Here is a 115,343-nt window from a genome sequence, read left to right on the forward strand (position 1 = left end):
AGTCAACGTGCGCATAGTGGCGGCTTGGGGTATCGTATTCTACGTGAGAAGTAGAGATGGTGATACCACGCGCTTTTTCTTCTGGCGCGTTATCGATTTGGTCGAATGCACGAGCATTACCACCGTAGGTTTTAGCCAGTACAGTAGTGATAGCAGCAGTCAGGGTTGTTTTACCGTGGTCAACGTGGCCGATAGTACCAACGTTAACGTGCGGTTTTGTACGTTCAAATTTTTCTTTAGACACGACTCTATTCCTTAATATCGCTCCCTCATCATCGGGGAGGGAGCTGAATCTAGATATTAAACCCGAAAAACTTATTTAGCTTTACGAGATTCGATAATAGCCTGAGCGACGTTGCTCGGCGCTTCATTGTACTTCAGGAACTCCATAGAGTAAGAAGCACGACCTTGGGTCTGAGAACGCAGGTCAGTAGCATAACCAAACATTTCAGATAATGGTACCTGAGCACGTACGATTTTGCCGGTAGTCATATCTTCCATACCGTCAATCATACCACGGCGGCGGTTTAGGTCCCCGATAACGTCACCCATGTAGTCTTCTGGTGTTTCAACTTCAACTTTCATGATAGGCTCCAGCAGAACTGGTTTCGCCTTCATAAAGCCTTCTTTGAAGCCCATAGAACCTGCGATTTTGAACGCCATTTCAGAAGAGTCAACTTCGTGGTAAGAACCATCGAACAGCGCCACTTTAACGTCAACAATCGGATAACCGGCCAGAACACCATTTTTCATTTGTTCCTGAATACCCTTATCTACTGCCGGGATATATTCTTTAGGAACAACACCACCAACGATTTCGTTAGCGAATTCATAGCCTACGCCACCTGGTTCCATTGGCTCAATACGCAGCCATACGTGACCAAACTGACCACGACCACCAGACTGACGAACAAATTTACCTTCTTGTTCAACAGTAGAACGGATGGTTTCACGGTAAGCAACCTGAGGTTTACCGACGTTCGCTTCAACTTTGAACTCACGACGCATACGGTCAACCAAGACATCCAAGTGAAGCTCACCCATACCAGCGATAATAGTCTGACCAGATTCTTCATCGGTAGACACGCGGAATGATGGGTCTTCCTGAGCCAGACGACCTAAAGCGATACCCATTTTTTCCTGGTCAGCTTTAGTTTTTGGCTCGATAGCAACAGAGATGACTGGCTCTGGGAATTCCATACGCTCCAGGATAATTGGCGCGTTGATATCACACAGAGTATCACCGGTAGTCACATCTTTCAGGCCAATCGCCGCGGCGATGTCACCTGCACGAACTTCTTTAATTTCTTCACGTTTATTAGCATGCATCTGAACGATACGGCCAAAACGCTCTTTTTTGTCTTTCACTGGGTTAAGAACGGTATCACCGGAATTAACCACGCCAGAGTAGACACGGAAGAAGGTCAAGTTACCAACGAATGGGTCGGTCGCGATTTTAAACGCCAGTGCCGAAAATGGTTCGTTGTCGTCAGAATGACGCTCTGCCGGCGTATCTTTACCGTCTGGCAGAATACCTTTAATAGACTCAACATCCGTTGGTGCTGGCAGGTACTCAACAACCGCATCCAGCATTGCCTGAACACCTTTGTTCTTAAATGCAGAACCACAAGTAACCAGGATAATTTCGTTAGTCAGAACACGATGACGCAGACCAGCTTTGATCTCTTCTTCAGTCAGTTCTTCACCGCCAAGGTATTTTTCCATCAGCTCTTCTGATGCTTCCGCAGCGGCTTCAATCAAATTGTTACGCCATTCTTCCGCCAGATCCTGCATATCAGCCGGGATATCTTCATAAGTGAAGGTAGTGCCCTGATCTTCATCGTTCCAGTTGATGGCTTTCATTTTCACCAAGTCAACAACACCGGTGAAAGCATCTTCTGCGCCAATGGCTAATTGCAGAGGTACTGGGTTTGCCGCCAAGCGAGTTTTGATCTGCTCGACAACACGTAAGAAATTCGCTCCCATACGGTCCATTTTGTTAACGAACGCGATACGTGGAACTCTATATTTATTTGCCTGACGCCATACGGTTTCAGACTGTGGCTGAACACCACCAACCGCACAATAAACCATTACGGCACCGTCAAGAACACGCATGGAACGTTCTACTTCGATAGTGAAGTCAACGTGCCCTGGGGTGTCAATGATGTTGATACGGTGCGCATCAAACTGCTTAGCCATACCTGACCAGAAAGCAGTTGTTGCTGCGGAGGTGATGGTAATACCACGCTCCTGCTCCTGTTCCATCCAGTCCATAGTAGCAGCGCCATCATGAACTTCACCGATCTTATGGTTTACACCAGTGTAGAACAGAATACGTTCGGTAGTGGTGGTTTTACCGGCGTCGATGTGTGCACTGATACCGATGTTACGGTAACGTGCAATGGGTGTTGTACGAGCCATTTGATTCCTCTATATCCTAGGACGTTCAATGTAAATCTGGGTGGCAGAGCAGCCACCCAGGGCATCATCACTACGATGGGATTACCAACGGTAGTGTGCGAACGCCTTGTTAGCTTCTGCCATACGGTGAACGTCTTCACGTTTCTTAACAGCAGTGCCTTTATTTTCGGCTGCATCAGATAATTCGTTCGCCAGGCGCAGGGCCATAGATTTATCACCGCGTTTACGAGCAGCTTCAACGATCCAACGCATTGCCAACGCATTGCGACGAACCGGACGAACTTCAACTGGAACCTGATAAGTAGAACCACCAACACGGCGGGACTTAACTTCCACGGTTGGACGCACATTATCCAATGCAAGTTCAAACGCTTCCAGATGTTCTTTACCAGAACGCTGAGCCAGGGTCTCAAGCGCACTATATACAATTGCTTCCGCAGTAGATTTTTTACCATCTACCATCAGGATATTGACAAATTTGGCCAGTAATTCAGATCCGAACTTTGGATCTGGCAAAATTTTACGCTGACCAATTACACGACGACGTGGCATGGAAATACTCCGTTTCGAATTCAGGGTTGTCCAAAACTCTACGAGTTTATTTTGACATTAAAGTAAATAATGTTTGGCCTTACTTAACGGAGAACCATTAAGCTTTTGGCTTCTTCACACCGTACTTAGAACGACCTTGTTTACGGTCTTTAACACCGGAACAGTCCAGTGCGCCGCGAACAGTGTGGTAACGCACACCTGGCAAGTCTTTAACACGACCGCCACGGATCAAAATTACGGAGTGTTCCTGCAAGTTGTGGCCTTCACCACCAATGTAAGAAGAAACTTCGTAACCATTAGTCAAACGCACACGACATACTTTACGCAGTGCAGAGTTTGGTTTTTTAGGGGTGGTGGTATATACGCGAGTACATACGCCACGCTTCTGCGGGCAAGCTTCCAGAGCAGGAACGTTGCTTTTTGCAACCTTCATGCTACGGGGTTTGCGCACCAGCTGGTTAATAGTTGCCATTATTAAAAAAACTCCTGGTTTTTTTGCTTCGTAAACACGGATTAAATCTCTTGTCTGCCCAACGGCAAAACACGAGGACGCGGAATTTTATGGCTGACTCGTCAGGGTGTCAAGAAATATACAGTCTTTTCTCAACTACCAGGCGAATTGTTGATGATGTTTTACCGTCAGGTTAACAAAGTCAGTATAGTCGATCACTTGCACTTTGTCTGAAACCTGTTCGTTCAACCCTCGCGCCTCAATATCTTCTTTCAGCGCATACAAGGCAGCACCACAACTGATCAGAGTCGGCAAATAACAATTACCTTCAATTCCTGCCAGTACGCCATCCTGAATAAACAGGATGTCATCACCACGGGCAAACAGCCTGAATATCGCATTGAAATCACATTGATAAGGCGATCGGCCAACAGTATATAGCATATTATTGTCCTTCCAACAGCTCAGAATGTCAGCACAACATCATAGTCAACCAACTTCTCACGAATTGTTGCTGCGGGTATCACTTTCGTATCCAGAACAAAACGATTGATTGAGCTTAGCCCGCGCATTGTCAAGTCTTCCTGGCACAAATAACATTCATCAATATCGTACAAAGGCAACACTTTAAAAGTAGCGATATAGTTTCTGGCGAGAATTCTGTCAGGCTGCTGATCCGGTAGTAGTTGGAGTACGCCGTCAGAAATAAAAAACACACCTATCTTTTCTGTTAATGCCGAAGTTGCCAGCAATGCGTCTAAACCTTCCCTACCTCCTGCATTACCATGAGGCGCTTTAGTGAAGACAAAAGCAATTTTTTTCATTTTTGCCTCTCAAAATTGCACCACACGGTCGCAAGTCAACATCGCTTCAGCCAGTGTTCCCAATCCACTTAGTTCAAACCCTTCCGCTAGGTTTGCTACCGGGAAATTCAACTCATTCGCCTGCTGAGCATCAAGAACGCCACGGCGCAGGGCAGCGGCAATACAAATATGCATGCTAAACCGGTGCTCCTTCGCCATCGCTTGCCATGCGCTAACCAAGTTAAACTCATCACCGGCTGGCGCAGTCAACTGATTGCCGTTATAAACCCCTTCCCGATAAAAAAATACGGTATTAAGTTTATGCCCCATCGTAATCAGGGCTTGCGCGAATTGGTAAGCACTGCTGGCTTGTTGGGTGCCATATGCAGGCCCCGTGACCAGCAGACAATAAGACAACGAAGACATTACCGCTCAGGCCCTAAACATTCACCATTTTTAAACTGGCGAATATAGAGATAAACCGTATGCTTAGAAATATTTAAACGCTCGGCAACCTGATTGATTGCATCTTTAATATCAAAAATGCCTTTCTCATAGAGATTCAGAACCACCTGCCTGTTCTTGGCATTATTGGATACACTGCGATCAATATTGACTTCTTCGATAGTATATTCCAGCGTTTGCGCAACCAAATCATCCACGGATGAAGCAAAATTTACATTTGTTGGTGCGACATCATGTGTTTCCTCTGGAATAAATGTCTGAATAATTTCAGAGAAAGGAACATCAAGATTCATATTAATGCACAGAAGGCCGATCACTCGGCGATTCCGGTTGCGGATCGCAATCGTAACTGACTTCATCAATGAACCGCTTTTCGCCCGGGTAAAATAGGCTTTAGATGCACTACAATCTTCGTCTGTAATGTCATGCAACATGCGCAACGCAAGATCAGTAATCGGTGAACCTATTTTACGACCTGTATGTTCTCCGTTGGCTATTCTGACGGCTGAACATTTAAGATCTTCCAATGAATGAAGGACAATCTCGCAATGCCCACCAATCAGCATAGCCAAGCCATCGACTGCGGCTTCATAAGATTTTAAAATTTCGTGGTCCGTTTCAGTAAACGGTTGGTTTTCCAGTAAATCGACATCACTGATATCACCAGATAATAACGGGTTAGACATTCAATACACCATCCTTCAAACGCAGACAACGTCTTGTTAAAAATACAACGTGGTCTTGCTAAAAACACAACGTGATAAACCTATAAAAATTTCTTGTGAAAACTCAATTGTTGCAGCTTAACAGAGATCTTAATCAAAGATCTTTGCATTCACATGAATTATTGACGTTAAAACCACATGACATCATCGTCAAGCCATTGCTACTCAGACATTTGGTCTCTATCACAGCTTTCAGTAACAAAAAACCGTTGACAGAATCTCTACCAACGGTTTTATCCGTATTCATCAAAGATATTTAGCAAACAGCTTACTTAGTTTTGGTATCCGCTTTAATATCCAACAACTCAATATCAAATACTAATGTAGAATTTGCAGGAATACCTGGCAGATCCGCTTTACCATAGGCCAGCTCTGGTGGAATAACCAGTTTAATTTTTCCACCTTTTTTCACATTCTGTAAACCTTCTGTCCAGCCAGGGATAACGCCATCCAAGCGAATAGAAAGCGGCTCATTACGCTTATAGGAACTATCGAACTCTTTACCATCAATCAATGTCCCCCGATAGTTCACAACTATTGTGTCGCTTGCCGCAGGTTTCTTACCACTGCCGTCCTTCTCTATTTTATACAAAAGGCCGGTTTTGCTCTTAACGACGCCTTTTTCCTTAGCAAACTCTTCACGATATTTAGCGCCTTTAGCTTCATTCTCGCGAGCTTCTTTCTCCATCTTAGCTTCAGCGGCAGACTTCACTTTACCTTCAAATGCACGCAGCGTATTTTCAATTTCGCTGTCAGTCAGTTTACTCTTATCATTAAAAGCATCCTGCACACCCGATAACAACTGATCTTTATCCAATGGGATACCTAGAGATTTCTGTTCTTTCAGGGTGTTTTGCATATAACGCCCTAAAGATGCGCCCAGAGCATAAGCGTTTTGCTGATCTTCTGTTTTAAATGCGCTGTTCAATTCTGTGCTACTCTGACTATCTGCTTTAGCCGCCAACACCTGAGGGGCGCTGAAAGCCATCGCTAATGTAGTAGCAAGCAGGGTAACTTTAAACAATGATTTCATCTGTTTCTCCAATAGCTTTGGGGGATTTTATCGTCAGCAAAAGTTATGCAATCAAGTCACTATAACTGCCTACAGGAGCACAACACAATGTTTGTTAAAAACAATATTTGCTGTTTTAGTGCCCCAAACTTAATTAAGACAACATAAATGACAAGAGGTTTCATAATAACCGCATTTCACAGAATATTCTGGGCATAGTAGGCTAATATTAATTAATATGAGGCATTTAACACTGGCAATAAGGGCCTGACATGGGAGGTAGATCATGGAACTGTCAAAATTTGAGCAACGGCTTGAGCATTTGGAAAGTCGAATTGCCTTTCAAGACATAACTATCGAAGAATTAAATCAGGTAGTGACTAAGCAACAAATGGAGATAGCTAGATTAAAAGAGCATTTGCGGTTGATGACAGAACGATTAAAAGCCACTCAACCCTCAATGGTCGCTTCACCATCAGAGGAAACGCCTCCGCCTCATTACTAGAAAGACGTTAAATTACAATAAACTAGGGCAAGTATCGAAACTGAATATTCCAAACTTGCCCCGTTTTTTTAAATATTAAAAATGCACTATCCGCTTTAGCTTATCAGTGGCAACTGCCGCCACCGCAGCATCCGTGTCCTTCATCATGATGGTGATGATGACCGTCATCATGGCCATGACCACCACAGCAGCCTCCCTCGCCATGTTCATGACCATGAGCGCCATGAACATGACCATGAGCCAATTCTTCTTCAGTCGCTTCACGGATGGCGATGACTTCAACATTGAATTTCAGATTCTGACCAGCCAGCATATGATTACCATCAACCACAACATGCTCGTCTTCAACCGCTGTAATTTCTACGGGTACTGGTCCCATATCGGTATCAGCCAAGAAACGCATGCCAACTTCCAGTTCATCAACACCAACAAAGACATTTTTTGGCACACGCTGAACCAGATTGTCATCATACTGACCATAAGCATCATCAGCCTGTACGCTGACATCAAAACTCTCACCCGCCTCACGGCCTTCCAGCGCCTTTTCCAAACCGCTAATCAATGAACCACGGCCATGCAGATAGTCCAACGGCGCACTCGCCGGCGACTCATCAACTAAAACACCATCTTCTGTTCTTACTTGATAAGCCAGGCTGACTACCAAGTCTTTTGCTACTTTCATGACATCTCCTACCCGTGGGTCTAAAAATTTTTACCGATTGTAGCGGAATTTTCAGTCTCTGTACTCACTCACGCTAATATTCACATAATTACTGTGGGGTAAAAATACCAATAACCTGCTCCTGCTTTCTGACATGAGAAGCCACTTTCTCATCAGTCTGACGTTGTTGATGACCACAATGGACACATTCCACCACATCAACCTGATCTTCTCGCCACATTGCGAGTGTGTCCTGAGAGTGACATTCTGGGCAGACAGCACCAGCAATAAATCTTTTACGACTTACTGACATGATTTGCTCCGCTATTATTCATGTATTCATGCTCATCCCAACCATCCGGTTGGCGACGTTCATTCAGCATTTCCCGTTCAAACAGCTCTTCCAGTTCCCGCCGCGCCTCTTTTATACGAGATATGTGAGCCACATCTCCCTGTAGCTGCGGCATGAGTTCTCTCAGCATCCGCATATCTAACCGCTGGAAATGTTGTTTTGCACGATTAGCTTTATGCGGATGCATTCCCAATTCAACTAAGGTTTTACGTCCCAGTTCCAAAGCGCTGGAGAAAGTTTCACGGGTGAAATTTTTTACTCCATTTTGCAGCAGTTCATGCGCTTCCAGGCGTCCTCTGGCTCGCGCCATAATATGCAGATTCGGAAAATGTTTCTGGCATAAATGAACGATCATCATGGTATCTTCCGGCTCATTACAGGTGATGACTATCGCTTTGGCTTTATCCGCACCTGCCGAACGTAACAGCTCCAATTCAGCCGCATCGCCATAATAAACTTTATAGCCATAACGCCGCATCGTACTCACAGCACTGACATCGCGTTCTAACACCGTTATACGGATTTTGTTCACCATTAGAAGACGACCGATTACCTGACCGAATCGGCCAAAACCCACTAAAATCACCTGCGGATCATCATTTTCCACAAAGGGCTGTTCATCCGTCTCATCTTGGGCATTATAACGACGTGCCAGAATAGCATCTATCAATTGCATGACAAGCGGCGTTGTCATCATCGATATCGTCACTACGACCAGCAACAAAGCCATCTGTCCACTATTGAGCACATTCTGGCTCAGTGCGGCAGAAAACAGAACAAAGGCGAATTCTCCCCCTTGGCTGAGTACGCCGGAAAATTGCAGGCAGGATGCCCCCCGCAAGCCAGCAATCATTGCGATCAGATACAGCACAATGCCTTTCACAATCACCAAAGCCAGCACACCAAGTAATACTTCGGACAAATGTATTAGTAGTACTCCCAGATTCAGAGACATACCGACCGAAATAAAAAACAGCCCCAACAGTAATCCTTTAAACGGTTCTATGGATATTTCCAGTTCATGGCGATATTCGCTATCTGCCAGTAATACCCCGGCGATAAAGGTTCCCAGTGCCATAGAAAAACCGAGCGCTTCCATAAATAGCGCTGAGCTGAGTACCACCAGTAACGCCGCCGCGGTAAATAGTTCACGCACTCCAGCTCTGACGACTAAACGAAACAACGGGCGTAACAGATAACGGCCACCGAGCAACATACCAGCAAAAGCAGCAATTTTTAGCGCTATTCGATACCAGTCACTGGATGCTGTTCCACCTGCCAACAGCGGAATCAATGCCAAAGCCGGGATTACCGCCATATCTTGAAATAGCAAAACCGAGAAACCAAGCTGCCCACCTTCATTGCGGTTCATGCCCTTCTCTTTCATGAGTTGCAGAGCCATTGCCGTTGAGGACATCGCCATACCGATACCACCAATAACCGCCGCCTGCCATGAAAAATCGGTCAGATATAGCAACACCGCCAGCACGCTCGCCGTGAAAATAACTTGAGCCGCACCGACACCAAAAATAGATCGTCTGAGTTGCCAGAGTTTAGCGGGGTTAAGCTCAAGGCCGATGATAAACATCAGGAAAACAATCCCCAACTCAGAGAAATGAAGAATATCATCAACATCCCTGATAAAGCTCAACCCCCACGGGCCCAAGACAATCCCTGCCAACAAATAACCTAATACTGCTCCAATCTTGCATTTCTGTGCGATTGGCACTGCCACAACGGCAGCAAATAAAAACAATACACCGGCGCTCAATTGCGCTGAATGCTCCATAACTATAGCCCTCCTAATGACAATGGCGATTTGAGCCATTCACGATAATCATTAGCATGGATGGCAAGAAGTTCAGGTTTTTGGCGACGCGCCCAATAAACAATAATTGGTGATAACCAATGCATACGGCACATCGCTGCGGTGAGTTCAAAAGGACGAAGGATCTCTTCCATTGGATAGAGATTATACCCATCGGCCCGGAAAGTGCTTTCCGGTTCCCCTGTAGTAATCACTGAACGCCAATATTTTCCCTGTAATGCCAATCCAGTAATACCACTGGCAAACCCCCGAGTCAGTACACGATCCATCCACTCCTTTAATAAAGCGGGACAACTGTAGGTATACAGTGGGTGTTGAAAAACAATCACCTGATGCTCTCGAAGCAGTTGCTGCTCATAATGAACATCAATAAAAAAATCTGGATAAGCTCCATATAAGTCGTGAATCGTAACATGCTCTAAACCCTGCACAGGTTGTAACAAAACACGATTTGCTACTGAATCCTGTGGCTCAGGATGGGCATACAGCAGCAGGACTTTAGGCGGCTGTAACATCGTTCCCTCCTCAAGAACGTGTCAGGACACGTATTTTCCGTTAACATGCATACAAAGTGATAAAATTAAGACGCTTATTATCTGTTACTGCTAATTTAACATATTTTATACAAACGATACTTATGATTGTTTTCTCTTCATTACAAATTCGTCGCGGAACCCGTGTCTTGCTGGATAATGCCAGCGCCACTATTAATCCCGGGCAGAAAGTTGGTCTGGTAGGGAAAAATGGCTGTGGCAAATCTACCCTACTTGCATTATTAAAAAATGAACTTCAAGCGGAAGCAGGAACATTCACTTTTCCCAGTAACTGGGCGCTGTCTTGGGTGAATCAAGAAACGCCTGCCTTGGAAATACCTGCTCTGGAGTATGTTATTGATGGTGATCGTGAATTCCGCCAACTGGAACAACAACTGCGGATAGCCAATGAAAAAAATGACGGTAATCTGATCGCTCACCTACACAGTCAACTGGACACGGTTCAAGCCTGGACGATCCGTTCAAGAGCATCAAGTTTGTTGCACGGCTTAGGTTTCTCTCAAGAGCAACTCGATCAACCTGTACGCGCCTTTTCCGGCGGATGGCGCATGCGCCTCAATCTAGCTCAGGCACTACTCTGCCGTTCTGACTTATTGTTGCTTGATGAACCGACTAACCACCTTGATCTGGATGCGGTTATCTGGTTGGAAAAATGGCTGAGAAGCTACCCCGGGACATTAATCCTTATCTCCCATGATCGGGATTTTCTCGACCCTATTGCCGATAAGATCCTCCATATAGAGCAACAATCGCTGTTTGAGTACAGCGGCAACTACTCATCTTTCGAACGCCAACGCGCGACCAAGCTGGCGCAACAACAGGCTCTTTATAAAAGTCAGCAAGAGAAAGTCGCCCACCTGCAAAGTTATATTGACCGTTTCCGAGCCAAAGCCAGCAAAGCTAAACAGGCTCAGAGCCGTATCAAGATGTTAGAGCGGATGGAGTTGATCTCTCCTGCCCACGTTGATAACCCATTTCATTTCAGTTTCCGTAAACCTGAGAGTCTGCCCAACCCACTCCTGAAAATGGAAAAAGTCAGCGCAGGCTATGGTGAACGGACTGTTTTAAATTCCATCAAGCTGAATCTGGTTCCCGGCTCCCGCATTGGTCTGCTGGGCCGTAATGGCGCGGGTAAATCCACGTTGATTAAACTGTTAGCTGGAGAACTGCAATCTCAGAGTGGAACGGTAGAATTAGCTAAAGGGATTAAACTGGGATATTTCGCCCAGCATCAACTGGAATATTTGCGTGCTGATGAATCACCATTACAGCATTTAGTCCGCATTGCGCCACAGGAAACAGAGCAGCAACTGAGGGATTATCTGGGGGGTTTTGGTTTCAAAGGCGATCAAGTGACCGACCCAAGTGGGCGTTTTTCCGGGGGAGAAAAAGCGCGTTTGGTTTTGGCATTAATGGTCTGGCAACGCCCTAACCTTCTGTTGCTTGATGAACCAACAAACCATCTTGACCTGGATATGCGTCAAGCACTGACAGAAGCTTTGATCGACTTTGACGGTGCGTTAGTGGTGGTTTCCCACGACCGACATCTATTACGTTCAACAACAGATGAGTTATATCTGGTTCATGATGGCCGGGTAGAATCATTCAATGGCGACTTAGAAGATTATCAACAATGGCTGACAGATCAACAACGTCAACAAAATCAGCAATTACGTGAAAACAACGATAAGGAAAAAGAGACATCCAGCCAAAGCGCTCAGGAAAGAAAAGATCAAAAACGGCGTCAAGCTGACTTCCGTAACCAAACGCAACCACTGCGCAAACAGCTTGCTGATCTGGAAAAACAGATGGAGAAACTGGGTAACGAGCTAGTTGCACTAGAAAACCAACTTTCAGACAGCGCTATCTATGATAACAGCCGTAAAACCGAATTGACTGAATACCTGCAAAAACAGAATCAGACCAAATCAAAACTGGAAGCAATTGAATTAGCATGGATGGAAATTCAGGAACAACTTGAAAAAATGACGCAAGAGTTTGAAGGATAAATGATTTAATACATTATCATTTAATAAAAATAGAGCGGAGAAAGTAATCCGCTTTATTTTTCAATAATATTCATATTATTTCATTGAAAACAGCAATAGATAAATCCGACCATAATACCCCATATATATTTCATCTTTATCCACAATAATATCACTGCACAATTTCAATATAACCACTCCCTATATAAATAACAGCTATCTTTCTTATTCACATATTATCGATTAATGAAGAAAATAATTCCGCTTCACTTACCAACTCATAATCGATAACAGGACTCCATAAGATACCAAAATCAATCTCCATATCGGTTTTCAACACCTCTAATGAATCCAGATATTGTGATGGAATTGAGCGAATAACTTTTTCCGGCACTAAAGAAAAACCATTGCGTTTAATGATCAACTCAATCATGACCATAATATCATTAGTTCTTAACATTAAATTCATATTATTATTATAAATAGAAAATGTATTAATACCATCGGTAAAATCAATCGATATATTACTCTCACCAGTATCAACAAGGCTATATAATGATGCTATTTCCTTATTTAACTCAGCAAAATTCTGATTCCAATCACTGCCTTTTTTAAAAAGATAAACGAGTTTTTCAGTAAAAATCTTCCTTGGCATAAGTGATGAAGTTAACGGTAAAGGAACAATAGCGATATGTAATAGACCTGAGTTTAATAGATTCATTTGCTGCTCAAATGTCAGCCCCGTCATTAGCACAAGTACCACTTTTTCCTTACTACCTAGAAAAAGCCGCTCTTCCATTTTCCCGGAATCATAAATAGGAAAACAAGAGCTAACATAGAGGTAATGTGGCGAATCATATTGCAAATCATGATTCACCTGAGTCTGAAACTGCTCAAAATGACCCAATAACTTCTGAGCATTCTCAAAGGTCTTTTGCCCAAAATCAGTCAATCTAGTACCATTCGGCCCTCTGGAAAACAAAGAAGCCCCGAACTCTTCTTCCAGCGCATTAATTTTCTTAGTCAGCCCAGGTTGTGAAATATGTAGTATTTGAGAAGCCTGATGATAATTAAGTGTTTCAGCCAACACGATAAAAGCTTTGAGATTACGTATATCCATATCTCCACCATTCGGGTTTATCTTTCAAACTTTGCTTGCGTTATTATTTCAACAATAGCCTAAATATTTTAGACTTAACTGAAATTAATTAAACAGAGATTAAACAACAATTATAAGATGATCAATTAATTTATTATAAAAATGTTGACAAAATTTTATTTTTACCATAATTCCTTTCTATTCCCTGAGGTAAATGACTAAATAATCCATCTAAATTAAACGCTTTAAAATATAATGAATTTTACGCTTTTTAGGTGTTTTACCTATAGCTATCCCTATACATCCTGTGACATACATTCGCTACCACACAAGGTAGATAAATATATCTGGTGAATATCATTATGAAAACATCGCTATTAGCCTTAATTTTTAAATAACACAGGAAAAATCAGCGATAATATAGAGGTATTTATTATCTATAAATGATGATATATCATAAAATACGCAATTATAGATAAATCACTATTTGATTCTTATTTTTTCGATAAATAATAATAAAATCACATCGTATAAAAATACTCCTATATAACCAAACTAATATCAATCACACAGTTTAATATCTTTTACATAGGTATTAGGAGATTTCCATGATATTCTTGGACATACCAAATAACCATCACTTTTTAACTTATAATGCACATACAAAGATGTAGGGAAACTTAAAACAATTGAAACAAGAGCTATCGAACAAAAATACTTGTTAAAGCTATCATGATGTTTTGGATAACGGCCAGTTATATTAACAAAAATAATAAAAACCATATAATATAAAACCAAAGGAAAAGAGAAAAATGTCATAAAAACACTGCTTGAAAATGTTATTTTATCATCCATTAAAACCAACGAAATCAAATATTCACTTACTATAAACATAGAAAATGACATTAAAGCCAATATAAGAATTGTGCAAATAATACGTATTATTTTATTATTTAACATATCTCCCCCAGTTATTAAGGAATTGATTGAAGTCAAATACAACAATATCAATCACATAGCCTCATATCTTTCACATAGGTATTAGGCGACGTCAAAGATATCCTTGGACACACCAAATAGCCATCACTCTTTAACTTATAATGCACATAGAAAGATATGGGGAAACTTAAAACAATTGAAACAAGAGCTATCGAACAAAAATATTTGTTAAAGCTATCATGATGTTTTGGATAACGACCAGTTATATTAATAAAAATAACTAAAATCATAAGATATGAAAGAAAAGGGAAAGAAAAAAATATCATAAAAACACTACCTGAGAACGTTATTTTCTCATCCATTTTAACTAAAGAAATTAAATTTTCTCCTGTCAAAAATAAACATGATGACGCTAAAATAAGAATAGCAATGGAGATAATTATATGTATAACTTTTTTCTTATTTTCCATAATTCCCCCAGTTATTAAGGAATTGATTAAAATCAAATACAACAATATCAATCACATAGCTTCATATCTTTCACATAAGTATTCGGAGACATCCAAGATATTCTTGGACATACCAAATAGCCATCACTTTTTAATTTATAATGCACATAGAAAGATATGGGGAAACTTAAAAAAAGTGCAACAATAGCTATCGAAAAAAAACATTTAACAAATTTATCATTATGCTTTGGATAATGATCAGTCACAGTAAAAAAAATAATAAGAAATGTAGTATAAGAAATCAAAGGAAAAGAAAAAAATATTATAATAACATTACTTGAGAATGTTATTTCCTCATCCATCTCAACTAAAGAAATTATATTCCCCCCTGTTAAAAAGAGTCCTAATGATGCTAAAATAAAAATAGCAAGAGCACCGAGGATCTGTATAGCCTTTTTTTTATTTCCCATAACTCCCTCAGTTATTAAGGAATGGATTGAAATCAAATACAACAATATCAATCACATAGCTTCATATCTTTCACATAGGTATTAGGCGACATCCAAGAGATTCTTGGACATACCAAATAGTCATCACTTTTTAAGTGAAAATGCACATACAAAGATGTAGGGAAGCCTAAAAAAAATGAAATAATAGCTATCGTCCCAAAACAGTTAACAAAACCATCATGATGCTTTGGATAACGGCCAGTTATATTAACAAAAATAATAAAAAAAACATAATAAAAAACCAAGGGAGAAGAAAAAAATATCATAAAAACACTGCCTGAAAATATTATTTTTTCATCCATTTTAATTAAAGAATTTAAATTTTCACCTGTCAAAAAAGAAGTGAATGACGTTAGAATGAGAAAAAAAAGAGCGCAGATGATATGTATAGCCTTTTTTTTATTTCCCATAATTCCCCCAGTTATTAAGGAATTGATTGAAGTCAAATATAACAATATCAATCACATAGCTTCATATCTTTCACATAAGTATTCGGAGACATCCAAGATATTCTTGGACATACCAAATAGTTATCACTTTTTAACTTATAATGCACATACAAAGATGTAGGAAAACTTAAAAAAAACGAAATAATAGCTATCGATCCAAAATATTTATTAAAACTATCATGATGCTTAGGATAGCGACCAGTTATACTGACAAAAATAATAAAGAAGAAAGAATAAAAAAGCAGAGGAGAAAAAAATAATATAATAATAACACTACTTGAGAATGTTATTTTCTCATCCATTTTGACTAAAGAAACTAAATTCCCCCCCGCCAAAAAGACAGCAAATAACGTCAAAATAAAAATAGCAAGAGTACCAATAATACGTATAACCTTTTTTTTATTTTCCATAACTCCCCCAGTTATTAAGGAATTGATTGAAGTCAAAAACAACAATATCAATCACATAGTTTAATATCTTTCACATAGGTATTCGGAGACATCCAAGATATTCTTGGACATACCAAATAGCCATCACTTCTTAACTTATAATTCACATACAAAGATGTAGGAAAACTTAAAACAATTGAAACAAGAGCTATCGAACAAAAATATTTGTTAAAGCTATCATGATGTTTTGGATAACGACCAGTTATATTAACAAAAATAATAAAAAAAACATAATAAAAAACCAAGGGAGAAGAAAAAAATATCATAAAAACACCACCTGAAAATATTATTTTTTCATCCATTTTAATTAGAGAATTTAAATTCTCCCCTGTTAAAAAAGAAGTGAATAACGTCAGAATGAAAACAAAAAGAGCGCAGGTGATATGTATAGCCTTTTTTTTATTTCCCATAATTCCCCCAGTTATTAAGGAATTGATTGAAGTCAAATATAACAATATCAATCACATAGATTCATATCTTTTACATAAGTATTCGGAGACATCCAAGATATTCTTGGACATACCAAATAATTATCACTTTTTAATTTATAATGCACATACAAAGATGTAGGGAAACCTAAAAAAAATGAAATAATAGCTATCGTCCCAAAACAGTTAACAAAACCATCATGATGCTTTGGATAATGACCACTTATAGTAACAAAAACTATAAAAAATATAGCATAAGAAACCAAAGGAAAAGAAAAAAATATTATAACAACACCACCCGAGAATGTTATTTTCTCACTCATTCTAATTAAAGAAACCAAATTTTCTCCGGTTGAAAAAAAAGCAAATAAAGCTAAAAGAAAAATAGCAAGAGCAGCGATGACATGTATAATCTTTCTTTTATTTCCCATAACTCCCCCAGTTATTAAGGAATTGATTGAAGTCAAATATAACAATATCAATCACATAGATTCATATCTTTCACATAGGTATTCGGAGACATCCAAGATATTCTTGGACATACCAAATAGCCATCACTTCTTAACTTATAATTCACATACAAAGATGTAGGAAAACTTAAAACAAGTGCGACAATAGCTATTGAAAAAAAATATTTAACAAATTTATCATTATGCTTTGGATAATGACCAGTCACAGTAAAAAAAATAATAAGAAATGTAGTATAAGAAATCAAAGGAAAAGAAAAAAATATTATAAAAACACTACTTGAGAATGTTATTTCCTCATCCATCTCAACTAAAGAAATTAGATTCCCCCCTGTTAAAAAGAGTCCCAATGACGCCAAAAGAAAAATAGCAAGAGCGCCGAAGATCTGTATAATCTTTTTTTTATTTACCATAATTCCCCCAGTTATTAAGGAATTGGTTGAAATCAAATACAACAATATCAATCACATAGATTCATATCTTTCACATAAGTATTCGGAGACATCCAAGATATTCTTGGACATACCAAATAGCCATCACTTCTTAACTTATAATTCACATACAAAGATGTAGGAAAACTTAAAACAATTGCAACAATAGCTATCGAACAAAAATATTTAACAAAATTATCATGATACTTTGGATAATGTCCAGTCACAGTAACAAAAACAATAAAAAATGTAGCATAAGAGATCAAAGGAAAAGAAAAAAATATTATAACAACACCACCTGAGAATATTATTTTTTCATCCATTTTAATTAAAGAATTTAAATTTCCCCCTGTCAAAAAAAAAGTGAATGACGTTAGAATGAAAATAAAAAGAGCACAGATGATATGTATAACCTTTCTTTTATTTTCCATAACGCCCCCAGTTATTAAGAAATTGATTGAAATCAAACATAATAATATCAATCACATAGCTTCATATCTTTTACATAGGTATTCGGCGACGTCCAAGAGATTCTTGGGCATACTAAATAGTTATCACTTTTCAGTTTATAGTCCACATAGAAGGAGACGGGAAAACTCAAAAAAACCGAAGAAATAGCTATCACAAATAAATATTTTGCACAGGTGTCATAGTGTTTTGGATAACGCTTTGCTAAAGAAAGATAAACAGCCGAAACCACAAAATAAAAAACAAAAGGAAATGAAAAAAAAATATCATAACATTACCTGAAAATGTTATTTTTTCATCCATTAAAATCAACGAAAGCAAATATTCACTTACTATATACATAGAAAACGACATCAAAGACAATATGAAAATCGCGCAAATAATGTGTATTACCTTACTATTATTTCCCATATCTCCCCCAATTATAAAAAATTCCGTTGAGATCAGCTTCTGGAGTTCTTGGTTTTCTTTCCATTTCTTTTCTAATTAAATTAATAACAGTTTCACTAATTTTATATCTTTTATCTATATAATCAAGTGCAGCAGTAACACCTACACCTATAATAAATACAACACCGGCTACAAAAATCACGCTAGCACCAGCGGCAAATGTGATCGCTATCAAAGACCCAACAGCCCAAGAAACAAAAGCTGCTACTACTGCCTTAGCCAGATCTACCGCAATATTACCTAGAAAATCAGCCAGAGTGTATTCATCCTTAAACATAAGCTCAACCGTTCGATAAGCTGCGGAAAAGAATATACTGAACTTTATTCCCTTAACTATGCCACTATTTAGTCCTTGCTGCCCAATCCCCATAGATATCACCTTCATGTTAGAAGCTTTATATCTTGAAGCAGTAATGATCTTTCTAACGCCCGCATAACCTGATATTTTAATATATCTATTTCCATCCTTACCCACATACTCTGTTGCTTTAATCCCTAATCTTTTAAATTCCCCTATAACATTAAAGAGATCAAAAGAATCATGAATGTTACCTGCATAGGGTGATATGGGATCGGTAATCTCAAATATTTTCTTTATAAATGGACTTTTGGGTTTTGGCGAATCAATATCTTCCAGCACATCTTTCGCTTCATCTAACGATAGCAGCGCAATATAGGTTGTATTCTCTCTTAACTGCTTTTCGAGACCAATGGCATCAAAGAATTCATGCTGAGGTTTTAATTGGTTAATCCCAACCTGACCTCTCAGAAAATCTCCCATATAGCCCTCCGGCGAGGGGTTGTATTTTTTATATGTCATCGTAAAACCCTTTCCATACTTCTTAAAACCAAAAATCATCACATTAGTGTTTAACAGCCGGAGTTTCCAATTTGAGAGAAAGAACCCGGCCATCTGAAACCTTCATATCGATGGCACAGGCTTGAGTTGACAACAATAACTGAAAACACTGCATCATCATCATTGCCAATTTTTCCTCTGGAATTAACGGGCTATTCACTAATACATCACTGAGCTGTTGTAGTAACTCTTCCCTATCTCTATCGTTCATACGACTAACCCCATTAGCAATTAAAAGTTCGGATGTAGCACTATATTACATAAAAAATAGTCATGTCGACCATATAATAACAAAATGTTAAACAAATGCAGAACGCTTACAGTTAAGTTCCTGTATAGCAATACAAAATAACGCCTGATGTTTAAGGATGAAAGTAATAAATACGTTATTGAGCAAAAAATTTCAAATCCCATTTTCTAAATACGCCCTTATATTACTATTACTATCCTTTAAGGGAGAAATTCAACATTGAACTATTAATTTCTTCATATTTTAGTGTTAAGGTCGTACTTTCACCGCCTGGATATACAGTCTCAGGTAATTTAAGTAAAGAATTTGTATGGTAATTACTTATGTCACATATAATTTATTTATCTTTAGATGGTAAGAAACAAGGTTTAATTTCTGCCGGTTGTTCAATGCTAGACTCCATAGGAAACCGATACCAACAGGGGCACGAAGATCAAATACAAGTACTGAATTTGAATCACACGATAACTCGCCAAAAAAATGTCGAGCATCATCCGATACAATTTATCAAGCCAATCGATAAATCATCCCCGCTGTTAGCATCCGCAATATCTTCAAACGAACTACTGAATGCGATTTTCTTCTTTTACAGAACAAATCTCGCTGGACAGTTAGAACTTTTCTATGAGGTCAAGCTCATAGAAGCGAGCATTACTGACATTTCTTGCGTCTACCCGCACTCAATAAACAATAATGAAATGATGCCGTACGAAAAAATCTCTCTCAAATATAAATCCATATCCTGGAATCACATAACCGCCGGCACATCTGCCTATAGTATATGGGATGATAGAGTTTATTAAAAATAAACCGAGTTAAGCATATATAAATATATATGTCAGATCGCTGATAAACCTCGTTTAAAATAGCGAGGTTTGTTTTTTTCATTATGAAAAATGATTCTGCTTGTCCCGCACCTGACTATCCTCCAAAATATGGCACATTAGCGCCCTTTTTATGGCTTACAGAAACGAAACTAAGGGCCGAAGCTTGTAAGATCACCTATATAGCAATCAGAGTTATAAAACATACTCTTGAACACAGAAGTCATATTGGTATGACTTAAATATATCCACTAAGAGTGGCAGAAAAAAATTCCACATATAAAGTTGGGTGTTAATGAAATTGCCTAAATTGGGCAACTTGGCAGAGTTACTTTTCTAAAAAGTTTTGTACTCTACACTGATAGCTTAGGAAATAAATGTAGCCTAACCAAGCTTATCAACTAATTGGCCAATTTGAACTCTGTACCCCTTAATGTGACAGGATAAATCAACCTAGTAAACCGACTGAAAATATCATCCACCGCTTGACCAAATATGCGAAGCTTGAAGCCGATTCCTTTGTGAAAAAGCTCAACTCCACAAAAATTTACTGACAGGAGCTAATCTGACATGGTAGAACGAAATAACAACCTGATCCGATATGGTATTATCGCCAGTATCGTGTTAGGGATCTTGGGCACCGGCTTTGGCATTTTTCAAATGATCAAAGGGCACAAACTGGAGAAAGATCTGTCCATTGTGAAAACGTCCGTCAGTTCAATCCAAAACAGTGAAAAAATCACGTTCAAGACCCAAACTGATTTTGAATCCGCTGTCGTTACCAGCATCAACAAATTTGTAGCTCAAAAGCAGAAAAACGAAATTGATCAGAAGTTCACCCAGTTCAAGACTGCATCTGAAACCGTGGAAGACGGCAAGCACATCTATGGCGATCTCAATGCACGGTTCACACTGGTTGAATTCAGCGACATGGAATGTCCCTACTGCAAACAGTTCCATGACACTCCTAAACAGATTGTGGATGCTAGCAAGAACAACGTGAACTGGCAGTGGAAACATCTTCCACTCAATTTCCATAATCCCGCCGCTCACAAAGAGGCGCTGGCGGCTGAATGCATTGCTGAACAGAAAGGCAACCGTGCATTCTGGGTGTTCATTAACGACGTTTTCTATCACACCCAAGGTAACGGCAGAGGCGTTTCGGATCTGGCCGCACTTGTGACTGGCGTTGGTGCGGATCTTAACAAGTTCCGTGAATGTCTAGCATCTGGAAAGTATGAAGACAAAATCCAACAAGACATTCAGAAAGCCACTGGCTATGGTATCAGCGGTACCCCAGCCACTTTCATCGTTGACAACCACACAGGCAAGAGTCAGCTCTTGGGAGGCGCCCAACCAGCCCAAGCAATCATGGCCGCTATGCGGAAGATGATGGCCGAACCTCAAGAAGAGTCTTTTAATTCTAATTCGGCTGGTAAGGAGCAATAACTTTCACATGTGAAAGTCGAGCCTCGAAAGATTTGACCAAGAAAAAACCATGATTCAACGTGGAATTGTCAGCTCGATCGCTAACTGTTGGTGCTGGAATCTAGTGCGCCAATAGAGCAGTTCTTTTGATTTTATGACCTACGGACCACATTTTTGTTTAAATTTTGTTCTAATGGAATCATAATTAGGTATTGCTGCATCATTTTATGAACGTTAAAATCCTTCACTATGAAAAACTAGTACTTGTAAGACCTGCAACCCAAATTTGAGAACCTTCGACATCGTGATAAACGACACAAACTCTTACTATGAGCAAATAAGGTAGGCTGAGCAATGACTATGAATAATTTTAAAAGCCTATCCACTCTGGCTAAATCCGCCAATGGCAAGAAAGGTAGAGAAATTCTGACAGTAAGCGTCGACGATGTTGAATCGAAAATTCAGGTGCGTAAGCGTTTCCGAAATATCGGGGAATTGGCGATTACGCTGCTAACCGAAGGTCAACAATTTCCAATTATCGTGTTTCCGAAGAATGCTGATGGCAAGTACATCATTCAGAAAGGGGAACGCCGCTGGCGGGCTTGTAAACACGCAGGTATTCAAACCATCGATATCGTGATTAACGATAAAATACAAAGTAATTTGGATGAAACTGCTGGTGAGTTGATCGAGAACATCCAGCGTGACAATCTAACACCGGTAGAGATTGCAGAAGCTTTAAATCAGTTCATCCAAGAAAGGTGGAAACAGAAAGACATTGCTGATCGTATCGGCAAAAACACGACCTATGTTTCAACCCATCTGTCTTTGCTTAAGATGCCTGACTGTGTTCGTGAGTTGTACGATAATGAAATATGTTCTGATACAGAAACACTGAACAATCTACGCCTTTTGTTCGAGCTAAACCAAGAGTGTAGTCGTACCGTATGCGCTGTGGCGATGAATGATGGAATAACTCGTAAACAAAGCCGAGAACTCCTGAATGACGCTAAACGCATCAGAGAAGAGCTGGAGAAAAGGGCTCCACTTGGCTTAAGACAGACCGATAATGACAACAATTTGGCGCCAAACTATGAGCAAAGAAATCCCTTAACCGGCTCACAAGACAACAGCAAGAAGGAAGGCGAAAGTTCAACAGAAGATGATAAAGAGCTGATAACCAAATCAACCATTCAGGATGATACTGGTAGTGAAGCATTACTACCATTACCAAAAGATAAAGGCTGGAAAAATGTCCGCCCCGAAAGCTTGGTTTTTATTGTCAACGTGAACGTTGATTGCAAATCAAAGCGTGGTGTCATTATGACTGACCGTGTGGCGCTAAATCCGGGAACAGTTTGGGTTAAAACTCTGGATGCTCAGGGTAAGGAAAATCCTGTTTACGTTTCTGTGTCGGACATTGAGCTAGTGAGTGTTGAAGGCTAAATGAAGGAAGTTCTGCTACTTGTGGGACTTGTCAAGAACGGGTAGATATGAAGATCTCACGGGACATGAAAAGAAAATTTGCTTTGGTAAATGCTTTATCCAAGATGGAGAAACCCAGTCTTCTGGGCCTTCACAAAGCGACAAAAATCCCCGAATCAACGATTAAACGACAGTTGTCCACACTTCGCTATGAGTTTGGTATGAGCATACTCTTTGTTCGGGAGTCTACCGGCGAACGTGGCGCTACTGGTTATTACATGCTGACTGATTGGGGAATCATTGACAGGTCTTCGTTTTTGAATAGGTACAGTCAGTTATGACCCATCCAATAAAAAACCTGATTAGAATGAAGTAACGCAGTAAGAGGCATTTTTTTAATCTGATAGCAAGCTGGATTATGAGGCTAAAAACTGGTTTTAGAGCGGTGTGTCGGAAGTGTTGCACTGCCGGTATAGTATATGTACTGGCATGGCATTTACAGCGAGGAAGACGATAAGCATGTCAAAGCAAGGCTGTGAAATGTCGTTTATTAGTGCGTCAGCAAATAAAGAAGAGACTTAAGGAAAATGCGCCGGCTATTTTGGCCGGCTTATCAGCTCAGCCCCTTAAAATTTCAGAGTGATTTCAATATTTGAACCGGCTTGTTTTTTGATGAAATTAATTTTATTTAAATAGTATCTCAATAAAACTTTAAGGTGAAATCCCCAAGAAACGCTCAATTAAAGGTAGTAGTCCTTACACAACAAGGAAAGGTGTCGTTACATAAATCTCGTGTTGGTTTGTTATTTCAGAACGTTGCATAGGCTCGCCACTGAAAAAGGACGTATAGAGTCACGAACAATACGACGGTTGACGTCTGTGACAACCTGACTTGTACAGAAGTAGGTCCAAGCATTTATATAGTCCTGATAGTTGTAAGTTGGCGGCACGCAGTTGATTACGGCTTCTTTCGGAATGTTATTAGGGCCCTCCGTCTCAATAAAGCGCCAATCATGCTCATCCATACCTTTTCCTCTATTGCAGTAACGTGTCCAGCGGGAGAGCTCATACAGCGAATAGCCTTTGCCCATAGATTTGAAGGTATTCAGCGCCTTATTAACATCACCTTTCTTCACGCCATTAGGAATGGTTGATGTAGAGAGGGTTGAACCGTCAGTGGCTTTGTTCTGCATGACTCCGACATTTCCATTACCCAACACATGGATATAACCGGGCTGATTAAGAGCGGCCCCCCCTCTCCCCATATTATCCCAAGCCACGGAGAGCTCACGGCTAACCAAAGCCAGTTTGTCATTTTTAGGTGGAATGGGAGCAGTGAGTTGCTGCTGCTCCGTAGTGCTGGACGTGCAACCGACCAAAATAACCATACCAATGATCGTCAAGAGTTGTCTCATTATTTTTTCCCTTTCTAGCTAAAGCGTCGATAAGCCCATTCTAAAAGGTGGAGAGTGGAAAATGGGTTTCTCAAACTGCCCAAATTGGACAGATAGACGTATGTGCCATGTTGCGGGGTTTTGAGAGCATATAGCGACGAGAGATACGATAGGAAAATGGTCAACTACATGCTGAATGTCTTAAGCAAGTTATTTGGTAGACGAGGTGACCATATCGAGACCACGATAAGCATCCAAACGTTGCCACTGAAAGACGCGGAGGAGAAAGAAATCCCTCGATATCCACCGTTTATCAAGGGCCTGCCGGTAGTCCCATTAGAGACAATATTGGCAGCCCAAGCTGAATTGATCGAAAGGGTTAGGAACTCTCTCGGATTCACTGTAGCAGACTTTAACCAACTAGTACTGCCGGTGATTCAGCGTCATGCAGCTTTTGTACACCTACTGCCAGCTTCCGAAGCTCATCACCACCGGGCAGCAGGCGGCTTGTTTCAGCACAGTTTGGAGGTCGCTTTCTGGACCACCCAAACGTCCGAATCGGTTATATTTTCCATTGAAGGGACCCCACGTGAACGCAGGGAGAATGAACCCCGCTGGCGTCTCGCAAGTTGTTTCTCCGGTCTCCTGCATGACATAGGTAAACTTCTCTCTGATGTGTCCATTACGGACAAAGAGGGTGCTATAACCTGGAACCCGTATTCAGAATCGTTGCATGACTGGACAACCCGTCACAGTATAAACCGTTACTTTATCCGGTGGAGAAATGATAAGAGACACAAGCGGCATAAACAGTTCTCTACTTTGATCGTCGACCGGATCATCCCTCACGAAACTCGTGAGTTTCTCTCCGCATCTGACCCATCCATTATTAAAGCTATGCTGGAGGCAATCTCAGGTATGAATGTGAATCAACCGATAACAAAGTTGATGCTTCGCGCCAATCAAGAAAGCGTATTACGAGACCTTCGCCAGAATCTCCTTGATGTTAATGAGTTTGTCTATGGTGTACCTATTGAGCGCTATGTGTTCGATGCCCTCCGGCGGTTGGTTAAAGCTGGAAGATGGAAGGTCAATGAGCCTGGCGCAAAGGTTTGGCATCTACACCAAGGTGTTTTTATCGCATGGAAACAACTCGATGATCTCTATGATTTTATCAGTCAGGACACCATTCCTGACATTCCCCGCGTTCCTGACACATTGGCCGATATTCTCATTGAGCGAGGCTTTGCTATCCCTAACACCAATCACGAAAAGAGCGAAGGAGCGTACTACCGCTATTGGGAAGTGCTGCCAGAGATGCTTCAAAAGGTTACAGGGGCAGTGAAAATCTTGATGCTGCGTCTGGAATCCAATGAGCTCATTTTCACCACTGAACCGCCCGCTCCTGTTGCAGCAAAGGTGGTGAGCTATGATGAGGCGCCTGAACCTCCAATATGGGCTGTAGAACCGTTATCCATGATGGTTGATTTGTCGGAACAAACTATGTCATTCCAAAAAGGGGGCATAGAACTTGCGAAGGCTAAAGGGCAGCAGGAGAAAGTGACAACGGATGATGCAAGGGATGCGTTGATTGCGTTGCTATCACAATTTGGTGATGCCACTCCATTGCTGGAAGAAGCGATCATACCTGTCCTGGATGGCAAGAAAACGCAGGGAGAAGTGTTGTGTTTGATGAAAAACCAAGCGGTAATCCTCTACCCAGAAGGAGCCCGATGCTTGGGAAATCCACCCGAAATCCTGTCTAAACTGTCTCAGGCAAATGCTATCGTCCCTGATCCGATTATGCCGGGACGTAAGGTTCATCATTTCGGCAATATCAAGGCAATTGTGCTGACGGAACATCTTTCCAAAGCGGTGATTGCGGCCATCAAGGAAGCAGAAAGCACAGGCCAAAAGGAATTCAGGCGAGTAGCTCCACAGGCCATTCAAGATGAGTATCAAGAACTAAATGCCCACGACAACAAGAAGAGGGAGAGCAAAACATGGCAATAAATTATGACCCGCTTGCCTACGAAATGCCGTGGCGGACAAACTATGAAAAGAGAGCAGTAAGCGGATGGTTGGTGGCATCCGGCACTGCTTTGGTGGTCGAACAGATCAGCGCCATGCCGCCAGAACCATTCTACTGGATGACCGGAATTTGCGGTGTGATGGCTATGATTCGACTACCTAAGGCTATCAAGCTCCACTTGCTCCAGAAACATCTTCGCGGCAGGGATCTTGAGTTCATCTCACTAAGAGAACTACAAAAGTACATTAAGGGTTCACCTGATGAGATGTGGCTTGGCAGTGGTTTCATATGGGAAAACCGTCACGCTCAACGCGTGTTTGAGATCTTGAAGCGTGACTGGACCTCCATCGTCGGGCAGAAGTCCACGCTAGAAAAGATAGTCAAGAAGGTCCGTGGTAAGAAAAAAGAGGAACCTATCGGCCATACCTGGATTCATGGTACAGAGCCCAAGGAAGAAACGCTGATGCAACCCCTTAAACATACTGAAGGGCACTCTCTGATCGTAGGTACTACGGGAGCCGGTAAAACCCGTATGTTCGACATTCTCATTTCCCAGGCTATCCTGAGGGGAGAAGCAGTCATCATTATTGACCCGAAAGGCGATAAGGAAATGCGCGACAACGCTAGACGCGCATGTGAATCGATGGGACAGCCAGAACGCTTTGTGTCGTTCCACCCGGCCTTCCCAGAGGAATCTGTTCGGATTGATCCGTTACGCAACTTCACTCGTGTCACTGAGATCGCTAGTCGTTTAGCTGCTCTAATTCCTTCGGAAACGGGTGTTGATCCGTTCAAATCGTTTGGTTGGCAAGCTTTGAACAACATCGCCCAAGGCTTGGTAATGATACATGAACGTCCTAACCTGACAAAGTTACGTCGGTTCCTTGAAGGTGGTGCAGCAGGCTTAGTGGTTAAGTCCGTACAGAGTTATGCAGAGCGAGTGACTCCGGATTGGGAGGTCAAAGTCGCTCCGTATCTTGAGAAAGTGAATAATGGCCCCCGTGAGAAACAGGCTTCCGCCTTAATACGGTTCTATTACGATGAAATACAACCGGAACATCCCAACTCTGACCTTGAAGGTCTACTCAATATGTTCCAACATGACCAAACCCACTTCTCGAAAATGGTAGCGAGCTTGCTGCCTATCATGAGCATGCTGACATCCGGCGAATTGGGACCTTTGCTCTCACCTGATGCAAATGATCTCAGTGATATTCGCCAGATCACCGATTCGTCCAAGATTATCAACAATGCTCAAGTAGCTTATATCGGTCTGGACTCACTCACCGACAACATGGTGAGCAGTGCAATGGGTTCCATCTTCTTGTCTGACCTTACTGCGGTTGCCGGTGACAGATACAACTACGGTATCAACAACTGCCCAGTAAATATCTTTGTCGATGAGGCTGCTGAGGTAATCAATGATCCGTTTATCCAGCTCTTGAACAAAGGTCGTGGTGCGAAACTCCGTCTTTTCATTGCAACCCAGACACTTGCTGACTTTACAGCGCGTATGGGCAGCAAGGACAAAGCGCTACAAGTGCTCGGCAACATCAATAACACCTTTTCATTGCGTGTCGTTGACAACGAGACTCAGGAATATATTACAGACAACCTGCCGAAAACCCGTCTCAAGTACGTAATGCGGACCCAAGGGCAAAATTCTGATGGTAAGGAACCCATCATGCACGGAGGCAACCAAGGTGAACGTCTGGTGGAAGAAGAAGCTGATCTGTTTCCAGCTCAACTGTTAGGGATGCTGCCAAATCTGGAATACATAGCCAAAATTTCAGGCGGCAGAATCGTGAAAGGTCGCCTCCCCATATTGATTCAGTAAGGGCTGAACTATGTGTAACAAGAAGTATAAAGATTACGAGGTTGACATCATGGTCAACATGAACCCCTTCGACATAATGATAAATGAATTGAAAAATCGTGGTCGCAAGAACGCCCATATTTTGAGTATTCTTCAATTTGATTGGCCTGCATCGGAAACCATTATTGAAAAGCTGAGTTGCTATATCACCAATAGCATCAAGGCAAACCAAGAACCCATCATCTACTCGATCATTGAAGAAGCGCTTCTACGCTATAGCCAACTCGTCTTTCACAAACAACAGGAAAAATATGAAGACCCAGCCAGAATAGGAGCCTTCCTCGATACGTTGATCACTGAAACCTGTCGCGCTCTTGAAGTACAAATTGTCGATAATCATGGCGATACTTGGTCCGTCGATTCTGGGGAGCCATTTTCGCTTTGGCTATCATCTCACCCTGGCAAACTGTCCATTAACCCACAGCCACATGAAGATGAAGCCTTACTGAGAGGTTTACTGTACGAGCTGATCACCTGTGAAAGCGTGAAAACTGTATTGAGGAGAACAAATTATGAAGAAGCCGTGGTTACTGGTCGTATGGTTGTTGACCATTGAGTTGCTGGTAATTCTCCTATTGATACCAGGGAATTGGATAGATCGCTCCATTAAGCAGGAATCCGTGTTGGTGGAACAAAACCTTGGTATTGAAGCCCGAGATTGGATTCAAGAGAAAGCCTCTACTTGGCTTAGAGACAGTATCATTGATTCCGGGTTTTACGAGGGCATGTACTATATGTTGATTCCCTCCGAGAAGGAACGCCAGAAGTCCAGCGGCATGGAAAACATGGGACAAGATTGGTTTGTTTGGGTGAAAGGCAGAATGGAAGCTCTGGTAAATGTGATTTACCAATTCTATACCAGATTAGCCCTGCTGATGGCTTGGGCACCTTACATGCTGATTCTCTTCCTACCAGCCATTTATGACGGAATGATGACTTGGAAGATCAAACGAACCAATTTCGACTATGCAAGTCCAGTGATCCACCGATACAGCGTTCGTGGAACACTCTATTTAATGGCAGGACTGTTTATCACGTTCTTTGTCCCGGTGGCACTCAATCCGGTGATCATTCCGATAACCATGATGGCTTGCTGCGTCCTGGTTGGGCTGACTTTTGGCAATCTCCAAAAACGTGTGTGATGAAGCCAAAAAATAGACACAAGATACCTATGAAGCGGCCAGTGGCTGCTTTTCAATTTTCACATGTGAAAGTTTTTCACCACTATTTTTCCTTCCCATTTGTCGCTAGATATGCCCGAAAAGGGCGTGAAGCCGTGACAAAAATTCGGTGGTCCTAGCTGAGAATACAAGCCCCTAGGAAAATAAAGAGGGTCGCAATGAAACCAGTAAAGATACCGCGCCGGGTCGATGAACCACCCCATCTGCTATTGTGGGGCGCAGATGAGCTGGTCCCAATGCTGTTGGGTCTGACGATAGGGGTCATCATCGGTAAAGCTCTGATCTGCTTTCTGGGTGGGTTGCTCATAACCAACCTGTACCGGAGATTCAGAGACAACCATCCAGATGGATACTTGCTCCACATGATCTATTGGGCCGGATTCCTCATGACCAAAGCTAAGTCTCTCAAAAACCCATTTGTTCGGAGGTATTTGCCTTGAATCTGAAAAAGTATCTAAAGACTTGGGAAGGCTCTCAAACCGAAAATAAATGGGGTCGCATTTTTCAAGGTGGTTTGATCGCTATTATTTTCCTGCTGGTTATCCAGGTGTTCAGCAAGGAAACCATCGTGACAATCCAGCCTTTCACTCTTACAGAAGAGGCTTGGGTGACGAAGAATAATGCTTCCCAATCCTACAAGGAAGCATGGGGGTTTGCTTTTGCCCAGCTCTTGGGGAACGTCACGCCCAGAACCGTGGATTTTGTCAAAGAGCGAATCAGCCCTCTTCTCGCCCCGAATATCTATCAGGATGTGATTGATGTCATCGAAATCCAGGCTCAACAGATCAAGAACGACCGCGTATCTATGCGATTTGAACCTCGCTTTGTAGAGTACGAAATCAAGAGCGATAAGGTGTTTGTCTATGGGTACTCCTACATCAAAGGGGCCTCATCTAATGAAGAACGCAGCGAACGCACATACGAGTTTGTTGTCAAAATTGCCAACTATGCGCCTGTGCTGGACTACATCGACACCTATGCAGGCAAACCTCGTACCACAACTGTGTTAGAGCAGCTTAAACGCAGAGAAGAGACCCAGAGAAAGCATGAAGAATAAAGCTAACTTTTTACTTCTGGCCCTATCCTTAGCGCTTGGATCATCAGCGGCCTATTCCTCGGACGATATCCCTGTCGTCCCGGCTAGTGTTATGAAAAAGGGCGTACCGGCACCAATGCCTAACAGTGCTGAAGTAGTCGGTAGCGTAAATGAAAACCCGCTCTTAATTATGAAACCAGGCGTTAACCAGATCATTCCTATCGCGATTGGTCACCCGAACCGCATTGTAACACCATTCAGTAACCCTGAGGTGGTCTCTACATCGCTGACTAGCTCCAATGTAGAAGGGCAATGTGGTGAAGTCTGTATCAAAGAAAACGTCGTATATATTGCGACGGATAAGCAACATCCTGTGACTATGTTCATTACGGAAAAAGGCACCGAAGTGCAAGCTCTCAGCCTGACAATGATGCCCCGCCGTATTCCGCCGAGAGAAGTTTTTCTCAAGCTCGATGGCGGCATGAGGAGCAACGGCACGTACGTAAACACCAAAGCTGAGGCATGGGAACAGAGTCAGCCTTATGTGGAAACTGTCCGCTCTGTCTTCCGTAAGATCGCCCTTGGTGAAGTTCCTCAAGGATATACCATGAATCGAATCCCGGTCGGCGCAATAGTACCGAGCTGCGTTCATCCTGGAGTGAAAATTGACTTCTCCAAGGGCCAATACTTCATGGGGCATCACTTGAACGTGTTCGTTGGTGTTGTTCAGAATGTCTCGAACCACCCCACTGAGTTTAAAGAAGCGCTGTGTGGCAATTGGGATGTTGCTGCGGTAACGACATGGCCTCTAAATGTACTAGAACCGGGCCAAAAGACTGAGATATATGTTGCGAAAAAACAGAAACGAGGCATTGCGTCAGCCTCTCAGCGGCCTTCATTGTTGGGAGTTTCGCAATGATTAAACGTTACTGGACTGAGCTTGACCCTAATAAAAAGCGTTATATAGCAGTTGTTAGTGGTGTACTCGCGCTTTTTGCTATCGTGACAATATTCTCTGGCAAATCTCCGAAAGAAGAGACACGCGGTCGTCAGGAAACCATCCGACACGTACTGACCGACAAGAACACCCGAGAGATCGGTATCGATTCTTTATCTGCTGATGTGAAGATGGTTTCGCGTGAGAACTCTGATTTAAAAAAGGAGTTAGAGCGAGTTAAAAAGGAGTTAGAAGGGAATAAAAGCACTTCTGACCAGTCCACAAATGTTAGCCGTGAACTCACTCATCTGCGCCAGGACATTGATGATCTGATCAATCAGAATAAGGAACTAACAAAGAAAATAGAGAACGGCAAATCTGGCTCTGGAGACGGAGCCTCACCCGATCCTCGTTCGCAAGTCCACTCCATTACTGATAGCAGCCAGTTAATGGACCAAAAATTGGATTACAAAGACCCTGCATCATTTTTCCGTGATGCTCCGCTACCGGACTCAAAAGGTGGAATTCCTGTCGGCAGTAAAAGCGATAGCCATGATGCAACTAAGCCTGGTATTCAGATTGTCAGTTATTCACAAAAAGCACCAGAAGCGAATAAAAGTGTTAAGAATGAACGAGATGATTCTCTCTATTTACCATCAGGCTCCATCCTCACTGGAGTCTTAATTAACGGTATGGATGCGCCCACATCCCAAGGCGCTCGTCGCGACCCGTTCCCATCCACTATGCGGATTCAAACGGAAGCCATCCTTCCCAACAGATTCAGAGCTGATGTGCGAGAGTGTTTTTTGATTGTGTCTGGCTATGGCGACCTGAGTTCTGAGAGAGCTTATCTACGTGGCGAAACTTTTTCCTGTGTTCGTGAAGACGGTGGCGTTATTGAGGCTCGTCTCGATTCCTACGCAGTCGGTGAAGATGGTAAAGCCGGGGTTCGTGGCCGCGTTGTATCAAAGCAGGGGCAAATCATTGCCAAGAGCCTGATGGCTGGATTCTTAGGAGGCGTTTCAGAAGCGTTCGATGTAAACCCCGTACCCGTGATTAACACTAATCCTGGCTCTGGCACTAAATACCAGTCCGTTTTCTCAGGTCAAATGATGCAAGGGGCCGCCGTCAAGGGGGCAAGCAAGGCGCTAGATCGTATCGCTCAATTCTACATCGACATGGCAGAAGGGATTTTCCCTGTCATCGAAGTCGATGCTGGCCGTAAAGTAGACATCATCGTGACCAAGGGTACCAAGTTACAAATTCGTTCCACCGGGGGAACTAAGGAATGAAATTTTTGACCATTTTGACCAGAAAGGGCAGTTACAGGGACCAAGCTAAAAAGGAACTGCCAGTAAGATTCGTGCAAATGTTGGGGATAGGAACAACTTTAATAGCACTGTCTGGTTGTTCCGCTTTTAACATCGGCAAGGATGAGTATAGCTGTCCTGGTATGCCAAATGGCGTTCAGTGTATGTCAGCGCGAGACGTTTATGCTGCTACCAATGACGGAAATGTCCCACGTCCTATGAAACCAGAGGAAGTTAAGGCCAAAGCAGAAGCAAGTGACCAAAACTCCTCCAACGTTTCAGTGAACTCATCTAACTCCGAAAACGCGGTGATTAACAACTATGTTGCTCCGCGTCTTCCGGATCGCCCAATTCCAATTCGCACACCGGCACAGGTTATGCGGATTTGGGTGGCGCCTTGGGAGGACACCAATGGGGACCTCATTGTAACAGGGTATGTATATACCGAAATTGAACCGCGTAGGTGGGTAATTGGAGATGGCACACCACAAAGTGAACCAGTTTTGAGACCGCTGCAAACGGTAAAACACGAACCAAAGTCTAAAATAACTAAATAGGAGATGTTCATTATGAACGCAAATCAGTTGGCAAACGCCTCAAGTAAAGATAGCACCCTCTTCCTCCTACTCGGGTTGATGGCGGTAGTATTCTTGATCATGCCGGATCAGGCTCATGCAGGTACCGGTGGTACAGCGTTTGACGACGTATGGACTACCTTAAAAGATTGGACCCAAGGTACTTTGGGGCGAATCGTTGCGGGCGCCATGATTCTGGTTGGTATTGTTGCTGGTATCGCTCGTCAAAGCCTGATGGCATTTGCTATTGGAATCGGTGGTGGTATGGGCTTGTACAACTCTCCAACAATAGTGGAATCTATCATGTCAGCGACTTTGGAACATGCGGAAAAAGTCGTCCCGGTGGTTGTACAACTCAGTAATGGCCTAGTTTAATCGATATTATCTATTGTTCTTGAATGAGTTATAGGGGCTGCTCAAATGCTGCCCTTATTTTTTGCCTCACAGAAATGTTCTGACCAAACAACATTCAAGGTACTTTCTATTTTGCTCAAAAAGGGCACCTACGCAGCCTATGCTTTTTGAGTCCCTCCAGTAACCTTCAACATTGGGTTCTTGCAACTCGATATGAATGGAGAATGAGATGATTAAGCTAAGGCATAGATTTCTGGCTTTGTTTAGCACTTTGGTGGTTGTGACCTCTGGAGTAGCTCATGCAGAACTGCTGGAATACTCGTTTAAGGCTCCAGATGGTACGCAAAGGTCTCTGTCTCTGAACACTACCTATGCCAACCCGACAGGCAATATCAAATTTACCTTGAGTGCGGGAATCGACCGTAAGGTGCGAATCTCAGTTCTCAAGTCGGATGGTACCGTAGTTTCAACAGCGACCAGTCACCTTCTTGGAGCAACAGACCGCATCACCGTGGGAGACAAGTCTTACTACGGCGCTGAGTTACAACTCTCTGCACCTGATGAAGGAACCTATAAACTCAAGGCTGAGATTTTAGCCGCTGATAGTTCTTCGGTACAGACCGATCAATATGACTGGATAGTTGATACCACTGCGCCAACCCTGGGTTCTTGGACAGTCTCGGATGCTAATTACGACCAGACAACATCAGGAAACCTCTGGAAGTTAGGTACTGGAGGCGCTGAAGAAAACGCTTTTATCCTTTCCGACATTGAAGACACCTCTCCGATAAAACAGGTCAAATATCTGCTCTATCGTCAAAATGGTTCCCTTTTCCAAGAAAAAGATATTGGCTACGACGAAACAAATAAACAAGCCAGAGTACGTTATGACTTTGGATTTTTCCCTGATTCAAACCTGGATGAAGTGTTTAAAACCAAGTTCGTTATTACTGACGAAGCTGGCAACGTGTTCACAACTCCATTGCAGAGCATGATGTTCGACAACATTACCAATGCACCGCTAGGACCATTCGGGGTTTTTGACCCTGATTCTAATAATGATCTTGGACATAGTTTATCTGGATTTGTTCCGTATAAAAGTGGGATGACTGTCAAAACTAACCCAATTAAGTTAGCTTGGCGGGTGGAACGTAACAACTGGCACGAATACCGCGAAGGCGGTATCAAGATGCTTAACTCTCTTGGAGAGATGAGCAAGGTTAGCGAAGATAGCCAATACGTGTATCTTGTGACGACATCGCCTTATGGCCACATGGACGGAAACTATTGGCGTTGGATCAACTTCGGTCAATGGGGTGGAGGGGAAATTAGCTACAATTTGACACTTGCCCCCTCAGTGCCACAGAGCCCAAAGTTGCTGGGTGTGGATTACAACTATAGCGATATTGGGTGGTCATCTATGTATCGCTATTGGGTGAAGAATTCAACTCTGCCAGTGTCAGTAAACGAAATCAGAGTGAAAGTTGAACCTCGCCCGTATGTTCAAACAGCCGTACATCGCGGAAGCTGCGAAATACCCATTGGGCAGGACAATTGTATTATTTCCAATAGCTTCACTATGGAAAAAGGTACCACAGGTTATATCCATGATAATGTGACAGTGTACAACCCAGAAAAATCCCTGATGTCTAATCCAATGTGGGCAGAAGTGAACTGGAACGATCAACACTATCCACAATTAACTCAGAGCTACGATGCAGAAAATAAGATTTTTACACTGTTCGTTACACAGGCTGGTCGGGGTTCATACTTTGATCGCCTGCATTTGAAGGAAGCTTGGATAGAGGACAGCAAGGGTAACAAACTGTCTCCTACGGGCGGACTCATTGCGAACAACTGGGAAAATTATACTTATCAATGGGATCTAAAAACCCTGCCAGAAGGACAGTTTAACTTGGTTGCTGCGGCAGAAGAGATGCACGGACCTTTGACAAAACAACCGATGTTTCAGATCACATCTGACCGCACTGCGCCAATAATGACCATCAGCATTTCTGATGGCTCCAGCATACGAACGCTGGATGATGTTATCGTCACTCTCTCAGATGCTATTGACCCTTCTCCTAAACTGACCTCTATTTCCCTTGTAGGCGGACCCGCGGCGGATAAGGTTCAACTGTCGTGGCGTGAGGAGTCAAAAGGTCGTTTCCGCTTAGAATACCCTGTGATGTTCCCATCCTTGAAAACCGGCGAATCCTATACTCTTACCGTAAAGGGTCAGGATGCACAAGGAAACATTGTTCAGAAAGGGGTTGGATTCGAGTACAAACCGCGCCAAGTTACACTGGCTGATGGTATGGACGGAAAGCTGATGATTCCTGCTGTGACGCATGAGTTTACTCATGCTGACGGCAGCCGAATCATTGAGACCAAGCCACTGATGTTGAATGATAACTCAGTAGTTAAAGGGGTCTATGATGTCTTTGCCACTTTGCGTTCCGATGCCAAAGTACCACTGATAGTGAACGGCGTCCGAATTGAACCGGGACAAACTATGAGCATTATGAACCAGCACAATTTCGGCTCATCGGGCGGCAAACTCAGCATCCCGGTTAAACCAGCTATTCCAGATGTAGTTGGCACCTCCAGCTTGCTAGTCACAACAGCAGCGCCTAACGCTCCGATCCTAGTGCTCGACATCCACACTTGGAAGGCATTTGCGAAACTGACTGCCGAAAGCTGGGAGGTACAGCAAGTCATTGATCCAGTGAAGATCTTCGCTTTACCAGAGACAGGGGTTCCCTGCCGATTCACCTCCAAGGAAGAAGAAGCTCGCCGGGCGGACCCGATTCGTGACCCAGTGTGTTTACTGCAATGGGACAGAACTCCCGATGAGTCGGAGCAAAGCACCCAAGAAACGGACGGGCTTAAGCTAGCAGGATTAATCGGCCAAGCCGTCAGCCTAGGAGAACAGCCGGTCGAGTACAGCCTTCATCTTTTCAGTGGAGATGGCAGCAAGGTCAAAGTGGGAGGTGGTAGTCGTAATCTTGTGGTCAAAACAGCTTACGGTACTATCGGTTACACACCGGGGAATGAAATCGCACAGGTCAATCGAGTCATCGAAAACTTTGATGTGCGGTTTACCCAGAATTTGGGCACAGCTTGCTCACCAACACTCAATGCAGATCAGGCCAAACATGATGCGTCCACTAAATATGCTGGCAGTTTAAGTCGTACTTGTCTATTCGAGTGGCTGACTATCCCGGATGGTTTGACGCAGGATCAAAACTCCACCATCCCCGGACTTTCAGGCACTCTAGCTGAAAAAAGTATACATACTCTAGGTTGGCGCATCAGTGCTTACAGTAAAAATGGCACCCGCATCACCCTGAATGACCAAACCTTTAATATTGAGGCTATTGACCCGTTAGCGCCCACCATCGAGCTTTCTTCGAAATACAACTTCAAAGACAACATCTACATGGTGCCAATGCTCGGGGATTATCTGGGGGATGTGACGATTAGCTCAGAACGAGCTGATCTGGATATTGCGATTACCCGGAACGATGACATTCTGGAGTCAGAGACTTTCTCATCAGGACGAGGGGGCAACATCAAAGTGTATCGCCGTATCAATACAGATCAACGAGGCCTCTGGGAAGAAACTATCTACCGGATTAAGGCAGCCTATAACAAGGTGCCTGACGTGCAAACTGAGGCGGTATATCGGACAATTTCAACTCCTCCATACAGCATCGTGCCAATAGTCGAAGTTCAGGGGGATACCGCTATCGACACTCAGCCCCTACCTATAAAAGTGCTGATCCGTGATCAATACAAGCCGACTGGAGCCTATGATGCCAACACAATGGGGATTTGGAAAGTTCGTTTGATCCGACAGATGGCCTATGACCAAGTAGAGACATTAACTGACTATGTGGAGAGCTCGTCAGGTGAGGCGAACTTCAATGTGGACCTGTCCAAGGTGAATGCTCCTTCAATACGTATCGTCGCAGAAGCCGTTCTGAACTCACCAATAGAGGGATACTCTCGCGTTGTACAGTCCACCCGCCCTTCGTTCCTGACGGTACTGAAAGGTGGAACTATTGCCGCCAAGGTAGTGGCGCGTCGCCTTTCTGGTGAAACGCCATTCAAAGCGGTTTTCACGTTGGAACTAGCCGACCGCCAAGATTATCGCGCAACGGGTAATGTGGTGTGGGATGTCAGTAAAGATGATGGTAAGACTTGGCAGAGCTTTACTCCAGAAGAACGCTATAAGTACCAATTGGTACAAACCTTCGAGAAGGGAAAGTATAAGGTTCGAGCCAAGGTGATCAACCGTAACTCCGGAGCTGAAGCTTACACTGAAATAGTAGATGTGATTGCTTACGATAAACCGAAGTTAGCAGTCATAGGGCCACAAACGCTATTTGTAGGGAGTGAGGGAAAATTCACTACAAAAATGACGGTTAATGATCAGGAGATAAGTAGCTCTGATGTCGTAATCGAATGGTCCACTGATGATGGCAAGACCTATGATCAACAGGGACCATCCATCAGCCTGAGCCGTGATACCGATACCCGAGTAAAGCTATGGGCTCGAGTCAGAGCAAAGGAAGCTCCGGCAGACGATGACTATGCCTACCGAGTCGCCAAGACAGCGGTGGAGTTCCGGGCCATAAAACCTCCACGTCCGTATATATCGGGACCGAGCGTAATTGAGACTGGAAAAACGTATACTTTCAAGGCAAATACCAGCCTGCCCTACAAGGGGATGGATGTGCAGATCAAAGGATTTTTTACGTTGCCGAATGGAAAGAAAGTAGAAGGAGATACTGCCCAATACACACCGAGCGGGGAGGATTTAACGAAGGAAAAGGTAGAGACAACCTATACGGCCTGGATTGAAGGATTCAGAAATAAAGGGGCAGAGGCGTCACACACGATTCACTCCAAGATCTGGCAGTACGTATGGCCTAAATTTGGGATGCAGGTGAGGAAGACCGCAGATGTAGCTCCTGCGATAATCACAATCAATGTTAAGCCGATAGGATTCTCTGGGAAGCTGGAAGAACCGGTGTACGAATGGGAGCTACCGAAAAATGCGGTAGTCGAAGACCAGAAACAACCGCCAGTGCGGTCATTCACCCTTAAAGAGGCGGGTGAGTACAGTATCAAGCTCAAAATCCGTGATGCTCGTGGTAATGAGTCGATGCTAGAGGAATCTGTAAAACTGGGTGAAGCCGAGAAATATGTAATCGATTTACAATATTCCGGTTCCAACCCTAATAACCGTGAACCGCTGGATGTACTACTACGTCCCTACATCTCTGGGGGACACCCAAGAGACAAAATTCTCACACGGCAATTTATGGTAGATGGGAAACCGTTGGAAAGTACAGGCTTCTATGGCCGCACAACACTGACTGCCGGTGAGCATAAGATCCAACTCAAGGTAATGTCAGAGATGGGGCATGAAGTGGAGGGGCTCCTGATTCTGAAAGTGGCGGAGAACCAGCTCCCAACCTGTGCTATTCGTTCTCGTGAAACCATTGGATCTTGGATTGTTTATGCTGAGTGTGAAGATAAAGATGGTCGGATAAAGAGCTATGAGTGGACAGTGGGAGGTGAGAAGCAATCAACAACCGCAGATCGCCTGACCATTAGCAAACGGAAGAGTTCAATAATGCCCAAAATCACCCTAATTGGTATTGATGATTCTGGTGGTAAATCTGAGGTTATCACTCTAAATGGAAGTTAATCGACATAACATGAGCCCGATTTTAAACGGGCTTTTTCTGTTTCCCTCTGGAATTGTCCAAATTGGGCTATTACAGAGACGAGTCTGTTTCTCCCCCTCAGATACACTGCCCAGCATCCAGTAATCCAACTGAGGGGATAGACATGCGGACAAAAATACTTGGAGCATTGGTGGTGTTAGGGGGGATTACATCATCTGCTCATGCCTTGGAGATTACGGACACTAGGGCGGCTAAGATAGAAGACATCGTGAAGCTGCCGATCAAAGGGATTCAGGCAGTTGAGAGTGATGGACAAATCCTGTTCCTGTCAGAGAACGGACGATTTGTCATCACAGGACAAATTTACGATCTCTGGAACAAAAAACCTCTAAACACCATGTCTCAGATGCGAGATGTGGCAGAGAGAATTCATTTTAAAAGCATGGGAATGGATGTTGATACTTTGAACACCGTTTCAATGGGGCATGGTTCCAAGGAAGTTGTCGTATTTGTCGATCCTCGTTGTGCCATTTGTCATAAGCTGATAAACGATGCGAAGTCTCTGATAGACAATTACACTTTCAAGTTCATTGTGATACCAGCGCTTGGCGCTGAATCAAACCGTCTTGCCAAATCTCTTTATTGTGCCAAGGACAAGAGCCGTGCGCTTGACGCTTTAATGAATAACACTCTGGGTTCCCTGCCGCCAAAAACTTCTTGTGACCCCGGACAGTATGACCAGACTCTGTTGACCAGCCACTTTATTGGGATTGAAGGAGTCCCATTTGTTGTGGCTCCAGATGGCCGGGTGAGTAAAGGACGTCCTAATAACTTGAAATCATGGCTGGAGGATACTGAATGATAGTAACCATCAAAAAAAAGATGGCTGATACACTAATCCCAGAACACTTCAGAGCGGCAGGGATTATTCCAGTGTTGGCCTACTGTGAAGACGAACACGTTTTTCTTATGGATGATCATAGCATTGGCTTTGGTTTTATGTGTGAACCTCTATGTGGTGCAGATGAGAAGATCCAAGAACGTGTGAACGGCTTCTTGAACCAAGAGTTTCCTTCTAAAACTACCCTTCAGTTTGTTTTATTTCGATCCCCTGACATTAATCAAGAGATGTTCCGGATGATAGGACTGCGGGATAGTTTCCGCCACAACTTGTTGACTTCTGTCATCAAGGAACGGATTAACTTTTTGCAACAACACACAACGGATCGGCTTTATACCAAGACCAATAAAGGTGTCTACGATAATGGACTGATTCAGGATCTCAAACTGTTTGTAACCTGCAAGGTACCGATCAAAGGCAACAGCCCCACTGGCAATGAGCTCCAGCAACTGATCCTACTTAGGACAAAGGTTGAATCGTCTCTCCAGACAGTTGGTTTGCGTCCGCGTACTATGACTGCGGTGAACTATATCCGGCTCATGAATACCATGATTAATTGGGGGTCTGAAACTTCCTGGCGCAATGACTCGATTGATTGGGAGGCGGATAAGCCAATCTGCGAACAAATATTTGACTACGGCACCGATCTTGAGGTCAGCAAGAATGGAATCCGTCTTGGTGATTACCATGTTAAAGTGATGTCGGCCAAGAAACTGCCCGATGTGTTCTACTTTGGAGATGCGCTGACCTATGCCGGGGATCTTAGTGGCGGGAACTCAAGCATTAAAGAGAACTACATGGTCGTGACTAATGTGTTCTTCCCGGAGGCCGAAAGCACCAAAAATACTCTCGAACGTAAGCGCCAATTCACGGTGAATCAAGCATATGGCCCAATGCTAAAATTCGTGCCAGTGCTGGCAGACAAGAAAGAGAGCTTCGATACGCTTTATGAATCCATGAAGGAAGGCGCTAAGCCTATCAAGATAACTTATTCAGTAGTAATTTTTGCACCGACTAAAGCGCGAGTGGAATCCGCTGCAATAGCCGCTCGGAACATCTGGCGAGAATCTCGCTTTGAGCTTATGGAAGACAAGTTCATTGTACTTCCGATGCTCCTGAACTGCCTACCATTCTGTACTGATCGTGATGCTGTTCGTGATCTCTTCCGCTACAAAACCATGACCACAGAACAAGCTACTGTTCTGCTACCCATCTTCGGGGAGTGGAAGGGGACAGGAACCTATCATGCAGCTCTTATTTCTCGCAATGGGCAACTCATGAGTTTGTCTCTTCACGACAGTAATACCAACAAAAACCTCGTGATCGCCGCGGAATCCGGTTCCGGTAAATCTTTCCTGACTAACGAGCTGATTTTTTCCTATCTGTCCGAAGGTGCCCAAGTTTGGGTTATTGATGCCGGAAAATCCTACCAAAAACTGGCGGAGATGCTCAAAGGCGATTTCATTCACTTCGAGGAAGGGACAGATGTGTGCCTTAACCCATTTGAGTTGATTGAGAACTACGAAGATGAAGAAGACGCCATCGTTAGCTTAGTCGGTACAATGGCATCAGCCAAAGGTCTACTAGATGAATGGCAGATTTCGGCTCTCAAACAGGTTCTTTCTCGTTTGTGGGAAAGGAAAGGTAAGGAGATGAAGGTCGATGATATTGCTAAGTGCTGCCTAGAAAGTGAAGACCAACGCCTCAAAGACATTGGTATGCAGCTCTACGCCTTCACATCGCAAGGCAATTACGGAAAATATTTCGCATGGAAGAACAACATCAGTTTCCAGAACCAGTTCACAGTTCTGGAACTCGATGAATTGCAAGGGCGCAAACACCTCCGTCAGGTTGTACTACTGCAACTCATCTACCAAATTCAGCAAGAAGTCTTCTTAGGTGAACGTAATCGTAAGAAAGTAGTCATCGTGGATGAAGCTTGGGACTTACTCAAAGAGGGAGAAGTTTCGGTGTTCATGGAGCATGCTTACCGTAAGTTCCGTAAATACGGCGGTTCAGTGGTGATTGCTACCCAATCAATCAACGATCTCTACGAGAACGCCGTTGGCCGTGCCATCGCGGAAAACTCAGCCAGTATGTACTTGCTTGGTCAGACCGAGGAGACCGTAGAGTCCGTGAAACGCAGTGGCCGCCTGACGCTCTCCCAAGGAGGATTCCATACCCTAAAAACCGTTCACACCATCCAAGGCGTATATTCAGAAATCTTCATTAAATCGAAGAGTGGCATGGGCGTTGGCCGCTTGATTGTGAGTGATTTCCAGAAGCTGTTGTACTCAACCGATCCGGTTGATGTGAACGCCATCGACCAGTTTGTAAAACAAGGCATGAGTATCCCAGAAGCTATTAAGGCCGTGATGCGAAGCCGCCAACAGGCCGTTTAACCAAGGAGACTGCAATGAACATCAAAGCAATCTTTATCGCTGCTGTTCTGGGCATTGTCGGTGGTTTCGGCAGCTCTTACTTTGTCATGAAGGAACAGATGGTCAGTATTCAAAACAGGCTCAATCAATCCCCGCCAGTAGTCGTGGTTGATTTTGCCAAAGTTGCGTTATCCTACCCGGCGGGAGCCTCTCAGGAAGAGATCGAAAAGCTGATGGTGAAAACCAATAACGCCATCTTAAAACTCAAAGAAGCTGGCTACTTGGTACTGGACGCCAGTGCTGTTATTGGTGCACCGAGTGATGTGTACCTTCCTGAGGAGGCGTTTAAATGAAGTTCTTCGTAAAAAAAGAGCCCTGGAGACGCTTTGGAATCAAAGCAGGAGTCACTCTGTTGGTGCTGTGGGTAGCCAGTGTTGCATTTGCAAGCCGCTACCGGATTGGTATTGACTCGCAACAGGAAAAATGCTTGCCCGGTTATACCTTCTTCCTTATTGATTTGAAAAATCAGAGTCTAGAACGCAGCGCTGTATATGCATTTTCTGCGAAAAATATGCAACCGTTCTACAAGGATGGTACACGCATGGTCAAGATCCTGACCGGGATGCCCGGCGATACGGTGGTAATCAATGATAAGTGGAAAATCACAGTAAATGGGGAGCAAGTCGGAGAAGGTTTGCCGCTCGCAAGGAAGTTATATCTGCCTGAAAACCACTTCTACGGGAAGACCACTCTGGATAAGGGTAATTACTGGTTCATGGGTAAAAGCCCTTTCAGCTTTGACTCTCGTTATTGGGGGATTGTGAAAGATGACCAAATCATTGGCCGCGCATACCCTATTTTCTAAAATTGTCGCCGCATTGGTGCTAGTGGTTGGAATTGCATCTGCTGAACAATCCCCGATCACTATCGAAGATAAAGCCCTTATCGGGCAAGGCAGGCAGATTGTGGAGAAGGCAGGTAAGCAGGAGAGCCCTGCGTGGCTACAGAACCCACACATAGATACTGCTCAGGCTGAGGTTGCAGAATTTTTTAAACAGCTCCAGTCAACCAATCCAACATTGAGGGAAATGAGACGTACGCAAGCCGAAAAAAGTATTTACACCGACCACAAAATCTTAGTATTCGCGTCGCTCTCCCTCGGAGATCAGGGACTAGATGATGTGTTATCTGCAATATCGGGTAATACTGATGCCGTTGTTGTCTTTCGAGGCATTCCAGAGGGAATGAACCTAGGACAGGGGGTGAAAGTTATCCAGGCGCTAGCTGCTAAAAAAAATCCGGTGCCGAACATTATCATCAATCCGACACTGTTCAAAACGTACGACATCACATCTGTACCAACAATAGTGATACTAAAGGATGAACCGCGGCTTGGAGAACCACCGAAGGAGATAGCTAAGGTTTCGGGGCTGTCCGATCCAGCATGGCTCAGCCAAAAGGTGAAGAACGGCGAGAAAAAAGACTTCGGAGTCAAGGGACCTGTCGAGGAAATTAGTGAGCCCGATCTGATCGAAGTAGCGAAAAAACGTCTTGCCAACATCAATTGGGAAGAGAAGAAAAAACAGGCTATTGAGCGATTCTGGAGCAAGCAAAATTTCAACGAACTCCCATCGGCCAAAAAATCCAGAACCCGCGAGATTGCTCCAAGCATAATGATCACCAGCGACATCTCAGCGCAGGACGGAACGCTGATCGCGAAACAAGGGGCTATTATTAATCCATTGGATACTCGCCCATTTACCCAGGCAGTTGTTGTTTTTGACCCTTTAGATAAAAAGCAGATGAAAGTGCTCAACAGTGTTCTGCCAACGATAAAGCAAAAGCCAGGCGTTCATCGAATCATCTACATTGCAACTCGGTTCGATAAAGACAGGGGCTGGAATTCATACAAGGAAGTGACTGACTTCTTTGATGCGCCAGTTTACCTTTTGACGCCAGATCTTATCTCTAGGTTTGAGTTGGAGTTCACCCCGAGCATCATCACGGCCAAAAACAAGAAATTCGTCATCCGAGAACTCGCAGAGGAAAGTGATGAGTGACTCTAACCAATAAAAAATGTTGGCGCCTGTAGTTTTGTGGTTGCGTAAATTGAACGAACATTCGAATGCTGTAAGGATCTTACCATGATAGTAAAATCTCTATGCTTACTGACCGCAAGTGCGGCTCTGTGGGTCGGATCAGCATTAGCTGATCCTGGTTGCCAGAATGCAGAAGTGATTGGTGGGAGGTTAATTACCGACATTTGTTGGAGCTGTATCTTCCCGATAAAGGTAGCTGGAGTGCCTATCAGCGGCTCCGGTGGTTCATTCCCGAACGAAGCGGTATCCAATCCACTCTGTATGTGTGAGGACAATCTTGGCGTACCACGGCCAGGCGTGACTACTTCCATGTGGGAGCCTGCTCGTCTTGTTGAGTTTCAGCGAGTACCTGGCTGTTCATCGGTATTAAATGGTGTTCGTTTTCCGTTTGACCGCACCAACCAGGGACATCACGGCGAAGGCGATATGGATGGAGGGGATGGTTCCTTCATGCACTATCACTACTACGCTTTCCCGCTCCTAGTGATGCTCGATCTCTTCATCAAGCAGACCTGCAATGCTGACGGTTACATGGATCTGGACGTCATGTACATGTCCGAGCTGGACCCTACATGGAACAATGACGAACTAGCATTTTTTACCAACCCCGAAGCAGCGGCAGTAGCCAATCCTATCGCAGCGGCAGCATGTACTGCTGACGCGATTTCTTCGACTGCCGGTAAGCCCCTCAAGCAACTTTTTTGGTGTGCGGGATCATGGGGAATGCTTTATCCATTCAGTGGCAACCAAAACGGAGGAAAAGGTGTTCTTCGTGATAGCAGTCTGCTGAGCACTAGGGTTCTTGCTGCCTTACATCGTCGTGGTTTGGCATGGAAAACAATGGGCTCTGAAGCTATGTGCCGCGGAGTAATTAGCCCAACTTTGCCAAAGACCCAGTATAAGTTCACCTTGCTCCACCCAGTTCCAGAAACTAATTCGTCTCACGTTATTGGTGAGTCAATTCTAACTTGGGGGTTAGCAAGAACAATCCCTGCCATCGGTCAGGACCCGATCTATACAATCTGGCGCTGGAATGACTGCTGCAATCACTGATAGCAACCTGAGACTAGTTATATAAAATTCCATATTATAGCCATTGATTTTTAATGGCTTTTTTTGTGTAAGGTTTATTATTTGGACAAATATCAATTTAGCAGACGTAATTTGTTGCTCAAGCTGCGACAACTTTCGTTCTATCTCTTCGATCTTGACGCTATTTTCGCCTTGAAAAGCTGATAGCTTCCTCTTGCAGTAGTTGTTTTTGAATGTGCCCAAAAAGGGCCGCTCCACATGCAAATAGTCTCCAACTTCTCAGATAGCATGGGAAGGTTGAAGCGGAGGACAAGATGCGAAGTCATACATATTTCATGAGAATCATGGCCTCGCTGCTGACAGTAACGATGTCGGTGCTACCGATACATTCTTATGCTAACGGCGGCCAGGACCAGGATATTACATTGGTAGGGAAAGAGGCTCAAAGTTTTGGGCATAGCCTATCCAACTCTTTCAAATCGAATACTGGTACTACTCAGAATGGTACGATCTCCTTGCCAACTCTGAAAGATGGTCAGTTTCAGATGAATGGTGGAAACCAGATCAATGTTAACGATCTGTTCCCAGGAACCAGCAACAGTAATTCGGATAGCGATTACTTCCCTGATGCCAATAAACCAGACATAGATGGTCTACAAGGGATCTACGACTCCGGTGATAGTATGGACAAAGCTGGAAACAACGCCAAAGATTCGTTATGGACGGATGCGAATCGCCCGAATCCTTCCATTTCCGGAGCAGCATACAAAGTACTTCTTGATGCTGCTAACCGCTCGCGACCTGATTTTTCCAATGATCCAGTACTAAATCTCAGTAAGAAAACTTATGAGAATATGGATCTGATTGCCGAGGGGTTTGGAGATTGTTCAGTCAAGACAATAATAAACAAAAACACTATCAACACCCATATCCCTGAATACGAGCGTTGCCAGCGTGTTGTAGACCAAAGCGCAGACTGTGAAGTCGTCCATGACTACGATGCGTCTGTAGTTAAGCACTATAATGGTCCTTATAACTTGAAATCTTGCGGTGAAGGTTGCGCAGAGTTGTGGATTGGCCGCATAGGTGATAACTATTGGTCAGGGCATTGTGCAATATATGAAGAGTTTACTCGCGTACAAGTCTCTAATCCTGATGCTATTACCAGTGCTGTGTTGGAATATGCAAAATGGGACGATTACATGCAGGTCTGGATCGGTAAGTCCGGACAGGAGCAAAAAGTATGGCAGGGACCCAATAATAATTTTCCTCCAGAGACAGCTGGTGCATGTGAGTTAAGCACAAGTTGGGAAGTGAATCCGAATACCGATGTTACAAACAACTTTAAAAATGTAAAACCTGGGGATGTCGTATCTTTCAAGATACGTGTCTCTGTGACTGGGGGCGGTGAGGGTTATGGCCGGATTCGGATTCATTATGATCCAGCGAAGGCAATAACCAAGGATGAATGGTCTCCGCAAAGCTGTGTGAGCTCGGCCAAAGGGGTCATTGACGGGTTTGCTAACGGCGAGATCGCCTGTATTGATGACCCAACTGACGCAACAGGTTGCACCATTATCAATGGTATCAAGATTTGTGAGTCTCAGCTCAAGCCATCGCCTTTACCGAGCATTTCCAAACTCTGCAAGAAAATCAAAGTAAAAGCAGACTATGATTTTTATAAAGGCCCGATGGAATGTTGGACTGATCCCCAAGGAGAGGTTCAATGCCCGGTAAACAATGGGGGGAATCTGAATAACTGTACGCAGTATGAGAGCAACCCTCAATGTGGTTTCATCAGCTCTAGGTGTGTTGATGGCGCTCAAGGGACATCTGGAACCTGTTATGTCCACGAAGATACTTATGACTGTGGTACTGATGTGCTTGTGCCGACCCTAGAAAAAGAGGCAGAGTATCAGTGTGGGGGACCTATCCGCTGCATGGGGGACGATTGTCTCGATGTAACAAAAACGCAGAGTACAGATTTTGCGCGCGCCACAGCGCTGCTCAACGCCGCTCAGTTCATGACTCAAGATATGAAATGTACGGGAATGGATGGCAACACCAACCCCAAGGGGGATGAAAACGTCATTTGTTCAGCTTTTGCTGGAGAAGCCGGTGAATGCAAGATCGCAGTTGGAGGCGTATCTGATTGCTGCGAGAAGCCATCTAACATCTCGTTGGCGGATTACCTAAACTTAATCATGGCAGTGCCTAAGCTTGATGGCGCAGTGATGGGACTGACCGACGGCAATGCCCTTAAAGGCGCCTACCAAGTACTGCGTGAGCCGGTACTTCAAGGTTGGACAGAATTGACAAAACCTTTTACTAGCTACATTGAGAATATGTCTGGGGCCGTCAAGTCATTCTTCCAGCCAGTGGAACAATTTGTTGACCAATTTATCGAACAGCTTAAAGAGCAAGTTAAGAAGGTAATGATGGATGTGTTCAAGTCCGCAGGGCAGGACGCGGCCACAGAAAAAGCGGCGACAGCGGCATCAGAAAAAGCAGCGGAGGCCATGATGGACACAGCGATGACTTGGTTAAGTACCGCTATGACAATCTATACGATCTACGTTGTGACGATGGTCATGATCCAGATAATTTGGAAGTGCGAAGAGGAAGAGTTTACGATGAACGCCAAAAGGGCACTTAAGAACTGCTCGTATGTTGGTTCGTACTGCAAGTCCAAAGTGTTAGGTGCTTGTATTGAGAAACGCGAAGCCTATTGCTGCTTTAACTCACCATTGTCTCGCATTATCCAAGAACAAGTTCGTCCGCAACTTGGCGTGAACTTCGGTGATGCAAAGAACCCTCAATGTGGGGGCATCCCTATGGACAAAATCGCTGAGATTAACTGGAGTAAGGTTAACCTAGATGAATGGTTGGGGATTCTTCAACAGAACAGTAAATTTCCAGAACCCAACTTAATCAACTTGGATACCCTAACTGGAACAGGTAACGATTTCAACATTGATGGTACACGTAAGAATGCCCAAGAGAGGGTACTGGAGCGTTTAAAAGGGATTGATGTTGATGCGAAACGTCGTGAGGGAACGAACGGCATAGATCCTCAAACTGGCTCACCCACGAGTGGCGGAGGGCGATAAAAAAAGGGCCTTTCGGCCCCTTTTTTTACGACTGAGAGTAAACAAAAAATTCTGGTTTCCCTTGTTCCAGTAGGTAGGGGAATGCCACCTTGTCACCCGTTTCCAAGGAAACTTGCTTAGGCGCCAAGTATAGATAGACCCACGCAGGGAGATTCCTGCTCAGTTCTGCGTAAATCATCTGCTGCGGAGTATGGCTGTTGTGACCATTGATGACATTGATCCGGTTGTACTGCGTATCATGGCCGGAGGTGAACGCATAGATCTGACTAGAGACTCCGTGAACAAATTCAGGAGCGATCCCAGCACGAGGCTTCACGATACGAACCTTGATAGCGCACATATCCGATATCTCAGATTTTCCATCCACCCAAGTTGGGCAATTCCAATCCTGTTTATAGAAATGATAGACGAGGTTTCCATTCTCTTCGTAAAGCAAGGCGAACTTTGCATCCAAGTTTGTTAGTGAACGCTCGACAGAAATTTTCACACGTGAAAGCATTTTGGCCTGAGCATCTTCAGAGGAAACAGCTTCACTTGCAGGCATCCAGCTGATCAGACTATTCCGTCCACCGTGCTGTTTAGGGCCTATTGTCCAGTTAAGCAGATTAACCAGACCACCTTGCCAGTTGGTCATATTGAGCTGAGGAGAGACGTAGCCAGAGAGTACATAAGCAGCCCTAAAAGTTTTGGTGTCGGTCAAGCGTTCTAATTCGTCCTTAGGTACAGAAGTGTCCTGGATGCCTGTGACCAGTGCGCCAGCCTTAGCGATGTTGTAGGCACGACTGTGGTTGATTTCGTATTTGGTTGGCTCATAGTTGCTAGTTACGCAGCCAGTCAGAGCGGATACAGACAGGGCGACAGTAGTGATCAGTACTTTTTTCATATTGTTCTCTCCTTGTAGGGCCTCAGTTAAGCCTGGTTTACTTCCCGATATTATCATGGCATCAAAAAATGCAACCATAGAAGTTAAAAAACCCCTCATTGAGGGGCATAAGGTTTATTCGTAGGTTGAACTATGCTGCTGCTTCGGTTTTCTCTGCTTCATCCGCGATTTCTTTATCATCAGTTTTGGTCTCGGGAACGGCTTCGGCCACCTCACTTTCCTTTCCTCGGGTATGGGCGGAAATGCGGGCACGTTTCTCGATGCCAATGATACGGCCAGCGAGCTTGATGAGGCGTTGTTGCCATTGGTAGGTGGCATCGGTGCGCTGTTTGCTAGTTAGGACAGTATTCAACCAGAGTGTATCAACAATACCCATCAGATTGTCCAGTTTGCGGATCTGGTGAACGAATTGAGCAACTTGTGGAGAATTGATCTCAATGGTGTATTCGCTAGGGTTGGTGTAGCCTGGTATCATGTCGATGCCGTTATCTTCCATCAGTTTCTGGAGCTGTATGGTGGCTTTGTCCAAATCTTCAGACACCTTAGAAATATGTTCCATAATGATGCTCTCCACTTGGTCAATTTCGTTTTGCTCCCCAATAATTCGCAGGATCACTTCAATAGAGAATAGCGAGTTGGATACCCGCTCGAAGCTGCGTTCCATGACGCGCTGAGCTTGGAGGCTGTTCACTTTCAGAACTTGTTTGAATACGGGGCGAGAGTAATGGCTACGTTCGTTACTAGTGTCCACTGCTGCTTGTGCTTCCGTCATTAGAAATACTCCTAGATTGAGGTACAGATAACAGATAAACGCACATAAAGTATAAAGGCGTTCAATCTGTAACCTGACATCCCAAAGTGCCCAAAATGGACAGTTACAGGGTTTTCTGATCAGCAAAGGTGAGCTATATTTGAACCATCTTAGTCGCTTTGCGGCCATACGTGAGGTAGCTGGTCTCCAAAAACAAACAGCAAATTAACGTTAATTTACTAGCCGAACTAGACATATTTGTTCGGTTCAGGACATAGTACATTTACTAATTATAGGAGTGTACCTTGTCTACTCTCATTCCAGTGGCTGAGGATTTATTTTTATCCTTTACTCAAGGAACTTAGTAGAGACATTCTGGTCATAACAAAACTGGATGAATCATCTGTCATGAAGTTCATGCATGGACCTCTGGAAGTCTGCACGAAGGCTGTAATCCTCACTCATCAATGAGGATCGAGAAATTGTCCTTCGCGTTGTAAAAGATGTGTTTGGGGCTACCGACCATTACTGATGGCAAGGTTGAAAACTGGTCTGAAAGCAACTAGAAGGCCCGTTGATGCCAACGGATTTGGAACTACCCCTAATTTCCTTTAGGGGCAAAAAGAACTTGTATGTGTCGCAGTTGCTGAGCCAGGAATGCTCTTTCCTGGATGAGGTGCTGGTAAACGCAGAGACACATACTGTGTTTGAGTTTCATTCGGATAAACAGCCAGTTTGAGTTCGCTAAACTGGCTTTTTTCTCCATCGCATGATACATGGCGCGTTCCCCTGCTTTCCATTGGAGATTGAGTCATGCTGAGCTTTCAATGGAAAACAGATTTGGTTCTCTTTGGAGAGCGAAAAGTGAGATAGCTGGTCTCCAAAAACAAACAGCATATTAAATTGAACATGTAATTAAACCCTGACGGGTACATTTTCCCGTCTGAGCCAGGTGTATCCCGCTTTTTAGGAGTACACCTTATGAACCAAGGAATAAACTTGGACATACCTAAATCCACCAACAAGCCATCAACGATAGCGTGTTGATGGATACAACCACTATCATTAAGCAAGTTGAATTATTGATAGTGTTTTTAGTTACGCCTCCAATCGGTGGCGCCTCTTTGTAATCCCTTACTGGGAAGTGTCTCCCGGTAGGGAAGCTCTTTGGATCCTTTTCCCAAAGTTAGGGTTTCCTTAAAACCCTGATAATGGAATTCAACGCTAACGATATCCTGATGAGTCAGGGGAAACCTTAGTTTCCCGAATGTTCACTACCACCAAGCTTTCATATAAAGCTGGAGAATTGAGTATGCCCATCATTGATATCTCATAGGTTGATATAACATCTGGATAACGCTGTATATCTTTTCCCCTCTTTTTGGGACAGGAAAGGAATTCAGTCTCTTACTTTGACTTAATACACTTACGGGATTACCGTTTGATTATGTCATTAGTTCGATGAAACTAGCATGACAAAGCCGCTAACGGCCTTGTCTGCCCGAAAACTTTAACCCACATAGGGGGAGTCCATTCCCCCTAAGGGATTGGATCGCCTCCTTTATAGCAATGGAGGTAATCTTGAAGAAGTTTTTACGCTTAAAGACGTGGTTCATGAGTCTTTTCTCTATTAATAAAAAGACGCTCGGTTCTATTGGTGAAGACTTACGTAAAGTCTCAGTAACTGCTATCGGCGTTGGTATTGTTGGATTGACTGTTTCCAAAGGTAACATCACGACTAGTGAAGCTACTGTGGTTCTGGTTGTCGGGATCATATTATGGATCTACGGTATAATCTTAACCAAAATTAGCAACTCCTGAGGAAGTCAAACCAGCTCAGCATGGATACTTAGCATGTTGGGATTGTCAATTTTCTTCATCGTTGTAAACGGCGATAATTTGTATTTTCATCATAAAAGTCAGAAGAAAAAAGCATCACAGATGCCTAAGTAACAATTGTGAAAAATACCAAGAAGGTCAGCATTAGCTGACCTTTCTTTACTAAGTTAGGCACACATTTCAAAATGTGAAAGTATCTCGCCAAGGGACAACACCTTACTGACATATCAAGTAATACATCCCTACGATTGGCTATTTTTAAACCTGTGATAGCATGGAAATGAAAAATTGAACAAAGGGACGACAGTACTGCCAATCACCGCCCTACAAGGAGATTATAAAAACCATGATGACGTTGACTACAGTTGCAAAAAAGACATCGAACAACTCAGCACTGGTATATTGGCGCGTAGGAACAAAGCGTAAAGGTATCTTGGATGTCCGTATTGACTTTGAACATGATGAAGCAGATCTCCTAGCGGAGTTGATTGCCATTCGATATTTGATGTTCAATAAACAAGTTTTTAGTCGTGAGCCAATCTCTGGATCTGGATACAAGCTAGAAGTATCCAAGGGAGCCATTCGCAAGCTAATGCAGGGCAAGTCCAGTAAAAAATTCGCCACTAAATTCTCTACCTTTCTCACAAAAGGCCGTATGAAAGGGATAGTGATAGAGGTGTCACAAGACATGGCACTCATGCCCGCACTTGACGAGTGCGACGTAGAACTTCTTAATGCCGAACAACAGATTTACACCCAAGCCCAAGCCTATTATGAAATCGACACGCCAGCCATTGGTAAGGTTCTCGTCACGGCACATGCCGTAAACCAATACCAAGCTCGCATTACCTCTGGCGACCCTAAGAAGCCCTGGGCTTCATTGATTAGCCGATTACAACACCCAGAACTACAAATCCAGCCTTTCGATGAAAGGACAGTCCGTCATAAAGTGCGCAAATATGGCAGAACAGACAACATTGAAGTTTGGGGTCATCGTGATTCAAAATTCAAATATCTAATGATCATCGATGATGACAGTAAAAAGAGAGTTCTTGTAACGGTTTTTGAAAGAAATGGATGATTAGGAAAAGGAGATAGTGCTAGCCGTTCCTAAATTGTGCTGCACCTTATATTAAATTTGTATACCCAATTTTTTAATAGCACTTGGATTTTTAACTCTATCTCCTTATTTTTCCATAATGACATAGATAAAAGGATTATAACCTCCTGGATTACGCCTAATAGCCTCCAGAAAACTTTGACCTTCAATCACGTAAAAAAACCAGCTAACTCTAAACCTCCAAGTAACTTAGCTTTCACATGTGAAAGTTGACACAAATAAAACTTTCTAAACGCCCTAAATGGGCGCTAACACCTGCCTAGTTTCACTCTTTCCCCTTCTACCATAGTGAGAATGGGAAAATATACGCATGAGACTATGAAAAAAAAGCCTCTAAATATACTACTTTTTGCAACGCTCACGCTGGGAGCGATGACCCAAACCTTTGCTCTGGAAAAAGGACAAAGATTCTATGAGCGCAAAGCCGAAGGCTGGTTCTGGTATGAGCCAGATCCAAAAGAGTTAGAAGAAGAGATTAAGAAACCAAAACCTAAGCCGATGGATCACCCCTTGCCCACATCAGTAAAACCAGTAGTTCCCGTACCGAAAAAACCAGGGATGTTTTCCGCTGCATGGTTCCGGGAGAACCTACCTAAGTACAAAGATCTGGCATGGGATAATCCCACCATCGAAAATGTCAGAACCTTTCTTTATCTGCAACGCTTCGCAATTGACCGTTCAGAACAATTCTCCGATACAACAGAACTGGCTGTAGTCGGAGATCCATTCCTGGATGAAATCACCCGGCGCCCAGCCGCCACATTTGCATCACAACAGGTTGACCGTGATGCAGGAAATGCGAAGAACCGGCTTTTGAAGAACGTCTCCCAAAGAGTTGGGATCTTCTTCTTCTACAAATCTGATGACAATTACAGCGACCTTCAAGCACCATTAATCAAGATGCTTGAGCAAACAGAAGGGTTCTCTGTCGTCCCAATATCAGTCGATGGGAAGCCATTGCCGAATAACCTTTTTCCTGATTTCAGGACAGATAATGGCCACGCTAAACAACTTGGCGTTGTGACGTATCCAGCTATTTTCCTTGCTTCACCTGAGGGACAGTTTACTCCGATTGGGCAAGGCCCTATGTCACTGCCAGAACTAAATCACCGCATCTTGGTCGCCGCTAAGCGTAACAATTGGGTTTCTGATAAGGAATTCAATCGAACCAGGCCTGTTCTGAACCTTGAAAACAATATCGCTGAACAACTGGCATCTCCCGAACTTGAAACTACTCTCCAAGAACTTTCTAAGACTAACGGCGACAAAGATAACTTTGTACCACCTGAACAACTCATGAACTACATCCAGGCAAAATTACAGGAGCACTAAAATGGTCAACCGCAAGATATTAACTAGGAGCTTACTTGTCCTGAATGTGGCGATGAGCATCGTTATAACTTCTGCAACGGCTCAAGCAGGAAATGGTCTCCAGTCCGAGATGGACAAGTTATTTAACGAGATGAGTAACATTACACCTGCTGGCGTGTATGAAACTCAACGGCGTGGGGTTCTTGCCGGAGGGCGTTTTACTACCAAGACTAGGATATTCGATGAAAACTTAGTCAGCTTTGCACCACCTTCATGGAAAGCGGGTTGTGGGGGTGTCGATCTGTTCGGTGGTTCACTATCCTTCATCAACGCTGACCAGATCGTACAGCTGCTTCGCTCGGTTGCAGCTAACGCAAAAGGTTATGCTTTCCAACTTGCTCTCGATAATGTATTCCCTGACGGTGCGAAATGGATTGAAAACTTCCAGAAAAAAGTACAGGCACTTAACCAACACCTCGGCAATTCGTGCCAGTTGGCTCAGGGCCTCGTGAACGACTTGACGTCTGGTTTTGATCTTAAGCACAAGACTGATGCCTCCATCAAATCCACTACTATAGGTCTTTTTGAAGACTTCTTCTCATCCAAGCAAGAACCAAGCGGCAAGAATCCTCTTGAAGAGCTGAAAACGAACAAACCGGACGAATACCAGAAAATGATCGGCAATATCGTCTGGAAGCAACTTAAAAGCAATAGTGCTAATACCTGGTTCCAGTACGGAGACAACACACTGCTGGAAGCCATCATGTCGTTAACCGGAACTGTCATTATTGGCGACCTTATTGACGATCCTAACTCTTCTGGTTCTGGAGAAAAAACCAATTCCTTAATTACACTGCCCGGCAATAAGATCACCTTGTCGAACCTCATCTCTGGAGGTTCAATTAAGATCTACTCTTGCGGTAGCGACACAACCAACTGTCTTACTGCTGGTGAGGGAGGGACAGGCAATAAGACAGTTGTAATTAAAGGTATTCAAGGCCAGATCACAGACATACTTCTGGGGACCGCCTCAACGCCAGGAATCATCTATAAATACGCGACTAACTCAGGCACTCTGACTGATTCTGAAAGGGCATTTGTATCCAATCTTCCGAGTGGAATCGGTACGATTATTCGAAATCTGTCGGTTCTGTCTAAAGATGCCGCTTATATTTTTACAACAGACTCCTCAGGCGCCATTGCTCTAATGATAATGTACAACTTCACAGAAGAACTCTTCCGTGCAGCCAGTATATCTCTAGCAAACAGCCAATCACCTTACAAGAAAGAAACGCTTAAGATACTGGAGCAATCCCAAACTAAAATCCAGTCTGAATATGCTGTCCTAGCATCTCAGTATGGAGATCTAGCAAGCCAGATCGAGAAGTACAACAGCCTACTGAACAACATCCGCAAGCAAAAATACATGCAAGCAACGTTGTCCAATCCTCCTAGCACAAACTAAGAGGACATTGAAATGGGCACTTTTTCAATTCACTCAATCGGTGACTCTGCTTTCTTGGAACAAATTCTAATTGCAGTATCCATGATTACCGGAACTGGAGATTTCGAGAAAATGGTCAGTATTGGCCTGCTTCTTGGGATTCTTATGATCTGTATTCAGTCAGTATTCCAAGGAGCCAAACAAATCAACTTCCAGCAAGTCTTAGTCGGTTGGATTCTTTATGCTTGCTTCTTTGGCCCAACAACCACAGTAACCATTGAAGATGCTTACACAGGACAAGTTCGTGTAGTAGCTAATGTTCCTATTGGGGTCGGATTTGCTGGCGGCATAATCTCAAATATAGGTTACACTATCACCGACCTGTTCGAGACAGGATACGGTATTATTGCACCAAACATTACGAATAGACACTTCTCCGAGACTTTGAAACTACTGAATGATGTTCGCAGGAGATCGTATGACACAGGAGTATTTGCCGCATTTAACCTCGTAAATGGCGGTAGACATGTAGACGTACGCCGTTCATTGAGTAACTACATCCGCGAATGTACGTTGACCAAAGTAGATCTCAATTTGATGTCCTTGGATGAACTCATGAATACCCCTATTGACTCAGCCTTGAGATTCAACTCACCGCTCTATGGAACGCGACTCTATCTTGAACCAATCAGCCCGGATGGAAATGACTACACTTGTACCGATGGGTGGGTTGCCATCAGCAATGCGATAGCAAATCTTAACAGCCCCGTAGTCATTAATGCCCTGAATAATATCCTGAAGATAGATACCACTACTGGCGCCAACGCTATCACCAAAATTGGTGATTCATTGCAAGCAATGGGGGCTACAACGACATCAGCCACCGACTATCTGAAAGTTGCAGTGCTAGAACCACTCTACTACGAGGCCGCTGTTGGCCGATACCAAGATTTACAGGACTATGGTTCAGCACTGATGATTAATCAAGCTATCCAACAAAGAAATATCCAATGGGCGACAGAACAGTCTATGTTCATGACCGTAGTCCGTCCTATGCTGACCTTCTTCGAAAGCTTCATTTATGCCATTACACCGATCATGGCTTTCATCATCGTGATGGGCAGTTTTGGCTTACAACTGGCCGGGAAATATGTCCAGACCATCCTCTGGATTCAGCTATGGATGCCAGTTTTGTCTATCATTAATCTGTTCGTTCATACTGCTGCATCCAACGAGATGTCCAGTTTAAGTTCTACTGGTTTTAACTCGATGTATGCTCTTTCATCCGCTGGAGACATTTTGCAATCTTGGATTGCAACCGGCGGGATGCTGGCAGCAGCTACACCAGTAATCTCTCTTTTCATCGTCACCGGAAGTACTTATGCCTTTACTAGCCTTGCCTCACGCATTAATGGCGCTGATCACGTTGATGAAAAGATGCAGTCGCCAGATCTACTCAAACAAGGACCAGTAATGCAAAGTCAGCCGGCTTATTCCCACAACCAGTTCAGCGGTTCCATTGCCACTGGTGCCGAGAGCATGATTAGCACTTTCTCTCTGGGGTCAACATTGGCATCTGGAGTAAGTTCAGCCCAGGCTCTACAGAGCCAAAAGTCAGAGGTTTTTCAAGGTACTTTGGGGCGTGGATTCTCCGATGGAGTAAACCAGGAACAAGCATATGCAAGGTTGTCAGATATTAGCCGAAAAGCGTCTTCTCAGAACACCTCCCAAAGCCAACTGATTAACATGCAGGCGAAGAATTTCATGGACAAGTTCCAAGTGGATGATTCGCACTCAGATGCAGTGAAAGGTGCTTTCGCAATGCGAATGATGGGTAAACTAGACTTTGATGAGGCAGCATCAATGCTAATACCTATGGTTAGTAAGGCCAAGACGACAACGAAAGCGGCAACAGGGGGAAATAAGTCAGGTGGTGGCGATATCATTGACGTCAACGCCCAGGCCGAAGGTACAACCGCATCATTGTCCCAAGATTCCTCAAACTGGTCTGCAAGTGATGTGTCCCAATACCTAAAGGAAGTCAGCGTCTCCCAGACTGATAGCCAAGCTCTGACAAATCAGTTGGCACAAGGGTTCAGTCGCTCCGGTGGTGAAACTTTCAAACAAATTTGGGGCGACACGCTTTCTCAGAATCTGTCAAAATCTGCATCTGATCTGGTATCTGCGTCTAATACATTCACAACAATGAGCCAGCTAAAGAACCAAATGGGATCGATGACCAATACCGACTTTAAGACTCTGGGGGGAGCAGTAGCTCAAACACCAGCAGCAATGAATCATCTGAATGAATATTTCAAGATCGCCGACCATCCAGTTAAACAAGAAGCCACTGAACTTGAACAAAGATACCGCGCTTATGGCATGGCTCCTCAAGTAGCCCAAGCGGCTGCGCGAATGACCGCTATGACCAATCCAAAAAATTATGAACCCGGCAAGGAACTTGCTGGATTCCAGTCCACTCTCCAGGCGATTAACATGGCTACTGGCCGCAACTCCTCGTTCAATGGAGACGCTTATGGTAGTAGAGGAATCACTGAACCGAATGTATCCGGGCTATCTGGAGCTGTTAAAAGTGCCGTTGGCTCTGGCCCGAATTTAAGGCCTGATTTCCGCAATGATACAACAAGAACCGTCGGAACCAATCCTGTATCCGAAGTCGATCAGTTGCCGTCAGTAAGTCCGGCAGTACAAGGTGATCATACTGCGGGCATTGCCGTGCTACAGAATAAAGCAAATCAAGTAGAAAGGGCAGTGTCTGCACCTGAACGTGAAAAAGCACAAAACAATACACTTCACTCGCCAGGTATGTCGTGGAGTGCGTCAACCTGGGGAGCTTGGGATAACTCTACTGACTGGTTTGCTAGACGAGCTGAGCAGGCTGGTGGTGCCGTAGTCGCTGGCGGCGCTGCCGGAGCAGATGTATTCTCTAGAGCAATGGATCAAATGAGAACGATGACTCCTGAGCAACGAGATCAGTTTATTGCGGCAACTAAACGAGAAGATGAGTACATCAAGAAAGAGTTCGGCTGGGCTGGTGATGCAATGGTGGGAGTAGCGAAACTTGGCCGCAACATCATGGGGGCAGCAGCTAGCGGTTATGATGCAGCTAAAGAATGGCTCACTGGTAAGTCGAATCTTTCTGAGGCAGCAAAGGGGATGAGTATCGAGGAGAAAGGCGCATTCTATGCAGCTGCCTTTACATCAGCCGCTGAAGCGGGTGGTGAAGTAGCCCAGCAATTTATGAACCAGTACGGATCTGAGTTCAAGGAAACAATGCAAAACATAGCTCAAAGCCGATACGGCTTAACACCAACTCAGGCGGCTGTATACGCTGAATCCTACGACACCAACCAGGCTCGTATGAACAACGCTGTACACAACCTTAAAATGGAGTACGCGGAACGGAGCCCAGATGGAAGCACGATGACCGATGCCAATGGCCAACCTGTACTCTCTCAGAAAAATACCAAATTCACAGACGAATTAGTCAACATTTTGCAAAACTCAACCGATGCAGGAGACAGATCTGGTAGTTACTTGACAAATATCAGAGGTTACAATATCGCAAACCAGCGTTTTCGATAAGATAAAAACTAAAGAAAATAACTAAGGGGGAGAGAAAACCCCCTTATTCGTCTTTGTACCCCAAGTGACACTTATAATCACGGATGGGGGAAAGCTGGTGTTTTTTTCTTTTCTGACGGCGACGATAGCCAACTTCTTTGTCAGCCGCAACGATTTTCCGAGCAATCCATACGACCAGATAGGCAACACCAATCACAACAGTAACTTGCCACTGGAAATACGCAATTCCCCCCCAGAACACGACTGTAAACCAAATACTTTTGTGAACCAAAACCAATAACTGAGTACCCCAGATAACGAACGGAACCAGAACAACACCGAATCCCCACGGGGTATCTGCGACCATTGCTATACCCAGAAATATCATGCCTAGTAGCGCTATGTTCATTAGATATTTCATACCAACCCCAAATTCTTTTATGACACAACACAAAAAGTCCAACTGTGAGATTTTGACGGTTTTTTGCAAAATCGATATTCCACTAAAGAGTTAATGAATAAAATCCGCGCAAAATTTTCACCAATATTTACGTAAAAAAGCATTTACTGACAAAACAATACATATGTTGAAATGTTAAGTAAATTATGTAAAATATAAGTTAGGTCATCGCTAACGCCTTGGTCCCTATCTGTAGAAATACAGAGTTGTCTCTCCTAGCTTATATTATCCTTTTTCATATACGCATTATTTGTGTGGTCAGGTCAAGCGTTTGTTTTTCCTGCCCTCCTCAGCTTTTGCTGTACCTTTAAAAATACTTATACCTAATCGTTATTTCATATCTCAAAGTACCGCACTTTTTTGTGCGCTATTCCCGCCATTATCTCGGCGAAATTTTAAACAAATTAGTTTATTTATTTGTATCTCATTGATTATTAAAAACATTGTAACTTCGCTTTATCAAAAAAAAGTTAACTATATGTTTTTAAAGGTTTTTATATTGACAGCATCATATTTTGGGCTTATAAAGACGCGAAATTTGTCAGGTTGTGACAACAGAAAGTCTCTAAAAAGCATTCACGAGCTGATGCACTTTTATTATTGGTAACAACGCAGTTTTTAGGTAACCGATGACGAAAAAAAGCCATGAACTAGAAATCCCTAGCGGCCCAGAGGAGAAGCACGAATGGATCAAGTACCCGCTTAAGATCCGAGAACTCTCTTTAGCCTCTGTAGGCAGTAAAAACAAAATATCACGGCAAGTTGTATCTACTGCTCCTTATAAACCCAGTCCTCGCTGGGAGCACAAGATAGCTACAGCCTTAGAGATGAAACCTAGCCAGATTTGGCCTGAGCGATATGACGAGGAGCATAAAACCCCGCTCAGCAGACACAAGAAGGCAAATTGATGAGAGCTACAGTGAAACAATTAGTTCTTGCCGCCTCTATGTGCTCAGCGTCTGCTTCTGCGATAGATATCAGCGGTACGATTTTTGACAAGGCAGCAAAAGAATATGGTCTCGATCCACTCCTTGTTTACTCGGTTGCTTTGGCCGAGTCAGCATTTGGCCATGAGGATGGTTCTATTAGCCCTTGGCCCTGGACTCTTCGAACTCCTGACTTGCCGTTCTACGCTAAAAATAGTGAACAGGCAAAGGAAAAACTTGCAGAGTTCCAGCAACAATACGGACGAGCTATTGATGTCGGATTTATGCAAGTAAACATACGTTGGCATGGGCACCGGGTTAGTAACCCAACTAAACTGCTAGACCCTGAGACCAACGTGATGGTTGGAACTAAGGTGCTGGCAGAAACCATCAATTCATCACCAAACGACTTAGAATTGGGGATTGGCCGTTATCACGCATGGAAGGACGAAGTTCGATCTCGCAATTACGGCAGCCGTGTCCTTGCAATTTACCGGAACCTTCGAGATCTGTAAGGGGGAATAATGCTGGAGCTAGATATTATTGAAGCGTGGGATATTAAAGCGGTCAATCTTGATCAGGAAGAAGCCGACAAAAACGTTTATGAATTTGATCTTACTTTATGGAACCTTCTTGGAGCACTTGCAAAGGAACGCGCAGAAGATACGTCATCTCAATTTTCTTTAAATGCTGAAATAGTCAGTAGGCTCGCCTCGGCTACGGCTTTGCAGTTTGAGGCTCTAGCTTCTGGAGTTCTAATCTCTTTCAAACTGGAAACACCAGAACAGACGATAATCTCTCATCTCAGTGGAGAATATGACCCCATTGTATTCATCCATAAAACTATAGATGAGTTCGATGCTGCCTATTGGTTACTATTAAATCGCGTAGCGGTGAAAGACGTTGACATGGCTAAAGAAGTTTTCGGTGTCTCTCGAGAGTTGGCAACACTCGTAGCTCACTCCACCGATAGCCAATTACGTCACATGTCTGCAACAACAGTCACGTACTTTACTCTTCGCTTTGCACCAAGCATTGTTGAGGAAATCTTAGATGATAATTGGAATGAACTAACCCACCCGGTACTAAAGAAGTTACAGCAATCTCTCCAGGGACGTGGGAGGTGGAGATGAACATAGGTAATTCAGGCACTCTTGGGAGATGGGTTGCAGCACGACACATGGCTTTGGCTGGCTACATTACCAAAATCATAATGATTGAGACTGGCCTGACATATAAGCAGGTTAGGCGACTGTACCAGGATCTCGAACACGATGGCTATAAACTAGAACGTAAGTCTCGTACATTCCGTGGAGGCGCTACGTTAATCCATAGCCATACCTCTAAGATTCAGGCTTCATTGCTCATGCAGCTCTACTACAACATCGGAGGAAAAAGTGCACTCAGATCCGTAAATATAAAAGCTCTGAATAAGGCCTTCCGAATGTATCACGCTATCAGAAAAGAAGTGCCGGGAATGAAAGGCGCTCGATGGGCCCCCTTTGACATCACTGATGCTTGGTGCTTGGCATCTGAGCTTCGTAGCGGAGATGCGATGCTTGAGGAATGCGACAACTGCAAATGCACGTACTTTACCTCAGTCAACCAACGAACTTGTGTAGATTGCCCTTTTTGCAAGGAACAGGGGAGGAATGGAGGTTAAAAAAGTGTGCTCGAGTAGATTTTGATTTTTTAACCAGAGCATGTCTTCTAATCATTTAAACCTGTAATAGATTTGTGTTTTTGAGTTTGATTTCTTCTTTGCGGCCGCTCTCCGCTCGATCCGGGCGGAGCTTCCTGTAATTCGTACTTAACGAGCCTGACACAAACCTCAGTGGGCGGAAACAACAAGCCGCGTTGTAAACGTTTTGATGTTCTAAAATTTACTTCTCCTAATAGAGCAAGAAGAAATACTTAGAGCTTACATTCAAAGTTAGGTAACGATTGCTTGATTTTTAAAGTTCTCCGAGGCTTATGACTAGTTTTGCTGAAACACTGACCAAATTTGCTCTTTATGACAAAGAAGAGTAAATAACTATTTATCATTTCAAGAATATTTCCACTAGGAAAACAATATGAAAATCAATCTCAACAATATGATTACTGAAAGTCGCAATTCAGCTAGTGCCAACATTGATACTTTACCAACCCTTGAAATGCTAAAACTGATTAACGATGAAGATAAAAAAGTCGCACTGGCTGTAGAGCAAACTTTGCCGAAAATCGCTGAAACGGTAGACAAAATTGTCGAAGCGTTTCGTCAGGGAGGTCGTTTAATTTATATCGGTGCCGGGACATCAGGCCGATTAGGGATTTTAGATGCCAGTGAGTGTCCACCCACTTATGGCGCCAAACCGGAACAAGTGGTTGGATTAATTGCCGGCGGGCATCAGGCCATCCTAAGCGCCGTTGAGAATGCAGAAGATAACCAACAACTGGGCGCAAATGATCTTCAAGCGCTAAACTTTAATGCAAAAGATGTACTGGTTGGCATTGCCGCCAGCGGCCGCACACCTTATGTCTTGGGTGCAATGGCGTATGCGAAATCCATCGGGGCAACCGTTGCCTGCATTAGCTGCAACCCGGCAAGTCCGATGACACAAGCAGCCGATATCGCTATTACACCAATAGTTGGGCCAGAAATCGTCACAGGCTCATCACGTATGAAAGCCGGTACCGCACAAAAGCTAATTCTGAATATGCTGACCACCGGCGCCATGATCCGTACAGGTAAAGTTTATGGCAACCTGATGGTGGATGTAGAAGCGACGAATGCCAAACTGGTTGAAAGGCAGAAAAATATCGTTATGGCCGCCACCGAATGTAACCGTGAACAAGCGGAGCAGGCACTGGCTGAATGTGATGGACATTGTAAAACCGCCATTGTGATGATTCTGGCTGGCGTCAATGCTCAACAAGCAAGGGCTTTACTGGAAAAACATCACGGTTTTATTCGACCGACGATCTCAGCCGTTCGGTAACAACTTCCCTGCTAAGGAGGAGTAAGATGGCTAAAATTAATCAGACAGTCATTGCCCAGATCCTTAAAGCTATCGGCAATGCAAATAATGTGGCGCAATGTGGTAACTGTATGACCCGTCTGCGACTAACACTGCATGACAGTACGCAAGTGGATAAAACCGCGTTAAAACAGATCCCCAATGTGTTAGGTATTGTCGAAAGCGACAATCAGTTTCAGATTGTACTTGGGCCGGGAAAAGCTCAAGCAGCGGCTGAAATAATGAATGAATTACTAAATTCTTCTCCCCCTACAGAACAACCGAAACTGAGCGGCACTGATTTAACCAATATTGCTTCTGCTAATAAAAAGCAACTTAAAGAGAAACAGGTAAGTGCGGTACACAAATTCCTGACCAAATTCGCTACCATTTTTACGCCACTGATCCCCGGTTTCATTGCCGTTGGCTTGCTGCTCGGCTTTGCCACTTTATTTGAACAGATAGCCATTCAGGGCGTTGAACACCCTAATACCATTTTGGTTGAAATCATCGGCTATATGAAAGTTTTCAGTAAAGGCATATTCAGTTTTCTGAGTATTCTGATCGGTTATAACGCGCAAAAGGCATTTGGTGGTTCGGGAATAAACGGCGCCATCATTGCTTCGCTGTTTGTGCTCAGTTATAACCCAGATGCCACCAGCGGTTTTTATTCCGGTATTTCTACTTTCTTTGGTTATAGCATCGATCCACGCGGCAATATTATCGGCGTTCTTATCGCCGCTATTCTGGGAGCATGGGTAGAACGGCAAGTGCGTAAGATCATTCCAGATAATCTGGATATGATCCTCACTTCGGCTATTACTCTGCTAATCATGGGAGCCATTGCCTTTATCTTTATCATGCCATTGGGGAGTTATCTATTTAGCGGCATGTCATGGTTATTCCTTCACCTTAACGGTAATCCTTTTGGCACGGCGATATTGGCCGGGCTATTTTTACTCGCTGTTATGTTTGGTATTCACCAAGGGTTTGTTCCCGTCTATTTCGCACTCATGGACGCACAAGGCTTTAATTCTCTGTTCCCAATCCTGGCAATGGCAGGCGGCGGACAGGTTGGCGCAGCGCTGGCGCTGTATGTCAAAGCGAAAAAAGGCTCTCTGCTACGTACGCAGATAAAAGGCGCCATTATTCCTGGCTTGCTCGGCATCGGTGAACCCTTGATTTACGGAGTCACACTTCCACGGATTAAACCTTTTATCACCGCCTGTTTGGGCGGTGCCGCCGGTGGTTTCTTTATCGGTTTAGTGGCTTATTTGGGATTACCTGTTGGGTTGAATACGGTTTTTGGTCCATCGGGATTGGTAGCACTGCCACTGATGACCTCAAACAGCGGTATTTTTGTCGGAATGGCAGTGTACGCCGCCGGGCTAGTAGTTGCTTATATCAGCGGCTTTGTCATGACTTTGCTATTTGGCAGTAAGAATGTCGATTTGACCTGATGATAGTGAATGATTCCTTTCATTCACTATCAACTCACTTTTTCATTGGCGCTATAAAAATAACGCGGTTTGTCACCCAGAATCGTTGCTCGGTGCATAATCCTGCGCTGAGGCAGATAATCCGCATTAGCATAGTGTTGAGTCACCCGATTATCCCAGATAGCAATGTCATTCTCTTGCCAGCGCCAACGCACCTGAAACTCAGGTTTAGTAACATGAGCAAATAGAAAGTTCAAAATCGCTTCACTCTCCTTATCACTAAGGCCAACAATCCGGGTGGTGAAGCCTTCATTAACAAACAGTGCTGAACGGCCAGAAACGGGATGTGTTCTGACAACCGGATGTAGCAAAGGCGGGTTTTTCTCTTTACCCGCTAGCCAGCGCTGATGTTGATCTTTAGAACTTCGGTGTCGATGTTCAGGAAAAGATTTAGTGAAATCATGCTCCGCCTCCAGCCCTATCAGCAATGTTTTGAAAGGCTCTGACAATGCTTCGAACGCAGCGATACCACTGCACCACAGGGTATCTCCACCAAACGGCGGGACTTTTTTAGCCGCCAGAATCGCGCCCATCGGTGGTGTTTCAATGAAAGTCACATCCGTATGCCAGTTATCATTATCAGGCGGATTGTTGTCATGAGTATCCAAAACAATAATCTCTTCACTTTCTGGTGTATGAGGGTAAACCGGATGAATATGTAAATCACCAAATTGGCCTGCTAAATCACGTTGCTGTATTGGTGTAATAGGTTGATTACGAAAGAATAATACCTGATGCTTTAACAGTGCGTGATACAGTTGTTCAAACTGAATATCTGTCATCGGCTTAGTGAGATCGGTCTGTTCCACCAGCGCGCCAATATAAGGTCCCAACGGGATGATGTTTAGACGTTCATTCATGACTGTTTACCCCATGCCACGGCATTAAGTGACGTTGAATAGCCCGTAATCCCAACTCTAAGCCACATGCAATCAGCGCAATGACAATGATTCCCGCCACCACCATATCAGTTGCCAGAAACTCACCCGCCGATTGCACCATAAAACCTAACCCTTGTGTGGCGGCAATCAGTTCTGCGGCCACTAAAGTCGACCAGCCAACACCAAGCCCGATACGCAGACCTGTCAATAGCTCCGGCAAAGCATTAGGCAGAATAACGTGTTTCAGCAGTTGCCAGCGACTGGCGCCCAACGCCTGTGCCGCTCTTATTCGCACTTGCTCAACATTTTGTACCCCTACCACGGTAGATAACGTCACCGGCGCGAAAATTGCCAGCCAGATCAGTAAAATTTTTGAGGTTTCCCCGATCCCAAACCAAATGACAATCAAGGGTAAATAAGCTAACGGCGGGACAGGTCGGTATAACTCAATCAAAGGATCTATCACTGCCCGGATTTTTTCATTCAGCCCCATTGCTATTCCTACCGGAATAGCAATGGCTACCGCGGCTAATAAAGCCAGCAACATTCGGCTCAAACTGGCGGCTAAATGTTGCCATAATGTCGCCCCCATAAACCCTTGTTCACTCGCTGCGGTTATTAATTGATGTACCACCTGACCCGGCGCCGGTAATAATACGGATTCAATCAAGCCCAATGTTGTCACTAGCCACCAGATAAATAACAAAGTAACAATGGTAATTAATCGCCATAGCATCCCAATAGGAATTGGTTTAAAACGTCTTTTACTATTTTTCAGCAATGCCACCACACCGGCTTCCTGTTCCTGATGAAGATTCATACCAAAACCCTCCGGTATCTGAACACACGTTCCAGTACATATTCACGACAGATAATAAAATTGGGATCAGATTTAATGCTACGGCTACATTCTCCATCTGCAAACCGTTGACCAAAATCGAGGGTAATCCGTTCAACAATTCTTCCCGGCGAAGATTCCATTAAATAGAGATCAGTTGCCATAAATATGGCTTCCTCAATATCGTGAGTAATCAACAGACACTGTTTTTTGCTGTCACGCCAGATAGTCAGCAACAGTTCCTGCATCTGTTCTCTGGTATAAGCATCAAGCGCTGCAAACGGTTCATCTAGCAGTAACAATTGAGGTTCAACCGCCAATGCACGCGCAATACCCACCCGCTGTCGCTGGCCGCCAGACAGTTGCCAAATATATTTATCCTCGCAATCCCTCAAACCAACTTGATGAATGATCTGCCGAGCGGTCTCCAATCTCTGTTTTTTAGGCACACCGGTAAATTTCAGCCCCAAAGCCACGTTATCCAGCACATTTAACCACGGCATCAATCCTTCATGTTGAAACACCACTCCACGCTCCACTCCGGGGCCAATTACTGGTTTACCATTCAGCCAAATATCACCGGAGAAAGGCGTGAGAAAACCCGCAATCAAATTCAACAAGGTTGTTTTGCCACAGCCGGATGGCCCAAGGATCACCACAAATTGCCCGGCGGTAATATCAAAACTGATATCACGAAGAACTTCTTCGTCCTGATATCTGGCTGTTAAGCCACTAATTTGTAGCATCGTTCCCCCCTGTTATGGTTGATGAAACGATCTCCTTGATAAATTTATCTGTCACATAATCTTGATAATTATCAGCAACCTGTGAAACTTTACCCTGTTGTTGCAGAAATTTAGCCGTATCACGAATTACTTTCGCCATTTCTGACCTTAATAAATGCAACTGCTGATCAGCGTCCAAATAACGATTGGTGAGTATCCATTGACTGATTTTGTCTTCCAATAAACCACTCAGTCTCGATACCGCAGCAATATTTTTGTTATTTGCCAGCCATTTTTCAGGAGAAGCCAGATAGCGCTGATTTTCATCCAGTACACTTTTCACGAATATCGTAACCAATTCAGGATGTTGTTCAGCAAAATCATTACGGACAACCCATACGTCCAGCGTTGGCGCTCCCCATTGAGCAATTTGTGCTGCATCGGTCAGTACACGGCCCGTTGCAGCTAATTCATTCACGGCAGATAACCAGACAAAAGCTCCATCAATATCACCGCGCTTCCATGCAGCAATAATCGCTGGTGGTTGTAGATTAATAATCTTGATCAGCTTTGGATCTATCTGCCAGTGATGTAATGCCGCCAACAGGCTGTAGTGGGCGGTAGAAATGAAAGGAACGGCAATTCGTTTGCCGATAAGCTGAGAAGGTTCAGTGATTTTTTGATTAACAATCAGTGCTTCCGATTGCCCTAACTGGGAAGCAATCAGAAAAATTTTTACCGGCAATTTTTGGCTGGCAGCAACCGCTAACGGACTAGAACCCATATTGCCGATCTGCACATCACCAGAAGCTAACGCTCGCAGCACCGCAGAACCGCTGTCAAATTTCCGCCATTGAACATCAGCACCCGATCGCCGGGCAAAATCGCCGTTATACTGAGCAACTTTTGCCGGCTCTGGTGAAGTTTGATAAGCAATCGTGACTTGCTGACTGTTCGCCTGAACAGCGGGAACCAACAGCAAGAACGCCAGAAAAAAAAGATAAACCACAAGAGCGGATCTACCCACTTAAACACCTCCAATGTCATAATTAAAGACGAGGTACATCAGAGTAAGTGTTGTAGATATTTGCTAAAGTAAAAAAGAATAAAATAATATTTTCTATAACTAAAAACGCAATTAACTGCCTGAATTACCCAATCCAGATTAATGGCACACAAGTTGCCGTTAATACGCCCATCATGATATTGAAAATAAACCAAGCATTGCGACTACAGAGTAACGTCCCTATCAACGAACCAAAACCCGCCCACACCATGCCGCACAAGAAATTAATAAACATCACTGCAATACTGATCACGATGATGGAATAGAGATAGTGATCACCGGCAATACTGTAGCTGCCAACCGCACCCAACCCCATCAACCAAGCTTTGGGATTTAAAAACTGCAACAACCAACCTTGATACCACCGCACCGGCTTGATAACAGCGCTATCTTTGGTATCCAGACGCCGGTAACTGGCTGTTGCTGTTTTCCATGCTAACCACAGTAAATAGAGGCTGCCTGCAATTTTCATCACCGTGTGAATAGCAGGATAGACCAACAGCAACGCCGCTATTCCGAAAGCAGCCAGATATAAAACCGTCTGCATGCCCAGAACAACGCCAAAGAGCAACCCCAAAGAACGGGTAAAACCGAAGTTAGCGCCTGATGAAGTCAACAACATGTTGTTTGGACCTGGGGTAATGGCAGAAATGAACAAAAAAGTCGTTAATGAAAAAATCAGGCTTGCTGTCATGAAGCGTTTCCTTTCATCCTGAATAATGGCGTTTCCCTTTCACAGAAAATATCAGTATGTTATTCACCATACAAGATAACTAATCAATTTAACTCGAAACCATTATGACTGATATCTTTCGTCCTCTAACCGGAGCCAGTAATCCGCATTTGCAGACATTACTCCCGCGTCTGGTGCGGCGGTATCCTGAACTGCAACCATATTGGCAACGACTTAATTTACCGGATAACGATTTTGTTGATCTGGCGTGGAGTGAAGATCCCGCCACCGCAGCACATAAACCGCGACTGATCCTGTTTCATGGTCTGGAAGGCAGTTTCCACAGCCCTTATGCCCACGGTTTGCTTTATATCTGCCGGGAAAAAGGCTGGCTTGGGGTTGTCATGCATTTCCGCGGATGCAGTGGTGAGCCGAACCGCCAAAAGCGTCTCTATCATTCTGGCGAAACAAGCGATGCCCGTTATTTTCTGAGCTGGTTAAAACAGACCTACGGTGATGCGCCCACCTCAGCCGTGGGTTATTCAGTCGGCGGTAATATGCTAGCCTGCTATCTGGCAGAAGAAAAAACAAACGCCCAGATCAATGCTGCCGTCATTGTTTCCGCCCCTTTGATGCTGGAAGCCTGTTCTTCTCGGATAGAAAAAGGATTTTCCCAGGTTTATGAACGCTATTTACTTAATAGCCTGAAACGTAATGCCACCCGTAAATTGTTACGCTACCCCGGTTCACTCCCCATCAATCTGTCTCAGGTAAAAAGATTGAAACATATTCGAGAATTTGATGAAATTGTAACCGCAAAAATTCACGGTTTTAAAAATGCAGCGGACTACTACCGCCAGTGCAGTGCTCTGCCGCGTCTGCCTGATATTACTGTGCCACTGCTGATTATTCATGCTAAAGACGATCCTTTTATGGCACCGGAAGTTATCCCTGATCTCAAAATGTTACCCAAAAATATTGAATACCAAATGACAGAATATGGTGGACATGTCGGCTTTGTCAGTGGTTCGTTGAAAAAACCACAAATGTGGCTGGAACAACGCATCCCAAGTTGGCTGTCATCTTATCTGGAGCAACCACAATGATTATTCCGTGGCAACAACTGGAACCAGAAACTCTGCTAAATTTGATAGAGAGTTTTGTCCTGCGGGAAGGCACTGATTATGGAGAAGATGAAAAATCGCTGGAGCAGAAAGTCGCCGACATTCGCCGTCAGTTGGAACGGGGAGATGTTATGCTAGTGTGGTCTGAACTGCATGAAAGCATCAATATTGTGCCAAAAGAAATGTTCCATTCTTAACATTATGGAGTTTACTGAATGTCTGTCAAACACCCGATTATTGCAATTACCGGCTCCAGCGGCGCCGGAACCACCACCACCAGTTTAGCTTTCCGTAAGATTTTCCAGCAACTTAACATCAGCGCAGCACAGATTGAGGGAGATAGTTTCCACCGTTACACTCGTCCTGAAATGGATGCCGCAATCCGTAAAGCCAAAGAGCAAGGCAGGCATATCAGTTATTTTGGGCCGGAAGCCAATGATTTTGGCATGCTGGAAAAAACCATGATTGATTATGGTGAAACCGGTGAAGGCCGCCGTCGGAAGTACCTTCATACCTATGACGATGCCGTCCCTTACAATCAGCTCCCCGGTACATTTACGCCGTGGGAATCTTTACCCAAGCAGACCGATGTGCTGTTTTATGAAGGTCTGCACGGTGGCGTTGTCACACCACAACATAACGTTGCCAGTCATGTTGATCTGCTAGTGGGAGTTGTGCCGATTGTCAACCTTGAATGGATACAGAAACTTATCCGCGATACCGGAGAACGAGGGCACTCGCAGGAAGCTGTGATGGATTCCGTCGTGCGTTCTATGGATGATTATATCAACTACATTACGCCACAATTCTCGCGAACACATATCAACTTTCAACGTGTCCCTACCGTTGATACATCCAATCCATTTTCGGCTAAAGCCATTCCATCATTGGATGAAAGTTTCATTGTCATCCGCTTCCGTGATCTGACTCAAATTGATTTCCCATACTTGTTAGCAATGTTACAAGGCTCATTCGTTTCAAGCCTTAATACCATCGTGGTCCCCGGCGGAAAAATGGGATTAGCAATGGAATTAATTATGACGCCATTGGTACAGCGATTGCTGGAAGGGGAAAAAATCTGTTAATCAGTGCCTGAGGTAAATTTAGAAAATTCGGCAATTAAAATTTACATCTTATATTATTCAGTTAAGAAAACAGGTAACTGAAAATATTAGTTACCTGTTGTTATTTTTTAATCAAAAATAATTTCTCAATCTATATCTTTAATTTCAAAACTGTGGGTAATTTCAACTGATTTCCCCAACATCAATGAAACAGAGCAATATTTTTCCGCGGAGAGCATGACAGCACGTTCAACCGCTTTATCTGTTAAGTCCTTACCTGTAACAATAAAATGCAGATTAATATGAGTAAACAAGCGTGGCGCCTCTTCACGACGGCGGGAAGTTAACTTTACTTCACAATCTCTTATGTCGTACCTACCTTTCTGCAAAATAGAAACTACATCAATCGTGCTGCAACCACCGGCTGCCATTAATACCATTTCCATCGGACTCGGCGCTTTATCGCCGGCATTACCATCCATCATGATCTGATGACCGGAAGATGACTCCCCCAAAAGAGACAATCCTTCAACCCATTTTACCCGCGCTTGCATAAATACCTCTTAAGTCGTTCTTTGCATCCAAGCCTACTCTTTCAGTATTAAACTGGCAATCAAATGAGCAGTTTATTATGCTGAAACAATACAAGACAAGACAGAAGCCTTTTCCTGTGTTAAAAACAGAAGCGGGCCAGGTATATATAGGTTAAGATCAATACGTAAGGTTCAAATTTCAGATAACCTATATAAAACCCTTATCTGTCAGTTTTTCAACAAACTAATATGTTAAGCTAGTGTCTTTATAAGCCAGCCTGACGAGAAACTTTTAGATTCTCGTGTTATTTAGGCAGCGATAACAACAGAGGATGAAGCGAATGGTTCTCGGCAAGCCACAAACAGACCCGACTCTTGAATGGTTTTTGTCACACTGCCATATTCATAAATATCCATCTAAAAGTACGCTTATTCATCAAGGAGAGAAAGCAGAGACGCTTTACTACATCGTAAAAGGCTCTGTTGCGGTTTTGATTAAAGATGAAGAAGGCAAAGAGATGATCCTCTCCTATTTAAATCAGGGAGATTTCATTGGTGAACTTGGATTATTTGAAGAGGGGCAAGAGCGTACAGCCTGGGTACGGGCCAAAAGCGCCTGTGAAGTGGCTGAAATCTCCTATAAAAAATTCCGTCAACTGATTCAGGTAAACCCAGATATTTTGATGCGTTTATCTGCCCAAATGGCAAATCGTTTGCAAACAACTTCTGAGAAAGTCGGTAATCTGGCTTTCCTGGATGTTACCGGCCGGATTGCCCAAACTTTATTGAATCTGGCGAAACAACCAGATGCAATGACCCACCCAGACGGAATGCAAATCAAAATCACGCGTCAGGAAATTGGTCAGATTGTTGGCTGTTCCCGCGAAACAGTTGGTCGTATTCTGAAAATGTTAGAAGATCAAAACTTGATCTCCGCACACGGTAAAACTATTGTTGTTTACGGTACACGTTAACGCTTGATTAATCAGCGCATAATCTTGCGCTGATTTCTCTTGTGCTTATTATTACACCAACTGGCTAATTGCCTGCTCCAACCGTTCCATGCCCTGAGCAATCTCTCCTTCACTGATAATCAACGAAGGCGTGAAACGCAGTACATCACCACCCGCACTCAACAACATTAAGCCATTTTCAGCCGCCAGTTGCAGAATATCTTTAGCTTTTCCCTGATACGGCGCTTTGAGTTCCGCGCCAATCAGCAAGCCCTTTCCTCGGATTTCATTAAATATCGGATGTTTCTGATTGATATCATTCAAAAGATTCACCAGCAAATTATGGCGTTTCTCAACTCCCTCCAGAACTGTTGGTGTATTAATAATATCAAAAGCGGCATTTGCAACTGCACAAGCCAACGGATTACCACCGTAAGTTGTACCATGAGTTCCCGGCGCCATCGCTGAAGCAATATTCTCTGTTGTCAGCATAGCGCTGATAGGGAAGCCATTTCCCAATGCTTTTGCTGTGGTAATGATGTCCGGCGTAACGTCATAATACATATAAGAAAATAGCTTGCCGGTACGTCCCATCCCACTTTGCACTTCATCAAATACCAACAGCACTTGATGCTTATCGCAAAGCTCACGCAACCCACGAATAAATGCCGGTGCTGCCGGTGTGACTCCCCCTTCTCCCTGAACAGGCTCCAATACAACTGCACAAGTATGGTCATCTATGACGGCCTTTACTGCATTTAAGTCATTAAAAGGCACATGAATAATATCCGCGGGTTTTGGCCCAAAACCATCAGCATATTTTGGCTGGCCGCCCACGGAAACAGTAAATAAGGTACGACCATGAAAACCCTGATGAAATGCGATAATTTTGGTTTTATAGGGATTGTGACGAGTAATTGCATAGTGGCGAGCCAGTTTAAATGCCGCTTCATTCGCTTCCGCCCCTGAGTTGGCAAAAAATACCCGCTCAGCAAAAGTCGCATCAATCAGTTTCTGCGCCAGAATCAAAGCCGGTTCATTGGTAAAAATATTACTGATATGCCAAAGTTTCTCCCCTTGCTGCCTCAAAACATCCAATAACACAGGATGACAATGGCCCAAAGCGACAACAGCAATCCCTCCCGCAAAATCAATATACTCTTTCCCTTGCTGATCCCATACACGACTACCTTGCCCTCTCACCGGAATAAACTGCGCTGGTGAATAAATTGGCAACATAACTTGATCGTATGTGTTTCTATCTACTGCGGTATGCCCCTTCATTTTCCCACCCGTTTTTTATATACACCATTCAAAAGTGAAATTATAATCACCAAATATGCATAAAAAATCAAAGATGGGCAAATGAAAAAGATGGATAAATGACGAAATTATAGGTATCTGGTTAATATCTCAGAAAATTGCTCAGTAACTGGTGGCCTTGTTCACTGAGAATACTTTCAGGATGGAACTGCACACCTTCCAATGGTAGCGTGCGATGACGAATGCCCATAATTTCATCGACATTGCCATTATGCTGGCTCCATGCGGTGACTTCAAATGAGGCTGGTAATGTCTCTGCGGCAATCACCAATGAATGGTAACGAGTCGCGGTTAATGGCCGGTTAAGCCCTTTGAACACACCTTGCTGATTATGGTGAATAGCGGAAGTTTTTCCATGCATCACTTCCCTGGCTTTTACCACGCTGGCGCCAAACGCCTGCCCAATTGCCTGATGTCCAAGACAAACACCAAGAATCGGCAATTTATCCGAAAAATGAGAAATCGCAGCCAGAGAAATGCCTGCTTCATTTGGGGTACAAGGGCCTGGGGAAATCACCAGATGAGTAGGCATCAATCTCTCAATATCTTCAAGTTGCAGTTCATCATTACGCTTAACTAAAACATCTGTACCCAATTCACAAAAATATTGATATAAGTTATATGTAAAAGAATCATAGTTATCTATTATTAGTAACATAGGAGTCTATCCTACTCATTTTTATCGCTGTATTTGTTGCCCTGCCACTCCTGCAATTTGTTTATCCTGCACAACTGGCTCCAGGTAAAACGGCCTCGCGACAACGGGGCGGCTATCATAGCACATCAATATTTGTAGCATAGTACAACAAGATCGATGGCTGTTTTTTCCTCAACCCACTTACTCTCATACCCAACAAAACATAGGCTCTATTTTGATATTCAATAAGTAAAGGTAATTGTTATGAAGACAAAACTGATTATAGCATCTCTTTTTTTGCTGTCCTTCTCCACACTAGCTGTGACTAAAACTGCTAACATTTTCTTCCCGAAAAAAGGCGTGGTTTGTGATAAAAAAGGAAAATATTGCTCTGATCAACAAGGGCTATCGCTAAAATTAACCGAAAGGTATTTAGGGAAAAAAGCGGTAGAACACCTGAAAAAAGAGTTTGGTGATGGGAAAGATATTGACTTTTCATCTTACACTTTAAGTAATGGGGTACACTGTGAGAGTAAAGAGAAAAAATGTTACAAAGACAGATATTATCCACGAACCGAAGTAAATAAAGAATTTACCCAAAAGATGTATGAATAACGGCGAAACTGGCCTTCATTTAATGCAGGCCAGTTTGTTAATCTGATGAGAGTTAACCGGAAGACCAGAAACTGCCACAGCCAAAGTGAGAGGAAAAAATTAAGGAATAATCTCCGCCGACAGAATAACAACAGGTTTAACCGGTACATTCTGATATGGACCAACGTTTTCCGTTTTGACTTGAGAAATTTTATCCACAACATCCATGCCTTTTACGACCTTACCAAATACTGCATAACCAAAGTCACGCTGGCCATGATCAAGGAAAGCATTATCTGCCACATTAATAAAAAATTGGCTGGTCGCACTGTCTTTATCGGCGGTACGTGCCATAGAGATAGTTCCGCGTAAATTACGCAGCCCATTATCTGCCTCATTTTTAATAGCGGCTTTAGTCGCTTTCTGCTGCAAATCTTTAGTAAAACCGCCACCCTGCACCATAAATCCAGGGATTACCCGATGGAAGATTGTATTGTTGTAATAACCCTCATTGACGTATTCAATAAAGTTTTTCGTTGTAATTGGCGCTTTCTGATCATTTAATTCTAGTTCAATATTACCCTCCGTTGTTGTCAGCTTCACATGGGTTTCTCCCACCGCCAAAGCCAGAGGCGCCATTGCGCTCAGAGAAGATGCAGTTACAAGTGCTACTAAAATACGTTTAAACATTCTGGGTTCCTATATTTTTAAGGTCAACAACACAAACTGAATCAATTCTAATAATCTCTTCAACATCGTGCTCAATATTTACCTACATTTACGCTATCCATCGACGGGGGCTTTGAAGAAAAATTCATCCTTGCAATAATAGGTTAGATTTTATTTCACAAACCGGATCATCATCGATAACAAAATAGCAAGCTCAGTTCAACCCATCAGAAATATGTCATTATTTTTAATCCTGTCAACCAACAGTGGCTATCGGTATAATCTCCTTTGCCATATATTCAGTGCATTTCTCAGGGAGATAATCATTTTGACCATCAAAAACCACAACTATCATATGACCCGTTTTATCACGAGCGCACCTGATATTCGCCATCTGCCTCAAGATATGGGCATTGAAGTCGCGTTTGCCGGTCGCTCAAATGCAGGTAAATCTAGCGCTCTGAATGCTCTGACGAAACAGAAAAGCCTCGCCCGTACCAGTAAAACCCCTGGCCGAACGCAACTCATCAATTTATTCGAAGTAGAAGAAGGTATTCGCCTGGTTGACTTACCGGGTTATGGTTATGCCGAAGTACCAGAAGAGATGAAACGCAAATGGCAAAAAGCATTGGGTGAATATCTGCAAAAACGTGAATGCCTGATCGGACTGGTTGTACTGATGGATATCCGTCACCCATTGAAAGATCTTGATCAGCAGATGATCCAATGGGCAGTCACAATGCAAGTACCGGTTATGGTGTTGTTGACTAAAGCCGACAAACTGGCATCCGGCGCCCGTAAAAGTCAACTGAATAAGGTCCGTGACGCCCTGCTCGCGCTTAATGGGGATATTCAAGTGGAATATTTCTCGGCCCCGAAAAAAATCGGTATTGATAAACTACAACAGAAACTGGATATGTGGTTCAGCCAGAAAGCCGTTCAAGTTGAAAACCATAGTTAATCCATCCTTTCTTTATACTTTTACGTATTAAATTCAGTCGAAAAAAATGCCCCAGTCAAAATTGACTGGGGCAGCTAATATTCAGCTAAATCCGATTACGTGAAGTAAAAGGTCTGAAAGATAGAACATCTTACCTCTGTACCCTACGCCAATAACTCTACCCTATTTTATTTATTAGAAAAAGCCTTTTTGTAATTTATTTTCATAAATTATCTCGATTCAGCTAGGAATTTTGCTCATTTTGACACCATGAAATGTAGTTTAATTACATATTTATGCGATCTGGATCTAAATATGATGGCATAACACCACAAATCAGTATGAGTGAATACAAAAAATTTATTTAACTAATAATATTACTTAGTAAGAGTAAAATAACTGTTACACTCCCTCTCAATGGGCATGGTTTTTCGTATAAGCGCCTTATGAATAAGAATAAATCCGATACGACCTTAACCAGGAGAATAATAATGAACCAATATGATAATGCTTCATTAGGTATAAATCACAATAGTAACTCTATATTAGAATGGGAAGAAAATGTCTATTGCAGCAATAATATAGCCCTCGCCTCCACCATAGGAGCGACCGCTATGTTATTGCAGAATGGCAGCGTAATTACCTGGGGACTTCCACATCTTGGCGGTCAAGTCCCACCCGACATTGCTGTATTACGGGATATCGTTAGCTTAAGCTCAACACAATACGCATTCGCAGCTTTACGAGCAGACCGCAGCGTAGTCGTTTGGGGAGATTCAGTTAACGGCGGACAACTTCCTCCCGACATTGCTCAACTAAAAGATATCGTTAGCCTGAGTTCAACGGCTAGCGCCTTCTCAGCTCTGCGAGCAAATGGCAGCATAGTTGCCTGGGGACATGATCGTTATGGCGGTCAAGTGCCACCCGATATTGCCCAACTACAAGACATCATCAGTGTAACTTCAGCAGGTAATTCTTTCCTAGCTCTACGGGCAAACCGCAGCATAGTTGCCTGGGGGATTTTAACTGGAGTGCTCCCACCTGAGATAACCCAGCTACAGGATATCGTCAGCATACTTGGCAAAAGCGACTGGTACTCTACCTTCGCGGCCTTACGGGCAAACCGCAGTGTGGTTGCCTGGGGATACTCACTGTTTGGCGGTCAAGTTCCACCAGCAATTGCTCAATTACAAGATATCGTTAGCCTGAGTCAAACAGGTACTGCATTCGCAGCCCTACGGGCAAACCGCAGCGTGGTTGCCTGGGGAAATGCAAGCAGGAGCGGCACAGTTCCGCCTGCCATTGCCCAACTGCAAGATATTATTAATTTAATCGGTTCGGGCGGCACATTTATAGCTCTGCGGTCAAACCGTAGTATTGTCGCCTGGGGAGACACGCCAATCCCATCAGAAATTGCTGCATTAAGCGATATCGTTGACCTCATCACAACAAGTTCAGCTTTCACAGCCCTACGAACAAATCGTAGCGTGGTTACTTGGGGAATAATAGAGAGTGTTGAACGGATCGAATATGATGCAGCCAAGGTACAAAATGTTATCAGCCTAAGTGCATCAAGTGATGCCTTTGCCGCCCTACGAGCAGACCGCAGCATAGTCGCCTGGGGAGATATATACAATGGTGGAAAAATTCCACCCGAAATTGCGAACTTAAAAGACGTTATCAGCCTGACATCAACACCTCGTAGTTTTTCAGCCTTGCGAGCAAACGGTAAGAGAGTCGGCTGGGGAGGCGGAGATTTTATAGCGCATGGTGAATATGACTAATGCATCATTGCACATGGCTTATAATCACTTAACATGTTAAATCAAAGGAAAAAATGCTTAACATACTGCGTTGGCATCAGGAAGAACCAATGTCCCACGCAGTTGCTAATGTTTTTAACCTTATCATGTAAGTTCCTCAGTTCTTCGATGTTGTCAATTGACTCACTCATGCTGTTGAATCTTTACCCTGACCACATAACATCCAATCTACACAATCAGCTGATGACTTTTTCCTAATTACACTTTTCCGCATCAATACATTAATATTTTTTAATTAAAGTAGTCATCTAACTTACCCACAAGGGATAGGTTTTACGGCACAGACTCCCTGCGGGCAAAGGTAAATCCGATATAACCTTATCAGGAGAGTAATATGAACCAACATGATAACTCATCACCGAACACGAGTAATGATAATAGCTCTTCTTGGGAAGGATATTCATTTGAAGCTGATTGGAAAAAATATTCATCGAGCAACAATAACAGCTCTATTGTATCTACTGACACCCTAGCAACTGCCATACTATTGAAAAATGGCAGTGTCATCGCCTGGGGGCATATAATGTCTGGCAACTATGTTCCGCCTGAAATTGCTCAACTACAAGACATCATCAGCCTGAGTTCAACAAACGGGGCATTTGCAGCGCTACGCGAGGACCGTAGCGTGGTTGCTTGGGGAGGCGGTGACACCAGAGCACATGGTGACTATGATTAGCAGAGCTATTAAACATTGCTGTTTATGGTGAACAGTTCAAAAAAGGCTGAGCCAAATACATAGCTCAGCCATCGCGGGTTAACTCAGAATATCAATGCGCCTGATCCCAATTGTCACCGATACCCACATCCACTTTCAACGGAACATCAAGCACCATACTCTTTTCCATCAATTCACGAATTTTCTGTTCTGCATATTCAAGTTGTGACTCATGGACTTCGAATACCAGCTCATCGTGAACCTGCATAATCATACGAACTTTCGGTTCTTCACTGACAATCCAGTTATCCACCGCAATCATCGCTTTTTTGATGATATCCGCCGCAGTTCCCTGCATTGGCGCGTTAATAGCTTCACGCTCTGCTGCCTTACGGCGCATGGCATTGCGAGATTTGATATCTGACAGATAAAGACGACGACCATCCAGCGTTTCAACGTAACCCTGCCCTTCCGCTTGTTTACGAGTACGCTCCATATACGCCAATACCCCCGGATAGCGCTCAAAATAGAGATCCATATAGCGTTGAGCTTCACCGCGAGGAATACCTAACTGACGGGAAAGACCAAATGCACTCATTCCATAGATCAAACCAAAGTTAATCGCTTTGGCACTACGGCGCTGCTCACTGGTTACTTGTTCCAGCGGCAAACCAAAGACTTCCGCCGCCGTTGCACGGTGAATGTCTTGCCCCTCAGCAAAAGCCTTCAACAACCCTTGATCTTGAGACAAATGAGCCATTATCCGCAATTCAATCTGAGAATAGTCAGCGGCCATAATCCGATAACCTTCAGGAGCCACAAATGCCTGACGAATGCGGCGGCCCTCTTCATTACGGACAGGAATATTTTGCAAATTAGGATCACGTGAAGAGAGACGCCCGGTTGCCGTTACCGCTTGGTGATAGGAAGTATGCACCCGTTTGGTCAGCGGATGGACCATTTGTGGTAGTTTATCGGTGTAAGTGGATTTCAATTTTGCCAACCCACGATGCTCTAAGATCACTTTCGGCAATGCATGGGTATCTGCCAACTCTTCCAATACCTCTTCATTAGTGGATGGCGCACCATTTGGCGTTTTCTTTACCACCGGCAATTGCAATTTTTCAAACAATATCGTCTGTAACTGTTTTGGCGAAGCCAGATTGAAAACCTCACCTGCTAATTCGTGTGCTTCTTTTTCCAACTCATCCAGACGAGCAGTAATCTCTTTTGAATGCTCAGCCAAAATATTTGCATCAATGAGTACACCTGTACGTTCCATGCGGGAAAGCACCATAACCAGTGGCATTTCTGTATTCAGGAATACTTTTTCTAGCGTCGGCGCTTTCTCCAATTGCGGCCACATAGCCTGGTGCAGCAATAAAGTAACATCTGCATCTTCTGCGGCGTACATTGCGGCCTGTTCCACCGGGACTTGATTAAAAGTCAGCTGATTTTTACCTTTACCAGCAATCTCTTCAAAAGTCGTGGTCTTATGATTCAAATGACGTTCAGCCAAGCTATCCATATCATGCCGACCCATGCCTGCAACGCTATTAAGTACGTAAGATTCCAGCATAGTATCGTAAGCAATGCCTTGCAGTTCAATGCCGTAACGAGCCAACACGCCACGATCAAACTTAATATTCTGACCAATTTTCAGCAGGTTACTATCTTCAAGCAGCGGTTTTAATGCCGCCAACACAACTTCTCTGTCAAGTTGTTCAGGCGCGCCCAGATAGTCATGGCCTAGAGGTAGATAAGCCGCATCGCCGGCAGAAATCGCAAATGACACCCCCACCAGATTAGCAGTCAAAGTATCAAGGCTGTCAGTTTCAGTATCAAAAGCAAAAATCGGTGCTTTTTTCAGCTTCTCAATCCACTTATCAAAGCTTTTCTGATCAAGAATAGTCTGATAATTATCAGAAGAGAGTGTGGCCGTAGCAGATTTATCTTCCGTCGGAGATGATTCATCATTGCCAGTGGATACCGGTTTTTTGCCTTTCTCTGCCAGCCAATCACCGTTTGCCACATCACTTAACCAGCGTTTAAACTCATAACGAGAAAACAACTGATGCAGCTTCTCCGTATCAAGCTCTTTGACTGACAAAGCAACGCAGGTTTTATCCAACTCAACATCGGTTTTGATAGTTGCCAGTTGATAGGAGAGATAAGCGACATCTTTATGCTGCACCATCTTATCCGCCAGCGTTTTCGCCCCACGGAAACTGAGCCCGGCAATTTTATCCAGATTGGCAAAGATATCATCCATGCCACCAATCCCTTGCAGTAATCCCAGCGCGGTTTTTTCTCCTACGCCAGGTACGCCAGGAATGTTGTCAGAAGAGTCTCCCATTAATGCCAGAAAATCGATAATCAACTCTGGCGGCACACCATACTTTTCAACGACCTCTTCCGGCCCCAAAATGGTGTTATTCATGGTATTGATAAGAGTGATATTTGGCGTTACCAGTTGCGCCATATCTTTATCGCCAGTGCTGATAAGTACCGCACGTCCCTCTTTTTCTGCTTGTAACGCCAAAGTCCCGATAACATCATCAGCTTCTACTCCTGGCACCACCAGCAATGGTAATCCCATAGCTTCGACCATCTGATGTAGCGGTTCTATCTGAGTACGCAGATCATCCGGCATAGGAGGACGATGAGACTTATACTCAGCGAACAATTCATCACGAAAAGTTTTGCCTTTAGCATCAAATACCACCGCTACATGGCTTGGTTTGTACTGCATTACCAAGCTGCGTAGCATATTCAATACACCATACATGGCTCCGGTCGGCTCCCCTGCGCTATTTGTCAGCGGAGGGAAAGCATGATAAGCACGATAAAGGTATGAGGAGCCATCAACCAAAATCAGGGGATTGTCTGCTATCTGAGCCATAAATCTTCTTCATTATCTGTATTTGTTACGGGTGTGATAAGGAAATAGGATGCCACAGCAAGAAGTAGGAAACGAACTTTATGTGAATTTTCTTTTGAAACCCGATTCTGATATTCACATCCTGCTATAAAATCTGTGGATAACTTTGTGTATAGATATTACAAGTTTTATTCAGGTATTGATCGTTGATAAAAAAAACTTATCAACCTTAGGTAAAAAATCAATGACTTATAATCTTAGTCATTAAACTGTCATATTGCCTTATAGATCACGGAGTTGTGGATATAACCAGAGTTTGTTTTACATAAAATCTTTTTAGCATGCATTGTGCCAAAGATTCTCAAGTTGGTGGGTAGGCCGTTTGTGATGTAACTTACTTTTGCCTTACCAGAAGTTGTTCGATTTCAATGTCAATTCTTGCTTTTTTATATCCTTTATATAAGCACGTGAGTAGTGTTAAATATGAGTGAAAACGAGATTTACAGACGCATAAAGCTTGCTTTTGACAAAGCGCCAAGAAACCAGTTTACGGTTGAGTTACATTTGCAAATGCTCAAACATGCCGACGAATTAAAACACATTATAGCGAGGGAGTTTTGTGAAGGTGTAAGTCTTCACCCGAGCTTCGGCACGGAGTTTAGTAAAATACGTAATTTGACCCCTCATCTTAAAGCTGCTGGTCTTGACACGAATCTTCTTTAACAAAATATTTTTGGAAGGGGGTATTAATGAGTGACGACACTTTTGAATATGGCAGCCGGTGGCTCAAGACGGATTTTCACCTCCATACCCGTGCGGATAAAGAGTTCAAATACACGGGTGCAGATAACGACTACGTGAATCAATACGTACATTCGCTAAAAGATGCCGGTATTGGCCTTGGTGTGATTACCAACCATAACAAATTCGATATGCATGAATTTAAGAGTCTGCGCAAAAAGGCCCAAAAATCCGGCATTGGTTTGCTGCCCGGTATTGAACTCTCGGTAAAAGATGGGAAAGCGGGTGTACATACCCTGGTAGTGTTTTCCGATGAGTGGATAAGCAACAAGGAGCAAAAAAACTATATCCAGGACTTTCTCACTGTCACCTTTACCGGGAAAGCTAATTTTGAGCAGGAAAATGCGCATTCGAATCACGATATTCTCGAAACCATTAAAATCTTGGATGGTTATCACAAAGACTACTTTTTAGTTTTTGCTCATGTGGAAGCACCCAACGGTTTATGGGGTAGTTTAACGCCGGGTCGGATAAAAGAACTTTTCGACAATGCTTCTGTTCGATGCAGAGCTTTGGCATTCCAAAAGGTTCGCACCCAAGATGAGCGCTCTAAGATCCAGCAAGCACTGGGTGACTTATATCCTGCTGAAGTGGAAGGTTGCGACGCCAAGAACCTTGCCGATATGTCGGCCAGAAAGGAAGCCAGTTATCTCAAACTTGGCGCGTTCAGCTTTGAGGCCGTAAAATTTGCCTTGCGGGATAAGACATCTCGCGTACAAGCTAAACTACCTGACTATCGCCATTCGTTTATTCGTAAAATCAGTTTTGAAGGTGTGGGCACCTTAGGTGGCACTGAAATCTGTCTATCGCCGGAACTGAATACTTTGATTGGTATTCGTGGCAGTGGTAAATCTTCCGTATTGGAAGGCATTCGCTATGCCCTGAATATCCCGTTTGGTGATAAGTCCTCTGACGTTGAATACAAAGAAGGTTTAGTAAAGCATTTGCTATGTAGTGGCGGGAAGATCACTATCGACGCGATTGACCGGCGAGGCCAGCCTTACCAGATACGCCGTATATTAGGTGAACGTCCTGATGTATATGTTAACGGGCAATTACAGCCAGGTGTGTCGATTCGAGAAACCGTCCTACATCAACCCATTTACTTTGGTCAAAAAGACCTGTCGAGCACTGGCGCTGGATTTGAAAAAGACCTCATTGAAAAGCTGGTTGGGGAAGCTTTAATTCCTGTTCGTCAAAAGATAGAGCAAGGCCGTCAGCGCGTAGTGGATGCTATTGATCAAATTAAACGTTTAACCCGTGATGCCTTGCAGAAACAAGAGTGGCTGCAAAAAAAGCAGGATGTTGAGTTTAAGTTAAGGTTTTACCAACAACACGGCGTAGAAGCCAAACTGCAAAAGCAGATTGATTTTGATCGGGATGAGCGCAAAGCGCAGCAGATGATCCAAGGGGCGCAGCATTATCTGACCGAGCTAAATAGCTTTATTGCCAGCTTTGAAGATGAACTGAAAAACCAGATTCTGTATAAGTCAGCACAGAATCAGCCTTTTTTTGATGGCTTTTTTGCGGTCTATCAACAGTTGCTCACTGGCTTTGATGAAATTAAGCAAGTGGCTGGAAGTGACCAAGCGACAGTTCAGCAATTGCAGCAAAAGCTGGTGGGCTTTCAACAACAAAAACAAGCGTTGAAAGAAGAATTTGCAGAAATCGAGCGCAAGTTAGCCAGTGAGTTTCAACAAGCGGGTGCACAAGCAATCAGTCCGCAAGAGTTTAAGCAGTTTAAAAGTCAGCTCGATCAGGCTGAGCAAATGCTGGTGGTATTGGCCAAGAGTGAGCAGCAATATGCGGATTTGAATCAAGGAGTTGAACGGGAATTGGATCAACTTAATAACCTTTGGTTTGAAGAATACTGCGCTATTGAGCAAGTGCTGAATAAAATCAATCGAGTGGATTCGCCGTTAAAAATTGCGCCGAAATTTAAAGATAACAAAGCGGCCATGCTCAAGCATATTCAGGATTTATACCGCGGTAGCCATATTCAAGAAGCTACATTGAAAACAGTGGTGGACAAGTTCAGCGATTTTGGCGCGGTATGGCGAGAAAAAGATAAGTTGAAAGCACTGCTTGGTGGTTTGTTCAATACCTTCTGGCAGTATTTTGAAGATAATCTAGACGCTTTGCTGACTTGGCAGGTGCCGAATGTTTTCACCATTGAATACCACGGTAAGACTCTGGCTCATCATTCATTAGGGCAGCGCGCATCTGCATTAATACTGTTTGTTCTAAACCAACAAGAAAATGATGTTGTAATCATCGACCAGCCAGAAGACGACTTGGATAACCAGACGATCTATGACGATGTTATCAAGCTCATTCGTGAGTTAAAGCCAAAAACGCAGTTCGTCTTTGCCACTCATAACGCCAACATTCCAGTGTTAGGCGATGCTGAGCAAGTCATCGCCTGTGAATATCAGGATGATCATATCAATATTGTCAGTGGCAGCATTGACTGCGCGGATGTTCAGCAGCGTATAGTCGGTATTATGGAAGGTGGAGCAAAAGCCTTCGAGAAACGTAAACAGGTATATGAAGCATGGAAACCCAAGAACTCTTAGCAATAATTGCACGTGATGAAGATAGCCGTCATCAATTTAAAGCAGACGTCAACAATGCATCTTCGTTGGGTGCCGAAATGGTAGCGTTTTCCAATGGTACTGGAGGCTTAATTCTCATTGGTGTTAACAATGGCGATGGGTCTCGATCTGGATTGACGAGAGAAGATATCGGTCGAATTAATCAAGTCATAGCGAATGCTGCTACAAATAATGTTCGCCCCCCAATAAATCCTGTTACTGAAAACATTCAACTCCCCGATGGTCTGGTCATTGCTGTACATATAGAGCAAGGCATCAGTAAACCTTATATGGATACTCAGGGCTATGTTTGGGTGAAAAATGGTTCTGATAAGCGAAGGGTGACTGCTCGCGAAGAGTTGCAGCGAATGTTTCAGGAGGCGGCACTGATTCATGCAGATGAGACACCGGTAAGTGGTACGTCAGTAGCCGACATCGATCAGGAGTTCTTTGATTCGTTTTTTGAGGGTGAATACGGAGAGAGGGTTGAGGAGCAAAGTGTATCTCGCTCTCAGCTTTTAGAAAATATGAATTTGGCTAAAAATGGTCAGTTGAATATTTGTGGTACTTTGTTGTTTGCATCGCGACCTCAGATTCGTCTTCCTGTTTTTATCGTAAAGGCTGTTGCTTTCCCCGGCGTGGATATTGAAGATGAGCACTATATTGATAGTCAGGATATCAATGGCAAGCTGTCGGATGTGTTCCAAAAGGTGCTGGGGTTTGTATTGGCAAATATACGACATATTCAAAATAAGCAAAGCTTTAACTCACTTGGCGAGCCTGAAATCCCGAGGATTGTTTTAGAAGAACTGATTTCCAATGCGCTTATTCATCGCGATTACTTTGTGTCAGCCCCCGTTAAAGTGCTGGTTTTTGCAGATCGAATTGAAATTATTAGCCCCGGCCACTTACCCAATAATTTAACCATTGAGAACATCAAGATGGGGAACTCTAATATTCGTAACCCAATCTTGGCTTCATTTGCTTCTAAGGTATTGCCATACAGAGGCTTGGGAAGTGGCATTAAACGTGCAATCAAAGCATACCCAGATATTGAATTGATTGATAATAGGGAGGGGAATACATTCAAAGCTATCATTAGCCGAATGCTACCCGATGAGTGACTCCAAATCATTTCACTGAGTATTTTCCGCTTGTATTTTGTGACGAAAACAGGCAAAAGCAGAAATCCGACACCTGAGCAATCAGACTGTCGCCTACTAAGAGGAATCCCCCTCCTGAGTCACGGAGTGCGAAGGTGGGGGAGGATGTCGAAGTATTACTTCTGATTTAACAGGAAGTTAACAACGTCTGAATAGGATTTCCCATAGTTATCAGCAGAAGTGGCATCAATGCCGTCATTTTTCACCATATACTTGCCGTTAACAAACATTGCCGGTACACCTCGCAGTTGCAAATCCTGAGCGGCTTTTTGCTGCTTAACAACTAAGGATTTCACCACAAAACTACTCATGGCAGCATCATAATCCTCTGCCGTTACCCCGGCTTTGATAAAGGCATTACGAATATCATTCGGAGTCTTAATAGTCAGTGTGTTCTGAATACCCTCAAACAGCACCGGAGTCACTTTGTCTTCAACACCCATTGCCATTGCCGCAGCCCAAGCCGTCGTCAATTCTTTACCGAGTGGACCTAAAAAATCCACATGATAACGAACAAGTTTTGTCCCTTCCGGTAAATGCTGTTTCACCGTCTGAGGAACTTTAAAAATCTCTTCAAACTGATAACAGTGGGGGCAATAGAAAGAGAAAAATTCTAGCACCTGTGGTTGATCCGCCGCCGGCGGCTTCAATTCAGTATATTGTTTTCCTTCGGTAAAATTGGCGGCAGATGCGCTAAATGCCATCATCATTCCGACTAAAGCTAACCACAACTTCTTCATAACTATCTCCATGATAAACATTAATACATCGGGTTAAGCTGCAAAGGTGATTCCTGTAACAGCTTAATCTGTTCAGAAAAAAGTGACGTCTGTTTTAACCAAAAATCGGTATCTGTCATCCAAGGAAACGCCTTGGGAAAAGCAGGATCCTGCCAACGTCGGGCAACCCATGCCAAATAATAGATCATCCGCATAGCACGCAATGGCTCTATTAATGACAGCTCCTTCGGATCAAAATCTGCAAATTCACTATAGGCTTCCAACAGTGTATCTAACTGCAATAGCTGTTCCTGACGGGAGCCATGAAGCAGCATCCATAAATCCTGAATTGCCGGACCGTTACGCGCATCATCAAGGTCAACAAACCAAGCTTCGTCACGCCACAAAATATTACCCGGATGGCAGTCACCATGAAGCCTCAATATTTGCCAATCATCACGCCAATATGATGCTACGGCATTTATCAAATCATCCAATACTGCCAAAAATTGCCTTTTCTGTCCCTCAGGAACCAACTCACATGCAGCCAAATACTGCCGTGGCTGATGCAGATACTCATTTAACCCGATAGTTGGACGAAAAGTGAATTTTTGCCGACAGCCAATCTGATGAATTCTCCCTAGCAAACGCCCTACATCCTCTAACTGAAAGAGATTATCGGATTCATACTGACGCCCACCAATGCTTGGAAAAACGGCGAAAAAGAAATCCTTAAAGGTCAGCAAAGTTTGTTTATTAAATACCAAAGGCGCCGCAACAGGTAAATCAGCCTGTTGTAACGCCAAAGCAAAATCATGCTCTTCCTGAATCTGCTGCTGGTCCCAACGTAGTGGCCGGTAAAATTTCACAACATAACGTTTACGATCTTCATCTATAAACTGATAAACACGGTTCTCATAACTGTTTAATTCTGTCAGCCCGGAATCGACATACAGCCCGGTCTGCACCAATGCATCCATAATCAAATCCGGTGTTAACTCCCGGAAATTAAAAGCAGGCTGGTTTGTTAGCACATTCTATTCTCTTGATTAATCTGTAATAACGCCACGGCATGCAATAGCGCAGTTTGAAAATCCACTTGGTGATCCTTATTTCAGCCATTATCCAACGCAGATAAATGACATTTCATACCGAACCCCTTACCAATAAAGCCTATACAAATTAACAGGGATGACCGCATAGAGAAAGGATTGCTCTGTCAATAAGCGTAAAGATGACCCTTTTATCAGCAAGTTATCCGGTGCTCCTATTTTAAAAACGCTTAGTTGAACCCAAATAATCGAGCTAAAAGGAGTTATATTCAGTAATAACTACCTCAGTTGATAACTTGAACATTATGCAACCAAAAATAAGCGGTGTGATCCTTGCGGGAGGTCGCGCCACCCGCATGGGCGGCAATGATAAAGGGCTAATTTTCCTAAATAAAAAACCACTGTACCAACATATTGCCGATAAACTACTTCCACAAGTCGATGAATTAATTATCAACGCGAACCGCAATCTGGATATTTACCGACAAAGTGGTTATCAAATTGTTCCAGATTTAACACCAGACTTCTCTGGCCCCCTTTTAGGCATACTGACAGCCCTAAAATCAGCTAGTTACGATTGGGTTATATTTGTTCCTTGTGATGTACCAAATCTCCCTACTGATTTGGTCATTCGCTTATGGCAGGGAAAACAGCAAGCATTAGCCGCCTATGTAAATGATGGCAACCGGGCTCACCCTACCATCGCTTTACTACACCGCAGTCTGACTTCTCAATTAGAAAATTATCTGGCTAACGGTGATCGCAAATTGATACTGTTTATGCATAAGATCAGAGCGATAGCTGTTCAGTTTGATGACAATTCTACTGCTTTTACTAATCTGAACACACCGGAAGATTGCCAACATTGGGAGAATACACAGGAGATCAAAAAATGAGTACCAAACCACTTCCGCTATTAGGCATCACCGCTTATAGCGGAACAGGAAAAACTACACTTCTCAAACAAGTGATTCCACTATTACGTCAACGGCAAATCCGGGTTGGTCTGATAAAACACACTCATCACAATGTAGATGTGGATAAACCGGGCAAAGACAGTTATGAGCTGCGCAAAGCTGGTGCAGAGCAAACTCTGGTTGCCAACCAGCAACGTTGGGCATTAATGACAGAAACGCCAGATTTACAGGAATTAGATTTGAACTATCTTGCCAGCCGTTTTGATCCAGATTCACTGGATCTGATTCTAGTGGAAGGTTTTAAAGATGAGCCAATCAACAAGATCGTTCTATACCGCAACACTCTTAACCACCGATTAAGCGATCTTCTTGATCAACATGTGATTGCTGTTGCCAGTGATGAAAAATTGGAGACTATTTTGCCACAATTGAATATCAATCAACCTGAACAGGTAGCTGATTTTATTGTCGAATGGCTGAATATGGAACGTTAAGTCACTTCCGCCTGCGCCCAGTAATGTGAAAACTCCCGAAACACAGGCACAAGACCAAAAACAACCATTGATGAGGGAGTAATTGACCGGCTGTACTAAAAAGGTAATAGCGGATTAAAGCAAATACCTATATCTGATGAGAGAGATTGATAAGAGAAAGGCCGAATGGAATCGGCCTTTAGAAAAATGTTATCGATAGAGTTCAACAATATCACCGCATCGTTACAAACTCTTCCGCCGCAGTGGGATGAATTGCAACCGTGTTATCAAAGTCTTTCTTCGTTGCCCCCATCTTCAACGCAACAGCGAAACCTTGCAGCATTTCATCCATTCCGAAGCCGATACCATGAATGCCAACAATCTTCTCTTCCGGTCCGACACATACCAATTTCATCCGACATGGCTGGCGATGTTGCGTGACGGCGGTATACATCGCAGTAAAAGAAGATTGATAAGTTTTCACCTGATCTTCACCAAATTGCGCTTTCGCCTGAGGTTCAGTCAGCCCCACAGTACCAATAGGCGGATGGCTGAATACGACGGTTGGAATATTGGTGTAATCCAGATGTTCTTCTGGTTTATTGTTAAATAAGCGCTCAGACAGACGACGACCTGCTGCAACCGCAACAGGAGTTAATTCCACCGCACCAGTGTTATCACCTACGGCATAAATACCTTTCACATTCGTGTTTTGGTATTCATCCACTCTGATATAGCCTTTTTCATTCAACTCAACACCGGCAACAGACAGGTTCAGATTATCCGTTGCAGGTTCCCGGCCAATAGCCCAGATTAGGGTATCAACAGTTTGTTCTTTGCCATTTTGCAGTTGCAAGGTCAGGCTGCCATCCGTATTTTTACTTACTGATTTTGGCACCGATTCTGTATGCAAAGTAGGCCCTTCGGTATTGATAACTTCCAAGAGTGTTTCAACAATCATCGGATCAAAAGAACGCAACGGTGCATGTTGACGCACAAATAGATGAGTTTCACTACCAAGTGCATGCAATACACCGGCAATTTCTACGGCAATATAGCCTGCGCCAACAACCGCAACCCGCTTTGGCATCTCTTCCAATGCAAAAAAACCATCAGAATCAATACCATATTCTGATCCTGGTATATCAGGCCGCACAGGACGGCCGCCTGTCGCAATCAGAATATGATCTGCGGTAATTTTTTCACCATTCACTTCAACAGTATGTGCATCAACAAAACGGGCAAACCCCTGGATCACATCAACTTTATTGTTACCCAAGCCACGTCCATAAGACTGGTGGATACGATCGATATAAGCAGTGCGACTGGCAATGAGTGTCTTCCAGTTAAAGCGGTTGACTGTCGTATCAAAGCCATAATCTGGCCCATATTGGTGGATAGATTCAGCAACTTGCGCCGCATGCCACATCACTTTCTTCGGCACACAGCCCACATTGACACACGTTCCACCCAATGCCTTAGCTTCAATTAAGGCACATTTCTGCCCGTACATAGCCGCACGGTTAATTGATGCGATGCCGCCACTGCCACCACCAATCGCTATATAGTCGTAATGTTTGCTCATCCGGATTGTTTCCATCTAATCAATTCAAGGGAGTTAATACCCAAAACCTATTATGGCAAAAAATATCAAGCAGTCGTGATGGTTTTGGCTCTCGCTGCCATTGTTAAAAGCTATTCTGTCACCACCCATTTAACCAAGGTGTGACCAATTCCTTCCGGCACCAGAACCTGATGTAACCACGGCAACACCGATTTCATCTGCTGTTCCAATTTCCAAGGCGGGTTAATTACTATCATGCCAGAGGCGGTCATTCCTCGTTGATCACTATCAGGCCGGACAGCCAACTCAATTTGTAGAATACGGCGAATGCCGGTTGCTTCCAGCTCTTTAAGCAGTCGTTTAATCTGCTGGCGTAATACTACCGGATACCACAATGCATAAACACCGGTTGCAAAACGCTTATAACCTTCCTGAATTGCCTGTACAACTGCCTGATAATCCGATTTCAGTTCATAAGGTGGATCAATCAGAATGAACCCACGGCGACTCAGTGGCGGCAACTGTGATTTTAATTGCTGATAACCATCTTCACGCACAACTCTGGCGCGGTTATCCCGGGAGAATTCATTACGTAATAAAGGAAAATCACTCGGATGCAGTTCTGTCAGATTGAACTTATCATTCTGCCGTAACAAATAGCGGGCAATTAGAGGCGATCCCGGATAGTAACGTAAGTTGCCACTCTGATTCAGTGCAGCTACTGCACTCATATAAGCGTTCAATTCCTGCGGTAAATCTTCACGCTGCCAGACGCGGGCAATCCCTTCCAGGTACTCACTGGTACGTTCAGCATGTTCACTGCTGAGTTGATAGCGACCGGCACCGGAATGTGTATCCAAATAGAGAAAAGGTTTTTCTTTTTCTTTAAGAGATTCAATGATTAAGCTTTGTACAGTGTGCTTGAGCACATCGGCATGATTACCAGCATGAAAACTGTGGCGATAACTGAGCATTAATTTCAGACCCCAGAGCAGAGAATAGGTTGATTGTCAGACGGAGTGCCTGACAACTAGAAACCCATCCAGTAGATGAGACAGATAGTAAGGCTCTATTATAGCCCTATTAGTGATAAAAATGGCAGGCTGCTGAACTTCCGCCCCTGAAAGCTCTGCTATATTAATTAAAATTTAGGATAAGTAGAAAATTCTGTCCGAATGCAATGCAATATTTAAGCAAGTGATGCTATCTATATTTTCACTGATCATCATAAGTAATACTTACGAATAGCCAATAAATAAAAGTTACGAAATTAAGAAAGGCATTAAACGATCACTTAGATATACAAGCCCTTATGTTGATGTTTACCAAATCACTAATCAGAACCAAGGCTAAAACCTACTATGAAAAAATAATCAAAAGGAAAGATAGTAAGAGTGATACAAGAATTACCTAAACAATTAAGTAATATCGTTAAATAATACGTGTAAAAAATTAAAGGGATTAAGGAAGAAAAAAATCAAAAAAGCTGAAAAAAGTTGAAGACAGTTATTAAAAGTCTTCAACTTAAAATAAAGAAAAACTAAGCTTTTCAGCCAATGAAGAGATATTTTATTGGCTGAATGATTATATTACCTATCAGGCAACAATAGGCGCACGCCAATCATCTGCGCCGGAAGTCCCTGCGGTTGTATGTTCCCAGTTAATCTTACGATAAGACAGAGAAACACGAACCAACTGAGTAAATTCAGCTTTTGTTGGGTCTTGGCAATGAGGCATATTGCAATCAATGTCGATAATAGTGGCATCTTCCAACTGCGTCGTGAAGAAATGCTCTTGTTTCCCTTCAACAGAAGTGCGATACCACTTCAGTACTACACTCGTCAGCATTTCACCCGAAGCCAATGCGTTATAAAGCAATGGAACAGATTTATTTAATGCAACTGTAAAACGGAATGGTTTATGAGCACGCTGACCTGAAGGCTGACCTGATTGAGGATCAGTTGGAACGGTGACGACATGATCAAATGCTTGAACCAGCATTTCATCTTCGTGGCCTTGAACGTAGATATTACCCACTGATTCAGCAGTGAATGAACCCGCAGTAATATTACCCTGTGTTTTTCCAGTGATGGAAATATAACATGGAGTTGGCATAAAAATATCCTTTGTAGAGATTGAGTCAACATTAAGGTAGCGCTCATATTAATTTCAACAGTGATTATTTCATCTTGAGAAAGATCACTTATAAATACACTGAACGCTAAAACGAATAATAAATACCAACCGGCTCGTTTCAAAATAAAATCTAAATTGCAAAATTATCACTCCATCACCAACAAATAAAAATATTATAATAAATGCCATTTTAAAAAATAACTTTACAATTTTTTTAATTCACAGAACAATTAACTGTTTATTCTGATCTAATTTAAAGTCGTAATGACATATCTATATGAAATAAAACATTTTTAATGATTGCCACCTAAATTATACTTTGGGCAATTAAAAATTGAGAGCTGGATCAAAAAATTCAGCTTCTTCACTTAGTTAATAACTAAATTAATATTTTCAATATGAAACTAACTCCAAGATGTAAACAAAAATACATTTAGAAATACTTTGTTACACAATGAAACAAAAAATCATCTTTTAGTGTTTATATAGAGTACTTTAATTAAGCAAGGGATTAAAAAACCATCAAAACGTAACTTGCTGCCAAATAAAATAAAATCATCAAAAAGCTAAACAGATGGGCATATCTACACATATTTTAGCTTTACAATAAAAAAACAAAATGCGAAACTCCACTTTGCAGAACACATCTATATTGATGCTATTGCTCGATAAGTAAGAATATTCTGAATTTCGTATTTATCTATATGCTCATAGAAAGTCAGCTTACTATCCAATTCAACACAGTGAATCTCCCGTTTCTTAATCCGGGGGAATTTTATGTTCTCCGGCACATATAGGTAGGTATCAAGGGCAACTCTCTCATCAATATTGTTATCAGATAATTCCTAATTGCCTAATTGTATTACCCAAAGGATTTTAATATGAGTAAAAATAGTTCAGGTAGCGTAGCGCCAAAAGAAAGGATTAATATCAAATACGTTCCGAATACCGGTGATCAGGTAGCCGAAATTGAATTACCTCTCAACCTGCTTATCGTCGGCGACCTTAAAGGAACAAAAGAAGATATGCCAATCGAAGAACGGCAAGCTGTTTCTGTGCACAAAAATAACTTTAATGCCGTGATGAATGAAGCCAATATCAATCTCACTTTTAGTGTCCCCAATCGCCTCAACGATAATAACGGAGATGACCTGCCGATTAACCTGGAAATAAAATCACTCAATGATTTCTCACCCGACAACGTAGCGAAGAAAGTGCCTGAATTAAATAAACTTTTAGAGCTACGTGAAGCGCTTGTCGCACTAAAAGGGCCATTAGGAAATATTCCAGCATTCCGTACCCGCTTACAGGAATTATTGGGTGATGAGAAAGTCCGCGAACAACTTCTAAAAGAACTTGAAATCGTCAATCAAAAGTAATTGACTGAAAAGGAGTTTTTAACATGTCCTTGCATGAAGAGAGCAGTACAACATTAACCCCAGGGTCCACGACCTCTTTGCTTGACGAGATTATGTCTCAGGCAAGAATGACGCCGGAAAATGATGGCTACCACATCGCAAAACAGGGTGTAGCCGCTTTTATCAGCAGCATTTTGGATACCGGTACTAGCGAAGAACCTGTCAACAAGCTTGTTGTTGATAGAATGATTGTTGAGCTTGATAAAACACTCAGCACTCAAGTTGATGAAATTATGCATGCCAAAGAGTTCCAAGAGCTGGAATCATCATGGCGTTCACTGAAATTGCTGGTTGATCGTACCGATTTCCGTGAAAACATCAAAATCAACATCATCCACGCGACCAAAGAAGAGTTACTAGAAGATTTCGAATTTTCACCAGAAATCATCCAATCAGGCTTATACAAACATGTCTATTCAACAGGTTATGGCCAGTTTGGTGGTGAACCGGTCGCTGCGGTCATCGGTAACTATGCATTCAGCAATAGTTCACCCGATATCAAACTAATGCAATACGTCAGTGCGGTTGGCGCAATGGCTCACGCGCCATTCCTCTCTTCCGTTTCACCTGATTTCTTTGGTATCAGCAGCTTCACCGAGTTGCCAGCGATTAAGGATCTGAAATCTGTCTTCGAAGGTCCGGCACACACTAAATGGCGTTCACTGCGCGAATCGGAGGATTCACGTTACCTCGGTCTGACAGCGCCGCGCTTCTTGTTGCGTCTACCTTATTCAACCGTCGAAAACCCAATTAAAAACTTTAACTATCAGGAAGATGTCAGCAAAGATCACGAACATTTCCTATGGGGTAATACCGCTTATCTGCTGGCAACATGTTTGACTGACAGCTTCGCCAAATATCGCTGGTGCCCAAATATTATCGGCCCGCAAAGCGGGGGGACTGTCAGCGATCTACCGGTTCACCTATTCGAAGCAATGGGACAGATCCAAGCCAAGATCCCAACAGAAGTTTTAGTTACCGATCGTCGTGAATTCGAATTGGCGGAAGAGGGCTTTATCACCCTGACAATGCGTAAAGGCAGTGACAACGCTGCATTCTTCTCTGCTAACTCAGTTCAGAAGCCAAAAGTTTTCCCGAATACTCGCGAAGGGAAAATGGCTGAAACCAACTACAAACTGGGTACTCAACTGCCCTATATGTTCATCATCAACCGTCTTGCACACTACATCAAAGTGTTGCAGCGCGAGCAGATTGGTTCCTGGAAAGAGCGTCAGGATTTGGAGCGTGAACTGAACACCTGGCTGAAACAGTACATTGCTGATCAGGAAAATCCACCGACAGATGTCCGTAGCCGTCGCCCTCTGCGTTCTGCCCAAATTCAGGTTTTGGATGTGGAAGGAGATCCAGGCTGGTATCAAGTGGCAATGCAAGTTCGCCCTCATTTTAAATATATGGGAGCTAGCTTTGAGTTGTCATTGGTAGGTCGCTTGGATAAGGAGTAATGAGTTATGGCTGCGCTGTACAGTTGGAATAGAGAAGGTTCTGCCAGCTTGTTCGAGCGTATTCAGGGGAAGAACTCCGGTTCTTCCCGCCAATCAAGAATGCGTGAGCTGCTCAATTCCATAAAACGGCACCTGAACCATGTTCTCAATACTCATCCTGGTGCCTGTCAGAGTGCGGTTGATCTTGGCGTTATTGATCTCAATGACGCCACAACCACAGCAACTGACTTTAAACAGAGTATTGAGCAAGCGATAGAGCATTGCATCACAAATTATGAACCAAGAATATCGTCAGTCACGGTCAGTGCAATCCATGATGATAGTGATCCGCTGCTGTTACGTTTTCACATCAGTGCGCAGGTATCCCTGGATGATATTCATGACGCTGTTGAATTTAACATTCAACTGGATAACAACCGGCGTTATTGCCTAGAGAGGACTCAATAAAATGTCACTTGAAAAATATTTTAGAGAGGAATTGGATTACCTTAGGCAATTGGGGCGACAAGCCGCAATTGAACATCCTCACCTCGCCTCATTTTTGTCTGAACAAGGCTCTGACCCGGATGTTGAGCGTTTACTAGAAGGATTTGCTTTTCTCACAGGTAATTTACGGGCAAAAATTGATGATGAATTCCCTGAGCTGACTCATGGATTGTTACACATGCTATGGCCAAATTACCTGCGGCCGACACCGAGCATGACCATTATCCAATATACACCTGCCGATAATGCCATCACAAAAGCGACGCAGATCCCGCGTGGAACTCAAATCAAAAGCCGTCCGCTGACGGATGATAGCGAAAATGATGAGGATGAAGATAATTACTTAAGCAATACCAATACTCAAAAAACAGGCCAAGACAATCATCGCTGTACTTTCACTTTATGCCGTGATGTTTGGCTGTTTCCGATGTCTATCCGGGACATTTCGGTCAATAATAGTAATGAGCAGGGTGTCATCGGTCTGAATTTCACCTCAAAAACAGAACTTAACTTACAAGAACTGCAACTTGATAAACTGCGTTTTTATCTAAGCGGCGATGATTACAGCAGTACACAACTCTATTTCTGGCTCAGTTATTACCTTGAAGATGCAAAACTTGTTGTAGGCGATACCACGATTTCATTACCGGATTTTGACTTCGTTCCAGTGGGTTTTAATCGGGAGGACGCCCTATTACCTTACCCGAAAAATGCCTATATGGGTTATCGCGTCTTACAAGAGTACTTCTGTTTTTCCGAAGGTTTTCTGTTTTTCGATGTCACTGGCATCCCTAAATTACCGGCAAATCTTAAAGCCACAGATTTCACGCTAAATCTCTACTTCTCAGAAGCTCTGCCGCCAGAAATCAAAATCCGTCAGGATACTTTTCGGTTGCATTGTGTTCCGGCAATCAACCTCTTTCCAATGGATGGTGAAGTTATTCAGTTAAATGGCAGCCAGTCTGAATATCCATTAAGAGCGAGTTATAGCCATCCTGATCGCTACGATATTTTCTCTATTGATAAAGTAGAAAGCTGGCTAGTCGGGCCTGATGGTAAACCTAAACTAAGCCGCGATGGTAGACGATCTTATGTGCCATTCGAAAGTTTTCACCATCAAATCGAACATGAAAGCGAACTCAATACTCGCTATTTTCGTATCAGAATCAAGGAATCCCCATTTCGCAAAGGGCTTGAGCATTACATCTCTTTTGTCCGTGGTGATGAATCTCAACTTCTATTAAGTGAGGAAAATGTCTCTATTCAACTGACGTGCACCAATCGCGAACTGCCACTACAACTCCGGGTAGGTGATATTGATTACCCTTTATCGGGAAGCTCGTCATTTGCGACATTCCGCAACATAACCCGCCCATCCGTTCCACTCTATCCATTGATGAGCGGTGAGTATCACTGGTCGCTTATTTCCAATATGTCACTGAACTATATGACATTATTGGACAAAGACGCACTAAAGGCGGTACTAAGAACTTACGATCTCCCCAGCCGATATAACCGACAATCCTCACGCTCATCCCAAAAACGGCTAGATGCAATTGAACGGATTGAAACGAGGCAAATAGACCGACTATTTAAAGGTCTCCCGGTACGTGGTTCGGAATCAACATTGTATATCCGGCAACAGGCTTTCTGTTCTGAAGGCGAGCTTTATCTGTTCTGCAACATACTGTCACGCTTTTTTGCCTTATATGCCAGCGTTAACTCCTTCCACATGTTGAAGGTGATCAATTTAGATAATCAGGAATGTTATCAATGGCCGGAACAGACAGGTCAACATGCGTTGATGTAACGAGTGAAAACTCGCCACAAAATCAGATATTAGATGTGTCAAGGTATAACTTTCATCAATTGGTCGAATTGTTCAACCGATTGGCGGTAGCGTGGGAAAAAACTGGGCAAACCAACCGTCCGGACCGTGAAGCAATTCAGTTTAAATCCAGCGCCAGCCTGGCTTTCCCAACCAGAGATATTGTCTCTGCGAAACGTTCTAAGGAGGGACGTTTCCAGGTGGAAGTCTCTTTTCTGGGGCTACATGGCAGCCAATCGCCTATGCCAGGTTATTACCTTGATTCGTTGGCATGGGAAGACGCCCAGGGTGAAAATCGACTGACTAACTTCCTTAATATCTTCAATCACAGCTCTATTGTCATGCTCCATCAGATCTGGCGGAAATACCGTTATTACATCTGTTTTGACAAAAACGGACAAGACGATTTTTCTCAGCGTATGTTTGCTTTGGTGGGACTTGGCAGTAATGTGAACCGTTCTCATTTAAATATCAACCATAGCAAAATGCTGGCCTATGCCGGCTTATTAGCCAGCCCCGGTCGATCACCGGAAGTGATATGCAGCTTGGTTTCACACTGTTTTGATCTACCGGATGTTACGGTACACGGCTGGCAAATCAGAAAAATCGCTATCGAGCCATCACAGCAAAACCGTTTGGGTGGAATGCTGAAAATAAGGGGACAGAAACAAAAAGTTAAACAGTCTGTAGTAGGAAAAAACTTTTTCCTCGGTTCATGGGTGAGAAGCTGTAATAGTAAATTTATTTTATGTATCAATAATCTCTCTCGTGAACACTTCTTGTCATTTCTCCCAGACGGCAAGAATTTCCTGCCATTGGTAATGTTTCTCTGTTTTGTCCTGCGTGATCAGATGGCTTGGGATCTGCGTCTTGGATTGGCCGAAAACCAAGCGGGCGGCATGGTACTTGGCACGAAATTAAACAATAACCTGGGGTGGACCAGCTTTCTTGGCGAGCCGGAAAAGAAACCCTTTATCACGATTTCAGTGAATGGATAAAGACGATGGAAAAACAACAGCCAACTCTCTCATTACGAGTGATCAACAGCGATCAATTGGAAAGCGGCAAAGCGGCTAGCTGCCTATTCTCAACTCAAGGTGGCACAGTCGGCAGCAGTGAAAGCCATCTTTGGTCCGTTCAAGATCAACAAGGTAATATCAATCCATCACAATTTACTATCCAGTGGCGTGATGGTGCATTTTGCTTACAAATGATTGCGGGTCCCCTGTTTGTGAATCAGTCACCCTTGACTGCTGGTGCCGGTTTCATCCGCCTGCAACAAGCGGATGAAATTACCATTGGTAAACTGGTGATCAAAAGCTATATCAGTTTTTCCGACACAGATCGTATTGATCCAATGACAGTATCACCGGAATCACTGGTCTCCAGCTATAGCAATCCACTGGACGCTATGATGGAAAAAGATCCTGCTCAAGATTCCGCTTTCACTGATCATGGTTCTTTGGCCCCCACGATCAAACACGATTTCAGCCATGATCCACTCAAGGTTCTCGATAGCGAAAATCTGACCACTCTGGACCAGACGTCAGTGAGTAACGAGGTAGACCAAAGCCTGCAACAAGACCACTACCGCACCCCATTATTTTTCTCTTCCCTCTCAGATAACAGAGGCAATGCTATGGATCAGGATTTTGTTGATTTACCCGGTATCTCTTCGCCTTTTAATGAACAGTATCAGGACATGGAACAGCAACATGTTGCTATCACGCCATTGATGCGAGGGTTGAACACACAATTGCCTTTGCATAACAGCCAACAAGCTAACGACTTTCTGGAAGAAATGGGTAAAACCATGAAAGCGGCCATTGAAGGTCTACTGGTACTGCAACGTACACAGCATGGGCTGCGTGATAAACAATTGCGCCCTATTGAAGATAATCCGTTACGGCTGAACATGGATTACAACACCACCATGCAAGTGATGTTTGCGGATCAAAAAAGCCCAGTACATCTCTCTGCCCCTTCCGCTGTCGCTGAAAGCTTACATAACCTGCAATTGCATTATCAGGCTAACCGAATTGCGATCACTGCCGCCTTGAACACCATGCTGGATGCTTTCTCACCGGAACATCTACTGAGTCGTTTTGCCCAATACCGCCGCAGCAATGAAACACAGGAAAAAGATGCAACCTGGGCATGGGAAATGTACACCAGTTACTACCGCGAGCTGGCTTCCAGTCGCCAACAGGGATTTGAAAAACTGTTCGGTGAAGTCTATGAACAAGCTTATGACCGCGCCCTGCGTCAAGGTTTAGAGGATAGCCAGTAATGAAGCGCTCCGGCGGTAATACCTCATGGTCCGGTAGTTATACCGTATGGTTTGTATTGCTGGCAGCGCTGATATTAAGCGGCTGTAGCAGTGCATGGCAAGCAACGAAGAAAGTCGGGCAGGTAGTCTGGGACCCATCAACTCCAGTTGGTCAACCCGCGGACTTACCTTCCACCGTCGCGATCACTTTGCTGGCAGAACCTGATATTAACCCCAATAAAAATGGAGAAGCCACTCCGGTTGAAATGCATCTGCTCTATCTCAGTGAAGATTCCCGTCTACTTGCCGCTGATTATGACCAACTGGCGAGTGACAAGCTGGATAAAGCACTGGGGAAAAATTATATCGACCATCAGGATTACACCTTATTGCCGGGGCAGTACAAACCACTGCCAGTCATCCCGCTGGAAAAAAATAGCCGTTACATCGGCGTTATCGTTCGCTATGCCGATATTAATCAATCCGAATGGAAAAAGGTCATCCGTGTGAAAGACACAGGACAGCAATACCACATTCTGGTGCATATCAGAGCGAACGAAGTTGAACTTAGAAAAGAGGAGCAATAACTATGCCAGGCAAGAATCGGGTGATTTGGCGCGAAGGATTATTCATCAAGCCACAACACTTTCAACAACAACAAAAACATAATGACTATCTGGCTCATAGCCGCCAGACGTCCTTAACTAGTTATAGTTATGGCTTCAGTTCTCTGACACTGGATAAAGACCTTCTCGCTCTAGGACGCATCGGTATCATCGAAGCCAGCGGTATCATGCCAGACGGCACAGTGTTCTCGATTCCTAATCAGGATGCAACTCCTCAACCGCTTGATGTTGTGAATATTCACGAGAACAACAGTAAAGATATCTATCTGGCACTACCAATAGCTAACGATATTCTGAATGAAATCTCTCATTCAGAATCCAATCATGCAGGAGCTGTGCGCTACCGTGAATACATGGAAGATATCCGTGATTTGCATACAGATGGCGGTGATATCTGTCAAGTCATGCTGGCACAACTGACGCCGGTTCTAAAACAGGGTTCAGAAGATCTCAGTGCTTTTTCCGTACTCCCGCTATGCCAGATAATAGAAAAGCGCCCTACCGGAACTATCATACTGGATGAAGATTTCGTACCAACCTGTACATCCATCAGGGTCTCTACTCAATTAAAAAATTATATGGATGAAATAGATAGAGCGATGACAGAACGAGGCAGATCACTCGCTAACCGGATTGGTTCTCCCGGACAGCAAGGAGTCGCTGATGTTGCTGAATTTATGATGCTCCAGCTAGTTAACCGAGTTCAGCCGTGGTTTACCCACTACGCAGGACAAGCCATTTTGCATCCACAAGATTTTTTCACTCAGCTGATCCAAACCTGTGGTGAACTGAGAACATTCACTCATGAATCCCGTCAGGTCGGCAATATGCCAATTTACAAACACGACGATCTGACGGAAACATTCAAGGAAGTCATGATCCTCATGCGCGAAGCAATGGGCGTTGTTCTGACTCCGCGAGCGATTCCAATTAAGCTACAAACTCAAGCCAATGGTATCCGGGTGGCCCACATCCATGATCGCAATGTTTTGACGAACGCGGAATTCATTCTGGCAATCCGCGCACAAGTTCCACATGATCAATTACTCCGCAAGTTTGCTCAACAGACTAAAGTTACATCGGCTGAAAGGATCCGCGAAATGGTCAGCATCCAGTTGCCTGCCGTAGCACTGTCGGCGCTTCCCTCTGCCCCACGTCAGTTGCCTTATCATGCTGGTTACACCTATTTCCGACTTGAGCAACAAAGCGACGCATGGCAAGACATTCTAAAAGGCAACTCCATCGCTTTCCACGTTTCAGGAGAATTCCCTGGATTAGATATGCAATTCTGGGCGGTTAGGAATGGGAGTGCCTAATGAAAACTGAAACCATAAATGACAATCCTATTCCGACGCAGGAAGTCACTGATAATACTGTGCATTTTCAGTATCAGTTACCGCTACGCGGAGAAAGCCTAAACCCGATGATCGATGCCGCTACGCCGCTGCTCGGCATGGTCATGCGTCTAAAAGACATGGGCGAACAACCGCTGCCGGACCAGCTTTATCAACAGGTCGTTACTGATATTCAGGCAATCGAACAACTTCTACAAACCAAAGGCTATGAGCCAGGCGCAATTATCTCTTTTCGCTATACGCTCTGTACCTTCATTGATGAAACCGCATTGGGTCATGGTTGGAATAGCAAGAATGAGTGGTTACAACAATCACTACTGGTTCGATTCCACAACGAAACTTGGGGTGGTGAAAAAGTCTTTCAATTGTTAGATCGTTTGATGGGTGAACCACAGCGCTATCAACATCTGCTGGAGTTTATTTATCTCTGTTTTTGCCTCGGTTATCGTGGTCGCTATAAAGTTGCTTCGCAGAAAAGTGATGACTTTGAACGTTTATTCCGTCGATTACACCAACAACTGCACGCGCTGCGGGGCGAAGCACCACCCATCATTCTCCACAATAACGCCAATGAGCGTAATGATCGCTATCGCTTGGGTAAGCGTCTGACTATTAAACATCTGTTCTGGAGCGGTATTACTCTGCTCGCTATCGTTTATAGCTTCTACGCTATCCGTCTGCACAACCAAACCCAGAACATCTTACAACAACTAAATAACTTACTGAGCTAGGAAAGAAACCGATGATTCAGATTGATCTACCTACATTAGTTAATCGCTTAAATCCGATGACTCGGCACGCTCTGGAAGCGGCGGCGGCGCAGTGTGTCAGCCAACAGCAACCTGAGATCACGGTTTCACAGCTATTGTTGCAAATGATCAACACCCCTCTCAGTGATGTCAGAGCGATCTTCAATCAAGCAGAAGTGGATAGCGATTTACTGAAAGAACAACTTGATCAGATTATCCCTCACCATCAAGCAATGGTTCAGGCTTATCCCAGCTTCTCTCCAATGCTGGTGGAGTGGTTACAGGATAGCTGGCTGTTAGCATCGACGGAGATGCAACATCAGGAATTACGCAGCGGCGTCATGCTGATGACCTTGCTGTTCAGCCCGCTACGTTACCTGACACCACAATCCGCACGTCTTTTATCGGGAATAAACCGCGAATTGTTACGCCAGAATTTCACCCAATGGACCGCGGGCTCTGCCGAACAACCGGTTGTGGAAAACGATAAAAACGGACAAAACAAAGCTGCCGCCGGGAGTGATAGCTTGCTCGCCCGTTTTACTCAAAATATGACAGAACAAGCGCGTCAGGGAAAACTCGATCCTGTTCTATGCCGTGATAGAGAAATCGACCTAATGATCGATATTCTCTGCCGTCGCCGTAAAAATAACCCCATTGTGGTGGGTGAAGCGGGCGTCGGTAAAAGTGCGCTCATTGAAGGGTTGGCTTTACGCATTATCGACAACCGAGTACCGGAAAAACTGCGTCACAGTGAATTGATGACGCTGGATCTGGGGGCACTACAAGCAGGTGCGGCGGTAAAAGGTGAATTTGAAAAACGTTTCAAAGGCATTATGAATGAAATAAATCAGTCATCCGTACCGATTATTCTGTTCATCGATGAAGCTCATACCCTGATTGGCGCCGGTAATCAGCAAGGCGGACTGGATATTTCCAACCTGCTAAAACCCGCTCTGGCACGTGGCGAACTGAAAACCATTGCTGCGACCACTTGGGGCGAATACAAAAAATATTTCGAAAAAGATGCTGCCCTCTCCCGCCGTTTTCAACTCGTTAAAGTGGCCGAACCGACTGCGGAAGAAGCCATCATTATTATGCGTGGCCTGCGGGCAATCTATGAACAATCTCATGGCGTATTAATCGATGATGAAGCGCTAAAAGCCTCTGCGGTATTAAGCGACCGTTACCTCTCTGGACGCCAGTTGCCAGACAAAGCCATTGATGTGCTGGATACCGCCTGCGCCCGCGTCGCCATCAACTTGACGTCACCTCCGCGCCAAATTTCTGCTCTGAAAAACCAACTGCATCAGCAACAAATGGAATCAGATGTGCTGGCGAGGGAACAGCGCATGGGACTCAACCCGCACACTGATCGACTGGATGAACTGCGGCAACAACAGCAGGAAACCACGGAGAAATTGGCTGCACTGGAAGCCAGCTGGCAGCAACAACAGCAATTAGTTCAGCAAATTATTGAACTACGCCGTCAGCTATTAACCGACGAAACAGAATTAACTAACGAAACAAAAGAGAGCGAAACATCGGCCGAAATGACAACGGACGAGTTGATTGCACAACTGGCTGAACGCAATGAACAGTTGGAACAATTACAGCAACAACAAACGCTCGTTTCCCCTCATGTGGATAAAAACCAGATTGCAGCGGTTATCGCTGAATGGACTGGCGTCCCCCTTAATCGCCTGTCACAAAGTGAACTCTCCGTGGTGACTGAACTCCCCACGCATTTGGGACAAAGCATCAAAGGACAAGATCTCGCGATTCAATGCCTGCATCAACATTTGTTGACGGCCAGAGCGGACCTGCGCCGTCCCGGTCGTCCATTGGGCGCCTTCTTGCTGGCAGGACCCAGTGGCGTCGGTAAAACCGAAACCGTTTTACAGATTGCCGAATTGATGTTTGGCGGACGTCAATATCTGACCACCATCAACATGTCGGAGTTTCAGGAAAAACACACGGTTTCCCGCCTGATTGGTTCACCTCCAGGCTATGTTGGATATGGGGAAGGCGGTGTACTCACCGAAGCTATTCGCCAGAAACCTTATTCCGTCGTCCTGCTCGATGAAGTGGAAAAAGCCCATCCTGATGTCCTGAACCTGTTCTATCAGGCATTCGATAAAGGTGAGTTAGCCGATGGGGAAGGCCGGGTGATTGACTGTAAAAATGTGGTCTTCTTTTTAACGTCCAACTTAGGCTATCAAACTATCGTTGATAATGCCGATAAACCGGAAGAGATGAATGACCGGCTTTATCCTGAACTGGCGGCCTTCTTCAAACCCGCCTTACTGGCGCGAATGGAAGTGGTGCCTTATCTGCCGTTGGGACACGACACCCTGAAAACCATTATTCAGGTCAAACTGGCGCGCCTCGATAACTTATTGCGTCAACGCTTCAATGCCGACGTCACCCTGAGTGATGAGGTGGCTGAAGAGATACTGCAACGGGCAACCCGGGCTGAAAATGGCGCACGCATGCTGGAATCGATCATTGATGGCGCTTTGCTGCCGCCATTATCCCTGCTGTTGTTGCAAAAAATGGCGGCCGGAAAGCCGATCAGCACTATCCAGCTCACCGTCAACGACCATCAATTCAACGCGGTGGTTGAGGAGATACCATGAAACAACGGCTGAAAAGCGCATTAGCGTTATTGGAAAATGACTCTATCGAGCAACTGGTTCATCACTTTCTTCAAGTGAATCACCAACGCCAGCGTTTTGACGCCTTGCTGGTCTCTCTGCTTAACGTGAATGAAAACCGTCTGGAATGCTACCGGCTGCCGGCGCCAAACCAGATAAGCGCGCTGCAACTGGATGTCAATATTGGCGATATCAACCACCCATTGGTCCAAATCTTATACAAGGGTACCCCGACGACCTGGGGATCACTCAATCAGGGGGTACGCATCGACAATCGAAACTTTCGCCTCTTCGTTGAAGAACTGCCTCATCGCTGCGGCCTGCATGCTATTCCGTTGTTTAACTGCAACGGACAAGCGTGTGGCGTGATTGCTGTTTTCGCCAACGATGTCCATCGTTTTGCTGACGACAGCAACATGTTTTACATCTACTGCCATGTCATGCAACACCGATTGAAAAAATTGCAGGAACTGGAACAACTGCGTGACCAATTACGCCAGATCCGCCAGGTTTTTCAGACACAGCGCCAGAAAGAAAAACAGCTTGATGAATTGCTGGCTTCGTTAAGCACCACCGCCGAAAGCAAAACCTCAGCCAGCGTCTCTCACGATTACAGCAAAATCGACAACTTACTTCAGGCACTCGAAGAGTTCGAATGTGCAGTACTGATACAGCGCCAACATATTTATGGCAATAACACCAAACAAATTGCCGCAAGCTTAGGTATTGCACCCCGTACACTGACTTACAAACTGGCGAAATACAGGTGTAAATTATGAGTTTTCTGTTACTGGTCAGTTCATTAATCTCTTCTCTGACAGGCAAACCTGATATTCAGCCCGCTCAGGAAACCCCAACAGCGCCTTCATTACCGGCTTTGCTGCAATGCCGGGCAGAACCGTCGCCGTTGGTCAGGCTCGATTGCTACGACCGCCTACTGGATAAACTGGATAATATTGCCGTTATCCCGTTAGAAAAAACGGGCCCGGTCTGGAGACAGGCAATGGAACAGGAGATGAAACGCACTGACCATTCAACCGGTTTTATCACCACCCAATCTGAAAGCCTGCCGACTCGCGTCATACTGACCACCCCTGCGATTGGTGTTCCACCACCCCGGCCAGTCCTGATGCTGAGTTGTATCGATAACATTACCCGAATACAAATTGCCCTGGCTAAACCACAAGATAGCGGCACGGTGATGATTTCGACGGAAATCACCCAATTCAGTGCTGACTGGTTCTTGCGGGAAAACGGCTACCTGCTGGAATCCAGCCGTGGACTACCGGGCATTGAAGAACTCAAACGACTGATGACAGGAAAAACCCTGACCATCAAAACCGGCAACGGAAACCGCATGACATTCAACATTTCTCAACTGGAACAGGCGGTGAAACCTTTACGCTCCGCCTGTCGCTGGTGATCCCAATGGATATCAGGAAACAATTTGACTGGCAGGGCCTCCTGCTGACCCCCCTGTCGGATGAACTCATCAGCCGGGCGCTGGATGAAAACGAACCCGCCTGGGAATATATCGATGGGGAGATGGTTAAGCTGGGATCACTGGCCCATTCCAGCATCAATATTGAAGAGATCCAGCGTCAGGCGCTGCAACTGTTCAGCGAAAAAAGCAAAGATTTCAGGCTGATGGTTCATTTACTGCGCACACTGCAACACGGCGGTAATCCCGCTGAACTCATCCTGGCAATGGAGCTGTTAGCCGATTACATCCCGCATTACTGGCAGACAGCCTGGCCACATAAACCGCTGCTCAAGCGCCGCCTGGCGCAACAGGTGATTAAACGGTTTGACTCTGCGCAACCCGGCTTCTGCGAACAGGCGGATGAGACTCAGCGCGAAGAGGCACAGGGCGCACTGGCTCATCTGGCACAATGCTGGCATACCGATGAACCAGCACTGGCTAAAGAGATTGACCAGTTACGCCCCCGCTATGCCCGTAAACCTGAGCCAAAACCGGCAGCCGAACCGGTTGAATCGACAGAAACGACGGCACAATCGGCAAACACGTCAGTACTGACATCCCCCCCCATACCGGATGTCACCGTAGACAATGCCAGTGAAAAAGCCTGGAAACAGACGCTCCTGACCGTGGCCGACTTGCTATGCGAACGCCAGCCTGATTCCTCTGTGGGTTACCGGCTGCGTCGTTATGCGATCTGGCACACCCTGACCACGGCGCCGATGGCGAATGGCGCCGGCAAAACACCGCTGGCGCCGACGTCGGCAGACCGTACCGCCGATTATCTGGCGAAACTCCCGGCAGCGGATAACGCCCTGCTGCAACAGATAGAACAGAGCCTGACACTGGCCCCTTACTGGCTTGACGGCCACGCTCTCGCGGCTCAGGCCGCCGGAAAACTCGGTTACAACGCCGTGGCTGACGCTATTCGCGATGAACTCCGGGCCTTTCTTGACCGTCTGCCGGTCCTGCAAAACCTGTCTTTCTCCGACAGGAGCCCGTTTATCTCAGACGCCACGCTGAACTGGCTGCATCCCCCGGCGACCGCCGCCGTCGGCAGCGGCGCCACGCCGGAACAGGACGCTGTCTGGCACTGTTTTCAGCAGCACGGACTGGAAGCCGCCCTCCACGCCGCGGAGCAATACCAGCAACACCTGACCGAACCCCGGGATCAGTTCTACGGTCAGTTACTGACGGCCCAGTTACTGGAGCAGGCGGGCATGAGTGCGCTGGCACAACAACATTACCGCCATCTGCTCCAGGCAGGACAACACCTGTCACTCGCCGACTGGGAACCCGGCCTGCTGGCGGCACTGACAGAAAAAGCCCCAATGACCGCCCCCGCCAAGGCGACGACCGCAAACAGGAGCGTTAAACCATGAACTGGCTTTCTCTACTGCTCAAACATCTCAAAAAACCGGCGATGCCGCGTCTGCCGCCACTGAAAGCCACCGCTTCGCTGATACTGGCCCTCCTGCCCTGTCTTGCCCTCATCTGGCTGTGGTGGTGGGGACCCGGCTGGCAGTTTAAACAGACCCACCCGCTGGAAACGCTGGCTGCCCGCTGGCTGGCGACGGTCATCATCCTCCTGCTGGCCCTGAGCGTTGTCGGGATAAAAATCTGGCGCCGCCTGCGCCAGCTTGAAAAACTCAGGCTGGAGGGGGAACTGAAAACCGTCGATCCGGTGCTGGCTGACATCACCCGTCAGGACCGTTATCTCAGTCACTGGAAAGCCCGGCTGCAACGCCATCTGGGGACCTGGGATTATCTCTACCAGCGCCCCTGGTACCTGGTGATGGGCAACACCGGCAGCGGCAAAACCGCCCTGATTCAGGCAGGCTGCCGGCTGACTGACATTGCCGCCCCGGACACCCTGAGCGGGGAAGAGGCGCTGCCCCTGCATCTGCGCTGCTGGCTGGGGGAGAAAGCCGTCATTATCGACCCGGACGGCTTCCTTATCGACCAGGTATCGCCGCCGGACACCGGCAAACCCCAGCTGCCCGCCCGCCTGTGGCAGGCCCTGCTCGCCTGGCTCGCCGAAAACCGTCAGCGCCAGCCGCTCAACGGCATCATCCTGACGGTGGACATTCACCGCTTACTGACCGACAACAAAGCCCAGCGGGAACAGGTTATTGCCGCGCTTCACCTGCGCCTGCAGGATCTGCGATTAACCCTGCATAACCATCTGCCTGTCTATCTGGTGCTGACCAAACTCGACCGGCTGCACGGTTTCAGCGCCGCCTTCCAGTCGCTGGACAAAGCGCAGCGCGCCCAGATCCTGGGCGTCACCTTTAGCCTGAATGCGCAGGACGAGCACAGCTGGCGCGCTGAGCTGGCCCAGTTCTGGCGCCAGTGGATGCAACAGCTCAACGCGGCCATGCCGGACATGATGCTCAATAAGGTGGACATCAGTCAGCGCAGCCCGCTGTTCAGCTTCACCCGCCAGATACAGGGGCTGCACAGCGCGCTGGTACCGCTGCTGGAGGGGCTCCTTGACAACGGCGGTCCGGCACAGCCGGGCCTGCGGGGGGTTTATCTCACCTCATCTCAACAAATCGGCCGGATAGATGACATTTTTACCCAGTCTGCCGCGGTGCAGTATCACCTGGGGCCGCAGGCTTTTCCCACCTGGCCGGTGGCGGACACCGTGCCCTACTTCACCCACGCGCTGTTTGAAGCGGTCCTGCTGGCTGAACCGAATCTGGCGGCTGAAAACCGCCTGTGGTTAAGCCGCCACCGCCACAAACTGCTGACCTTCTCCACCGTGGGCGCCGCAGTGGTGCTGGCCCTGTGGATCGGCTGGCACGCCGCCTATCAGAAGAACTACCGGGCCGGCGACGAGGTCCTGGCGCAGGCCAAAACCTTCCTGTCGGTGCCGCCCCCCAAAGGCGAAGACCGTAACGGCAATTTACAGCTTCCCCTGCTCAATCCTCTCCGTGAGGCCACCCTGGCCTACGGGGATTACCATCAAAAAGGGCTGCTGGCGGATATGGGGCTTTATCAGGGCGCGGCGGTCGGCCCGTATGTGGAAAACACCTACCTGCAACTGCTGTCTCAGCGCTTTCTGCCGGCCTTAATGAACGGCCTGCTGGATGACCTGAACCGGGCGCCGAAAGGCAGCGAAGAAAAACTGGAAGTCCTGCGTATCATGCGGATGCTGGAAGACGGCAGCGGCCGCAATAAATCGCTGGTAGAACACTATATGCGGGCGCGCTGGAGCCAGGCGTTTAACGGCCAGCGCCCGTTACAGCAACAGTTACTGACCCATCTGGACTATGCCCTGGATCACACCGACTGGCGGGCCGCGCGGGAGGCGGGCGATCAGGCCGCTATCAGCCGCTTTGCGCCTTACAAACTGCCGCTCATCAATGCCGAGAAAGAACTGAGTCAGCTCTCTATTTATCAGCGGGTCTACCAGAACCTGCGCATTAAAGCCCAGGATTCACTGCCGCCCCCCCTCAACCTGCGCGACCAGATTGGCCCGAGCTTTGACAGCCTCTTTATCGCCAATAATGACAGGCAACTGATTATCCCGCAGTTCCTGACGATAAACGGCCTGAACAACTACTTCGTCAAACAGGACGACCAGCTGATCGACCTCACCGTCATGGACAGCTGGGTCCTGAACCTGTCACACAACGTGCAGTACAGCGACACGGACCGGCAAGAAATCCAGCGACAAATCACTGAACAGTACCTGGGGGACTACACCGCCACCTGGCGCGCGGCCATGAATAACCTGGATATTCGTGATTTCACCGATATCCCGCAGGCCATCAGCGCCATTGAACAGGTTATCAGCGGCGAACAGCCCATCAGCCGGGCCCTGCAAATCCTGAGCGACAACACCCGTCTGCCGGAGATTAACGAGACGCTGCCGGCCAAAGCCCAGCAGCCGTTACGTGATGCCCCGGATTACCGCCTGCGGGTGCGTATTCACCGGGAATTCGCGCCGGAAACCGCGGTGCTGGTGGAGTCCGGGGATAAAAACAGCACCTTACAGGGGGTTTATCAGCAACTGGTGGCGCTGCACCGTTACCTGCTGGGCATTCAGAATGCCCCGGTCCCGGGTAAAGCCGCCCTGAGCGCCGTTCAGAAGCGGCTTGAACAGCATAACAGCGACCCGATTTTCGACGTGCAGCAGCTGGCGAAAAACCTGCCGGAGCCGCTCAACCGCTGGGTCGGCGAACTGGCCGAACAGGCCTGGCGGGTAGTGATGAGAGAAGCCATCAGTTCGCTGGAAATCGAATGGCGCGACACCGTCGTCAGACAGTACCAGACCTATCTGGCCGGACGCTATCCGTTCAACCCGGAAGCCGCTCAGGATGTGCCGCTCAGTGAGTTCGAGCGGTTCTTCCGGCCCGGCGGCACGCTCGATGCCTTCTATCAGCAGAACCTGAAACCGTTTGTGGAAAACAACCTGACCCACAGCGCGGACGGCCAGCAACTTATCCGCCAGGATGTGCTGGAACAGCTGAAACTGGCCGACCGTATCCGCGACACCTTCTTCTCGCCGCAAAACGGTCTGGGCACCCAGTTCGCCATCGAGCCCCTCAGCCTGACCGGCAATAAACGCCGCAGCCTGCTCAATCTCGACGGCCAGCTGCTCGATTACGCCCACGGCCGCAGCAGCATGGTGCACCTCATCTGGCCCAACTCGATGCGGGCCGGGGTGGAAAGCCAGCTCACGCTGATACCGGATGCCAGCGGCAAATCCCCGCGCGCCATCAGCTTCACCGGCCCGTGGGCCCAGCTGCGCCTGATTAACAGCGGCAAACTGACCAACGTGCGTCAGGACTCGTTTGATGTGCGGTTCACGGTGGACGGGGGCGACATGACCTACCGTATCTACGTGGATGAATCCGACAACCCGTTTGCCGGCGGCCTGTTCAGTCAGTTCAGACTGCCTGACACGCTGTATTAAGGGCAAATTTTATTCACTGCAAAACAGCAACCCGCCTGTCCTCCGCGCCGACGGAGGCAGGTTAAAGGATGAACAGCCATGAGTGAACGCCCTGAAAACCTGATTATCCGCGCCGGCAGCAACCCGATGAATCTGCCGGCGTTCACGGCCATACGCGAAGAAATTAACAAAATCAACCACCCGTCTCAGCCGGCAGTGAACTGGCCGCTTATCGAATCCCTGGCCCTGACGCTGTTTCGCTCCCACGGCGTCGATTTGCAAAGCGCGATTTACTACACCCTGGCCCGGATGCAGCTCAGCGGCCTGGCGGGGTTTACCGAAGGCTGTGAACTGCTGGCCGGGGTGATGGTCAGCCAGTGGGATGAACTGTGGCCGCCGCAGCCGTCGGTCCGCACCGACCTGCTGGACTGGTTTAACACCCGCTGCGGCAACGCCTTACGCCAGCACGATTACACCGCCCGCGACCTGCGGATGATTTACCGGGCCGAGCGGGCCTTACAGCTGATAGTCGACCGGCTCCAGCAGTCCGACCTGAAACGCCTGCCGAAGGTCGAAAACCTGCTGTGGTTCTTCCAGAACACCGCCAAAAAACTGGAACAGACCCGCATCCTGCCCAAACCCGCCGCCAAACCCGTGCAGATGCCGCCGCTGGTTTACCTCGCCAGCACCGAACCGGCGCCGTCTGAACCGGACACCGGCGACGACGCGGGATATGCCCCCTCTCAGCCGAAAGTCCAGGTCCGTTTCCCTGCGCCGCCCCCGCGGCCGATGAGCGCGCTACAGGGGTTTGGCCTGGGTCTCTTACTGGGCGTGTTTGTCCTGACCGGCAGCTGGCTGGGACTTTACCGGCCGCTGCAACAGCAATTCACGGCCCTGACTGACACCCCGGACGGGGCCAGACTGGCCTGGCTGTCCCACCCAGACCTGACAACCTATGCCCGGCAGTTAACCCAGTTAGCGGACACCTCCCCGCTGGTGGTGCTGCAACAGGCTGAGCAGCTGACCGACAGGGCACAAAAAACCTGGCCGCAGGACCGCCGGCAGCAGCAGGAAACGCAGCGCTGGCAGCAGTTACAGTCCATCCGGCTGGAAAACGCGCCGGTCTCCGGCAGCTGGCAGCAGACCCGGCATCAGCTCCAGTTACTGGCGGACAAAATCCTGGAGCAGGAGCGCAACCGGGGCAGTTTCACCCTCTCTTACCTGAAAACGGCGATTTACCAAATCCAGCACAGCCACAACCGTGACGTCCCGCTGGAAGAGCTGCTGCGCCAGCTTTCCGCCGCCGTCGAACAGGGACAGACCGTCTCAC

General features: G+C 44.8%; 110 protein-coding genes and 1 pseudogene (1 of these 111 running past the window's edge). 63 read left to right on the plus strand and 48 right to left on the minus strand.

The features are described 5' to 3' along the window. The 9 genes from EAE90_RS10630 to fkpA form a co-directional block, all read right to left on the minus strand. Positions 1-244, minus strand: a 244-nt coding sequence (locus tag EAE90_RS10630) for a GTP-binding protein (protein WP_246551096.1), incomplete at its 3' end; no start/stop codon positions are given. A 71-nt stretch (positions 245-315) separates the two neighbouring features. After that, the gene (fusA, locus tag EAE90_RS10635; protein ID WP_036813535.1) at positions 316-2,424 is read right to left on the minus strand and encodes an elongation factor G; all 2,109 of its coding nucleotides are present in this window, start codon (positions 2,422-2,424) and stop codon (positions 316-318) included. 81 nt (positions 2,425-2,505) lie between these two features. Beyond that, a complete protein-coding gene (gene rpsG / locus EAE90_RS10640) occupies positions 2,506-2,976 on the minus strand; it encodes a 30S ribosomal protein S7 (protein WP_011144816.1) in 471 nt (156 codons plus the stop codon). A 97-nt stretch (positions 2,977-3,073) separates the two neighbouring features. Beyond that, positions 3,074-3,448: a 30S ribosomal protein S12 gene (gene rpsL / locus EAE90_RS10645; RefSeq protein ID WP_011144815.1), complete on the minus strand. Its 375-nt coding sequence runs from the start codon at positions 3,446-3,448 to the stop codon at positions 3,074-3,076. A gap of 135 nt (positions 3,449-3,583) precedes the next feature. Continuing rightward, the gene (tusB, locus tag EAE90_RS10650) at positions 3,584-3,871 is read right to left on the minus strand and encodes a sulfurtransferase complex subunit TusB (protein ID WP_214053472.1); all 288 of its coding nucleotides are present in this window, start codon (positions 3,869-3,871) and stop codon (positions 3,584-3,586) included. A 20-nt stretch (positions 3,872-3,891) separates the two neighbouring features. Continuing rightward, positions 3,892-4,251: a sulfurtransferase complex subunit TusC gene (gene tusC, locus EAE90_RS10655; protein WP_214053473.1), complete on the minus strand. Its 360-nt coding sequence runs from the start codon at positions 4,249-4,251 to the stop codon at positions 3,892-3,894. Positions 4,252-4,260: 9 nt separating this feature from the next. Further along, positions 4,261-4,656, minus strand: a complete 396-nt coding sequence (gene tusD / locus EAE90_RS10660; RefSeq protein ID WP_214053474.1) for a sulfurtransferase complex subunit TusD — start codon at positions 4,654-4,656, stop codon at positions 4,261-4,263. Continuing rightward, positions 4,656-5,381 (minus strand): helix-turn-helix transcriptional regulator, encoded by a 726-nt coding sequence (locus EAE90_RS10665; RefSeq protein WP_214053475.1) that lies wholly within the window; start codon positions 5,379-5,381, stop codon positions 4,656-4,658. Before EAE90_RS10665 ends, tusD begins: the two co-directional genes overlap by 1 nt. A 307-nt stretch (positions 5,382-5,688) precedes the next feature. Continuing rightward, the gene (gene fkpA / locus EAE90_RS10670) at positions 5,689-6,453 is read right to left on the minus strand and encodes an FKBP-type peptidyl-prolyl cis-trans isomerase (protein WP_214053476.1); all 765 of its coding nucleotides are present in this window, start codon (positions 6,451-6,453) and stop codon (positions 5,689-5,691) included. A 265-nt stretch (positions 6,454-6,718) separates the two neighbouring features. Between fkpA and EAE90_RS10675 the strand changes: the two genes are divergently transcribed. Next, positions 6,719-6,937 carry a protein SlyX gene (locus tag EAE90_RS10675; RefSeq protein ID WP_214053477.1) on the plus strand — a complete coding sequence of 73 codons (219 nt, stop codon included), beginning with the start codon at positions 6,719-6,721 and terminating at the stop codon, positions 6,935-6,937. Positions 6,938-7,040: 103 nt separating this feature from the next. Here EAE90_RS10675 and slyD read toward each other — a convergent pair whose 3' ends face one another. The 4 genes from slyD to kefG form a co-directional block, all read right to left on the minus strand. Further along, on the minus strand, positions 7,041-7,619 hold the full coding sequence (gene slyD / locus EAE90_RS10680; protein ID WP_214053478.1) for a peptidylprolyl isomerase: 579 nt from the start codon (positions 7,617-7,619) through the stop codon (positions 7,041-7,043). Between the two features lie 88 nt (positions 7,620-7,707). Then, entirely contained in the window at positions 7,708-7,911 is a 204-nt protein-coding gene (locus tag EAE90_RS10685; RefSeq protein WP_214053479.1) for a YheV family putative zinc ribbon protein, read from the minus strand. Further along, entirely contained in the window at positions 7,895-9,739 is a 1,845-nt protein-coding gene (gene kefB, locus EAE90_RS10690) for a glutathione-regulated potassium-efflux system protein KefB (protein ID WP_214053480.1), read from the minus strand. Before kefB ends, EAE90_RS10685 begins: the two co-directional genes overlap by 17 nt. A 2-nt stretch (positions 9,740-9,741) precedes the next feature. Further along, positions 9,742-10,293 carry a glutathione-regulated potassium-efflux system ancillary protein KefG gene (kefG, locus tag EAE90_RS10695; RefSeq protein ID WP_036779977.1) on the minus strand — a complete coding sequence of 184 codons (552 nt, stop codon included), beginning with the start codon at positions 10,291-10,293 and terminating at the stop codon, positions 9,742-9,744. Between the two features lie 122 nt (positions 10,294-10,415). On the opposite strand from kefG, the gene EAE90_RS10700 reads away from it, so the two are divergent. Continuing rightward, positions 10,416-12,341: an ABC transporter ATP-binding protein gene (locus EAE90_RS10700; RefSeq protein ID WP_214053481.1), complete on the plus strand. Its 1,926-nt coding sequence runs from the start codon at positions 10,416-10,418 to the stop codon at positions 12,339-12,341. Between the two features lie 208 nt (positions 12,342-12,549). Here EAE90_RS10700 and EAE90_RS10705 read toward each other — a convergent pair whose 3' ends face one another. The 13 genes and pseudogenes from EAE90_RS10705 to EAE90_RS10765 form a co-directional block, all read right to left on the minus strand. Further along, on the minus strand, positions 12,550-13,440 hold the full coding sequence (locus EAE90_RS10705) for a LysR family transcriptional regulator (protein ID WP_040149005.1): 891 nt from the start codon (positions 13,438-13,440) through the stop codon (positions 12,550-12,552). Between the two features lie 540 nt (positions 13,441-13,980). Further along, positions 13,981-14,379, minus strand: coding sequence for a DUF1240 domain-containing protein (locus EAE90_RS10710; protein ID WP_214053482.1), 399 nt, complete (start codon positions 14,377-14,379; stop codon positions 13,981-13,983). A gap of 47 nt (positions 14,380-14,426) precedes the next feature. Then, positions 14,427-14,828 (minus strand): DUF1240 domain-containing protein, encoded by a 402-nt coding sequence (locus EAE90_RS10715; protein ID WP_214053483.1) that lies wholly within the window; start codon positions 14,826-14,828, stop codon positions 14,427-14,429. Positions 14,829-14,875: 47 nt separating this feature from the next. Beyond that, positions 14,876-15,277, minus strand: coding sequence for a DUF1240 domain-containing protein (locus EAE90_RS10720; RefSeq protein ID WP_214053484.1), 402 nt, complete (start codon positions 15,275-15,277; stop codon positions 14,876-14,878). 47 nt (positions 15,278-15,324) lie between these two features. Beyond that, complete coding sequence (locus EAE90_RS10725; protein WP_214053485.1) at positions 15,325-15,726, minus strand: DUF1240 domain-containing protein; 402 nt, start codon at positions 15,724-15,726, stop codon at positions 15,325-15,327. Positions 15,727-15,773: 47 nt separating this feature from the next. Next, entirely contained in the window at positions 15,774-16,175 is a 402-nt protein-coding gene (locus tag EAE90_RS10730) for a DUF1240 domain-containing protein (RefSeq protein WP_214053486.1), read from the minus strand. A 47-nt stretch (positions 16,176-16,222) separates the two neighbouring features. Continuing rightward, on the minus strand, positions 16,223-16,624 hold the full coding sequence (locus EAE90_RS10735; RefSeq protein ID WP_214053487.1) for a DUF1240 domain-containing protein: 402 nt from the start codon (positions 16,622-16,624) through the stop codon (positions 16,223-16,225). A gap of 47 nt (positions 16,625-16,671) precedes the next feature. Beyond that, positions 16,672-17,073: a DUF1240 domain-containing protein gene (locus tag EAE90_RS10740; RefSeq protein WP_214053488.1), complete on the minus strand. Its 402-nt coding sequence runs from the start codon at positions 17,071-17,073 to the stop codon at positions 16,672-16,674. Positions 17,074-17,120: 47 nt separating this feature from the next. After that, the gene (locus tag EAE90_RS10745; RefSeq protein WP_214053489.1) at positions 17,121-17,522 is read right to left on the minus strand and encodes a DUF1240 domain-containing protein; all 402 of its coding nucleotides are present in this window, start codon (positions 17,520-17,522) and stop codon (positions 17,121-17,123) included. A gap of 47 nt (positions 17,523-17,569) precedes the next feature. Next, positions 17,570-17,971: a DUF1240 domain-containing protein gene (locus EAE90_RS10750; RefSeq protein ID WP_214053490.1), complete on the minus strand. Its 402-nt coding sequence runs from the start codon at positions 17,969-17,971 to the stop codon at positions 17,570-17,572. A 47-nt stretch (positions 17,972-18,018) separates the two neighbouring features. Further along, positions 18,019-18,419 (minus strand): annotated as a pseudogene (locus tag EAE90_RS24675) (DUF1240 domain-containing protein). Further along, positions 18,409-19,278 carry a hypothetical protein gene (locus EAE90_RS10760; protein WP_246550610.1) on the minus strand — a complete coding sequence of 290 codons (870 nt, stop codon included), beginning with the start codon at positions 19,276-19,278 and terminating at the stop codon, positions 18,409-18,411. The pseudogene EAE90_RS24675 and the gene EAE90_RS10760 overlap by 11 nt, the downstream one beginning before the upstream one ends. Before the next feature lie 43 nt (positions 19,279-19,321). After that, positions 19,322-19,528, minus strand: coding sequence for a hypothetical protein (locus tag EAE90_RS10765; RefSeq protein WP_214053491.1), 207 nt, complete (start codon positions 19,526-19,528; stop codon positions 19,322-19,324). Between the two features lie 362 nt (positions 19,529-19,890). Between EAE90_RS10765 and EAE90_RS10770 the strand changes: the two genes are divergently transcribed. The 4 genes from EAE90_RS10770 to EAE90_RS10785 all read left to right on the plus strand — a co-directional run bounded on the left by EAE90_RS10770 (position 19,891) and on the right by EAE90_RS10785 (position 23,585). Beyond that, positions 19,891-20,370 (plus strand): Hcp family type VI secretion system effector, encoded by a 480-nt coding sequence (locus EAE90_RS10770; RefSeq protein WP_214053492.1) that lies wholly within the window; start codon positions 19,891-19,893, stop codon positions 20,368-20,370. A 591-nt stretch (positions 20,371-20,961) separates the two neighbouring features. Then, complete coding sequence (locus EAE90_RS10775) at positions 20,962-21,840, plus strand: DsbA family protein (RefSeq protein ID WP_214053493.1); 879 nt, start codon at positions 20,962-20,964, stop codon at positions 21,838-21,840. 333 nt (positions 21,841-22,173) lie between these two features. Then, positions 22,174-23,265, plus strand: a complete 1,092-nt coding sequence (locus EAE90_RS10780; RefSeq protein ID WP_214053494.1) for a ParB/RepB/Spo0J family partition protein — start codon at positions 22,174-22,176, stop codon at positions 23,263-23,265. A gap of 47 nt (positions 23,266-23,312) precedes the next feature. Continuing rightward, on the plus strand, positions 23,313-23,585 hold the full coding sequence (locus tag EAE90_RS10785; RefSeq protein WP_214053495.1) for a helix-turn-helix domain-containing protein: 273 nt from the start codon (positions 23,313-23,315) through the stop codon (positions 23,583-23,585). A 462-nt stretch (positions 23,586-24,047) separates the two neighbouring features. Here EAE90_RS10785 and EAE90_RS10790 read toward each other — a convergent pair whose 3' ends face one another. Next, entirely contained in the window at positions 24,048-24,659 is a 612-nt protein-coding gene (locus EAE90_RS10790; protein ID WP_214053496.1) for a hypothetical protein, read from the minus strand. A 168-nt stretch (positions 24,660-24,827) separates the two neighbouring features. Between EAE90_RS10790 and mobH the strand changes: the two genes are divergently transcribed. The 16 genes from mobH to EAE90_RS10870 all read left to right on the plus strand — a co-directional run bounded on the left by mobH (position 24,828) and on the right by EAE90_RS10870 (position 44,983). Further along, on the plus strand, positions 24,828-26,651 hold the full coding sequence (gene mobH / locus EAE90_RS10795) for a MobH family relaxase (protein ID WP_214053561.1): 1,824 nt from the start codon (positions 24,828-24,830) through the stop codon (positions 26,649-26,651). Then, a complete protein-coding gene (gene traD, locus EAE90_RS10800) occupies positions 26,642-28,507 on the plus strand; it encodes a conjugative transfer system coupling protein TraD (RefSeq protein ID WP_214053497.1) in 1,866 nt (621 codons plus the stop codon). The genes mobH and traD overlap by 10 nt, the downstream gene beginning before the upstream one ends. Before the next feature lie 10 nt (positions 28,508-28,517). Continuing rightward, positions 28,518-29,102, plus strand: coding sequence for a hypothetical protein (locus EAE90_RS10805; RefSeq protein WP_214053498.1), 585 nt, complete (start codon positions 28,518-28,520; stop codon positions 29,100-29,102). After that, positions 29,059-29,688: an IncC plasmid conjugative DNA transfer DtrJ family protein gene (locus EAE90_RS10810; protein ID WP_214053499.1), complete on the plus strand. Its 630-nt coding sequence runs from the start codon at positions 29,059-29,061 to the stop codon at positions 29,686-29,688. Before EAE90_RS10805 ends, EAE90_RS10810 begins: the two co-directional genes overlap by 44 nt. A gap of 197 nt (positions 29,689-29,885) precedes the next feature. Further along, entirely contained in the window at positions 29,886-30,167 is a 282-nt protein-coding gene (gene traL / locus EAE90_RS10815) for a type IV conjugative transfer system protein TraL (RefSeq protein WP_214053500.1), read from the plus strand. Continuing rightward, positions 30,164-30,784, plus strand: coding sequence for a TraE/TraK family type IV conjugative transfer system protein (locus EAE90_RS10820; protein WP_214053501.1), 621 nt, complete (start codon positions 30,164-30,166; stop codon positions 30,782-30,784). Before traL ends, EAE90_RS10820 begins: the two co-directional genes overlap by 4 nt. A 115-nt stretch (positions 30,785-30,899) precedes the next feature. Next, positions 30,900-31,682, plus strand: a complete 783-nt coding sequence (locus EAE90_RS10825; protein ID WP_246550611.1) for a TraK domain-containing protein — start codon at positions 30,900-30,902, stop codon at positions 31,680-31,682. Then, positions 31,679-32,992, plus strand: coding sequence for a TrbI/VirB10 family protein (locus EAE90_RS10830; RefSeq protein ID WP_246550613.1), 1,314 nt, complete (start codon positions 31,679-31,681; stop codon positions 32,990-32,992). Before EAE90_RS10825 ends, EAE90_RS10830 begins: the two co-directional genes overlap by 4 nt. Next, positions 32,989-33,567 (plus strand): type IV conjugative transfer system lipoprotein TraV, encoded by a 579-nt coding sequence (gene traV / locus EAE90_RS10835; RefSeq protein ID WP_214053503.1) that lies wholly within the window; start codon positions 32,989-32,991, stop codon positions 33,565-33,567. Before EAE90_RS10830 ends, traV begins: the two co-directional genes overlap by 4 nt. A 12-nt stretch (positions 33,568-33,579) precedes the next feature. Then, positions 33,580-33,960 carry a TraA family conjugative transfer protein gene (gene traA / locus EAE90_RS10840; RefSeq protein ID WP_425516850.1) on the plus strand — a complete coding sequence of 127 codons (381 nt, stop codon included), beginning with the start codon at positions 33,580-33,582 and terminating at the stop codon, positions 33,958-33,960. A gap of 196 nt (positions 33,961-34,156) precedes the next feature. Further along, positions 34,157-39,661 (plus strand): Ig-like domain-containing protein, encoded by a 5,505-nt coding sequence (locus tag EAE90_RS10845; RefSeq protein WP_422615992.1) that lies wholly within the window; start codon positions 34,157-34,159, stop codon positions 39,659-39,661. A 143-nt stretch (positions 39,662-39,804) separates the two neighbouring features. Then, entirely contained in the window at positions 39,805-40,503 is a 699-nt protein-coding gene (locus EAE90_RS10850; RefSeq protein ID WP_214053506.1) for a DsbC family protein, read from the plus strand. Continuing rightward, a complete protein-coding gene (gene traC, locus EAE90_RS10855; protein WP_214053507.1) occupies positions 40,500-42,944 on the plus strand; it encodes a type IV secretion system protein TraC in 2,445 nt (814 codons plus the stop codon). The genes EAE90_RS10850 and traC overlap by 4 nt, the downstream gene beginning before the upstream one ends. Positions 42,945-42,958: 14 nt before the next feature. After that, a complete protein-coding gene (locus tag EAE90_RS10860) occupies positions 42,959-43,276 on the plus strand; it encodes a hypothetical protein (protein ID WP_214053508.1) in 318 nt (105 codons plus the stop codon). After that, positions 43,273-43,788, plus strand: coding sequence for a S26 family signal peptidase (locus EAE90_RS10865; RefSeq protein ID WP_214053509.1), 516 nt, complete (start codon positions 43,273-43,275; stop codon positions 43,786-43,788). Before EAE90_RS10860 ends, EAE90_RS10865 begins: the two co-directional genes overlap by 4 nt. Further along, complete coding sequence (locus EAE90_RS10870; protein ID WP_214053510.1) at positions 43,751-44,983, plus strand: TrbC family F-type conjugative pilus assembly protein; 1,233 nt, start codon at positions 43,751-43,753, stop codon at positions 44,981-44,983. The genes EAE90_RS10865 and EAE90_RS10870 overlap by 38 nt, the downstream gene beginning before the upstream one ends. A 2-nt stretch (positions 44,984-44,985) precedes the next feature. Here EAE90_RS10870 and EAE90_RS24680 read toward each other — a convergent pair whose 3' ends face one another. Continuing rightward, the gene (locus tag EAE90_RS24680) at positions 44,986-45,333 is read right to left on the minus strand and encodes a hypothetical protein (RefSeq protein ID WP_425516852.1); all 348 of its coding nucleotides are present in this window, start codon (positions 45,331-45,333) and stop codon (positions 44,986-44,988) included. On the opposite strand from EAE90_RS24680, the gene EAE90_RS10875 reads away from it, so the two are divergent. Both EAE90_RS10875 and traN read left to right on the plus strand, forming a co-directional pair. Beyond that, positions 45,224-46,075 carry a TraU family protein gene (locus tag EAE90_RS10875; RefSeq protein WP_425516851.1) on the plus strand — a complete coding sequence of 284 codons (852 nt, stop codon included), beginning with the start codon at positions 45,224-45,226 and terminating at the stop codon, positions 46,073-46,075. The two genes, EAE90_RS24680 and EAE90_RS10875, sit on opposite strands and share 110 nt — an antisense overlap. Positions 46,076-46,368: 293 nt before the next feature. Next, a complete protein-coding gene (gene traN / locus EAE90_RS10880; RefSeq protein ID WP_214053512.1) occupies positions 46,369-49,164 on the plus strand; it encodes a conjugal transfer mating pair stabilization protein TraN in 2,796 nt (931 codons plus the stop codon). Positions 49,165-49,189: 25 nt separating this feature from the next. Here traN and EAE90_RS10885 read toward each other — a convergent pair whose 3' ends face one another. From EAE90_RS10885 to EAE90_RS10895, 3 genes are all read right to left on the minus strand, one after another. Next, positions 49,190-50,047, minus strand: coding sequence for a hypothetical protein (locus EAE90_RS10885; RefSeq protein ID WP_214053513.1), 858 nt, complete (start codon positions 50,045-50,047; stop codon positions 49,190-49,192). Between the two features lie 130 nt (positions 50,048-50,177). Continuing rightward, positions 50,178-50,819 (minus strand): hypothetical protein, encoded by a 642-nt coding sequence (locus tag EAE90_RS10890; RefSeq protein ID WP_214053514.1) that lies wholly within the window; start codon positions 50,817-50,819, stop codon positions 50,178-50,180. A gap of 590 nt (positions 50,820-51,409) precedes the next feature. Beyond that, entirely contained in the window at positions 51,410-51,613 is a 204-nt protein-coding gene (locus EAE90_RS10895) for a hypothetical protein (protein WP_214053515.1), read from the minus strand. A gap of 799 nt (positions 51,614-52,412) precedes the next feature. Between EAE90_RS10895 and EAE90_RS10900 the strand changes: the two genes are divergently transcribed. The 5 genes from EAE90_RS10900 (at position 52,413) to EAE90_RS10920 (ending at position 60,118) form a co-directional block, all read left to right on the plus strand. After that, positions 52,413-52,619 (plus strand): permease, encoded by a 207-nt coding sequence (locus EAE90_RS10900; protein WP_343221348.1) that lies wholly within the window; start codon positions 52,413-52,415, stop codon positions 52,617-52,619. A 364-nt stretch (positions 52,620-52,983) separates the two neighbouring features. Then, positions 52,984-53,718 carry a hypothetical protein gene (locus EAE90_RS10905; protein WP_214053517.1) on the plus strand — a complete coding sequence of 245 codons (735 nt, stop codon included), beginning with the start codon at positions 52,984-52,986 and terminating at the stop codon, positions 53,716-53,718. Between the two features lie 357 nt (positions 53,719-54,075). Then, positions 54,076-55,089 (plus strand): conjugal transfer protein TraF, encoded by a 1,014-nt coding sequence (traF, locus tag EAE90_RS10910; RefSeq protein ID WP_343221349.1) that lies wholly within the window; start codon positions 54,076-54,078, stop codon positions 55,087-55,089. 1 nt (position 55,090) lies between these two features. Then, positions 55,091-56,533: a conjugal transfer protein TraH gene (locus EAE90_RS10915; RefSeq protein WP_214053519.1), complete on the plus strand. Its 1,443-nt coding sequence runs from the start codon at positions 55,091-55,093 to the stop codon at positions 56,531-56,533. 12 nt (positions 56,534-56,545) lie between these two features. Then, complete coding sequence (locus EAE90_RS10920) at positions 56,546-60,118, plus strand: conjugal transfer protein TraG N-terminal domain-containing protein (RefSeq protein ID WP_214053520.1); 3,573 nt, start codon at positions 56,546-56,548, stop codon at positions 60,116-60,118. A gap of 43 nt (positions 60,119-60,161) precedes the next feature. Here the strand turns inward: EAE90_RS10920 and EAE90_RS10925 are convergent, their stop codons facing one another. After that, a complete protein-coding gene (locus EAE90_RS10925) occupies positions 60,162-60,518 on the minus strand; it encodes a permease (RefSeq protein WP_214053521.1) in 357 nt (118 codons plus the stop codon). A 668-nt stretch (positions 60,519-61,186) separates the two neighbouring features. Here EAE90_RS10925 and EAE90_RS10930 point away from each other — a divergent pair. The 6 genes from EAE90_RS10930 to murP all read left to right on the plus strand — a co-directional run bounded on the left by EAE90_RS10930 (position 61,187) and on the right by murP (position 65,942). Next, the gene (locus EAE90_RS10930) at positions 61,187-61,465 is read left to right on the plus strand and encodes a helix-turn-helix domain-containing protein (RefSeq protein WP_214053522.1); all 279 of its coding nucleotides are present in this window, start codon (positions 61,187-61,189) and stop codon (positions 61,463-61,465) included. An 11-nt stretch (positions 61,466-61,476) separates the two neighbouring features. Next, entirely contained in the window at positions 61,477-61,998 is a 522-nt protein-coding gene (locus EAE90_RS10935; RefSeq protein ID WP_343221350.1) for a transglycosylase SLT domain-containing protein, read from the plus strand. 9 nt (positions 61,999-62,007) lie between these two features. Next, complete coding sequence (locus EAE90_RS10940) at positions 62,008-62,616, plus strand: flagellar transcriptional regulator FlhD (protein WP_214053524.1); 609 nt, start codon at positions 62,008-62,010, stop codon at positions 62,614-62,616. Positions 62,617-62,663: 47 nt separating this feature from the next. Further along, positions 62,664-63,146 (plus strand): FlhC family transcriptional regulator, encoded by a 483-nt coding sequence (locus EAE90_RS10945; protein ID WP_343221352.1) that lies wholly within the window; start codon positions 62,664-62,666, stop codon positions 63,144-63,146. A gap of 412 nt (positions 63,147-63,558) precedes the next feature. Further along, entirely contained in the window at positions 63,559-64,464 is a 906-nt protein-coding gene (gene murQ / locus EAE90_RS10950) for an N-acetylmuramic acid 6-phosphate etherase (protein ID WP_214053526.1), read from the plus strand. A 26-nt stretch (positions 64,465-64,490) separates the two neighbouring features. Beyond that, the gene (murP, locus tag EAE90_RS10955) at positions 64,491-65,942 is read left to right on the plus strand and encodes a PTS N-acetylmuramic acid transporter subunit IIBC (RefSeq protein WP_214053527.1); all 1,452 of its coding nucleotides are present in this window, start codon (positions 64,491-64,493) and stop codon (positions 65,940-65,942) included. 29 nt (positions 65,943-65,971) lie between these two features. Here murP and tauD read toward each other — a convergent pair whose 3' ends face one another. The 5 genes from tauD to EAE90_RS10980 form a co-directional block, all read right to left on the minus strand. After that, complete coding sequence (tauD, locus tag EAE90_RS10960; RefSeq protein WP_036780259.1) at positions 65,972-66,841, minus strand: taurine dioxygenase; 870 nt, start codon at positions 66,839-66,841, stop codon at positions 65,972-65,974. Beyond that, complete coding sequence (gene tauC / locus EAE90_RS10965) at positions 66,834-67,682, minus strand: taurine ABC transporter permease TauC (RefSeq protein WP_214053528.1); 849 nt, start codon at positions 67,680-67,682, stop codon at positions 66,834-66,836. Before tauC ends, tauD begins: the two co-directional genes overlap by 8 nt. Continuing rightward, positions 67,679-68,446: a taurine ABC transporter ATP-binding subunit gene (tauB, locus tag EAE90_RS10970; RefSeq protein ID WP_214053529.1), complete on the minus strand. Its 768-nt coding sequence runs from the start codon at positions 68,444-68,446 to the stop codon at positions 67,679-67,681. The genes tauC and tauB overlap by 4 nt, the downstream gene beginning before the upstream one ends. Beyond that, on the minus strand, positions 68,433-69,452 hold the full coding sequence (gene tauA, locus EAE90_RS10975; protein WP_422615993.1) for a taurine ABC transporter substrate-binding protein: 1,020 nt from the start codon (positions 69,450-69,452) through the stop codon (positions 68,433-68,435). Before tauA ends, tauB begins: the two co-directional genes overlap by 14 nt. Positions 69,453-69,576: 124 nt before the next feature. Continuing rightward, the gene (locus tag EAE90_RS10980) at positions 69,577-70,185 is read right to left on the minus strand and encodes a LysE family translocator (RefSeq protein ID WP_214053530.1); all 609 of its coding nucleotides are present in this window, start codon (positions 70,183-70,185) and stop codon (positions 69,577-69,579) included. A gap of 104 nt (positions 70,186-70,289) precedes the next feature. On the opposite strand from EAE90_RS10980, the gene EAE90_RS10985 reads away from it, so the two are divergent. From EAE90_RS10985 to EAE90_RS10995, 3 genes are read left to right on the plus strand one after another with little or no spacing between them, the layout of a single operon-like run. Further along, positions 70,290-71,270 carry a hydrolase gene (locus EAE90_RS10985; RefSeq protein WP_214053531.1) on the plus strand — a complete coding sequence of 327 codons (981 nt, stop codon included), beginning with the start codon at positions 70,290-70,292 and terminating at the stop codon, positions 71,268-71,270. After that, positions 71,267-71,485, plus strand: a complete 219-nt coding sequence (locus tag EAE90_RS10990; protein WP_139656215.1) for a YheU family protein — start codon at positions 71,267-71,269, stop codon at positions 71,483-71,485. The genes EAE90_RS10985 and EAE90_RS10990 overlap by 4 nt, the downstream gene beginning before the upstream one ends. An 18-nt stretch (positions 71,486-71,503) precedes the next feature. Continuing rightward, positions 71,504-72,373: a phosphoribulokinase gene (locus tag EAE90_RS10995; RefSeq protein WP_214053532.1), complete on the plus strand. Its 870-nt coding sequence runs from the start codon at positions 71,504-71,506 to the stop codon at positions 72,371-72,373. Positions 72,374-72,498: 125 nt separating this feature from the next. Here EAE90_RS10995 and EAE90_RS11000 read toward each other — a convergent pair whose 3' ends face one another. Then, positions 72,499-72,906 carry an OsmC family protein gene (locus tag EAE90_RS11000; protein ID WP_036780242.1) on the minus strand — a complete coding sequence of 136 codons (408 nt, stop codon included), beginning with the start codon at positions 72,904-72,906 and terminating at the stop codon, positions 72,499-72,501. Between the two features lie 320 nt (positions 72,907-73,226). On the opposite strand from EAE90_RS11000, the gene crp reads away from it, so the two are divergent. Further along, positions 73,227-73,859, plus strand: coding sequence for a cAMP-activated global transcriptional regulator CRP (gene crp, locus EAE90_RS11005; RefSeq protein ID WP_010848517.1), 633 nt, complete (start codon positions 73,227-73,229; stop codon positions 73,857-73,859). 51 nt (positions 73,860-73,910) lie between these two features. Here the strand turns inward: crp and argD are convergent, their stop codons facing one another. Together argD and EAE90_RS11015 are read right to left on the minus strand one after the other, a co-directional pair. Further along, the gene (gene argD / locus EAE90_RS11010; RefSeq protein WP_214053533.1) at positions 73,911-75,122 is read right to left on the minus strand and encodes a bifunctional acetylornithine/succinyldiaminopimelate transaminase; all 1,212 of its coding nucleotides are present in this window, start codon (positions 75,120-75,122) and stop codon (positions 73,911-73,913) included. A gap of 121 nt (positions 75,123-75,243) precedes the next feature. Further along, a complete protein-coding gene (locus tag EAE90_RS11015) occupies positions 75,244-75,819 on the minus strand; it encodes an aminodeoxychorismate synthase component II (protein ID WP_040149023.1) in 576 nt (191 codons plus the stop codon). Positions 75,820-76,062: 243 nt separating this feature from the next. On the opposite strand from EAE90_RS11015, the gene EAE90_RS11020 reads away from it, so the two are divergent. Continuing rightward, positions 76,063-76,413 carry a YcgJ family protein gene (locus EAE90_RS11020; protein WP_214053534.1) on the plus strand — a complete coding sequence of 117 codons (351 nt, stop codon included), beginning with the start codon at positions 76,063-76,065 and terminating at the stop codon, positions 76,411-76,413. A 99-nt stretch (positions 76,414-76,512) separates the two neighbouring features. On the opposite strand, the gene ppiA is transcribed toward EAE90_RS11020, so the two are convergent. Beyond that, positions 76,513-77,082, minus strand: a complete 570-nt coding sequence (gene ppiA / locus EAE90_RS11025) for a peptidylprolyl isomerase A (RefSeq protein ID WP_214053535.1) — start codon at positions 77,080-77,082, stop codon at positions 76,513-76,515. A 307-nt stretch (positions 77,083-77,389) separates the two neighbouring features. On the opposite strand from ppiA, the gene yihA reads away from it, so the two are divergent. Next, positions 77,390-78,022 (plus strand): ribosome biogenesis GTP-binding protein YihA/YsxC, encoded by a 633-nt coding sequence (gene yihA, locus EAE90_RS11030; RefSeq protein ID WP_214053536.1) that lies wholly within the window; start codon positions 77,390-77,392, stop codon positions 78,020-78,022. An 81-nt stretch (positions 78,023-78,103) separates the two neighbouring features. Here the strand turns inward: yihA and spfP are convergent, their stop codons facing one another. Continuing rightward, a complete protein-coding gene (spfP, locus tag EAE90_RS24910) occupies positions 78,104-78,151 on the minus strand; it encodes a small protein SpfP (RefSeq protein WP_438361642.1) in 48 nt (15 codons plus the stop codon). 341 nt (positions 78,152-78,492) lie between these two features. On the opposite strand from spfP, the gene EAE90_RS11035 reads away from it, so the two are divergent. Both EAE90_RS11035 and EAE90_RS11040 read left to right on the plus strand, forming a co-directional pair. After that, entirely contained in the window at positions 78,493-79,785 is a 1,293-nt protein-coding gene (locus EAE90_RS11035; RefSeq protein WP_214053537.1) for an RCC1 domain-containing protein, read from the plus strand. Positions 79,786-80,158: 373 nt separating this feature from the next. Then, positions 80,159-80,500, plus strand: a complete 342-nt coding sequence (locus EAE90_RS11040; RefSeq protein WP_214053538.1) for a hypothetical protein — start codon at positions 80,159-80,161, stop codon at positions 80,498-80,500. Positions 80,501-80,591: 91 nt separating this feature from the next. On the opposite strand, the gene polA is transcribed toward EAE90_RS11040, so the two are convergent. Then, positions 80,592-83,381 (minus strand): DNA polymerase I, encoded by a 2,790-nt coding sequence (gene polA, locus EAE90_RS11045; protein ID WP_214053539.1) that lies wholly within the window; start codon positions 83,379-83,381, stop codon positions 80,592-80,594. A 462-nt stretch (positions 83,382-83,843) separates the two neighbouring features. Here polA and EAE90_RS23800 point away from each other — a divergent pair, with 462 nt between their 5' ends. Genes EAE90_RS23800 through EAE90_RS11055 form a run of 3 tightly spaced genes read left to right on the plus strand, consistent with a single transcriptional unit; the run spans position 83,844 to position 87,879 of the window. Then, positions 83,844-84,083 (plus strand): HTH-like domain-containing protein, encoded by a 240-nt coding sequence (locus tag EAE90_RS23800; protein ID WP_246550615.1) that lies wholly within the window; start codon positions 83,844-83,846, stop codon positions 84,081-84,083. A 26-nt stretch (positions 84,084-84,109) separates the two neighbouring features. Continuing rightward, on the plus strand, positions 84,110-86,737 hold the full coding sequence (locus EAE90_RS11050; protein ID WP_214053540.1) for a TrlF family AAA-like ATPase: 2,628 nt from the start codon (positions 84,110-84,112) through the stop codon (positions 86,735-86,737). Beyond that, complete coding sequence (locus EAE90_RS11055) at positions 86,716-87,879, plus strand: RNA-binding domain-containing protein (RefSeq protein ID WP_036780220.1); 1,164 nt, start codon at positions 86,716-86,718, stop codon at positions 87,877-87,879. The genes EAE90_RS11050 and EAE90_RS11055 overlap by 22 nt, the downstream gene beginning before the upstream one ends. A 155-nt stretch (positions 87,880-88,034) precedes the next feature. Here EAE90_RS11055 and dsbA read toward each other — a convergent pair whose 3' ends face one another. Together dsbA and EAE90_RS11065 are read right to left on the minus strand one after the other, a co-directional pair. Continuing rightward, positions 88,035-88,658 (minus strand): thiol:disulfide interchange protein DsbA, encoded by a 624-nt coding sequence (dsbA, locus tag EAE90_RS11060; protein ID WP_214053541.1) that lies wholly within the window; start codon positions 88,656-88,658, stop codon positions 88,035-88,037. A 20-nt stretch (positions 88,659-88,678) separates the two neighbouring features. Then, a complete protein-coding gene (locus EAE90_RS11065; RefSeq protein ID WP_214053542.1) occupies positions 88,679-89,671 on the minus strand; it encodes a serine/threonine protein kinase in 993 nt (330 codons plus the stop codon). Positions 89,672-89,994: 323 nt separating this feature from the next. Between EAE90_RS11065 and mobA the strand changes: the two genes are divergently transcribed. Together mobA and mobB are read left to right on the plus strand one after the other, a co-directional pair. Then, positions 89,995-90,585 (plus strand): molybdenum cofactor guanylyltransferase MobA, encoded by a 591-nt coding sequence (gene mobA, locus EAE90_RS11070; protein ID WP_214053543.1) that lies wholly within the window; start codon positions 89,995-89,997, stop codon positions 90,583-90,585. Next, entirely contained in the window at positions 90,582-91,100 is a 519-nt protein-coding gene (gene mobB / locus EAE90_RS11075) for a molybdopterin-guanine dinucleotide biosynthesis protein MobB (RefSeq protein WP_214053544.1), read from the plus strand. The genes mobA and mobB overlap by 4 nt, the downstream gene beginning before the upstream one ends. A 211-nt stretch (positions 91,101-91,311) precedes the next feature. Here the strand turns inward: mobB and gorA are convergent, their stop codons facing one another. The 3 genes from gorA to EAE90_RS11090 all read right to left on the minus strand — a co-directional run bounded on the left by gorA (position 91,312) and on the right by EAE90_RS11090 (position 94,758). Next, entirely contained in the window at positions 91,312-92,664 is a 1,353-nt protein-coding gene (gorA, locus tag EAE90_RS11080; protein ID WP_214053545.1) for a glutathione-disulfide reductase, read from the minus strand. A 110-nt stretch (positions 92,665-92,774) separates the two neighbouring features. Continuing rightward, a complete protein-coding gene (locus EAE90_RS11085) occupies positions 92,775-93,617 on the minus strand; it encodes a 23S rRNA (adenine(2030)-N(6))-methyltransferase RlmJ (protein WP_214053546.1) in 843 nt (280 codons plus the stop codon). Between the two features lie 622 nt (positions 93,618-94,239). Further along, positions 94,240-94,758 (minus strand): Hcp family type VI secretion system effector, encoded by a 519-nt coding sequence (locus tag EAE90_RS11090; protein ID WP_036780207.1) that lies wholly within the window; start codon positions 94,756-94,758, stop codon positions 94,240-94,242. 902 nt (positions 94,759-95,660) lie between these two features. On the opposite strand from EAE90_RS11090, the gene tssB reads away from it, so the two are divergent. The 15 genes from tssB to EAE90_RS11165 all read left to right on the plus strand — a co-directional run. Beyond that, positions 95,661-96,158: a type VI secretion system contractile sheath small subunit gene (gene tssB, locus EAE90_RS11095; RefSeq protein WP_105398691.1), complete on the plus strand. Its 498-nt coding sequence runs from the start codon at positions 95,661-95,663 to the stop codon at positions 96,156-96,158. Between the two features lie 23 nt (positions 96,159-96,181). After that, a complete protein-coding gene (gene tssC, locus EAE90_RS11100) occupies positions 96,182-97,660 on the plus strand; it encodes a type VI secretion system contractile sheath large subunit (RefSeq protein WP_214053547.1) in 1,479 nt (492 codons plus the stop codon). Between the two features lie 6 nt (positions 97,661-97,666). Further along, entirely contained in the window at positions 97,667-98,107 is a 441-nt protein-coding gene (gene tssE, locus EAE90_RS11105) for a type VI secretion system baseplate subunit TssE (RefSeq protein ID WP_214053548.1), read from the plus strand. 1 nt (position 98,108) lies between these two features. Beyond that, positions 98,109-99,956, plus strand: coding sequence for a type VI secretion system baseplate subunit TssF (gene tssF / locus EAE90_RS11110; protein ID WP_214053549.1), 1,848 nt, complete (start codon positions 98,109-98,111; stop codon positions 99,954-99,956). Beyond that, positions 99,920-100,972: a type VI secretion system baseplate subunit TssG gene (tssG, locus tag EAE90_RS11115; protein ID WP_214053550.1), complete on the plus strand. Its 1,053-nt coding sequence runs from the start codon at positions 99,920-99,922 to the stop codon at positions 100,970-100,972. Before tssF ends, tssG begins: the two co-directional genes overlap by 37 nt. Before the next feature lie 5 nt (positions 100,973-100,977). Further along, positions 100,978-102,264, plus strand: coding sequence for a type VI secretion system-associated FHA domain protein TagH (tagH, locus tag EAE90_RS11120; protein ID WP_214053551.1), 1,287 nt, complete (start codon positions 100,978-100,980; stop codon positions 102,262-102,264). After that, complete coding sequence (gene tssJ / locus EAE90_RS11125) at positions 102,264-102,830, plus strand: type VI secretion system lipoprotein TssJ (RefSeq protein ID WP_246550617.1); 567 nt, start codon at positions 102,264-102,266, stop codon at positions 102,828-102,830. Before tagH ends, tssJ begins: the two co-directional genes overlap by 1 nt. A gap of 2 nt (positions 102,831-102,832) precedes the next feature. Further along, the gene (gene tssK, locus EAE90_RS11130) at positions 102,833-104,185 is read left to right on the plus strand and encodes a type VI secretion system baseplate subunit TssK (protein WP_214053552.1); all 1,353 of its coding nucleotides are present in this window, start codon (positions 102,833-102,835) and stop codon (positions 104,183-104,185) included. Then, positions 104,185-104,955 carry a type IVB secretion system protein IcmH/DotU gene (gene icmH, locus EAE90_RS11135; RefSeq protein WP_036813425.1) on the plus strand — a complete coding sequence of 257 codons (771 nt, stop codon included), beginning with the start codon at positions 104,185-104,187 and terminating at the stop codon, positions 104,953-104,955. The genes tssK and icmH overlap by 1 nt, the downstream gene beginning before the upstream one ends. Positions 104,956-104,966: 11 nt before the next feature. Then, positions 104,967-107,612, plus strand: a complete 2,646-nt coding sequence (gene tssH, locus EAE90_RS11140) for a type VI secretion system ATPase TssH (RefSeq protein ID WP_214053553.1) — start codon at positions 104,967-104,969, stop codon at positions 107,610-107,612. Next, entirely contained in the window at positions 107,609-108,409 is an 801-nt protein-coding gene (locus EAE90_RS11145) for a helix-turn-helix domain-containing protein (RefSeq protein WP_214053554.1), read from the plus strand. The genes tssH and EAE90_RS11145 overlap by 4 nt, the downstream gene beginning before the upstream one ends. After that, a complete protein-coding gene (vasI, locus tag EAE90_RS11150) occupies positions 108,406-109,053 on the plus strand; it encodes a type VI secretion system-associated protein VasI (protein ID WP_214053555.1) in 648 nt (215 codons plus the stop codon). The genes EAE90_RS11145 and vasI overlap by 4 nt, the downstream gene beginning before the upstream one ends. A gap of 5 nt (positions 109,054-109,058) precedes the next feature. Continuing rightward, on the plus strand, positions 109,059-110,492 hold the full coding sequence (gene tssA, locus EAE90_RS11155; protein ID WP_214053556.1) for a type VI secretion system protein TssA: 1,434 nt from the start codon (positions 109,059-109,061) through the stop codon (positions 110,490-110,492). Continuing rightward, a complete protein-coding gene (tssM, locus tag EAE90_RS11160; RefSeq protein WP_214053557.1) occupies positions 110,489-114,034 on the plus strand; it encodes a type VI secretion system membrane subunit TssM in 3,546 nt (1,181 codons plus the stop codon). Before tssA ends, tssM begins: the two co-directional genes overlap by 4 nt. A 78-nt stretch (positions 114,035-114,112) precedes the next feature. Further along, positions 114,113-115,343, plus strand: the 5' portion of a protein-coding gene (locus tag EAE90_RS11165) for a VasL domain-containing protein (protein ID WP_214053558.1). The gene runs 110 nt beyond the window's last position; the window shows 1,231 of its 1,341 coding nt (coding positions 1-1,231); it begins with the start codon at positions 114,113-114,115; the stop codon falls past the right edge of the window.

The sequence above is a fragment of the Photorhabdus caribbeanensis genome (assembly GCF_018448885.1).
GTDB classification, from domain to species: Bacteria; Pseudomonadota; Gammaproteobacteria; order Enterobacterales; family Enterobacteriaceae; genus Photorhabdus; species Photorhabdus caribbeanensis.

Bases quoted from the DNA above. Each gene is read 5' to 3' on its own strand.
- EAE90_RS10665 (WP_214053475.1), bottom strand. From the start codon at position 5,381: ATGTCTAACCCGTTATTATCTGGTGATATCAGTGATGTCGATTTACTG.
- EAE90_RS10705 (WP_040149005.1), bottom strand. From the start codon at position 13,440: ATGGATATACGTAATCTCAAAGCTTTTATCGTGTTGGCTGAAACACTT.
- tauD (WP_036780259.1), bottom strand. From the start codon at position 66,841: ATGAATGAACGTCTAAACATCATCCCGTTGGGACCTTATATTGGCGCG.
- dsbA (WP_214053541.1), bottom strand. From the start codon at position 88,658: ATGAAGAAGTTGTGGTTAGCTTTAGTCGGAATGATGATGGCATTTAGC.
- EAE90_RS10900 (WP_343221348.1), top strand. From the start codon at position 52,413: ATGAGTCTTTTCTCTATTAATAAAAAGACGCTCGGTTCTATTGGTGAA.
- EAE90_RS10980 (WP_214053530.1), bottom strand. From the start codon at position 70,185: ATGACAGCAAGCCTGATTTTTTCATTAACGACTTTTTTGTTCATTTCT.
- gorA (WP_214053545.1), bottom strand. From the start codon at position 92,664: ATGAGCAAACATTACGACTATATAGCGATTGGTGGTGGCAGTGGCGGC.
- polA (WP_214053539.1), bottom strand. From the start codon at position 83,381: ATGGCTCAGATAGCAGACAATCCCCTGATTTTGGTTGATGGCTCCTCA.
- EAE90_RS10985 (WP_214053531.1), top strand. From the start codon at position 70,290: ATGACTGATATCTTTCGTCCTCTAACCGGAGCCAGTAATCCGCATTTG.
- tssM (WP_214053557.1), top strand. From the start codon at position 110,489: ATGAACTGGCTTTCTCTACTGCTCAAACATCTCAAAAAACCGGCGATG.
- EAE90_RS10765 (WP_214053491.1), bottom strand. From the start codon at position 19,528: ATGAACGATAGAGATAGGGAAGAGTTACTACAACAGCTCAGTGATGTA.
- rpsL (WP_011144815.1), bottom strand. From the start codon at position 3,448: ATGGCAACTATTAACCAGCTGGTGCGCAAACCCCGTAGCATGAAGGTT.
- EAE90_RS10995 (WP_214053532.1), top strand. From the start codon at position 71,504: ATGTCTGTCAAACACCCGATTATTGCAATTACCGGCTCCAGCGGCGCC.
- slyD (WP_214053478.1), bottom strand. From the start codon at position 7,619: ATGAAAGTAGCAAAAGACTTGGTAGTCAGCCTGGCTTATCAAGTAAGA.
- EAE90_RS10825 (WP_246550611.1), top strand. From the start codon at position 30,900: ATGCCTAACAGTGCTGAAGTAGTCGGTAGCGTAAATGAAAACCCGCTC.
- EAE90_RS10940 (WP_214053524.1), top strand. From the start codon at position 62,008: ATGCTGGAGCTAGATATTATTGAAGCGTGGGATATTAAAGCGGTCAAT.
- EAE90_RS10760 (WP_246550610.1), bottom strand. From the start codon at position 19,278: ATGACATATAAAAAATACAACCCCTCGCCGGAGGGCTATATGGGAGAT.
- tssJ (WP_246550617.1), top strand. From the start codon at position 102,264: ATGAAGCGCTCCGGCGGTAATACCTCATGGTCCGGTAGTTATACCGTA.
- EAE90_RS10720 (WP_214053484.1), bottom strand. From the start codon at position 15,277: ATGGGAAATAAAAAAAAGGCTATACAGATCCTCGGTGCTCTTGCTATT.
- EAE90_RS11050 (WP_214053540.1), top strand. From the start codon at position 84,110: ATGAGTGACGACACTTTTGAATATGGCAGCCGGTGGCTCAAGACGGAT.
- argD (WP_214053533.1), bottom strand. From the start codon at position 75,122: ATGAAGGGGCATACCGCAGTAGATAGAAACACATACGATCAAGTTATG.
- EAE90_RS10850 (WP_214053506.1), top strand. From the start codon at position 39,805: ATGCGGACAAAAATACTTGGAGCATTGGTGGTGTTAGGGGGGATTACA.
- EAE90_RS10870 (WP_214053510.1), top strand. From the start codon at position 43,751: ATGACCAAATCATTGGCCGCGCATACCCTATTTTCTAAAATTGTCGCC.
- EAE90_RS10785 (WP_214053495.1), top strand. From the start codon at position 23,313: ATGAAGATCTCACGGGACATGAAAAGAAAATTTGCTTTGGTAAATGCT.
- EAE90_RS10885 (WP_214053513.1), bottom strand. From the start codon at position 50,047: ATGAAAAAAGTACTGATCACTACTGTCGCCCTGTCTGTATCCGCTCTG.
- EAE90_RS10805 (WP_214053498.1), top strand. From the start codon at position 28,518: ATGTGTAACAAGAAGTATAAAGATTACGAGGTTGACATCATGGTCAAC.
- EAE90_RS10770 (WP_214053492.1), top strand. From the start codon at position 19,891: ATGTCACATATAATTTATTTATCTTTAGATGGTAAGAAACAAGGTTTA.
- EAE90_RS11020 (WP_214053534.1), top strand. From the start codon at position 76,063: ATGAAGACAAAACTGATTATAGCATCTCTTTTTTTGCTGTCCTTCTCC.
- EAE90_RS10915 (WP_214053519.1), top strand. From the start codon at position 55,091: ATGGTCAACCGCAAGATATTAACTAGGAGCTTACTTGTCCTGAATGTG.
- fkpA (WP_214053476.1), bottom strand. From the start codon at position 6,453: ATGAAATCATTGTTTAAAGTTACCCTGCTTGCTACTACATTAGCGATG.
- fusA (WP_036813535.1), bottom strand. From the start codon at position 2,424: ATGGCTCGTACAACACCCATTGCACGTTACCGTAACATCGGTATCAGT.
- EAE90_RS11015 (WP_040149023.1), bottom strand. From the start codon at position 75,819: ATGTTACTAATAATAGATAACTATGATTCTTTTACATATAACTTATAT.
- EAE90_RS10700 (WP_214053481.1), top strand. From the start codon at position 10,416: ATGATTGTTTTCTCTTCATTACAAATTCGTCGCGGAACCCGTGTCTTG.
- EAE90_RS10685 (WP_214053479.1), bottom strand. From the start codon at position 7,911: ATGTCAGTAAGTCGTAAAAGATTTATTGCTGGTGCTGTCTGCCCAGAA.
- EAE90_RS23800 (WP_246550615.1), top strand. From the start codon at position 83,844: ATGAGTGAAAACGAGATTTACAGACGCATAAAGCTTGCTTTTGACAAA.
- EAE90_RS10945 (WP_343221352.1), top strand. From the start codon at position 62,664: ATGGCTTTGGCTGGCTACATTACCAAAATCATAATGATTGAGACTGGC.
- tusC (WP_214053473.1), bottom strand. From the start codon at position 4,251: ATGAAAAAAATTGCTTTTGTCTTCACTAAAGCGCCTCATGGTAATGCA.
- vasI (WP_214053555.1), top strand. From the start codon at position 108,406: ATGAGTTTTCTGTTACTGGTCAGTTCATTAATCTCTTCTCTGACAGGC.
- traA (WP_425516850.1), top strand. From the start codon at position 33,580: ATGAACGCAAATCAGTTGGCAAACGCCTCAAGTAAAGATAGCACCCTC.
- mobB (WP_214053544.1), top strand. From the start codon at position 90,582: ATGAGTACCAAACCACTTCCGCTATTAGGCATCACCGCTTATAGCGGA.
- tusD (WP_214053474.1), bottom strand. From the start codon at position 4,656: ATGTCTTCGTTGTCTTATTGTCTGCTGGTCACGGGGCCTGCATATGGC.
- tssK (WP_214053552.1), top strand. From the start codon at position 102,833: ATGCCAGGCAAGAATCGGGTGATTTGGCGCGAAGGATTATTCATCAAG.
- EAE90_RS10775 (WP_214053493.1), top strand. From the start codon at position 20,962: ATGGTAGAACGAAATAACAACCTGATCCGATATGGTATTATCGCCAGT.
- traV (WP_214053503.1), top strand. From the start codon at position 32,989: ATGAAATTTTTGACCATTTTGACCAGAAAGGGCAGTTACAGGGACCAA.
- ppiA (WP_214053535.1), bottom strand. From the start codon at position 77,082: ATGTTTAAACGTATTTTAGTAGCACTTGTAACTGCATCTTCTCTGAGC.
- EAE90_RS11090 (WP_036780207.1), bottom strand. From the start codon at position 94,758: ATGCCAACTCCATGTTATATTTCCATCACTGGAAAAACACAGGGTAAT.
- EAE90_RS10750 (WP_214053490.1), bottom strand. From the start codon at position 17,971: ATGGAAAATAAAAGAAAGGTTATACATATCATCTGTGCTCTTTTTATT.
- EAE90_RS10725 (WP_214053485.1), bottom strand. From the start codon at position 15,726: ATGGGAAATAAAAAAAAGGCTATACATATCATCTGCGCTCTTTTTTTT.
- traF (WP_343221349.1), top strand. From the start codon at position 54,076: ATGAAAAAAAAGCCTCTAAATATACTACTTTTTGCAACGCTCACGCTG.
- tssC (WP_214053547.1), top strand. From the start codon at position 96,182: ATGTCCTTGCATGAAGAGAGCAGTACAACATTAACCCCAGGGTCCACG.
- EAE90_RS10745 (WP_214053489.1), bottom strand. From the start codon at position 17,522: ATGGTAAATAAAAAAAAGATTATACAGATCTTCGGCGCTCTTGCTATT.
- EAE90_RS11055 (WP_036780220.1), top strand. From the start codon at position 86,716: ATGGAAACCCAAGAACTCTTAGCAATAATTGCACGTGATGAAGATAGC.
- EAE90_RS24680 (WP_425516852.1), bottom strand. From the start codon at position 45,333: ATGGAAGTAGTCACGCCTGGCCGTGGTACGCCAAGATTGTCCTCACAC.
- EAE90_RS11145 (WP_214053554.1), top strand. From the start codon at position 107,609: ATGAAACAACGGCTGAAAAGCGCATTAGCGTTATTGGAAAATGACTCT.
- mobH (WP_214053561.1), top strand. From the start codon at position 24,828: ATGCTGAATGTCTTAAGCAAGTTATTTGGTAGACGAGGTGACCATATC.
- tauC (WP_214053528.1), bottom strand. From the start codon at position 67,682: ATGAATCTTCATCAGGAACAGGAAGCCGGTGTGGTGGCATTGCTGAAA.
- EAE90_RS10830 (WP_246550613.1), top strand. From the start codon at position 31,679: ATGATTAAACGTTACTGGACTGAGCTTGACCCTAATAAAAAGCGTTAT.
- EAE90_RS11085 (WP_214053546.1), bottom strand. From the start codon at position 93,617: ATGCTCAGTTATCGCCACAGTTTTCATGCTGGTAATCATGCCGATGTG.
- murQ (WP_214053526.1), top strand. From the start codon at position 63,559: ATGAAAATCAATCTCAACAATATGATTACTGAAAGTCGCAATTCAGCT.
- EAE90_RS10930 (WP_214053522.1), top strand. From the start codon at position 61,187: ATGACGAAAAAAAGCCATGAACTAGAAATCCCTAGCGGCCCAGAGGAG.
- EAE90_RS10865 (WP_214053509.1), top strand. From the start codon at position 43,273: ATGAAGTTCTTCGTAAAAAAAGAGCCCTGGAGACGCTTTGGAATCAAA.
- rpsG (WP_011144816.1), bottom strand. From the start codon at position 2,976: ATGCCACGTCGTCGTGTAATTGGTCAGCGTAAAATTTTGCCAGATCCA.
- traN (WP_214053512.1), top strand. From the start codon at position 46,369: ATGCGAAGTCATACATATTTCATGAGAATCATGGCCTCGCTGCTGACA.
- EAE90_RS10990 (WP_139656215.1), top strand. From the start codon at position 71,267: ATGATTATTCCGTGGCAACAACTGGAACCAGAAACTCTGCTAAATTTG.
- EAE90_RS11040 (WP_214053538.1), top strand. From the start codon at position 80,159: ATGAACCAACATGATAACTCATCACCGAACACGAGTAATGATAATAGC.
- EAE90_RS10675 (WP_214053477.1), top strand. From the start codon at position 6,719: ATGGAACTGTCAAAATTTGAGCAACGGCTTGAGCATTTGGAAAGTCGA.
- EAE90_RS10925 (WP_214053521.1), bottom strand. From the start codon at position 60,518: ATGAAATATCTAATGAACATAGCGCTACTAGGCATGATATTTCTGGGT.
- kefB (WP_214053480.1), bottom strand. From the start codon at position 9,739: ATGGAGCATTCAGCGCAATTGAGCGCCGGTGTATTGTTTTTATTTGCT.
- tauB (WP_214053529.1), bottom strand. From the start codon at position 68,446: ATGCTACAAATTAGTGGCTTAACAGCCAGATATCAGGACGAAGAAGTT.
- tssG (WP_214053550.1), top strand. From the start codon at position 99,920: ATGGCCGGAACAGACAGGTCAACATGCGTTGATGTAACGAGTGAAAAC.
- murP (WP_214053527.1), top strand. From the start codon at position 64,491: ATGGCTAAAATTAATCAGACAGTCATTGCCCAGATCCTTAAAGCTATC.
- EAE90_RS10710 (WP_214053482.1), bottom strand. From the start codon at position 14,379: ATGTTAAATAATAAAATAATACGTATTATTTGCACAATTCTTATATTG.
- EAE90_RS10905 (WP_214053517.1), top strand. From the start codon at position 52,984: ATGATGACGTTGACTACAGTTGCAAAAAAGACATCGAACAACTCAGCA.
- tssA (WP_214053556.1), top strand. From the start codon at position 109,059: ATGGATATCAGGAAACAATTTGACTGGCAGGGCCTCCTGCTGACCCCC.
- mobA (WP_214053543.1), top strand. From the start codon at position 89,995: ATGCAACCAAAAATAAGCGGTGTGATCCTTGCGGGAGGTCGCGCCACC.
- crp (WP_010848517.1), top strand. From the start codon at position 73,227: ATGGTTCTCGGCAAGCCACAAACAGACCCGACTCTTGAATGGTTTTTG.
- tssB (WP_105398691.1), top strand. From the start codon at position 95,661: ATGAGTAAAAATAGTTCAGGTAGCGTAGCGCCAAAAGAAAGGATTAAT.
- EAE90_RS11035 (WP_214053537.1), top strand. From the start codon at position 78,493: ATGAACCAATATGATAATGCTTCATTAGGTATAAATCACAATAGTAAC.
- EAE90_RS10890 (WP_214053514.1), bottom strand. From the start codon at position 50,819: ATGACGGAAGCACAAGCAGCAGTGGACACTAGTAACGAACGTAGCCAT.
- tssH (WP_214053553.1), top strand. From the start codon at position 104,967: ATGATTCAGATTGATCTACCTACATTAGTTAATCGCTTAAATCCGATG.
- tssE (WP_214053548.1), top strand. From the start codon at position 97,667: ATGGCTGCGCTGTACAGTTGGAATAGAGAAGGTTCTGCCAGCTTGTTC.
- traC (WP_214053507.1), top strand. From the start codon at position 40,500: ATGATAGTAACCATCAAAAAAAAGATGGCTGATACACTAATCCCAGAA.
- EAE90_RS10715 (WP_214053483.1), bottom strand. From the start codon at position 14,828: ATGGAAAATAAGAAAAAAGTTATACATATAATTATCTCCATTGCTATT.
- EAE90_RS10780 (WP_214053494.1), top strand. From the start codon at position 22,174: ATGACTATGAATAATTTTAAAAGCCTATCCACTCTGGCTAAATCCGCC.
- EAE90_RS10810 (WP_214053499.1), top strand. From the start codon at position 29,059: ATGAAGAAGCCGTGGTTACTGGTCGTATGGTTGTTGACCATTGAGTTG.
- EAE90_RS10860 (WP_214053508.1), top strand. From the start codon at position 42,959: ATGAACATCAAAGCAATCTTTATCGCTGCTGTTCTGGGCATTGTCGGT.
- EAE90_RS10730 (WP_214053486.1), bottom strand. From the start codon at position 16,175: ATGGAAAATAAAAAAAAGGTTATACGTATTATTGGTACTCTTGCTATT.
- traD (WP_214053497.1), top strand. From the start codon at position 26,642: ATGGCAATAAATTATGACCCGCTTGCCTACGAAATGCCGTGGCGGACA.
- kefG (WP_036779977.1), bottom strand. From the start codon at position 10,293: ATGTTACAGCCGCCTAAAGTCCTGCTGCTGTATGCCCATCCTGAGCCA.
- EAE90_RS10895 (WP_214053515.1), bottom strand. From the start codon at position 51,613: ATGACTCAATCTCCAATGGAAAGCAGGGGAACGCGCCATGTATCATGC.
- traL (WP_214053500.1), top strand. From the start codon at position 29,886: ATGAAACCAGTAAAGATACCGCGCCGGGTCGATGAACCACCCCATCTG.
- tusB (WP_214053472.1), bottom strand. From the start codon at position 3,871: ATGCTATATACTGTTGGCCGATCGCCTTATCAATGTGATTTCAATGCG.
- tagH (WP_214053551.1), top strand. From the start codon at position 100,978: ATGGAAAAACAACAGCCAACTCTCTCATTACGAGTGATCAACAGCGAT.
- icmH (WP_036813425.1), top strand. From the start codon at position 104,185: ATGAAAACTGAAACCATAAATGACAATCCTATTCCGACGCAGGAAGTC.
- EAE90_RS11000 (WP_036780242.1), bottom strand. From the start codon at position 72,906: ATGCAAGCGCGGGTAAAATGGGTTGAAGGATTGTCTCTTTTGGGGGAG.
- EAE90_RS10735 (WP_214053487.1), bottom strand. From the start codon at position 16,624: ATGGGAAATAAAAAAAAGGCTATACATATCACCTGCGCTCTTTTTGTT.
- EAE90_RS10920 (WP_214053520.1), top strand. From the start codon at position 56,546: ATGGGCACTTTTTCAATTCACTCAATCGGTGACTCTGCTTTCTTGGAA.
- tssF (WP_214053549.1), top strand. From the start codon at position 98,109: ATGTCACTTGAAAAATATTTTAGAGAGGAATTGGATTACCTTAGGCAA.
- EAE90_RS10740 (WP_214053488.1), bottom strand. From the start codon at position 17,073: ATGGGAAATAAAAGAAAGATTATACATGTCATCGCTGCTCTTGCTATT.
- EAE90_RS10790 (WP_214053496.1), bottom strand. From the start codon at position 24,659: ATGAGACAACTCTTGACGATCATTGGTATGGTTATTTTGGTCGGTTGC.
- EAE90_RS10845 (WP_422615992.1), top strand. From the start codon at position 34,157: ATGGAGAATGAGATGATTAAGCTAAGGCATAGATTTCTGGCTTTGTTT.